Source organism: Polynucleobacter necessarius (genome assembly GCF_900095175.1).
In the GTDB taxonomy this organism is placed as follows: domain Bacteria; phylum Pseudomonadota; class Gammaproteobacteria; order Burkholderiales; family Burkholderiaceae; genus Polynucleobacter; species Polynucleobacter necessarius_I.
Window position 1 is genome coordinate 569,855 of sequence record NZ_LT606946.1, and the last position, 115,343, is coordinate 685,197.

At 46.2% G+C, this 115,343-nt stretch carries 92 protein-coding genes, 3 tRNA genes and 4 pseudogenes (2 of these 99 running past the window's edge); 74 read left to right on the forward strand and 25 right to left on the reverse strand.

Translation table 11 applies throughout. The features are described from left to right. The 15 genes and pseudogenes from DXE44_RS03040 to DXE44_RS03110 form a co-directional block, all read left to right on the forward strand. Positions 1–5,646: the 3' portion of an autotransporter-associated beta strand repeat-containing protein gene (locus DXE44_RS03040; protein ID WP_114652541.1), read on the forward strand. 1,578 nt of this gene lie to the left of the window's left edge; the window shows 5,646 of its 7,224 coding nt (coding positions 1,579–7,224); the start codon falls outside the window, past its left edge; its stop codon occupies positions 5,644–5,646. A 59-nt stretch (positions 5,647–5,705) separates the two neighbouring features. Beyond that, the gene (locus DXE44_RS03045) at positions 5,706–9,323 is read left to right on the forward strand and encodes a beta strand repeat-containing protein (RefSeq protein ID WP_231970558.1); all 3,618 of its coding nucleotides are present in this window, start codon (positions 5,706–5,708) and stop codon (positions 9,321–9,323) included. After that, positions 9,320–14,281: a beta strand repeat-containing protein gene (locus DXE44_RS03050; protein ID WP_114652545.1), complete on the forward strand. Its 4,962-nt coding sequence runs from the start codon at positions 9,320–9,322 to the stop codon at positions 14,279–14,281. Before DXE44_RS03045 ends, DXE44_RS03050 begins: the two co-directional genes overlap by 4 nt. Positions 14,282–14,328: 47 nt before the next feature. Then, complete coding sequence (locus tag DXE44_RS03055) at positions 14,329–16,395, forward strand: beta strand repeat-containing protein (protein ID WP_114652547.1); 2,067 nt, start codon at positions 14,329–14,331, stop codon at positions 16,393–16,395. Next, positions 16,358–17,533: a hypothetical protein gene (locus DXE44_RS03060; RefSeq protein ID WP_114652549.1), complete on the forward strand. Its 1,176-nt coding sequence runs from the start codon at positions 16,358–16,360 to the stop codon at positions 17,531–17,533. Before DXE44_RS03055 ends, DXE44_RS03060 begins: the two co-directional genes overlap by 38 nt. 175 nt (positions 17,534–17,708) lie before the next feature. After that, a complete protein-coding gene (locus DXE44_RS03065; RefSeq protein WP_162785866.1) occupies positions 17,709–21,548 on the forward strand; it encodes a beta strand repeat-containing protein in 3,840 nt (1,279 codons plus the stop codon). A gap of 95 nt (positions 21,549–21,643) precedes the next feature. Then, the gene (locus DXE44_RS03070; protein WP_114652553.1) at positions 21,644–22,921 is read left to right on the forward strand and encodes an autotransporter-associated beta strand repeat-containing protein; all 1,278 of its coding nucleotides are present in this window, start codon (positions 21,644–21,646) and stop codon (positions 22,919–22,921) included. After that, positions 22,918–24,957: an autotransporter-associated beta strand repeat-containing protein gene (locus tag DXE44_RS03075; RefSeq protein ID WP_114652555.1), complete on the forward strand. Its 2,040-nt coding sequence runs from the start codon at positions 22,918–22,920 to the stop codon at positions 24,955–24,957. Before DXE44_RS03070 ends, DXE44_RS03075 begins: the two co-directional genes overlap by 4 nt. After that, positions 24,948–25,556 (forward strand): hypothetical protein, encoded by a 609-nt coding sequence (locus DXE44_RS03080; RefSeq protein ID WP_231970559.1) that lies wholly within the window; start codon positions 24,948–24,950, stop codon positions 25,554–25,556. The genes DXE44_RS03075 and DXE44_RS03080 overlap by 10 nt, the downstream gene beginning before the upstream one ends. A 264-nt stretch (positions 25,557–25,820) precedes the next feature. Next, positions 25,821–28,997 (forward strand): two-partner secretion domain-containing protein, encoded by a 3,177-nt coding sequence (locus DXE44_RS03085; protein WP_114652559.1) that lies wholly within the window; start codon positions 25,821–25,823, stop codon positions 28,995–28,997. A gap of 138 nt (positions 28,998–29,135) precedes the next feature. Next, the gene (locus DXE44_RS03090; protein WP_114652561.1) at positions 29,136–29,807 is read left to right on the forward strand and encodes a hypothetical protein; all 672 of its coding nucleotides are present in this window, start codon (positions 29,136–29,138) and stop codon (positions 29,805–29,807) included. Then, positions 29,743–35,955 carry a hypothetical protein gene (locus DXE44_RS03095; protein ID WP_114652564.1) on the forward strand — a complete coding sequence of 2,071 codons (6,213 nt, stop codon included), beginning with the start codon at positions 29,743–29,745 and terminating at the stop codon, positions 35,953–35,955. Before DXE44_RS03090 ends, DXE44_RS03095 begins: the two co-directional genes overlap by 65 nt. Then, complete coding sequence (locus tag DXE44_RS03100) at positions 35,900–39,346, forward strand: beta strand repeat-containing protein (protein WP_114652566.1); 3,447 nt, start codon at positions 35,900–35,902, stop codon at positions 39,344–39,346. The genes DXE44_RS03095 and DXE44_RS03100 overlap by 56 nt, the downstream gene beginning before the upstream one ends. An 86-nt stretch (positions 39,347–39,432) precedes the next feature. Then, positions 39,433–42,951: a beta strand repeat-containing protein gene (locus DXE44_RS03105; protein WP_114652568.1), complete on the forward strand. Its 3,519-nt coding sequence runs from the start codon at positions 39,433–39,435 to the stop codon at positions 42,949–42,951. Between the two features lie 145 nt (positions 42,952–43,096). Beyond that, positions 43,097–43,264, forward strand: a pseudogene (locus tag DXE44_RS03110) (aspartate 1-decarboxylase); the annotation flags it as partial. 18 nt (positions 43,265–43,282) lie between these two features. On the opposite strand, the gene DXE44_RS03115 reads toward DXE44_RS03110, so the two are convergent. Both DXE44_RS03115 and pgi read right to left on the reverse strand, forming a co-directional pair. Then, positions 43,283–44,668 (reverse strand): phosphomannomutase/phosphoglucomutase, encoded by a 1,386-nt coding sequence (locus DXE44_RS03115; protein WP_114654323.1) that lies wholly within the window; start codon positions 44,666–44,668, stop codon positions 43,283–43,285. Between the two features lie 44 nt (positions 44,669–44,712). Beyond that, positions 44,713–46,209 (reverse strand): glucose-6-phosphate isomerase, encoded by a 1,497-nt coding sequence (pgi, locus tag DXE44_RS03120; RefSeq protein ID WP_114652572.1) that lies wholly within the window; start codon positions 46,207–46,209, stop codon positions 44,713–44,715. A gap of 140 nt (positions 46,210–46,349) precedes the next feature. On the opposite strand from pgi, the gene DXE44_RS03125 reads away from it, so the two are divergent. Both DXE44_RS03125 and DXE44_RS03130 read left to right on the forward strand, forming a co-directional pair. Next, a complete protein-coding gene (locus tag DXE44_RS03125; RefSeq protein ID WP_114652574.1) occupies positions 46,350–47,486 on the forward strand; it encodes an NAD(P)/FAD-dependent oxidoreductase in 1,137 nt (378 codons plus the stop codon). A 20-nt stretch (positions 47,487–47,506) separates the two neighbouring features. Next, positions 47,507–47,596 (forward strand) — tRNA-Ser (locus tag DXE44_RS03130). Positions 47,597–47,810: 214 nt separating this feature from the next. Here DXE44_RS03130 and DXE44_RS03135 read toward each other — a convergent pair. Continuing rightward, positions 47,811–49,079: a hypothetical protein gene (locus DXE44_RS03135; protein ID WP_114652576.1), complete on the reverse strand. Its 1,269-nt coding sequence runs from the start codon at positions 49,077–49,079 to the stop codon at positions 47,811–47,813. Positions 49,080–49,351: 272 nt separating this feature from the next. On the opposite strand from DXE44_RS03135, the gene DXE44_RS03140 reads away from it, so the two are divergent. The 13 genes and pseudogenes from DXE44_RS03140 to DXE44_RS03200 all read left to right on the forward strand — a co-directional run bounded on the left by DXE44_RS03140 (position 49,352) and on the right by DXE44_RS03200 (position 59,472). Further along, positions 49,352–49,657, forward strand: a complete 306-nt coding sequence (locus tag DXE44_RS03140) for a hypothetical protein (RefSeq protein WP_162785868.1) — start codon at positions 49,352–49,354, stop codon at positions 49,655–49,657. A gap of 66 nt (positions 49,658–49,723) precedes the next feature. Beyond that, the gene (locus DXE44_RS03145; RefSeq protein ID WP_162785869.1) at positions 49,724–50,041 is read left to right on the forward strand and encodes a hypothetical protein; all 318 of its coding nucleotides are present in this window, start codon (positions 49,724–49,726) and stop codon (positions 50,039–50,041) included. Then, positions 50,041–51,474, forward strand: a complete 1,434-nt coding sequence (locus DXE44_RS03150) for a TolC family protein (protein WP_197712907.1) — start codon at positions 50,041–50,043, stop codon at positions 51,472–51,474. Before DXE44_RS03145 ends, DXE44_RS03150 begins: the two co-directional genes overlap by 1 nt. A gap of 12 nt (positions 51,475–51,486) precedes the next feature. Further along, positions 51,487–52,899: pseudogene (locus tag DXE44_RS10935) on the forward strand (multicopper oxidase family protein). Positions 52,900–53,252: 353 nt separating this feature from the next. Then, complete coding sequence (locus DXE44_RS03160) at positions 53,253–53,732, forward strand: cupredoxin domain-containing protein (protein ID WP_331851853.1); 480 nt, start codon at positions 53,253–53,255, stop codon at positions 53,730–53,732. A gap of 199 nt (positions 53,733–53,931) precedes the next feature. Then, the gene (locus DXE44_RS11500; protein WP_331851829.1) at positions 53,932–54,180 is read left to right on the forward strand and encodes a DUF411 domain-containing protein; all 249 of its coding nucleotides are present in this window, start codon (positions 53,932–53,934) and stop codon (positions 54,178–54,180) included. Between the two features lie 10 nt (positions 54,181–54,190). Further along, the gene (locus DXE44_RS03170) at positions 54,191–54,499 is read left to right on the forward strand and encodes a copper-binding protein (RefSeq protein WP_114652583.1); all 309 of its coding nucleotides are present in this window, start codon (positions 54,191–54,193) and stop codon (positions 54,497–54,499) included. A 2-nt stretch (positions 54,500–54,501) separates the two neighbouring features. Then, positions 54,502–54,762, forward strand: a complete 261-nt coding sequence (locus DXE44_RS03175; protein WP_114652585.1) for a heavy-metal-associated domain-containing protein — start codon at positions 54,502–54,504, stop codon at positions 54,760–54,762. 85 nt (positions 54,763–54,847) lie between these two features. After that, positions 54,848–55,450 carry a LemA family protein gene (locus tag DXE44_RS03180; RefSeq protein WP_114652587.1) on the forward strand — a complete coding sequence of 201 codons (603 nt, stop codon included), beginning with the start codon at positions 54,848–54,850 and terminating at the stop codon, positions 55,448–55,450. A gap of 14 nt (positions 55,451–55,464) precedes the next feature. Continuing rightward, positions 55,465–56,328: a TPM domain-containing protein gene (locus tag DXE44_RS03185; protein WP_114652589.1), complete on the forward strand. Its 864-nt coding sequence runs from the start codon at positions 55,465–55,467 to the stop codon at positions 56,326–56,328. A gap of 2 nt (positions 56,329–56,330) precedes the next feature. Then, positions 56,331–56,831 carry a TPM domain-containing protein gene (locus DXE44_RS03190; protein WP_114654325.1) on the forward strand — a complete coding sequence of 167 codons (501 nt, stop codon included), beginning with the start codon at positions 56,331–56,333 and terminating at the stop codon, positions 56,829–56,831. 17 nt (positions 56,832–56,848) lie between these two features. Further along, complete coding sequence (locus tag DXE44_RS03195; RefSeq protein ID WP_197712817.1) at positions 56,849–59,197, forward strand: heavy metal translocating P-type ATPase; 2,349 nt, start codon at positions 56,849–56,851, stop codon at positions 59,195–59,197. Between the two features lie 2 nt (positions 59,198–59,199). Next, on the forward strand, positions 59,200–59,472 hold the full coding sequence (locus DXE44_RS03200; RefSeq protein WP_114652591.1) for a DUF2789 family protein: 273 nt from the start codon (positions 59,200–59,202) through the stop codon (positions 59,470–59,472). An 800-nt stretch (positions 59,473–60,272) separates the two neighbouring features. Here the strand turns inward: DXE44_RS03200 and DXE44_RS10560 are convergent. The 11 genes from DXE44_RS10560 to DXE44_RS03270 form a co-directional block, all read right to left on the reverse strand. After that, positions 60,273–60,395, reverse strand: a complete 123-nt coding sequence (locus DXE44_RS10560) for a DUF5681 domain-containing protein (RefSeq protein WP_231970561.1) — start codon at positions 60,393–60,395, stop codon at positions 60,273–60,275. 498 nt (positions 60,396–60,893) lie between these two features. Then, positions 60,894–61,223, reverse strand: a complete 330-nt coding sequence (locus DXE44_RS03215) for a hypothetical protein (RefSeq protein ID WP_114652597.1) — start codon at positions 61,221–61,223, stop codon at positions 60,894–60,896. A gap of 26 nt (positions 61,224–61,249) precedes the next feature. Further along, a complete protein-coding gene (locus DXE44_RS10940) occupies positions 61,250–61,864 on the reverse strand; it encodes a DNA polymerase (RefSeq protein ID WP_114652599.1) in 615 nt (204 codons plus the stop codon). A gap of 19 nt (positions 61,865–61,883) precedes the next feature. Beyond that, on the reverse strand, positions 61,884–62,168 hold the full coding sequence (locus tag DXE44_RS03225; RefSeq protein ID WP_114652601.1) for a hypothetical protein: 285 nt from the start codon (positions 62,166–62,168) through the stop codon (positions 61,884–61,886). Continuing rightward, the gene (locus tag DXE44_RS03230; RefSeq protein ID WP_114652603.1) at positions 62,165–62,464 is read right to left on the reverse strand and encodes a hypothetical protein; all 300 of its coding nucleotides are present in this window, start codon (positions 62,462–62,464) and stop codon (positions 62,165–62,167) included. Before DXE44_RS03230 ends, DXE44_RS03225 begins: the two co-directional genes overlap by 4 nt. 204 nt (positions 62,465–62,668) lie before the next feature. After that, a complete protein-coding gene (locus DXE44_RS03240) occupies positions 62,669–63,271 on the reverse strand; it encodes a hypothetical protein (protein ID WP_114652607.1) in 603 nt (200 codons plus the stop codon). Beyond that, the gene (locus DXE44_RS03245) at positions 63,268–63,468 is read right to left on the reverse strand and encodes a helix-turn-helix transcriptional regulator (RefSeq protein WP_114652609.1); all 201 of its coding nucleotides are present in this window, start codon (positions 63,466–63,468) and stop codon (positions 63,268–63,270) included. The genes DXE44_RS03240 and DXE44_RS03245 overlap by 4 nt, the downstream gene beginning before the upstream one ends. A gap of 266 nt (positions 63,469–63,734) precedes the next feature. Then, positions 63,735–64,316: a hypothetical protein gene (locus DXE44_RS03255; RefSeq protein WP_114652613.1), complete on the reverse strand. Its 582-nt coding sequence runs from the start codon at positions 64,314–64,316 to the stop codon at positions 63,735–63,737. A gap of 119 nt (positions 64,317–64,435) precedes the next feature. Further along, the gene (locus DXE44_RS11350) at positions 64,436–65,458 is read right to left on the reverse strand and encodes a tyrosine-type recombinase/integrase (RefSeq protein ID WP_114652615.1); all 1,023 of its coding nucleotides are present in this window, start codon (positions 65,456–65,458) and stop codon (positions 64,436–64,438) included. 2 nt (positions 65,459–65,460) lie between these two features. Next, positions 65,461–65,643, reverse strand: a complete 183-nt coding sequence (locus tag DXE44_RS11355; protein ID WP_114652617.1) for an Arm DNA-binding domain-containing protein — start codon at positions 65,641–65,643, stop codon at positions 65,461–65,463. 291 nt (positions 65,644–65,934) lie between these two features. After that, positions 65,935–66,516 carry a hypothetical protein gene (locus DXE44_RS03270; RefSeq protein ID WP_114652619.1) on the reverse strand — a complete coding sequence of 194 codons (582 nt, stop codon included), beginning with the start codon at positions 66,514–66,516 and terminating at the stop codon, positions 65,935–65,937. 243 nt (positions 66,517–66,759) lie between these two features. Between DXE44_RS03270 and DXE44_RS03275 the strand changes: the two are divergent. From DXE44_RS03275 to DXE44_RS03295, 5 genes and pseudogenes are all read left to right on the forward strand, one after another. Beyond that, a pseudogene (locus DXE44_RS03275) lies at positions 66,760–67,142 on the forward strand (DUF1924 domain-containing protein). Positions 67,143–67,153: 11 nt separating this feature from the next. Then, a complete protein-coding gene (locus DXE44_RS03280; RefSeq protein WP_231970562.1) occupies positions 67,154–67,615 on the forward strand; it encodes a diheme cytochrome c in 462 nt (153 codons plus the stop codon). Next, complete coding sequence (locus DXE44_RS03285; RefSeq protein ID WP_197712819.1) at positions 67,612–68,298, forward strand: cytochrome b/b6 domain-containing protein; 687 nt, start codon at positions 67,612–67,614, stop codon at positions 68,296–68,298. The genes DXE44_RS03280 and DXE44_RS03285 overlap by 4 nt, the downstream gene beginning before the upstream one ends. A 59-nt stretch (positions 68,299–68,357) precedes the next feature. Next, positions 68,358–69,800 (forward strand): sensor histidine kinase, encoded by a 1,443-nt coding sequence (locus DXE44_RS03290; protein ID WP_114652621.1) that lies wholly within the window; start codon positions 68,358–68,360, stop codon positions 69,798–69,800. 95 nt (positions 69,801–69,895) lie between these two features. Next, complete coding sequence (locus DXE44_RS03295; RefSeq protein ID WP_174221111.1) at positions 69,896–71,998, forward strand: alkyl/aryl-sulfatase; 2,103 nt, start codon at positions 69,896–69,898, stop codon at positions 71,996–71,998. Between the two features lie 209 nt (positions 71,999–72,207). Here DXE44_RS03295 and DXE44_RS03300 read toward each other — a convergent pair whose 3' ends face one another. Together DXE44_RS03300 and DXE44_RS03305 are read right to left on the reverse strand one after the other, a co-directional pair. Then, complete coding sequence (locus DXE44_RS03300; protein ID WP_114652623.1) at positions 72,208–72,516, reverse strand: chorismate mutase; 309 nt, start codon at positions 72,514–72,516, stop codon at positions 72,208–72,210. A gap of 174 nt (positions 72,517–72,690) precedes the next feature. After that, positions 72,691–73,905, reverse strand: coding sequence for a CaiB/BaiF CoA transferase family protein (locus DXE44_RS03305; RefSeq protein WP_114652625.1), 1,215 nt, complete (start codon positions 73,903–73,905; stop codon positions 72,691–72,693). 113 nt (positions 73,906–74,018) lie between these two features. Here DXE44_RS03305 and DXE44_RS03310 point away from each other — a divergent pair, with 113 nt between their 5' ends. Further along, positions 74,019–74,822, forward strand: coding sequence for an enoyl-CoA hydratase/isomerase family protein (locus DXE44_RS03310; RefSeq protein ID WP_114652627.1), 804 nt, complete (start codon positions 74,019–74,021; stop codon positions 74,820–74,822). Positions 74,823–74,849: 27 nt separating this feature from the next. Here the strand turns inward: DXE44_RS03310 and hemW are convergent, their stop codons facing one another. The 3 genes from hemW to rph are packed head-to-tail and all read right to left on the reverse strand — an operon-like array spanning position 74,850 to position 77,389. Then, positions 74,850–76,058: a radical SAM family heme chaperone HemW gene (gene hemW / locus DXE44_RS03315; protein WP_114654330.1), complete on the reverse strand. Its 1,209-nt coding sequence runs from the start codon at positions 76,056–76,058 to the stop codon at positions 74,850–74,852. After that, positions 76,042–76,641: an RdgB/HAM1 family non-canonical purine NTP pyrophosphatase gene (gene rdgB / locus DXE44_RS03320; RefSeq protein ID WP_114652629.1), complete on the reverse strand. Its 600-nt coding sequence runs from the start codon at positions 76,639–76,641 to the stop codon at positions 76,042–76,044. The genes hemW and rdgB overlap by 17 nt, the downstream gene beginning before the upstream one ends. 16 nt (positions 76,642–76,657) lie before the next feature. Then, positions 76,658–77,389: a ribonuclease PH gene (gene rph, locus DXE44_RS03325; RefSeq protein WP_114652631.1), complete on the reverse strand. Its 732-nt coding sequence runs from the start codon at positions 77,387–77,389 to the stop codon at positions 76,658–76,660. Between the two features lie 32 nt (positions 77,390–77,421). Here rph and DXE44_RS03330 point away from each other — a divergent pair, with 32 nt between their 5' ends. The 4 genes from DXE44_RS03330 to DXE44_RS03345 are packed head-to-tail and all read left to right on the forward strand — an operon-like array spanning position 77,422 to position 81,645. After that, the gene (locus DXE44_RS03330) at positions 77,422–78,363 is read left to right on the forward strand and encodes a YicC/YloC family endoribonuclease (RefSeq protein ID WP_114652633.1); all 942 of its coding nucleotides are present in this window, start codon (positions 77,422–77,424) and stop codon (positions 78,361–78,363) included. Positions 78,364–78,384: 21 nt separating this feature from the next. Continuing rightward, positions 78,385–79,035, forward strand: a complete 651-nt coding sequence (gmk, locus tag DXE44_RS03335) for a guanylate kinase (RefSeq protein WP_114652635.1) — start codon at positions 78,385–78,387, stop codon at positions 79,033–79,035. 45 nt (positions 79,036–79,080) lie between these two features. Further along, complete coding sequence (gene rpoZ, locus DXE44_RS03340) at positions 79,081–79,284, forward strand: DNA-directed RNA polymerase subunit omega (RefSeq protein WP_114652637.1); 204 nt, start codon at positions 79,081–79,083, stop codon at positions 79,282–79,284. A gap of 15 nt (positions 79,285–79,299) precedes the next feature. Beyond that, on the forward strand, positions 79,300–81,645 hold the full coding sequence (locus tag DXE44_RS03345) for a RelA/SpoT family protein (RefSeq protein WP_114652639.1): 2,346 nt from the start codon (positions 79,300–79,302) through the stop codon (positions 81,643–81,645). 16 nt (positions 81,646–81,661) lie between these two features. On the opposite strand, the gene greB is transcribed toward DXE44_RS03345, so the two are convergent. Beyond that, positions 81,662–82,162, reverse strand: a complete 501-nt coding sequence (greB, locus tag DXE44_RS03350; protein ID WP_114652641.1) for a transcription elongation factor GreB — start codon at positions 82,160–82,162, stop codon at positions 81,662–81,664. A gap of 18 nt (positions 82,163–82,180) precedes the next feature. On the opposite strand from greB, the gene DXE44_RS03355 reads away from it, so the two are divergent. From DXE44_RS03355 to DXE44_RS10280, 10 genes are all read left to right on the forward strand, one after another. Beyond that, positions 82,181–82,257: transfer RNA gene (locus tag DXE44_RS03355), tRNA-Arg, on the forward strand. An 88-nt stretch (positions 82,258–82,345) separates the two neighbouring features. Then, positions 82,346–83,518, forward strand: coding sequence for an MlaE family ABC transporter permease (locus tag DXE44_RS03360; RefSeq protein WP_114652643.1), 1,173 nt, complete (start codon positions 82,346–82,348; stop codon positions 83,516–83,518). Further along, entirely contained in the window at positions 83,518–84,285 is a 768-nt protein-coding gene (locus DXE44_RS03365; RefSeq protein ID WP_114652645.1) for an ABC transporter ATP-binding protein, read from the forward strand. The genes DXE44_RS03360 and DXE44_RS03365 overlap by 1 nt, the downstream gene beginning before the upstream one ends. Further along, positions 84,282–85,196, forward strand: coding sequence for an MlaD family protein (locus DXE44_RS03370; protein ID WP_114652647.1), 915 nt, complete (start codon positions 84,282–84,284; stop codon positions 85,194–85,196). Before DXE44_RS03365 ends, DXE44_RS03370 begins: the two co-directional genes overlap by 4 nt. Beyond that, positions 85,193–85,852 carry a PqiC family protein gene (locus DXE44_RS03375; RefSeq protein ID WP_114652649.1) on the forward strand — a complete coding sequence of 220 codons (660 nt, stop codon included), beginning with the start codon at positions 85,193–85,195 and terminating at the stop codon, positions 85,850–85,852. Before DXE44_RS03370 ends, DXE44_RS03375 begins: the two co-directional genes overlap by 4 nt. 37 nt (positions 85,853–85,889) lie before the next feature. Further along, a complete protein-coding gene (locus DXE44_RS03380) occupies positions 85,890–86,660 on the forward strand; it encodes an SDR family oxidoreductase (protein ID WP_114652651.1) in 771 nt (256 codons plus the stop codon). A gap of 5 nt (positions 86,661–86,665) precedes the next feature. Continuing rightward, complete coding sequence (locus DXE44_RS10265; RefSeq protein WP_197712820.1) at positions 86,666–86,857, forward strand: hypothetical protein; 192 nt, start codon at positions 86,666–86,668, stop codon at positions 86,855–86,857. 75 nt (positions 86,858–86,932) lie between these two features. Beyond that, positions 86,933–87,382: a hypothetical protein gene (locus DXE44_RS10270; RefSeq protein ID WP_197712821.1), complete on the forward strand. Its 450-nt coding sequence runs from the start codon at positions 86,933–86,935 to the stop codon at positions 87,380–87,382. 6 nt (positions 87,383–87,388) lie between these two features. After that, complete coding sequence (locus DXE44_RS10275) at positions 87,389–87,775, forward strand: FtsX-like permease family protein (protein ID WP_197712822.1); 387 nt, start codon at positions 87,389–87,391, stop codon at positions 87,773–87,775. Further along, positions 87,718–89,145 (forward strand): ABC transporter permease, encoded by a 1,428-nt coding sequence (locus DXE44_RS10280; RefSeq protein WP_231970563.1) that lies wholly within the window; start codon positions 87,718–87,720, stop codon positions 89,143–89,145. The genes DXE44_RS10275 and DXE44_RS10280 overlap by 58 nt, the downstream gene beginning before the upstream one ends. A 28-nt stretch (positions 89,146–89,173) precedes the next feature. Here the strand turns inward: DXE44_RS10280 and DXE44_RS03390 are convergent, their stop codons facing one another. From DXE44_RS03390 to DXE44_RS03405, 4 genes and pseudogenes are all read right to left on the reverse strand, one after another. Further along, positions 89,174–89,713, reverse strand: coding sequence for an RDD family protein (locus DXE44_RS03390; RefSeq protein ID WP_231970564.1), 540 nt, complete (start codon positions 89,711–89,713; stop codon positions 89,174–89,176). A gap of 13 nt (positions 89,714–89,726) precedes the next feature. After that, the gene (locus DXE44_RS03395) at positions 89,727–90,359 is read right to left on the reverse strand and encodes a DUF3106 domain-containing protein (RefSeq protein ID WP_114652653.1); all 633 of its coding nucleotides are present in this window, start codon (positions 90,357–90,359) and stop codon (positions 89,727–89,729) included. Between the two features lie 3 nt (positions 90,360–90,362). Next, complete coding sequence (locus DXE44_RS03400; protein WP_114652655.1) at positions 90,363–90,710, reverse strand: DUF3619 family protein; 348 nt, start codon at positions 90,708–90,710, stop codon at positions 90,363–90,365. Further along, positions 90,707–91,275 (reverse strand): annotated as a pseudogene (locus DXE44_RS03405) (RNA polymerase sigma factor). Before DXE44_RS03405 ends, DXE44_RS03400 begins: the two are co-directional and overlap by 4 nt. Before the next feature lie 277 nt (positions 91,276–91,552). Here DXE44_RS03405 and DXE44_RS03410 point away from each other — a divergent pair. The 6 genes from DXE44_RS03410 (at position 91,553) to DXE44_RS03435 (ending at position 98,198) form a co-directional block, all read left to right on the forward strand. Then, a complete protein-coding gene (locus DXE44_RS03410) occupies positions 91,553–93,256 on the forward strand; it encodes an acetolactate synthase 3 catalytic subunit (protein ID WP_231970565.1) in 1,704 nt (567 codons plus the stop codon). Continuing rightward, positions 93,256–93,747 (forward strand): acetolactate synthase small subunit, encoded by a 492-nt coding sequence (ilvN, locus tag DXE44_RS03415; protein ID WP_015420909.1) that lies wholly within the window; start codon positions 93,256–93,258, stop codon positions 93,745–93,747. Before DXE44_RS03410 ends, ilvN begins: the two co-directional genes overlap by 1 nt. A 52-nt stretch (positions 93,748–93,799) precedes the next feature. Beyond that, positions 93,800–94,816 (forward strand): ketol-acid reductoisomerase, encoded by a 1,017-nt coding sequence (ilvC, locus tag DXE44_RS03420; protein WP_114652657.1) that lies wholly within the window; start codon positions 93,800–93,802, stop codon positions 94,814–94,816. 63 nt (positions 94,817–94,879) lie between these two features. After that, complete coding sequence (locus DXE44_RS03425) at positions 94,880–95,527, forward strand: phosphatidylserine decarboxylase (RefSeq protein WP_114652660.1); 648 nt, start codon at positions 94,880–94,882, stop codon at positions 95,525–95,527. Between the two features lie 27 nt (positions 95,528–95,554). Next, complete coding sequence (gene pssA / locus DXE44_RS03430; protein WP_114652662.1) at positions 95,555–96,394, forward strand: CDP-diacylglycerol--serine O-phosphatidyltransferase; 840 nt, start codon at positions 95,555–95,557, stop codon at positions 96,392–96,394. Positions 96,395–96,650: 256 nt separating this feature from the next. Further along, positions 96,651–98,198 carry a 2-isopropylmalate synthase gene (locus DXE44_RS03435; RefSeq protein WP_114652664.1) on the forward strand — a complete coding sequence of 516 codons (1,548 nt, stop codon included), beginning with the start codon at positions 96,651–96,653 and terminating at the stop codon, positions 98,196–98,198. 24 nt (positions 98,199–98,222) lie between these two features. Here DXE44_RS03435 and DXE44_RS03440 read toward each other — a convergent pair whose 3' ends face one another. Next, positions 98,223–98,822 (reverse strand): lipid-binding SYLF domain-containing protein, encoded by a 600-nt coding sequence (locus DXE44_RS03440; RefSeq protein ID WP_114652666.1) that lies wholly within the window; start codon positions 98,820–98,822, stop codon positions 98,223–98,225. A 212-nt stretch (positions 98,823–99,034) separates the two neighbouring features. Here DXE44_RS03440 and rpsO point away from each other — a divergent pair, with 212 nt between their 5' ends. From rpsO to nuoL, 18 genes are all read left to right on the forward strand, one after another. Further along, on the forward strand, positions 99,035–99,304 hold the full coding sequence (gene rpsO, locus DXE44_RS03445; RefSeq protein WP_015420915.1) for a 30S ribosomal protein S15: 270 nt from the start codon (positions 99,035–99,037) through the stop codon (positions 99,302–99,304). A gap of 271 nt (positions 99,305–99,575) precedes the next feature. Then, on the forward strand, positions 99,576–101,744 hold the full coding sequence (gene pnp / locus DXE44_RS03450) for a polyribonucleotide nucleotidyltransferase (RefSeq protein ID WP_114652668.1): 2,169 nt from the start codon (positions 99,576–99,578) through the stop codon (positions 101,742–101,744). A gap of 25 nt (positions 101,745–101,769) precedes the next feature. Then, positions 101,770–102,711: an NAD(P)H-quinone oxidoreductase gene (locus DXE44_RS03455; protein WP_114652670.1), complete on the forward strand. Its 942-nt coding sequence runs from the start codon at positions 101,770–101,772 to the stop codon at positions 102,709–102,711. Between the two features lie 17 nt (positions 102,712–102,728). Beyond that, a complete protein-coding gene (tpiA, locus tag DXE44_RS03460; RefSeq protein ID WP_114652672.1) occupies positions 102,729–103,487 on the forward strand; it encodes a triose-phosphate isomerase in 759 nt (252 codons plus the stop codon). Between the two features lie 22 nt (positions 103,488–103,509). Next, the gene (gene secG, locus DXE44_RS03465) at positions 103,510–103,851 is read left to right on the forward strand and encodes a preprotein translocase subunit SecG (protein ID WP_114652675.1); all 342 of its coding nucleotides are present in this window, start codon (positions 103,510–103,512) and stop codon (positions 103,849–103,851) included. Between the two features lie 86 nt (positions 103,852–103,937). After that, a tRNA-Leu gene (locus DXE44_RS03470) sits at positions 103,938–104,022 on the forward strand. 109 nt (positions 104,023–104,131) lie between these two features. Continuing rightward, on the forward strand, positions 104,132–104,491 hold the full coding sequence (locus DXE44_RS03475; RefSeq protein WP_011902892.1) for an NADH-quinone oxidoreductase subunit A: 360 nt from the start codon (positions 104,132–104,134) through the stop codon (positions 104,489–104,491). A gap of 5 nt (positions 104,492–104,496) precedes the next feature. Next, positions 104,497–104,979: a NuoB/complex I 20 kDa subunit family protein gene (locus tag DXE44_RS03480; protein WP_011902891.1), complete on the forward strand. Its 483-nt coding sequence runs from the start codon at positions 104,497–104,499 to the stop codon at positions 104,977–104,979. A 3-nt stretch (positions 104,980–104,982) separates the two neighbouring features. After that, positions 104,983–105,582 carry an NADH-quinone oxidoreductase subunit C gene (locus DXE44_RS03485; protein ID WP_114652677.1) on the forward strand — a complete coding sequence of 200 codons (600 nt, stop codon included), beginning with the start codon at positions 104,983–104,985 and terminating at the stop codon, positions 105,580–105,582. Positions 105,583–105,585: 3 nt separating this feature from the next. Then, on the forward strand, positions 105,586–106,839 hold the full coding sequence (locus DXE44_RS03490; protein WP_114652679.1) for an NADH-quinone oxidoreductase subunit D: 1,254 nt from the start codon (positions 105,586–105,588) through the stop codon (positions 106,837–106,839). Positions 106,840–106,862: 23 nt separating this feature from the next. After that, positions 106,863–107,369, forward strand: coding sequence for an NADH-quinone oxidoreductase subunit NuoE (nuoE, locus tag DXE44_RS03495; protein ID WP_114652681.1), 507 nt, complete (start codon positions 106,863–106,865; stop codon positions 107,367–107,369). Further along, the gene (gene nuoF, locus DXE44_RS03500; RefSeq protein WP_114652683.1) at positions 107,366–108,664 is read left to right on the forward strand and encodes an NADH-quinone oxidoreductase subunit NuoF; all 1,299 of its coding nucleotides are present in this window, start codon (positions 107,366–107,368) and stop codon (positions 108,662–108,664) included. Before nuoE ends, nuoF begins: the two co-directional genes overlap by 4 nt. Positions 108,665–108,695: 31 nt before the next feature. Next, positions 108,696–111,011, forward strand: coding sequence for an NADH-quinone oxidoreductase subunit NuoG (gene nuoG, locus DXE44_RS03505; protein WP_114652685.1), 2,316 nt, complete (start codon positions 108,696–108,698; stop codon positions 111,009–111,011). Between the two features lie 8 nt (positions 111,012–111,019). Further along, entirely contained in the window at positions 111,020–112,093 is a 1,074-nt protein-coding gene (gene nuoH, locus DXE44_RS03510) for an NADH-quinone oxidoreductase subunit NuoH (protein WP_114652687.1), read from the forward strand. A gap of 11 nt (positions 112,094–112,104) precedes the next feature. Further along, the gene (gene nuoI / locus DXE44_RS03515) at positions 112,105–112,596 is read left to right on the forward strand and encodes an NADH-quinone oxidoreductase subunit NuoI (protein ID WP_114652689.1); all 492 of its coding nucleotides are present in this window, start codon (positions 112,105–112,107) and stop codon (positions 112,594–112,596) included. Between the two features lie 21 nt (positions 112,597–112,617). Continuing rightward, on the forward strand, positions 112,618–113,265 hold the full coding sequence (locus tag DXE44_RS03520; protein WP_114652691.1) for an NADH-quinone oxidoreductase subunit J: 648 nt from the start codon (positions 112,618–112,620) through the stop codon (positions 113,263–113,265). Beyond that, positions 113,262–113,570 carry an NADH-quinone oxidoreductase subunit NuoK gene (gene nuoK / locus DXE44_RS03525; RefSeq protein WP_114652695.1) on the forward strand — a complete coding sequence of 103 codons (309 nt, stop codon included), beginning with the start codon at positions 113,262–113,264 and terminating at the stop codon, positions 113,568–113,570. The genes DXE44_RS03520 and nuoK overlap by 4 nt, the downstream gene beginning before the upstream one ends. A 2-nt stretch (positions 113,571–113,572) precedes the next feature. Further along, positions 113,573–115,343: the 5' portion of an NADH-quinone oxidoreductase subunit L gene (gene nuoL / locus DXE44_RS03530; protein ID WP_114652697.1), read on the forward strand. The gene runs 290 nt beyond the window's last position; 1,771 of the gene's 2,061 nt are visible here — the first part of the coding sequence; its start codon is at positions 113,573–113,575; the stop codon falls past the right edge of the window.

Sequence of the window (115,343 nt, forward strand, 5' to 3'; positions counted from 1 at the left end):
GGAAATACCACTATTTCTGCCGGTATTCTAAAAATTGACGGCTCTGGTTCATTAAGATCCGGAAATTATGCTGGCAATATTTCCATCGCCTATGCTAATAACGGTACTTTTGAATACGCTTCAAGTGCAACACAAACCTTATCCGGGATATTGAGCGGAACTGGTTCACTCACTGTTTCTGGAACTGGGGCGCTAACTCTTACTGGAAATAATAGTTACTCTGGAACTACTACGGTTAATAGTGGCAGCACTCTTAATTTAACGCCATCTTCACTTGTTGATACGACTCTAAGTGGTAACTTTGTTAACAATGGCACAATTAATTTCGATGGATCAAATGGGGAAGATGCTGGAGTCGGTAGTACAGCCCTATATGTTGGCAATGCATCTGGATCAGGCCTATGGAATATCACCAGCGCGCAAAATCCAAGCACTTGGAATAACCGTTTCGTGTTCTATAAGGATGTCACTACGAACGGACAAATTACTGTTAACAACTACGGAAACTTATGGCTTGTTCCTGGTTACAGCACAACAGCAGTTAATTCAACTTCGGCAATCAATCTCAATGGCTCTAATACATACCTACGTTTATATGGTCTAGAAAATGCGGTCATAAAAGTGGGAACGCTCACTGGAAATGGTAAGGTCGATTTTTCAGATGGCGGTGGTGGAAAAGCACTTACATTAGCAGTTGGAAATGATGACGGAACGGGTACTTTTAGTGGCGTCATTTCAAACTCTTGGGTCGCTAACGGACCAACTACGCTCTCATTGCAAAAAATTGGAAGTGGTATTCAAACTCTATCTGGTGCCAATACCTATACTGGCGGAACTGGCGGAACTTATGCAGGTGCCATTACCCTAGGTAGCGATTCCTCTATCGGAAGCACATCAGGCGAAATTTCTATTACCGGCGCTATTGATGCTACTGCGAATAATTACGGTTTAGCGCTAGTGGGTGATCAAACAATCACCATGAGCAATGCCGACAATGCCTTAAGAACCATTGCCTCTGGTTCTTCATTGGGTGCTCTGACTATTGTCAATGCTGGAGATCTAGAAATTGGAGCTGTAACGGCAGGGGGTAGCACTTATACCGGACTGGACTCTACAGGCCTAATTTCAGTAAAGACTACGGGTGATTTGACGATTTCACAGAACGTGGCAACAGTCAGCACTTCAGCAACAGCTTCTGCACCAGCGTTACTCTTGGCTGCTGGTTACGATCAGGCTGCAGGAATGACCACTAAAAATATCAAACTCAGTGGCTCTCCAACATTTACCGTCGGCTCCGGTGGAATCGCTGACTTCTATTCAGGTGATACCGATGGCAGCACTGGCTTATCGACCTATATTGGTACGAAGCCTCTAAAGTCCTATACATATAGTGCGGATATCGATAATCAACCAACCGCAGTTGGCTATAACGTCATTTATCGTGGTGCTCCACCATATATCTATTTGACGATTGTGGATGATCAAACTGGCACCTATGGCACAGCTTCTGCTCTCAGCTATTGGTACTCCACCAGCCCAACCTTGTACGGTTCAGATTACTTACCATCTTCACTCTCTGCATTTGATTCTGCTCAGATATTTACCGCAGAGCAGAGCACCATCAATATTAGCTCTGGTGATCTTAGTGGTACTATCACGATTACATCGAATTCATTAAATGCATTGACTGCATTAACCTCTACCACCAATGCGGGGACTTACAGCCTGTCACTTACTCCAATACTGACATTGTCTGGATCAAGCGTCACTTTTGTTGCTGGAACAGCCAAGAATTTCGTAGTTAATCCAAAAGCACTCAATATCACCATCTCCAAAACCTATGATGGCAATACATCGTTTACTAAAGACAATACCTACGACTTAACTGGTATGGCTAATAGTGAGAGTGCTCCTACTATTAGCTCAGGTGCCGCAACACTTTCTAGTCCGAATGTGACTTCAAGTGCAGCAACTGCATTTTTGACAAATAGCCTTGCTTTAAACAATAGCAACTACACCTTAACGGGTGGAACAATTAGCGCATCGATTTCTCAGTTGTCTTCTGTGACTTATAGCAGTGCTGCAGGTGGTGCATGGTCTGATGGCGCTAACTGGACAGTGACAGGCGGGGTAGCAACGGGCGCAACTCCAACCCTGGCAAACGTCGCGACTGTAGTGATTCCGGATGGCTATTTAGTATCGTATGGCGATGCCATGGCTGGCCTTGCTCCAACCAGCGCAGTTGGCATTACGAATAATGGCGGTATTAGTTTTGCTAATACTAGTGCGGTAACCATGCCGGCGACCATTAGCGGTAGCGGTACTGTTACCATGGCAGGCTCTGCTGCACTTACCCTAACTGCTAGTAATAACTTCACCGGTGCAACTACGGTTGATGCGGGCGCCACTCTCACATTAGGTGTCGCCAATGCGACATCTAGCAGCTCAGCTTTAGTGCTTAATGGAACCCTCGATTTAGCTGGTTACTCAACTGCTGTTGGTTCCTTAGCGGGCGATAATGCTGGTCTAGTTACCAGCACTGCAAGCGGAAATCCAGTATTGACTGCTGGTGGTGATGACACTAGCACCACTTATGATGGTGTCATTCAGAATGGTTCTGCATCAACTGTAGCCTTAACTAAAGTCGGTACCGGCACCTTAACTCTGTCTGGCACGAATACGAATACCGGTGTTACCAGCATCAATAGTGGTGCGATCAGCGTTGAAGATGACGTCAACCTGGGGGCTGCAAGTAGCATAGCAGTCAATGCGGGTACCTTGATTATTGCTGGCACAGGAACCTTTACCTCTGCAAAAGATGTCACCCTCAATGGTGCAGCCACTATCAATAACACCAACACTGCGAATGCTTCTACATTCAGCGGTAACTTTACTAATGGCTCTAATTTATTGACTATTAGTGGAGCAGGTAACACCATCCTCTCCGGAATCATTGGAAGTGGCAGTGGCGGTCTTACTAAAGATGGTAGTGGCACCTTAACCTTATCGAACTCCAACACCTATACCGGTGCGACTACCGTTACAGCCGGTACATTCAGTCTGTCAGGATCTGGTGCTATTGAAGATTCCTCTTCAGTAGCAGTAACAGGGACATTTGATATTAGTGCAGCAACTAGCGGTGCATCGATCACTACCTTGTCTGGTGCTGGTGGGGTCAATATTGCTGGTAAAGCCTTAACGATTACTAACGGTAGCACGACGTATTCTGGCGTGATGACTGGTTCATCTGGTACCTTAACCATCTCTGGAGGAACTCAGATTTTCTCAGGGGCTAATGATTACACCGGAACAACGACTGTCTCTGGCGGCATTCTCAGATTGACTGGCTCTGGTACCACAGGTGCCGCTGGTAATAACTTAACTTTGTCTAGCGCTGGTACCTTGGCCATGGTAGATGCGGACTTGGTGGTGAATGATCTGAGCTTGGCAAGCGGTGGCGTCATTTCAGCACCATCAGGCTTGTCTACCTTGACTGCAAATGGAACTAGCTCCATTGCCGGCACTATTACTACCTCTGGCAACCAAAGCTATGTTGGCGCAGTGACCTTAACAGCAGATACCACGCTCGTTAGCGGCAGCGGCAATATTACTTTTGGCTCAACTATTAATGGCACCACTGCGAATACAGAATCATTAACCTTAAATGCTGGCAGCACAGGTCTCATTAGCGTTGATGGCTCGGTAGGATCAACAGTAAGTCTCCAGAACTTAACTATTACTAACTCAGGTGGTGTGACATTTAGCGACGCAGTGATCGTTGGAACGGAAGTCATTTTGACTAATACGGCGAGTGCTCAAACGATTGCTTTCAATGCCGGGCTTACAACACCGACCTTAACAACTACATCTAATCCATATAACGTCAAAATTGCTGGTGGTACAAGCACTATTACTAGCGCACTGACTTTCTTAAATACTGGATCCTTGCAGCTTGGAGCTTCGTCTAGTGATAGTTTCATTGTCGTTAATGGATTGACAGCAAATGTGCAAGTAGGCGGAATTAGTTTGGCTGGAACGATTTCTAGTGGTGATGAACTTGAGCTTGGTGCATCTAATGTTGCAATTACTTTACTAGCTGCGACTACTTTAGACACTACCAATGTCGCTTCAGCCGGCACTCCTACAACCACTACCTATACCTCCGACACATCATGGGTTGTGCCAACAGGAGTGACAACGATTGCTGTAGACATGGCAGGTGCTCAGGGTGGTGGTACTAGTGGTGGCTTGGGCGGACGCTTACAGGCATCTAGTGTTTCAGTGACAGCAGGATCCACGTTAAATATTTATATCGGCGGAGCCGGCTCTTCAGGTGTTGGTGGGTCTGTAGCTGGTGGTGCAAATGGCGGCGGTGCCACTACTAATCCAGGCAATGCCACAAACCTTAACTCTGGTTCAGGCGGGGGTGCAACTGATATTCGCCTAGGTGGAACATCATTAAGTAATCGCATGTTGGTTGCCGGTGGTGGTGGCGGTCAGGGTGGATATGACTCAAGTCTTAGCAGTACTCCTGCGGCCGGAGGAGCGGGTGGCTTATTGATTTCTGCCAATGGCGCAAATGGAACTTCGGGTGGACACGGTGTGAGCACTGGTGGCGATGGAGGCTCGCAAGTCGCCGGCGGCGATGGTGGAACTGCATCACTTTATGGTGACAATGGTTCATCTGGATCAAGCGGTTTAGGTGGGGTTGGTGGCGATTCCTTAAATTGGACTATTTATGTTGGCGGCGTTGGAAATGTCCAAACATGGGGTCAGTCTGGCGGCGGCGGAGCGGGTTATTTTGGCGGCGGCGGTGCAAGTAATAACTTGTACGGACCCAATTGGGGTGGAACTGTTGGAGTAGGCGGTGGTGGCGGCTCATCCTATGCTGATGGTACCTATGCATCGGGCATCACTAATACAGCTGGATATCAGGCAGGTGCTGGATATGCCACGATCACTTACAGTGCTGCAGGTAATAAAGCTGCTAGCTCCATTCGTTTGGCGGGGGCAATTAACGGTACTTTTGCTCTTACGACAAATAGTGGCACTGAATCCACTACTACAGCTGCAATTGGTCAAAGCACGGCAGTTGCCAGTTATAGCTCAACGGGAGCAGGTACAAATGTGATTGGCGGTAGCGTCGCTACTACTGGTGCGCAGTCTTACACAGGGCCAGTCACTATCTCTGGTGCGACACGGACATTAAGTTCTAGTGCTGATGGCGCAATTTCACTTCCTGCAGTAAATGGTGCAAATGGCTTAATTATTAGCAATGGCAGCGGGGCAATCAACCTAGGTACAGTAGGTGGCAGTACACCGTTGACTTCTTTGACCCTGGAAGGCACAGGCCTGAATACTTTAAGTGGTGACATCGATACTACTGGAGCGGTGGACCTAAAGGGAACTTCACGTCAAACTACGTTTGCAGCGAACCGCACAATCACCACAACCAATGGTAGTGGTAATGGCGACATCACCTTAGGAACTACGAATAGTGCTTACAGTCTGACACTCAACCCTGGTAGCGGCACTGTTGCATTGAATGCCGTTGGCGTGACTGCCGATGGACAGTCTGGTGTGCCGCTGGCCGCATTGACGATTACTGGTACCGGTAGCAAAGCTCAACTGGTGATGTCAATTTAGGTTCTGGCAGAGCAACGACGATTGCTAGCTCATTGACTATTGGCTCTGGTTCTGGCGCCATGACGCTGGGCGATTTAACTTTGGCTACTGGCATTGACTTGGTGTTAGGTGACGCTGGATCTAGAAATATCTCTGTAGCGAGCATTACTGGTCCAGGCAGTGGCACTTCAAATGTTACATTCAGCAATAGCGGAACTGTGAACGTTAGTGGTGATTTCAAAACCGGTATTGGCACCCTGTGGCTCAATAAAACTGTAGGAGCTGTGACTTTTGCTGGATCTACCCAGATGTCTCAATTGAGAACTGATGGCAGCGCTGCCTACAATTTAAGCTTGACTGGTGCAAGCAATAGCATTGCTTCTTTCTACACAGCCACACCATTTGAGACCACTGGCACATTAATCCTAGGTGATGAATCCACTGATGTCTTTACTTATTCTGGTGGACCATTTAACCCAAGTCGTCCCGCAAGCTTAAGTTTGGCTGGAAGCATTATTACAAGCAATACTACTGCGGGTAATGGTGCGGTAACTTTAGGTGATGCTAATACTGCCGTCACATTGGGCTCAGACTTCACGATTGATACCAGTGCAAGTAATTCGAATATCACAGTTGCGAGCTCAGCAACCATCGCTGGGGCAGGGAAGGCGATGACTCTCAATGCGGGTACAGGAACGATTGCTATCACTTCTGCGCTCAGCGGCATGGGTGATCTTGCCTTTATCGCTAACGAAATTAACTGGAGCGCTGCGATTGCTGGTACCGGCACACTCAGTCTCAAGCCAACTACTGCTGCAAATGTCATCAACGTCGGTGGGGCTAGTGATGCTGGTGCAAGCACCCTAGATATTCTTGCGGCAGAGATTGCCTTCTTGGGCAATACATTCAGCGGAGTGACTATTGGCGGCGGTATACAAAGCGGCAATATCAATATTTCCGGAAACACTACGTTTACAGCGCCAGTGACGTTCACCACTTCTGGAAAAACAGTTCTTTCTGCTAACTTGTTTGCCAGTGGTTCAGCTGACATTACCGTCACGAATGACATGCAGGTTTCTGGCGCCAATCGCACGATTACTACCGCCAGTGGAAACCTCACCTTGGCAGCGGTAGATGCAATTGGAACAGCCTATGGTTTAACACTCACCACCACTAGTGGAGTGATGAATATCGGTAACGTTGGTGCATCCGCTGCTTTAGCTTCTTTAACAAGCTCAGCTGGTGGTACTACAAACTTCATAGGCAGCACGGTAACGACCACTGGAACCCAGACCTATAACAATGCAGTGACATTGTCAGCCAACACAACATTTGCCACTACAAATAGTGCCATCGTATTTGATGGAACAGTGGATAGCGCAACGGGCTTAACTAAAAACTTAAGCGCTAACGTAGGCACTTCAAATATCACCTTTACTGGAGCGGTTGGTGGTTCTCAAGGCTTGGGCAACATTTCATTGACTAGCACTGGAATTACCACGATTAGTAGCACCATTAGTGCCAGCGCATTTACGCAGAACTCATCAATAGGTACTACAGCTATTAATGGTGGCAGCATCACAACATCAGGCGCTCAAGCATTTGGCAATGCCGTAACGCTAGGTGATGCAACAACATTAAGCACTACAAATAACAACATTACCTTTAGTAGCACCCTCAACAGCAGCACCACTGCCAGAAACCTAACACTCAACGCTGGCACAGGTGCGGTGAGCTTTGGTGGAATTGTTGGTGGTGGACTTGCGCTCGGTAATTTAAGTAGTACTGCAGCAACTACTGCCAATACTGCTGCAATCTCAGGAATCGGCGCTTACAGTATTACTGGTGCAGCCACATTCACTGGTGCGGTAACTGGGGTGAATAGCATCACTGCCTCTGGACTGGCAACGATTACCAACAACATCACCACCACTGGCGCACAGACTTATAACGGTAATGTGGTCTTGGCTGCAAATACGACCTTAGCTACTACTGATAGTGATGTGAGTTTTGGTGGAACATTGAATGGCGCTTATGGACTGACCGTTAATAACGGAAGCGGTACTGTGACCTTCAGTGCTGCTGTCGGTGGGTCTACGCCATTAACAAGTCTTAATATTGCTGGAAGTGGGGAAGTTGTTATTAATGCAAATATTACGGTTTCAGCTTCTGCTGGCACTGGTGGTTTGATTGGTGAGATCTTTATCGGCTATTTTGCTGATAACTTGACCTTCTTTGCAACAGCATCAACATATACCGCTTATCAGAGTCGCTTCAACAATACGTTTAAGGTTGTTAATTGCACTACCCCTGGTTGTGATTTTGCTGATTATTATTCTGTATCGTACAAGGGTTATTTCTTGGCGACCACTACCGGAAGCTACACCTTCTACACAAATAGTGATGATGCATCTTACTTATGGTTGGGTACAGCAGGACAAAGCTTTTCTTCATTGATTTCTACAAGGACAGTGGCAAATGCTCTTGTAAATAATGGCTCTGTTCACGCCTTTAGCGAACGATCCGGCACTATCAGCTTGGTTGCTGGAAATTACTACCCATTGCTCTCCTATTTTGGTGAGAACGGCGGCGGCGATGGAATCATTATTTCTTTCACCCCTCCAGGTGGATCCAAAACAACTGACGGCACGAATAACTATTTCAGTAACTCATCTGCTGCATCTGCGGTGACCTTCGCTGGTAATGTAAAAGTTGGCGCTAACGCAACCATTAGCAGTGGATCTGGAGATATGACATTTGGCGCTGCTGTTTATAGCGCCGCCAATGGAGGCAATACTGCTTCCGCCGCAAATAACCTTACCGTCTCAGCTGGTGCCGGCAATGTGACCTTTACTGGTGTTGTTGGCGGTGCTACCAACGGCGCACTCGGTGCTTTAGCTGTCAATACCACTGGTACTACTATATTTGGCGCCGCAGTAACCGCTGCTTCATTAACTACTAATACTGGCGGCACAGTAGCAATTAACGGCGGTGCGATTACTACCTCTGGTGCGCAAACTTATAACGATGCTGTAACTTTAGGTGCTGATACCACCTTGAATACCACTAACAGCAATATCGTTTTTGTAAATACTCTTAATAGCACTACCTCAGCTCGTGCCTTAACAATCGGCGCAGGCTCAGGCACAGTAACTTTTACTGGCACCGTAGGTAATAGTCTGGCTTTAGGTGCAACCAACATTACTGCAGCGACCACTACAAATATGACTACCCTGGTCGGTAGCGGTGTATATGCCACCACGGGTAATGCTGTTGTAAATGGTACTATTACCGGAGTAACAAATTTATCGGTCTCCGGCATAACAGCGATCGGCGCAAATATTACTACCAGTGCTACTCAGCTCTATAGCGGGGCAGTGACTCTAGCCACCAATACAACATTGGCTACGACAGATAACAACGTCACCTTCAGCAGTACCCTTAATAGTAATAATGCTACTCCTAAGACCTTAACCATTACTGCCGGTGGCGGAACAGTGACTATGAACGGGGCAGTAGGGGATGCTAATGTCCTAGGCGTCACCACGATTACTGCATCCGCCTTCACAACCGGCTCTTCTGGCACGATTGCTATGGGTGCTAATGCTCTCCAATTAATACTGACGTTATCAGTCTGGGGGCGGCACTTGGTGGCACATCAACCCTGGCAATTGCACCTAGGACAGCAAGTACTATGATTGGTCTAGGTAGCTCCATTACTTCCACCTCTTGTGGTGGGGCAGCTTGCTCATTGGCTCTTGATGATGTTGAATTAGGGCGCTTGGCTGATGGCTTTACTTCAATCACGATTGGTAGCACGTCTGGCACCGGCGCAATTGCCATTAACTACACTACGCCATACACCTTCTTGGATCCAGTAACGATTCAAAGTAAATCTACCTCAGGCGGTGGATCCATTACTGCTACTAGCACACTTGCTAGTGGTGCTAATAACATGGCCATCAGCACATACGGAGCTGTCTCTGTAGCCGCTATTACTTCTGCTGGCACCCTGGCGATTACTGGTAACGGTATTACCTTAAATGGTAATATCACTACTAGCAGTACACAGGCCTATACCGGGGCGGTGACATTGGCAACCGGCGACATTGAGCTTACAGGAACCAGCGCTACCTTTAGTACTACCGTAACAGGGGGCGCTAATGCTTTGGCGATTACTGGTAATGCAGTATTTAACGGCTCACTTTCCAACGTCACTGATTTGTCAGTGTCTGGTACTGCAGCTATCAATGCATCTAGCATGTCCACAACTGGCTCTCAATCCTGTACAGGTGCAGTTACAGCTTCAGTGGCTACAACTATTACAGCAAGTGCATTGACTACAGGCTCAACGCTAGCTGTTTCAGCCAATAACTTAACCCTGTTGGTTGATGCAATTACTTTAGGTGGAAATTTATCGGGTACCGGCGCCTTGGTGATCGTGCCAAAGACACTTAATAGAGATATTTATCTGGGTTCAGCAGATAATTCCGCATCCGCTGTTTTAAATCTGAAATCTACAGATATTGACTATCTGGTAGATGGATTTAGCTCAATCCTTATTGGTGGTGCAGGCTACTCTGGTTCAATTGCCTCACAGGGTAATACAAGCTTTAAGGACCCAACTACCTTTACCTCATCCTTCGCTTTCACGTTGAGCCATAATTTATTGGCCACAGCATCCACCAATGCTTCATTCACCGTGGGTGGTTCATTCACTTGGAATGGTGGAGATATCACCACCGGCACAGGTGTTGTAACTCTGAGCGGTGATATGACTTTGGGCGGCAGCGGCACTCGTACATTAAGCACTACAAGCGGCATTGTTACGATTGGTGCATCAACAGCTAATACCGTTACTGGTAATGCGGCCAGCCTGACTCTAAATAGTGGATCAGCCGCAACCAACGTTTATTCAACAATCACCGGTGTGAATGTTTTAGGTTTAGGTACTAGCGGTCAAAGTGGCACCATCACTCTCAATGGCGCATTTACCACGACCTCTATTGCAACAGGTGCCGCTGCCTACTCCCTCGTCTTTAATGGTGGAGACTCCGGCATATCAACGGTAACTGATGCTGCTACATTTGCAAATACCAGCGCCTTAACTCTGGGTAATCAAGCTGGCGATATTTTCGTCTTTACAAGTGGCCTCACAGCAACTGCACAGTCCACCGTGAATTTGGCTGGCGCAATTAGAACGGCAGGAACTGCATTGAGCATTGGTAATGGCAGCACCACTACCTATCTTTCTGCAGATACAGTAATTGACACTACAAACAATGGCGCAAATTCAGCTGGCGGCGCCATCGCATTGGCTGGATCAGTAGTAAACGTCAACGGCACTTCCGCAGCGTTGGCATCTGGCTGGACTAATGGCACAGCTTACAGTCTGGGCGTTTGGGGAAGTGTGATTGGTATTTACGGGCAGGGTGGTGAGATCTCTCGGACCTTCACTTTAGGTGGAGCTTCCACTACCTTGAACTTTAATTTCTATCGTCTTGATTTATGGGATGGTGAGAGATTCCAAATTTATGCTAACGGCGTTCTCATCGTTAACCAGCAATTCTTCTGCTCAGAACTTGGTAGCCAATATTTCTTGAGCCCTCCTATTACCGGCACCTCTAACGGCTATAGCTGGACCATTACTCCGGTAGCGGGTGATTCGAATCTCAATATGGTTGCCCAAAGCTGGACTGACCAACGCTTTACTGTCGCCTTAACAACACCTAGTGGTTTGGCTTCCGTTCCACTTCGGTTTACCTCTACTTTAGACCAAGGTAATACCGATGAATCCTGGGCTGTTTCTGGATTCTCATCTGCCATCACTTCTAACGCTGGTCTAACCTTGAATTCTGGCGCTGCTGCAATTAGTGCTAGCACAAACTTAGGTTCTACCGGCTCCTTAAATTACCTCACTGTTACTAATTCAGGTGGTGCAACATTCTCAGGCTCAGTAAGCGTAGCCAATGCAAGCACAGTGTCTAATACTGCTTCAGCAGCAACGGTTGCGTTTACAGGTGGCTTAACTACGGGTTCTTTAGTTACGACTGCTAACCCATACAACGTGAGCATTGTTGGTGGCTCAAATACGATTACGTCTGCAGCCACATTCCTCAATACTGGCTCCTTAACCTTGGGCAATCTTTCTTCTAGCGCAATTACATTTAGTGCTGGTCTGACAGCTACCGCTCCAACTACCGTTAACTTAGCGGGCACTATCACTAGCAATGGCCCAGTTACCATTGGCACATCCAGCACCGGCATCGCATTAACTGCTGCAACCACTATTAATACATCCGGTGGTTCAAGCGCTGCGAATAGGGCGCTTACTTTAGCGGCTCCTCTGACTGGCGACAATATTGCTCTGACATTGACTTCGGGTACTGGTGTGATCACTACCGCAGCGATGGGTACTAGCGGCCACGGCTTAGGCGCATTGATCTTTAATGGTGATGAATTTAATCCGACTGCGGATGTTTATGGTCAGTCCACTTTGGTAGTCAAGCCATACACTAGTGGTAATACGATGGTAATTGGCGGGGAAAATAATAATTCCGATACTGTGTTGAATTTAACCGCAACGGAGATTGCCTATCTTAAGGACGGATTTACTGGAATTACTATCGGATCCTCCACTACTGGTCAGATTACCGTTTCTGCTGAATTGAACGTAGTTGATCCATTGGTTATTGATACCAATGGCGCGAACATCTCTGTTGGCGCCGATATGAGGGCATCTGATAATGGTACATTTACTTTCAATGATCCAGCGGTGATTTCCGGTAACGTCACTATGATCACGGCTGATCAGGCTCTCTCATTCTCTAGCAACCTCAATGGAACTACTGCAGGTGCTGAGAATTTGATTCTTAATACTGGCAATGCCAATATCACCTTCAATGGTTTGGTTGGAAACGTAACGCCTCTAAACGTGATCTCACTGGATAGCTCTGGAACAATTACGATTAATCAACCCGTCACTAGTAACAGTATTCTGACTGGTACTGGCGGTACAACCGTGATCGACACCCCAACAATTTCCACCGTTGGCACACAGTCCTTTAACAATGCTGTCTTGATTAAGCGCAATACAATTTTCTCAACCACTAATAGCAATATTACTTTTAATGGAACAGTTAATAGCTATGACAATGCCTCCGCAAGAACAGTAGGAATTGATGCGGGTACGGCTGCGGTAGCTATTAACGGGGTGGTAGGGGGCACTAATGTTCTAGGTGCCACCATTATTACAGGCGCTTCGTTCTCTATAGGTTTAAACGGCTCAATTGCAATGGGGGCTAATGCGATCTCCATTACGACGGATGCAATTAGTCTAGCTGGAGCGATATCTGGCACTTCAACACTCACCATCGCCCCTAGGACTGTTACGACTACTATCGGTCTCGGAACAACTGCTACAGGATCATTGCACTTTACCGATACCGAGCTCAGTAAGTTAAGCGATGGATTCTCATCGATTACATTCGGTTCGCCTACCGCAACAGGCAAGATTACTGCTGCTGAATACACCTATCTTGATCACATTAAGTTGTTGAACTACGGTTCTAGCAGCAGCGGTATCGAATTTATTGGCGCTGTCAGTGTTGGCGTAAACAATCTGACTCTGTACACCACTGGTCCAGTCACTCAATCTGCTGATATTACCGCCGCTGGTCTTGAGCTCCTCGGTACTGGCGGTACTTACACCTTAACCAATACTTCTAATGCCATTACTACCTTAGCCGGTAATACAGGAACAATCTCTTTTTTGGATGATGGTGGATTTAGCGTTGGCACAGTAAGTAGAGTAGGGGTCACCGCCTCAGGAACAGTCACGCTAGCTAGTGCCGCCAACATTTCTCTTGCTAACAACATCACCACCACTGGCGCACAGACTTATAACGGTAATGTGGTCTTGGCTGCAAATACGACCTTAGCTACTACTAATAGCGATGTGAGTTTTGGTGGAACATTGAGAGGTGATACTGCAGGTCGTACCCTGACTATTGCTGCCGGTACTGGTGCAGTAAGCTTCACGGGTGCAGTCGGCACTACTTACACGCTAGGCGCTACTGCCATTACTGCGGCGACCGTAACCAATAGCTCTACTTGGATCGGTAACAGCACTTTAGGCATTACTGGTAACGCCGTAGTCAATGGCGCTATCTCAGGCATTACTACTTTGAATATCTCTGGTAATACGAGCCTTGGCGCTAATGTCACTAGCTCAAGCACTCAAACTTATACCGGTGCGGTAACCATCACTGGTTCTACAGTGACTGCAACTACTACCAATAGTGCTGTCATGTTCGCCTCAACCGTCAATAGCGCTGCTACTGCCGCTAAACCATTGACTGTCTCTGCTGGCTCTGGCGCAGTGACCTTCACCAGTGTTGTAGGCGGTGCTACTGATGGTGTGCTTGGCGCCTTGACTGTTAACTCTACTGCTACAACTACCTTTAGTGCTGCTGTCACTGCCGCTTCTGTGACAACAGACGCTAGTGGTACTACTGCAATCAACGGTGGTGCGATCACCACCTCTGGTGCACAAACTTATAACGAAGCCATCACTTTAGGTGCTGCTACCACCTGTCAGCATCAAGCATTACTACTGGCTCCACCATCACCGGCGGCAGCAATGCAATTACTCTAACAACAGATGCACTAGCCTTAGGTGGCAACATCTCCAGCACTGGTGCGTTGATCATCCAGGCTAAGACCGCAAGTACCACGATTGGTCTAGGAACTTCTGCTACTGGTGATTTACATTTGACAGATACAGAGTTGGGTCGCTTAGTGGATGGCTTCTCTAGCATTACCTTCGGATCATCTTCTGCTACAGGTAAGATTACAGCCGCCGCCTATACCTATAGCGATCACCTCAAGCTCTATAGCTATGGTGCTGGTAGCAGCGGAATTGAACTTACTGGCGCAGTTAATACTGGTTCAGATAACTTGACCCTTTATACGACTGGCTCGGTATCTCAGGGTGCTAGTGGATCCATCACCGCTGCTGGATTGGAATTGCTCGGTACAGGTGGTTTGTATGTCTTGACTAATACCGCCAATGCAATTACTACTTTGGCCGGTAATACTGGCAGCGTTTCCTTCTTGGAGAATAGCGGTTTTGTAATTGGCACTGTCAATACTATTGGCTTAACAACAAGCGGCAACACTACATTAAGCACTATCGGCACCGTTACCCAGTCCCAGAAGCTGGCTGTCAGTGGTTTGGAACTGTTGGGAGCAGGCGGAACCTACGCACTGACTAATACTGGGGCAGGGAATGCCGTAACTACTTTGGCTGCCAATACTGGTGTTGTGTCATTTACCCAATCTACTGCGTATGCGGTTGGTACTGTTAATACTGCCGGAATTACTACGACCGGTAATTTAGCCTTGGTTGGTTCCTCAAGTATGACCATCGGCGCCAATATTAGTACTGGCGCTGGTACTCAAACCTATACAGGTCCAATTACTTTATCAACTGGAGCAATCAGCCTTGCTTCTACTGATGCGGCAATTACCTTTAGCGGTTCAAGCTCAACCATTAATGGCGCGCAAGCTCTGACGATTAATAACGGTAGTGCCCGTATTACGTTTGGTGGGGTGGTTGGTGCGAATATTGCTATTTCAAGCTTGACTCTCCAAGGTACTGGCGAAAACTACTTGCCATCAGCCATTACAGCCACAGGTGCAATTAGTCTGAAGGGCACTTCACGTACCAATCCTTTACAAGCTAACACCACGTTGACTAGCTCATCTAACGGCAATGTGACTCTCGGCGAAACCACTGGTTTGTACTCATTAGCTATTAGCAATGGTTCTGGTTACATTGATTTGCAGGCTGTAGGTAGCTCATCTTCCAGGCTCACTACAGTAACTTTCTCCGGTACTGGTATTAATAAGCTTAATAGCAACATTACTACTACTGGCGTTGTGAACCTTAAAGGCACATCCAGAACTACCGAGTTATTCTCTGATGTCACTATTGCTACAAGCAATGCAGATGTAACTGTCGGCACTATTGATGGTGGCACAGGTACTGCTGATGGTAGCTATAGGTTCAATGTGGATAACGGTAGTGGCAATATTGTTGCTGGCAATGTTGGTTTAACCATCAAAGTGAAGTCATTAACTTTCACTGGAACCGGAAATACCAATATTGGTACGGTTGATGCAACAAACGGTTACGACTTAGGTGCGGATCGTGGATTAACGCTAAACGCAGATACCACGTATAACAATCCAAACGTAGATGTCATTCTGGGTGCAATTACCTTGGGTAATAACGTCACGTTGACATTGGGTAATGGTGGCCCAGGCTTAATTTCTGCTAAATCCATTTCTGGCACTGCTGGTGGATCAAGTGGTAGCTTATTAGGTAAGTCCAATGTCACGATTAATTCTGTTGGAACTATCCGAGTTCTTGGCGCCATCGGTACCGATATCGGCACCATCACGATTACCAACTCTGGTGGCACTACCTTTAGCAGCACAGTGGATGCTGCTACTGTTACTCTAACCAACACGACTGGTGTCATTACCTTTGATGGTGCCCTTACTGCGACTACGCTCAATACTGCAGCCCAGGCTTACAGCGTGGCACTCAATGCTAGCACTGGCATGATTACCAATGCAGTGACCTTTAGTAATACTGGTTCTCTGACATTAGGTACTAGCGGTGGCACCTTAGCGTTTAATGGCGGCTTAACTGCCACTGCGCCGAGTGGGTGTTACGCTGAGCGGCACAGTAAGCACCAATAGCGCAGCAGTGACCTTGGGTGCTACTGCCAAGACGCTAACTTTAGCGAATGATGCGGTTATAAACACCTACGCTGATGCTGGCTTAGGTGGCGCCATTACGATTAGCGGCCCGATTCAGGCGACAAGCGCTGGTTCTCAATCCTTGTCTCTGGCAAGTAAGGGCGGGGCTGTTACGCTTTCTGGCGTGATTGGCTCTACCGCTAAATTGAATGTCCTGACTTTGGGTGATGCCAATCAAACTGGCACCATCACTGTACACGGCACGATTGTTGCTAACACCTTAACAACCGGTGCAAGCACTGGAAGTAACGCATTTGATGTCACTTTGAGCAATTTAGCAACAGTGGCTGGTACAACCACTATTTCTAATGCTGCTACTTTCTATAACACGGGAACTATCCGTTTTGGTGATTACTACAGTGATGCATTCAACTTCTTAGGTGGTGTAAGCGCCGATGCCTCTTCTGCGATTACCGTCAATGCAGCAGAGATGAACACTACCGCTTCAGCGATTTCCTTAAATTCACCTACAACCTTTGAAAATAGTATTACCTTGAGCCCAGGAGTAGGGCAGATTACTTTGGGTCAAGCTACTGTTAACCCTGGGGCTACACTAACTCTTGGAGCTGGTGAAGCTACCCCAGTAACCTTGAGCTCTATTGCCGGTACTTCTGGCGTGAAGTCCAACATCACCATTAACACTACAGATGCTGTAATGGTTAGCGGCACAATTGGCACGAACATTGGCACCTTTACGGTTGCCAATACTGGCAGCATTGCCTTCAATGGCTCAGTAAGTGGCACTAGTGATCGCATCACCAGTCTGATCATTTCTGCTGGTACTGGTGTGATCGAGTTTGCCAATAATCTCTACGCTGCCGCGATGAGCAATGCAGGTGGCTCAGCAGAGATTAAGTTCTACGGTTCAACCACTGATATTACTAGCGCAGTAACACTCAACACTACCGGTGCTGTTTACTACGGCGATGCGACAACTGATACCCCGACCTTCACAAGAGGTATTACTCACGACACGGGTAACACATCTTGTTGGGTACGTTTACTGCTGCTAATCCATCTACCTGCACAGCGGGCACTACTTGCTCGTTCAACTTGGGCGGTACAACTACCTTCTTGAGCTCTAATAGCGTGTTCGATTTCGGGGCATCTTCTATCACCTTGAATAACGTATTACTGGGTGATGGTGTGACTCTGTATCTGGGTGGTGGTAGCTAGGCTCCATTACTGTTGCTTCTATCACAGGTACTTCTGGCGGCTCCGCATCTAATGTAGTGATTAATACGACTGGTGCTGTGAGTATCACTGGTGCCATCGGTACTGATATTGGCACTGTAACGATTACCAATTCTGGTGGCACAACTTTTGGCGGTACCGTTACAGCATCTACTGTCACGATTACCGATACTACTGGAACAGTAGCGTTTGACGATGTTGTCAGTATTGCCACCCTTAACACTGATACTCAGGCATATAACGTAGCTGTAAATACTAGCGGTTCCAGTATTACTAATGCAGTGACCTTTAGCAATACCGGTACAGTGGCCCTGGGATCTAGTGGCGGTACACAAACTTATGCCGGTGGTATTACTGCAACTGCACCATCCGCAACCACCTTGAGAGGTGTCATTAATACCACTAATACGCCAATGAACTTTGGTGCGATCACTTTAGGCGCTAACACTACACTCAATACCAACGCCACTACCAATGCTGGTGATATCACCATCGGCTCTGTTACTGGATCTACTTATACTCTGACACTAGCCACAGCCCAAGCAGTTACCGGTGCTGATGTTACTGGTACTTCGTTCTCCGGTACAGGCACCTTAGCCTTACAAAATATTGGCGGTACAGCTAGCTTTACTGGTGCTCTCACTGTGGCAGATTTGACCGTAGCTAATTCTGTTAATAACGTTTCCTTAACTGGTAATGGCGGTATGGTTTCTAATGCTGTGACTTTTGCTAACATTGGCACTTTAGTATTAGGCTCAGCTGGTAATACACAGACCTATAACGCAGGTATTACTGCAACTGCGCCATCTGCAATCACTACAGCAGGTACTTTGGTGTTGGGTGGCACCTCCACCTTGGGTGATGGCGATAGCGCCATCACTTTGAGCTCCGCAACTACCTTGAGTACTAGCGCTAGTGGAACAACTACAGTTGGCGGTGCTATTGGATCCTCCAATATTGATCTAACAGTAACTGGGGCAGGCAACAGCAATATTGATGGTGTGATTGATTTAGACTCCGGCGCATTGACTAAGTCAGGTGCAGGCACACTTACTCTAATGGCTGCCAATACTTACGCTGGCTCCACAACGGTTTCTGCTGGTACCTTAAGCTTGGGTGCTAATAATGTGATTTCTGATAGTTCAGCAGTAGAAGTCAATGGCGGAACATTGGCTTTAGGCGCTTATTCAGATACGGTTGGCGCAGTCACCTTTGGCGCTGATGGTGGATCGATTACTAGCTCGACCGGTGTATTGACTGGCACAAGCTACACCTTTAATAACACCAGTGCAGCAAGCATTTCCGCAATCTTGGCAGGTTCTGCGAGCTTAGAACAGGCGGCTTCTGGAACTACAACATTAGCCGCTGCCAATACTTATTCAGGTGGCACAACCATTTCTAACGGCCTATTGATGGCTGATATCGACAGCACAGTCGTATCTGGAGTAATCAGCTCGGGCGCATTTGGTACTGGAAATATCGCAATTGCATCTGGTGCTGCACTTGATCTAAATGGCAGCTTGTCAGCCAATAATATGAGCATTCAAGGTAGCGGTATTTCCTCAAGCGGAGTTCTATATAACAGTAGCAATTCTCAAGCAATCTATTCAGGACAGCTAACTTTAACTGGTGACATTACTATCAAGTCAACACGAGCCCTAACCTTAAATAATGATATCAATGGTTCGCATGCTCTTGTCCTTGTAGCTACTGGTGCAGGTGATTTAACTGTAAGTGGCTCTCTTGGAAGTGTTGCGCCATTAAATAGCCTCTCAACTTCTCAAACAAGTACGGGTCGTGTCTTGCTTACTGGCGGTTCCGTATCAACTTCAGGTAGCCAAAGCTATTCATCAGAGATCTCATTGGCACGTTCTTTAAGTCTTACTTCTACTGCCGGATCGATTTCTTTGGGATCCATCACATTAAGTGGATCTACATCCAATTTACTCATTCAGGCTGCCGGTAACATTAATTTGAGTGCATCTAAGTCTATTCAGATTGCTGGTGGAACTATCACCCTTCAGAGTGATGCTGATGAAAGTGGTCTTGGTTATATTAAGCTTGCATCAACATCATCTATTACCTCTAATGGCGGTGCAATTGTTCTTGGTGGTGGGTCGAACCCATTAACTGGGTATGCAGTGGGTTCTTCAGATAACGCTGCGGGTATTACTTTAAACAAGGCGACAATTGATGCTGGTGCTGGAGCTGTTACCCTTAATGGTAAAGGTTACAGCCTTGGTGGTATCGGTGTCTATATCTTAGGTAATGACACCGCTTCATCATCAGCCAATAACTCTGGTATTCAAACTACGACTGGAAATATTTCCATTAATGCTTATGGAATTAGTAATCCAGGTTTGTATTTGCTCAAACCAAACACCTATTTACTGTCATCCTCTGGAAATATTGCCATCGAGAGTACGGGCGCTGTAGAGATGTATTACACATCTGGAGCTAGCGGTACTTCGCCAAGAATCGTTACTGCTGGATCAGGAGGGGTGCATATTAATGCAAGCGGTGCTATCACCATTAATTCCTCCTATATTCAGGTTGCGAATGGTGATATCGACATCACCGCTAGTGGTGCTGTTACCCAAATCTGGGGTGGAAGATTTGTATCTACAGGCACGGGAGATATATCTATTACTTCAACTGGTGGAAATATTAATTTAGGTGGAAATTCTGCGGGTGGTGTGTGGGCTGATGGAACGGGTTCCATTACTGCAAATGCTCAGGCAATTACTATAAGTAATGAGTTGAGGTCATCAGTTGGTGCCAATTTAACGGCATCCGGACAAGTGAAGTTTACTTTGGATGCTGGCGATCAAACGAACCTAACAAGTCTGAATATTATTGCTGATACATCAAGTACAGTCGGGCTCTCACCCAATGTATTGACTTTGCAGTCCGGTGGCACTTTGTCGGTTGATATTGGGTCAAATAGTTCCATCTCCACAGCAATTGGTGGAGATAATGTCTCCTTTACTAAAGTCGGTTCTGGTGCCTTAACTCTGTCTGGTGCAAATACCTACACCGGCACAACAACAGTTTCAGCTGGTACCTTGAACGTGACTGGCACCTTATCGGATAGCACTGCAGTGACCGTAGCAGCAGATGCGACTTATATCGTAGGTAGTGATGACACCGTAGCTTCTATTACTGGCACCGGTAATATTGCTTTGACCGCGAACCTCACTGCTGGCGGTGCAGGGGACACCACCTTCAGTGGTGTCATGAGCAGTACTGGTAACTTCACGAAGGCTGGCTCGGGCACCACCACCTTATCTAACAACAACACCTACACCGGCACAACCACCGTCTCTGCTGGTACCTTGCTCATTAGCAATGACACAGGCTTAGGTTCTACTTTAGGTAGCACTTTGGTCCAAAGTGGCGCTACCTTAGACCTCTATAACGTTGCAGTTGGCAATGAACAAGTGACTCTCAATGGCGGTACGCTCAAAGATGTGACCAGCTCCTTGTCAGGTAATGTGATTCTGACTGCTGATAGCTTCCTGAGCGCTGATCTGGGTAATACCTTGACCTTGTCTGGTGTGATCTCTGGTAGCTATGGCATTACCAAGGTAGGTGCTGGTGCGGTTGTCCTATCCAATAACAACACCTACACCGGTACCACTACCGTCTCTGCTGGTACCTTGAGTGTGACTGGCACCTTATCCGATAGCACTGCAGTGACTGTTGCAGCAGATGCCGCTTATATCGTGGGCGCAACTGACACCGTAGCCTCCATTGCTGGCGCCGGTAACATCACCCTCACAGGCAACCTGACTGCTGGCAGTGCAACTGACACCACTTTCAGTGGTGTGATGAGTAGCACCGGTAGCTTTACTAAAGTCGGTTCTGGTACCTTAACCCTCTCTGGTGCGAATACTTAAGTGGTGCAACAACGGTATCCGCTGGCAGCCTCCGTATTGCCCATGCTGACGCTTTAGGCGCTACCATCTCAGGAACTACCGTTGCTTCCGGAGCCATGTTAATTCTCGATGGTGGCGTATCCGGCATTACTTTTGCTGCTGAAGCATTAACCATCTCTGGTTCTGGTATTGGCTCGGCTGGTGTAATTCATAACTTGGCTGGTGACAATACCTTGGCTGGTGCAAATACTTTGAATGCCAATTTTGTTGTGACAACAGCCAATGCTTCAAGCCCATTGCGCTTTACTGGAACTATTAATGGCGCATATGACCTCACTATTAATAGTGAGGCGGATGTTCAGCTCAATGGCGTAGTTGGTGGATCGGCTGCATTGGCATCGATCACAACTGATGCTGATGGCCGTACTTTAGTTGGGGCCAATATCAATACTGTTGATGCTCAGCTCTATAACGATGAAGTAGTAGCTTCAGGTGCAATTACCTTCACATCAGCAGGAATCACTTCTAGCATTACTAACATCCTGACTGGTCGCACAAGTGAGTCATTCTATGCAACATCTTCAGGCAGCTCACCAAACGGTGAGTCTGCCCGTAAAGCATTTGATGCAAATGTTGATAGTAAGTATCTAAACTTTGCTAAAGCCGGTTCCGATGTGTTGATTGATGCAGGAACTTCCTACGTAGTGACTGGACTAGGCTTGAGCACCGCAAATGATTCTAATGGACGCGATCCCGCAAGCTATAGCTTGTATGGATCTAATACAGCATTTGTAATTACTCAATTAACTAGTGGAAATGATAGCAATATTGCTAGCGGTGGACTGCCTGATGCAGTATTGATCTCGTCTGGCTCACTTGCTCCGCCAACCGATCGTAAGACTGCTTACCCTACGATCTCATTCAGTAACTCCACAGGTTATCGTTACTATCGTCTAGTCTTTGACACCATTAGAGCTAGCGGTTCCGATGCGATGCAGGTTTCTGAGATCCGCTTGCCAAGTCAATCTAGCAGCGGCTCTGGATCTGCAATTACCTTTGCCCAGAATCTGACAGTAAATAACAATGTCACTATTAGTTCAGCTGGCACTGTCACTGCGGCTAATATTCAAGTTAGCGGTACGCTGAGTATTTCCAATGGAGGTTCTGCCTCTGTGACCAGGGCTATTGGTGATGGCTCTTCTGCTGCATCACTAGTGAAGTCAGGATCCGGCACTCTGACCTTGTCTGGTCCAAATACTTACACCGGAACAACTTCGGTATCTGCAGGTACTTTAGCCTTGGGTGCAAGTAATGTCATCGCCGATGCATCAGCAGTCACTGTAAACGGCGGTACTCTTGCACTAGGTTCTTACTCTGATACGGTAGGGCTGTGATTATCGGATCATCAGGTGGTTCAATTACCAGTACTACTGGCGTCCTCACAGGTTCTAGCTACACCTTCAATAACACTAGTGATGCCACGATCTCTGCGATCTTGGCTGGTAGTGTCAATCTGACTCAAGCTGGTAGCGGCACAACAACGCTCTCAGGCACCAACACCTACACCGGCACAACAACACTAACTGGTGGCACTTTATCTATTTCTACTGATGCCCAGTTGGGGGCTGCTCCATTAGGTGCCAGCCCAGAATCTATCGTCTTTAATGGAGGCACTTTAAATAACACTGCAAGCTTTACTCTTAATGCCAATCGTGGTGTTGCTATGACAGGCGATGGCATTATCAATGTTAATGACTTAACAATGCTGACCTACAACGGTTTGATTGCTGGCCCTGGAGATCTGACGAAGAGTGGGGCTGGCACACTCATTTTGGGTGGAATGAATACCTATACTGGCTTGACTAATGTGTTAGCGGGAACACTAACAGTGGCTGGTAGCTTGGCTGACACCTCTGCCATTACTGTCGCAAGTGGTGCAACATATAACGTAGCAAGTGCAGATACAGTTTCTACTGTATTGGGATCGGGAGCTATCAATTTAGGCGCCAATCTGACCGTAGGTTATGGAGATAATAATTTTGTATTTAGTGGGTCATTCGCTGGCGCCGGTTCGCTCATCAAGATTGGCTCAGGCTCGATGACTCTAGCTGGAAATAGCTCTACGTATACCGGAAACACAATCTTAAATTCTTCAAGCTTGGTCTTGAATAATGCGAATGCCTTGGGCTTGAGCACCGTAATTTCTAGTGGAGGTTATTTACAACTGGCTGACGGTATTGTCCTATCTAGATTGCATGTGACTGGCCCAGTAACCATAACAAGTCACATTATGACTACGGGGGATCAAATCTATGATGGTGCAGTTAGTATTGTGCCAGCTGCTGGTTTGATAATTGATATTGTCAATTATGACAATCAATCGATCTCACCAGCTGGAGTTGAGCTGAGCGCTTCTAATGGCAATATCACGCTTAATAGCACTATTGATGCTGTCAACGCTAAGAGTGCTTCGCTGAAGATTTCAGCCACTTCGGGAGCGGTTGTGATAGGTGACAGTGTTGGCTCAATCACGCCATTAGAGAATCTCTATGTCGTTGGTCAAAGCATCAGACTCTTGGCGGATGTATTAACTGGGCAAGAGCAAACCTATGTTGGCGCTACCACGATTGGTAGCAATGGTTCCGCTGGATTCCTGTATTCAGAATTCGTCAGAAAAACTCGCCCAGCAACTACTTTTGCGATCCAAGACCCACTATATACACGCACCTTCATTTCTATGGACCCTACAGTGCGATTTGTTGGTAATGTCAATCCAGATACCACTGGAATCTATTCTTTGGTGCTTGCGGCTATCTATGATGGATTTGTCAATGGAGATCCAGCAAAAGAGCCTAGGATCATTGTTGATGGTTTGGTTGGTAACCTCAATCCGTTCTACTCAATTAATTTCCAAACCCTACGGGCTGGAGATCTATTTATGTTGGCTGGAAAAATCAGCGCTATGGGTGTGAAGACCATAGCTGCTCAAAATTACAGCACTGACGCCATGACGGTCAGTTTAGATTCAGTTAACTCCGTGGCAACATTTAGATCATCTCGCCCAGGAACCATTAGTTTTGACTTGAGCATGGTTGACGGTCAAATGAATATGGGCTCAGCTACAGGTGTGACAAGGGTCATTATTGATGGTTTAACAAACCTTACTGGAAGGGGAGTGGGATTGGCAGCTGTTGGATTCCCAGTTCAAGAGACGGCCGCAGTCGCTGCTGCAGCCGCTGCGGCAGGAGGTGGTAATTTGACTGCCACAGCCCAATTTGGCAAACAATTTGTCATGAATAGAGACTTATCCGATGCCTCGAGTGTGAGTGTTGTTATGGATGAAAATATACAAGACCCCGGGTCAGATAATAATCAGCTAAAGAAAGCTCTTAACTGTAGAGAGGAGCTGGATAGCCCTGAATGCGGTTGAAAAATACTATGACCATCAAGCAAATAAACGCCTCATATCTTGGCAATGAAGACCGGATTCTATTGCGATTTAACACCCAGGATCAATCCGAATATCGCCTTTGGTTAACGCGTCGTTTGACTTTATTTATTCTGACTGCAAGCTCTCATTTACTCGCGAAAATGATGCAACAGGATCACTCTCCCAACGCTAAAAAGGCAATTGATGAGTTTGAAAAAGAGGCTTTTACTGAGGCTCTTAACACTGCAAATGCTGGTGCGCGATCTTACGAAGCAGGCATTCAATTTCCGATTGGATTTGATCCATTGCTCGTGATTGATGCAAGCATTTCTCTCATGAAAAATGGCGAGAAATTTACTGGTGAAGTTGGTTCAAATACCGGTGAATTTGATGATGCACTATCTATTGATTTTATATTGCCCAGTAACTCTAGTTTAAATCTCAAATTAGGTAGAAATATGCTCAGGGCTACTTGCCTTTTGTTGGATAAGTTATCTACACAAGCAAGCTGGAGAGATGCAATATTGACTGCGCAATTTGACGGTGAAACTGTATCGCCAGCTGATGAAATTAACACTCATAAAGTGTCCTTACATTAAGCAAAACTCATTCGAGTTCTATAAAAATTTTTACTGCTCACTCGTAGCATCATCTGGAATAAATACTCCCCGTTTATCCAACGCATTGAATATTTGAATGTGGAATGTGATTTTCAGAAAAATTGAGTCAATAAATTCAAGGGTTTAAGGGTGTTCTCCCTAGGGCTAATTCCATAAGATATATAGCTTTGGGAAAATTCGGTTTCCGGAAAAATCCTTGAATTTGTTTTGAAAATAGCCCTCCAAGAAAGGTTACCCCTTTCTTTGAAAATTCCTCTAAAAAATATTTTTGCAAACAGTATTTTTGCAGGTAATTTTGCGCGTCTGTTGACCGTCAGCCTTCTGATTGTATCCTCCAGTGTTTTTGCAAATCCATCTGTTCCATTGCTTCCCAATGTTCTTCCGGCGGGTGCAAAAGTAGTCGCTGGTACTGTGGCGATTAGTTCATCGCAAACAATGAATTCTGCCACCATGAATGTGAATCAAACTTCACAACGCGCAATCATTAATTGGGATAGTTTTAACGTTGGTAAAAATGTACAGGTGAACTTTAATCAACCCAATGCAAATGCAGTCACACTCAATCGCGTAAATAGCGCAACACCCTCGATGATTGAGGGTTCCATTAGAGCAAATGGACAAGTGGTTTTTGTCAATCCGAATGGCATTACTTTTGGCAAGGGGGCTGATATTAATGCTGCTGGAGTTGTAGCAACAACGATGGATATTGCCAATAAAGATTTTATGGGTGGCAAATCAACCTTTAAAGGCAATGGTAGTGGTGCGGTTATTAATCAAGGGAAGATCGAGGCTAATGTTGAGCATGGTTACATTGCGCTATTAGCCCCTGAAGTACGCAACGAAGGTTACTTGCTGGCTATAAAAGGAGTGGGTGCAGTTGCAATGGCTTCAGGTGAGCAAATTACCTTAGACTTTAAGGGCAACTCTTTAATCAGCCTAAAGGTTGATGTGTCAACCTACAAGGGTTTAATTGAAAACAAGCGGGTAGTAGAGGTCGATGGAGGTTTAGTTGTCCTAGCAGCTGGTGCCGCCAATCAGTTGATGGGCTCAGTGATTAAAAACACGGGCCGAATTGCTGCCAATAGCTTAGTAAACAATGGCGGCGTGATTGAACTGGTGGCCAATACCGTCACCCAAGCAGGTAAGGTTTCAGCCAATAGCCAAAGCAAAGAGGGTGGCCAGGTCAATATTGTGGGCAATGACATTACGCTTGCCACAAGCTCCCAAACTATTGCAACTGGTGCTCAAGGTGGCGGTCAAGTCAATGTGGGCTTGGCCAGCACTCAAGTGACCGGTGGCACGCAAGTCAATACTCAAAACCCAAGCCTACCCAGCAATTTGCAGGCTGAGGCAGCCATCAAAGCCAATGCTCAAGCAGCATCAAGCGCTAAGCAAATGGCTAAGAAGGTCACCATCCAAGAAAACGCCTTGATTGATACCTCCGCTACCCAGGCAGGTAATGGCGGCACGATTGCCATCTGGTCGGAAGTAAAGACCACGGCTGCCGGCATCCTTAAATCAATGGGTGGCTCACAATCAGGCAATGGCGGCTTTATTGAGACTAGTTCCAAAGGGCATGTCAGTCTTGCGCCTACGGTGAGCATCAATACGGCTGGGAATAATAAAACCGGCAAATCCGGTACTTGGCTTTTAGACCCAATTGATCTAACAATTGATAGTGGAGCGGCCAATGTCATCTCTGCAGCTCTCGCTAATAACAACGTCACCATTGAAGTAAATGCCAATACGGCCTCTTGCCCCATTGGCAGTTGTACTCAAAACGGTAGCGGTAGTCTGACGATTGCCAGTGGAGCCGATATCCTCAAAAGCGGCACTAATCTGACGACTTTAACCTTATCGGCTTCGGGTATCTTTAACCTCGATGTCATCATCAGATCGTCGATTGCTTACCTCAATGTAGGTAGCACCATTGCTGCAAGCAAGGTCACCGTTCAGGCTCAGTCCATCTATAGTGCCGGCATCATCCAAACCAATCGTTATCTGAGTAATGCCAACCCAGGCTCCCTTGGCAATGCCATGGAGTTATTGGGCCAAGCCATTTACATCTCTGGCAGGCTATCGGCCAGCCCCCTAGCAAACAGTGGAGTAGCTGGTAGCATCAAACTCACAGCAAATACGATTACCCTCCAGGCTGGAGCGATCCTCCAAGCCAATGGTGATGAGGGCGGCGTAATCACGCTAGCGGCTAATGATGCCCTTTGGAGTAGTCCAACAATCCAAGCTAATGGTGGCAATGGCAGGGGGGGTACGCTCTCTGTGACTGCAGCAAACGACTTGCACTTTAATCAAGCACTCTTACAAGCGAATGGCACTACCGATGGTGGGACTATCACCCTAATTGCCAATCAAGGCGATCTGATCATCCAAAACGCGTTAATCCAAACTAACGGCTCAACTGGCCGAGGCGGTAGCATTGGAGCATCGGCAAGCAACGAGGTGAGCACTGACAGCAGCACCTTTGAAGCAAGCGGCTATACCCATGGCGGACAAATATTAATAGGCAATGATGCACAGCATGGCACATTGCCTTTTGCTTTAGTGGCCAACTTAGATCAATACACCAGCTTTAATACTGCCCAGCTAGATCCGAACCCTGCCAACCAGCAAGGCGGCTTTATTGAAACCTCTGGCCAAACCCTGAACATGCTCTCTAGCATCAATGCTGGTAGAGGGGGAATGTGGCTACTAGATCCAACCAACGTTACGATTAATGCCACTGCTGGCACTTCAACGGGCACTGACCCACTCTCATTTACCAATCAAACTAATATCAGCGCAGCTCAAATTCAGACGGCTATCAATAGCGGAATTAGTGTGCAAATTATTGCCGATGGCACCATCACCCAATCAGCAAACCTATCTTTCTCAATCGCTTCTGGCAGCAGTGCGAGTTTGACTTTAGATAACAGTAGTGGAACGGCTCAAGCGATTACACTGACAGGAACAACCACTAATACAGGCTCGGGAGATCTCAATCTCAATTATTTTTCTAATGGCCAAATCAAAATTAATGGAGCCATTAATGCAACGAGCGCTGGCAAAATTAATCTTGTTGCACAAACCAGTTATGCAACCAATACCTTAACTAGCTGCAGTCTTGGTGCATGCGCAAGTATTGTGAATGGTGCTTCAGGCAGCATCAATACGAAGGGTGGCTACGTTGTGATGGACACTACTGGTGGAGCGATTAGTGGCACAACAATTACCCCAGGCTCTATTTTGAATGGCCCAGTCTATTTAAATGCGGATATTAATACGACTACAGGCGGTGGAGCATCTAGTGGGGCAGGTGGTCATTATTCTGTAGCGGCTTCAGCAAATCAAGCAAGCGGTATTGGCTCATTTGAGCCGCACGCAGCCGCATTGAATATTGGTGGTGATGTCAATATTCAGCTATAAAATAGTGCCAGTGTCAGTTATGGTTTTGTAGTAGCTTCATATGGCACGACCTCTCCAATAACTGCATATGGTGATCTGAATATCACGAGTAGCGGAGTAAGTACTTCTGGGTATGGCTTAATTTACCTAACCTCAGCTTTGACATCTACTACCGGCAATATCACTTTAATAGCTAACTCAAGCAATACAACGGCGACTAATAATGCGGGAGTAAGCGGCACCTCTAATGGAACATTAACTGCTAATAGTGGATCTATTACGATTGATAGTACATCCAATAAGAGCTCTGCTGTATCTCTTGCTGGTGCAATGTCTGCACAGGCTATTGGCATCACTGGAAGTTCAACAACTGCTTCAACAATTGTCTCCTTAGGTGCGATGATGATTGTTGCAGGTGGATCTGATCTCTCAGTCACTGCAATGAATAGTTCTGGCGGGGCTAATACTGGGATTACTCAGACTGGTGCTATTACAGTTAATGCTGATGGAGGTAACATCAGCTTTGCTTCCAATAACATTATTAGCCAATCTGGCGCCATCACAATGGCTGCCAATACCAGCGGTAATGAATCTACTGTTTTATATGACACAACATCCGGTGCGAAGACCACCACTATTACTGCCGGTGCGCTAACAGTTACTTCTGGCTCAACGAGTGGAGTCAATTACATTGTCAAAACGCTTGGCGCCGGAATTGATACGGGTGTAATTAATGTCCCGGGATCTGTCCTGTTAGATAACACCTATGGTGGAACGGCTGGAGCAGGGGGGCACACCAACTTCTGGATACATTACCACTGCAAATTCTAGTAGCTATGCTGGTGCAAGCATTGGTGTTTTAGTTAATTCTGCTATTACTGCGGGAACCGGAATTACCCTTAAGGGTGCTTCACTCACTGGTTGGTACTCAGTGACATTGCAAGCGGCTATTGCAAGTGCGACTGGATCTATTTCAATCACCGGTACTGGTATTAATTACGCAGTACATAGTAATAGCGCTGGAACGATTCTAGCTGCTGCGGGAGCGGTGACAATTACTGGAACGGCTACAACAGGTCAAGCAGTTCAGTTGGCTGGTGCAATTACTGCACATACCGGAATCACCATTGATGCCAATGGCACCAGCACATCAACTATCGCTACTGTTGGCGCGCTTACCTTGGGTTATGGATATTACGCTGGCGATAACTCTAATCCAACGGTTATCTCAACAGCTAGTGGCGCTTCAGGTAGCTTGATGGGGGCTCTAGTTGGGTCTACATTGCCATCTATTAGCTCAGGCTCGCTGACTGGAACATCGGTTCCAGGGACGTACTCCATCACTGCCGCTAGCTTGCAGAGCTCAACCGCTACAACGGCAACGTATGTTATTGGTTTTTGGAATGGCACCCATACCAAAATGGTTCAACTGGTATTAACGGCTAGTGATAATAATATTTATGTAAGAGAGACAGCTGCCAAATTCAACACAACCGCATTATCAACTGGAACGGCAGCCAATACGCTAGGCGGTACCACCAATTTACTATCGTTGTGGAATGGCTCTGGTGCCGGCGGGGTAGGATCTGTTTCAACAATGACCTTGGCTGCTAGTTCATCGGCAGCAGGCTATGCTGCGGCTAACTTAACTTTATCTGGTGGGGACTATATTCAAAATACCCCATCAGGCAATATCACCATTACTGCCAATAATACTTCTGGCGGTGGCAATACTGGTATCACTCAATCTGGTGCAATTATTAATAATGCCCCCGGTAGCAATATCACGTTCACTTCAAACAATTTAATTAACCAGACTGGAGCCATCACATTAGCTGCTAATACCAGTGGAACTGATTCAACCGTGAGTTATGACACTACTCGTGGAACGAATACATCAACGATTACCGGAGGTAATCTCACCATTACTTTGGGATCAACAAGTGCAATCAATTATGTTCAGAAAAGCGCTGGTACTAACTTAGATCCTGGAGTGATCGATGTCCCCGGAAGTATTACTTTAAATAATACTTATGGTTGTTCTGGCACGAACTGCACGCCAGCTAGCGAATATATTGTTGCCTCTAATATTACTCTTGCACCTAACGGAGTTCCTGGTGCCACTATTAACAATGCATTGACAGCTACTGGTGATATTTCTATTAATGCTGTATCCAATGGTAACCATTCCATTTATGGAATTGCAGCCGTTACATCTACTGCTGGAAACATCAATTTGGTGGGTAGGGCGACTAATTACGGTGTGTATACCAATAGTGCAGGACTTATCACCGCTTCAGCGGGCGATGTTTCTATTACAGGCAATTCAACTACTGGACAAGCAGTAAATCTTGGTGCTCTGGTAACGGGAGATAGCATCACGATCGTTGGTAATGGCACAGCAGCATCAACGATTGTGACCTTAAGTACTTTAACAATTAATGCGGGTGGTTCAGATCTTGCCGTCACTGCTAATAACACCTCGGGCGGCGGATATACCGGCATTACGCAATCTGGCGTAATTACTGCTAACGCATCCGGTGGAAATATCACATTCACCTCAAACAATCTGATCAATCAAACTGGCGCCATTACGATGGCAGCCAATACCGGTGGCAACGCCGCCACAGTCATGTATGACACTACACGTGGCACAAATGCTTCAATGATTACTGGAGGTAATCTCAGTGTTACTTCAGGATCTACAAGTGCAATCAATTACGTTCAAAAGAGCTCTGGCGCTAATTTAGATCCGGGTGCAATTAATGTCCCGGGTACTATTACGCTCGATAACACCTTCGGATGTTCTGGTGCAAGCTGCACTCCGGCTAGCGGATATATCGTAGCTTCTAATATCGCCTCGGGCCCAAGCGGCGTTGCAGGCGTTACGATTAACAACGCATTAACTGCTACGGGGAACATCGTTGTCAATGGTGTTTCTAATGGCAACTACTCCATCTATGCTGTTGCAGCCATGACCTCAACTGATGGGGATATTATTTGGACTGGTATTGCTACCAATTACGGCATCTACACCAATAGTAGCGGAATAATTACTGCTGCCTCCGGTGCTGTGAGTATCACCGGAACGTCTACCACTGGACAAGCTGTCAATTTGGGTGCTGAAGTCACCCCGCATACCGGAATCACTATTATTGGAACTGGCACAAGTGCAGGCACTATTGCGACAGTAAACGCTTTGACTTTGGGTTATGGATATTACTCGGGTGATGCCACTAACCCAAGCATGATTTCTACTGCTACCGGAGCTTCGGGTAGCTTGATGGGTGATCTGATTGGCTCCACTCTTCCAACAATAGCATCGGCAGATTTAACTGGCGGATCGATTGGCACACCCCGTTCAGCTACTGCTGCCATTCTGCAAAGCTCTACTTCAACTACAGCTACCTACTTAATTGGGTTCTGGGATGGCACCTATACCAAGATGGTGCAGGTTGTTCTTACCTTAAGTGATGGAAAAATATATGCAAGAGAGTCTCTAGCGGGATACAAAGCAACACAGTTAGCCTCAGGTGGTGACGCTAACGTATTTGGGGGAACGACCAACTTAGCAAGCATCTGGAGTGGCAGGGTAAATCAGACCGTTGCAGCTACATCCTCTGCTATTGGCTATGGTGCTGCCAATTTGTCACTCAATGGATCTGGTTATTCTTTAAATGCCCCATCTGGCAACATCTCCGTAACTGCCAACAATACGGCTGGCGGTGGTAATACCGGCATTAGTCAAACTGGCGTCATGACCAACAATGTAGCAGGAAGCAACATTACCTTCGCCTCCAATAATCTGATTAACCAAACTGGCAGCATCACATTGGCGGCAAATACTACTGCCAATACTGCAACCATCTCCTACAACACCACTTCTGGCACTAAGGCATCAAACATTACTTCAGGTGCTTTAAAGATTATCTCTGGATCCACCAGTGATGTGAATTTGTTGATCAAATCAGCTGGCAGTGCAATTAATCCGCATACCATCGGTACTAGCCCTGTTCGTTTACAAGGTGCTGTGACTATAGATAATACTTATGGCGGAGTTTCTTCAAGTTCCGGATATATCACTACTAGCAATAATTCATCCCTTGCAACCTCGAGTGTTGGTGTTACGGTTAACAATGCAATATACAGTACCAAGTTGATTAGCATTAAGGGTATCTCTTATGCCTCACACGGGGTGCAGTACACCGCAGCCATCAATTCTAGTGAGGGTGGAGTGGAGTTGACGGGTACCACCTATAACAGTTACGGTGTATATACCGCTTCTTCGCTGATTACTGCTAATTACATCACCATTGATGCTAGGGCGACTTTGGATGCCACATATATTGCCTACATTGGTCCCATGACAATCAATTCTGGTGCAACAGGTGGAGATATCACGATTTCGGCTATTGGTACAAGCGCAGGAAGTGACAACGGTATCTATCAATCCGGCACAATTAGTGCTGCTAATGGCTCTGATATTAGTTTTATATCAAACAATATCATTGACCAGAATGGCGCTATTACTATGGCTGCCAATACCAATGCAATTTCTAGCATTACATATGATGCGACCAGTGGAAATCGACTCTCTACTATTGGTGCGGGTGTAGTAACAACGACATCCGGATCTACTTATGCGATTAACTATCTCGTTAAGTCGGCTGGATCTGCTATTACCGTAGCCGGCGCAGCTGTATCTGGTTATATCAATATTGATAATACATACGGCTCTGCCAGTGGCGCTAAATCTAGCGGATATTTTAACGGGACTAACAATACAACTTCCAATGTTACTAGTTCAGCGGGTGTATTGGTTAGCGGCGTCTTGACTGCTGGTAATGATTTGACTGTTAAAGGGGCTACGGCAAGTAGCTGGGGTATTCAAAATAATTCATATACATTAACTTCAGACGCTGGTGATATCACCTTGGTTGGCGTTGGCGCGCATGGCATCTATCAGATGGGTAGCTTGATAGCGGCCGCTGGAAATATATCGGCAAGTGCCTACGCTAAAAGCAGTAGTTGGGCTTATTACGCTCAAGCGGGATCTCAAAAGAACTATATTGCCTCCGGGGATATCACTCTATCAGCAAGAGGTGGTGTAAATAGTAACAGCGCCGTTAGTCAAATCTTCTATACGGCAGGTGTAGTGATTAATTCTGGTGGTGACTTTACTATTCAGGGCGCTACTATTACAAGTGGAATTGCTTCAGCTAATCCCGGAACTGCAGTAGCGGCTGGATCATCAATGTCTTTCTTTGCTGTTGATCTTCGTTCCTCAGCAAGCCTAGCGTATGGTGGCATTACCTACACTGGATATAAGGCAGCGGGAGATATTTCTATTGCCGGCACTTCGAATGGTGGGTACGGCATTTATAGCAACTCCGTCATTCAATCTACTGCAGGATCAGTCACCATCAGTGGAGCATCAACCAGTAGCTATGCAACTTATTTAGCTACCTCGGGAACTGTCACCGGCGAAACTGGTGTAGCAATATATGGTCTAGGTTCTTCTGGTTCGGTTACTACGGCTGGACTTATTCGTAATACCGGAACAACGGGTGGCGTCATCATTAATGCCATTGGCAATGCCAGCATTGGTGCCGTAACGAACTCCGGAGCAGATGGAATTCGGATTACGGGTGGCAATGGAATTGCTGCTGGTACTACGACGGGTGGCACGATTACCGCTCTAGGAACGGTGACCAATACTAATGGCGTGGTGGCCTTATCGATGGCTTCACCAGGTTCGGCCAATTCTTATGCTATCGAAGGCAAAATTGGTATCACCACATCGAATGCCTCTACAGACAATATTCGTTATAGCGTGCAGGGCGGTAATTTCACGACGCCAACGACCTATACCAGTGGAAACTACATTGATTACCGCGCAGGTACCACCGTTTACACCATTACCGTTTCTTTGGGTGGAAATTATTCAGCAGCCTATGGCACGGCTTATACGGATTCCACAGCACTGAGCTGGCTGCGCACTAATGCCACGGTGACTCTCAGCGCGACACCATTTGGCGTATCTGCTGCTGCCATTAAATCCGGTCTCGTTTGGAATAGCACGATTGGCTCTGCTGGTATCAATGCCAATGCTGTTCAGGCAGCAACAACCATTGTTTCTGCCAACATTTTGGCGGGCACAGGGCAGGGTGTGACGCTCTCGGGACCCAGTCGTACCTACACCATTACCGCTAAAGCGCTCACGATTACCAATTTAGCGAGCACTAGCAACTACGATGCTGTCACTACTTATGCGCCTCTGGTTGGTACAGCGGGGTATAGCGTAAGTGGTTTAGTGACTTCTATAGGCGGTGTTGCAGTAACGGATGCAGTGAGCTCGGTAACGCAAACCATGAAGTCTGGTTCGGTAGTGGGCTCTGGTTCTGTGGTTTCTGGGGTGGCCCAGAATGGCTCCTTTAATGCGGTACCTAGTGCTGCAGTTGGTGTCAGTTTATCAAACTACAGTATTACTTATGTAGGCGTAGCTTCAACAGTCAATAAGGCGACATTAACCATTACGGCTGCAGACGATAGCAAGGTATATGGCAATACCACTACAGCTACAGACATTGCTTATAGCGCTGGCGCCGCTTCAGCCGCTGGCGGAGTGGGTTATTCATTAACTTCGGGTACTTTGCTCGGAACGGATACTTTGACCGGGGTAACGCTCACTAGTGCCGGTGGCTTGGCAGCAACCGCGGTAGGAACCGGCATCTCCATCATTCCGAGCTCTGCAACCGGTAGTGGTATCGACAACTACACCATTACTTATGCTAACGGTGCTATGGCAGTGACTCAGCGCCCATTAACAGTAACTGCATCCAATCAAAATGCCAATTATGGCTCTTCCTATTCCTTGGGCACCAGTTCATTTACAGCGCGAGCGGCTTGGTTAACGCGATGCCGTGAGCTCAGCCACACTCAAATACAGCGGCTCAAGCACAGTGGCAGGAACCACTAATGCCGGCACGTATACCGGCGGCATTATTGCTAGTGCAGCGACAGGTACAGGCCTCTCGAATTACGCTATTAGTTATGTGGCCGGTAATTTAACGGTTGCAACTAAGGCGCTGACGATTACTGCTGATGCGCAAAATAGCACCTACGGTAGCGCTTATGGATTGGGAACCAGTGCCTTTACCACTAGCGGACTTATCAATAGCGATGCTGTTTCCAGTGTGGCTCTGCTCTATAGCAACAATGCCACCGTTGCTCCGACTGTCAATGCAGCAACTTACGTAGGCGGTATTGTTCCTAGTGCTGCATCTGGTACAGGACTATCTAACTACACGATTTCTTATGTAGCAGGTGATTTGGTGGTGGGTAAGGCCACGATTACCGTTACTCCAAATGGCTCGATTGCGACTTACGATGGCACTACGCTGACTAATAGTACGTATTCACAAGCCTCTGCCAATTACACAATTACCGGTTATAAAAATACCGACGTTGTTGCTGATGTGCCAGTTACGCTTTCTGGATCGATGGCATTTAATGGCAGCACCACAACCGTGGTTAAGAATGCCGCTACTTATGCTTTGACTGTAGGCACACTGGCAGGAAGTACTACAAATACTAATTATCAAATCACTTTTGCTAATCCCGCTAGCCATGTTTATTTGATCAATCCAGCAACTGTGTCAGTATCGGCATCCAAAGACTATGACGGTAGTCAAAGCTTTGCTTCTAACCAAATTACTGTCGCTACGGGCATTGGATCGCAGACACTCACATTGAGTGGTAGTGCAACTGCTAATAGTGCAAACGTAACGGGTGTTTCTTCACTGTCCACTACAGGATTAACTTTGGGGGATGGCAGTAACGGAGGCTTGGCTACTAACTATCAATTGCCGGCCTCAAGCAGTAGCCTGGTCATTAATCCATTAGCCTTAACTGCCTCCATTACTGGTGCGCCAACTAAGCAATATGACGCGACTGATAGCGCTACCCTCAGCTCAAGTGACTATTCTCTATCAGGATTTATCGTCGGTGAGGGCGCAACTGTAACGCAAACGGTGGGTAGCTATAACACTACAAACGCTACTAGCAATACTGCTTACTCCCCAGCTACATCTGTAAGCGCTGCATTAGTACCAGCTCACTTCACGGCAGATATTGGTACTACGCTCAGCAATTATGTATTGCCAACTACAGCTACAGGTAGTGGTGTGATTACTGCTGCACCATTAACCCTAAGTGCTAATTCATATGCGGCATTTGCCGGACAAGCTCCTGCAAGCTTCACCGGTAGCGTGACAGGCGCGCAGGGTAGCGATAGCATTACGGTCAGTATTACTCAAACTGCTTCAGGTACTGCTGGCATCTATACACTGACTCCTGCTGCTGTCATGGGTGCCGCTCTAGTGGGTAACTACGATACCCCAACTATAGTGACAGGTACTTACACTGAAGCTCAGCAATATCAGTTGGTGGTATCTGCTGCTAATGCAAGCAATTCATATGGAACATTGAGCTCAAGCTTAACTGCGAACTCAGCCGTAAATCTCCTTGCTCAATATTGCACTGTAAGCAGTAATTGCGCCTCTGGAAGTATTGTGACTCTTATCCTGACTGTGCCAAGCGCGACAGTGTCAGAAATTACAACATCTTCTTTGACCACTCCAACTTGGATAGCAGCAGATTTCGCATCGAATACTTACAACATTCAGGTAGTGTCTGATGCAACCTTAGGCTTCAGTACGGGTAATTTTCTCAATGCGGGTACGTATACCTTCACCCCAAGTGGACAAACGAATGCAACAATCTCCGGGGCGACTAATCCCGTGATTTATATTCCTGGGGCGCTCACAGTCTCTCCAGTTAGTGTTGCCGTCACCAATAACTCAGCACCGAATAAGGTATATGACGCCACTACGACCTTGACCGCCGGTGTTAGCTTGACTGCATCCAATGCATTAGCTGGTGACATCGTGAATGTATCTGGTGCTGGAACATACTCCAGTAAAAACGTCGGAACAACAAATTACACCATTAGCAGTGTCACACTCGGTGGGGCAGATGCTGCCAATTATCGCTATTCAGCAGGTAATATCGCAGGAACAAATGGCGTGATCACAGCAGCGCCCATTGCGATTAGCGGATTGGTTGCAAGTAATAGGGTGTATGACGCTGGTTTATCTGTAACTGTTTCTGGTACTCCCACAGCACTAGGTATCTTGGGTTCTGACACCGTGACTGTTTCTGGAAGTGTTACTGCGGGTAGTTTTGCTACTCCGGATGTGGCGACATCAATTGTTGTTACTCCAGTGCTAACAGGACTATCGCTCAGCAATGCAAACTATGCCATTACAGGAGTGACTAGCCCCTTATCAGCAAATATCACTGCTGCTCCCGTCACTATCACCATTAATAAGACCTATGACGGTACAACGACGGCGGCAAACAGCGACATCACAGTAAGTGGTGTAGCAGGGCAGACGCTAGTTTTAGCAACAGGTACTGCAGCCCTGACTAATCCGAATGTAGATAGCGCTGCCTTATCCACCTTAAATGGCGCGACCTTGGCCGACGGCACTGGATCGGCTGCTAACCACACCTTAGTCAGCTCAACTGGGGTGGTAACTATTACGCCAGCTTCAATCACTGTCTCTGCAAGCAATGCTGTCAAGGTATATGACACCGCTACTGATGTCTTGGGTGCCACAGCAGCACCTACCGCTACTTTAGTCAGCGGTACCCTGTATACCAATAGCGATACAAGTTATACCGATGAACTTTCTGGCGGTACATTTACTTATGCAACGAGCGCAGCGGGCAACGGCAATAAAGTCTTGAATGTGGGCGGAGTAGGAATCTTAAATGGCAGCTCTAACGCTGCATCGAACTACAGCATTACCTATGTCACCAATACCACGAGCACCATTACACCTGCGCCAATCACCATTAGCGGTCTCTCAGCCAACAATAAACAATATGACACTGGTCTCAGCGCAATAGTGAGTGGCACCCCAACGGCAGTTGGTGCACTCGGCGGTGATACGGTCACAGTGAGCGGTAGCGTCAGCGCTGGTAGCTTTGCTTCAGTAAACGTTGGCACCGGAATTGTGGTGAGCCCAGTTTTATCTGGGCTGAGCTTAAGTAGCGCCAACTACCAAATTACGGGAGTGGCAAGTGCACTCACTGCCAACATTACTGCTGCACCAGTCACCATTAGCGGCCTCACTGCTAGCAATAAACAATATGACACAGGCTTGTCTGCCGCTATCTCCGGTACACCGACTGCGGCAGGGGTTCTTGGTGCAGATACCGTCACCGTAAGTGGTAGCGTCAGCGCTGGTGGCTTTGCTTCAGCAAGCGTAGGCACTGTGGTATTGCAGTTACTCCAGTCTTAAGCGGCCTAAGTCTTAGTAATTCCAACTATGAAATCGCTGGAGTCACTAGTGCATTAACGGCCAACATTACTGCTGCACCAGTCACTGTGACCGCTAGCAATCAAAATACTATTTATGGCACGCCTTTAGATTTGGGTACAGCTAGCTTTACTGCTACCGGTTTGTTGAGTGGCGATTCTATTTCTTCTGTGACGCTCACTCAGCTTGGCAATACCACCGTACCTGGCACGCAAAATGCCGGCACCTATTCTGGAAGTGTGAATGGCATTCTGGCTAGTGTAGCTGTTGGAAGTGGTTTAAGTAATTACCAAATTACCTTTGTACCAGGCACTCTCACTATTGCCAAGAAGGGCATTAATGTCATTGCGGATAACGCCTCGATGACCTATGCAGATGCCAATTTGCCAACGCTGTCTTATCAAAGCGTTTCTGGTTTGGTCAATGGTGATCAAATGAGTGGCGCCTTGGCAACTACAGCAACCCCATACAGCGGTGTTGCTGGCTCGGCTTCTAATGTGGGCTCCTACTTTATTACCCAAGGCACTGTAACTGCGGACAGCAATTATGAAATTACTTTCACTCGCGCTAGTTTGACGGTGAATCCGGCATCTCTGTATGTAACGGCCGAGAACCAATCGAGTACTTATGGCTCATTATTGGTGCTCCCCCAATCCGGTAGTGATGCCTATTCCGTAGTAGGTCTACGTAATGGTGATTTCATAAGCTCAAGCACTGTTCTGTATAGCGGCAATCAAACCGTTCCTGGCACTACCAATGCTGGAAGCTATGTGGGTTTATTGGATATCTCTGCTGCTACCGGTGTTGGCATGTCTAACTACAACATTAGTTATGTAGCAGGCGATTTGAGTATTGCTAAGGCAGAACTTTTGGTGACTGCGGTTGATGATGGCAAATTCGTGGGCATGAGTGATCCATCTGGCTATGCTGGCGTGATGTATAGCGGATTTAAAAACTCTGATACTGATATTAGTGGTGCATTGGGCTCAGCTGTAGTGAGTGTCAGTAGAAGTAATTCTTCTGTGAACGATGCAGGCACCTATAGTGGCGTCCTCGTTCCCAATGTAGATAGAGTGCTAGATAACTACACCGTGAGTTATGGCAATGGCAATTTCACGATTGCTGGGGCAAATGAACTCTTGGTATTGGTAGGTAATAACACCACCGTCTATGGAGCTGCGCCCACATACAGTGCTGGTAGCATGACAGTTTCTTACTGTACCGATTGTGCTGCGGGTAACAATTCGCCAAACATCGTTAGTATTACCGGTGCAGATGTTTCTGTATCAGGCTCTACCGTGACGGTTACGGCGGGTAGTACTACTGGGGTATTTAGTCTCACCCCAACAAACCCGGTCATGAATTCTTCCAACACGCAATTGAAAGTAGGTGGCTGTAGTTTGGGTGCCAGCGGAACTGACATCGCTACCACCGGTGGTTCGCCAAACTTTAATGCTGTTACTGCCATTGGTGGCTTAACAGTGACACCATTAGTCTTAACCTACGCTGATTTAGGTGTTACTGGTATTACCCAAGAGTACAGCGGCTCAGTCAATATGAGCAATTTAGAGCTCAGTACAGCTTCAGGATTCTTGCCTGGTGACTCGGTTACCGCTTCAGCTACTGGAACCTTTGCCACTAAAAACGTTGGCAGCAATATTGCGTACACCATTGGTGTGGCACTAGCAGGATCTGACTCGGCAAACTATGAAATGAGTGCTGGTGCCTCATATACCGAAAATAATGGCGTCATTACTCAATTAGCCTCTGTCACCTATACCGGCTCTAGTGCGGGTGGTAATTGGTCTAATCCTGCGAACTGGACGACCACTGGCACACCCATTGTCGGCGCCATTCCGGATCTATCGAATGTGGCCACAGTTATTATTCCACTTGGCTCGAATGTAATTTATGATGCCGGCGTTGATGGTCCGGTAACTTCCAGTATTAGTAATAGTGGAAACATCACAATTAGCCTGCCATCAGCCACGACAATTTCCACGTCAATTTCAGGGGCGGGTTTTGTAACCATTGCCAACTCAGCAACGATCACCTTGGATGGAGATAGTTCCTATACGGGTGGCACAATTATTTCTGCTGGAGCACACCTGATTGCCGGTAGTAATAATGCTATTGGAACCGGCTCTATTATGTCCAATGGCACGGCTATCAATCCAGCTAGCTTTGCTACAAGTAGTGGAATAGTTTTACCTGCAATGAATATTGCCGGAGGTCCTATTGAGATTTGGAGTGATATCACTACTGCGGGCGCCCAGACTTATGATGCTGGCCTATTGATCGGACCATCTGGTAGTGGTTTAACGACGTTGACAAGTAGTAATGCGAATATCACGTTTAATTCAACATTAGATGGTGCTACTGATAAGTCTGAGTCACTAGCCATTAACGCTGGCACTGGAAATGTCACTTTTGTAGATGGCGTGGGATCAATTGCGCGGTTAAATAACTTAACTGTGACCGGCGCACAAATTTATATTCTTGCCGACATCTTGACTGCAGTAACTCAGACCTATAACGGATCTATATTTATTGGGGATGCAAGTTATGTAGGTCTTACGCCAACTATTGGATTCTTGTTTACAGACCAATATAGAGCCTATTTTGAATACTCTGCCACAACAGATGTACGCGCTAGTTCAATTGATTGCCTAAATACCAACCCAATTTATGTGCGTACGATGATCTCTGAAGATCCGAGCGTGACCTATAACGGAAGTGTAAACGATACCGTCGACAATACCCATACCTTATTAGTCGCAGCAATTGCCCCAGCCATCATTCCGGAGTCTAGTGGTCTTGCGGCGATTAATGCAGGGGCAAGCATTAGCTTTAATGACGCTGTTGGTTTTAATAATCCTTTGTACAGCTTGAATTCTCAGGTTGTTGTTAATCAAAGTCAGGTTAATGCAGATACTGCCTATATTGGCACTATTAACTCCGTAGATGGTGTGAGGACTTATTCAGATCAGACTTACCGGGCTAACTTAATGAGCGCCCAGTCTGAAACTCAGCCTGGCGGAGTTGCCTTCTCAGTTTGGGATCCAGATGCGAGTGTTAATTTCAACTTACCAGTGCAAACTGCCTCGAATAGTGCATACCCAATGAATTGTGGTCAGCTTAATCTACAAAATCCAAACAGTAGGGATGTGCCAACTATTGATGGAAGCAATAACTTTGGCTTAGATCCGAATTTGTCTGGCGTCAACAATTGGGGGGATGAGTTTGTTCAAAACCGTGCGCTTGGTTATGTTCCTCCCGTGGTACCTCCAGCTATAGCTCCCCCGATTCAAGCCTCATTAGTGAGGGCTTCATACGTTCCGATCGTCAATGGTGGCATGCTACGTGAGGTACTAGACTTTCATGCTGACCAGGTGCAAATGGCAGTTGACGCACGCATCTTTGGGGGTGGTGTTACGGTATCTGAGCCTGGAGCTATAAATGAAGCTCCTAAAACGACAGTTTTCTCTTCAGTACGCAAAGGGTCTAAAGCCAAATTGGACTTAGCAGGCACTGTAACTATTTGTAGTGTTGATGAAAAAGGTGAAGAGTCCTGTGGTGAGGAATAGATTAATGAGGATTTCTTGCTAAGAAGCTAAGTTATTTGAAGGGTTACGGTGTGAGCTTGAAGGACGAGATTCCTGCCTAATTAGCACTTAAATAGCAACAATCGAGAATTTCAGGCTAGAATCCCACTCTCAATTAAAGAGTTTTATGAAGCGCATCATGTTGTTGGCTAAATTGCATCGGGCGGTTGTGACCGAGGCTGATTTGCATTACGAAGGTTCCTGTGGAATTGATGAGAATCTCTTAGAGGCTGCCGATATGCGTGAATTCGAAAAGATTGAGCTCCACAACATTAATAATGGAGAGCGTTTCTCAAACACGAACTGCCCCTAGTTAAAAGGGCAGTTTTGCTTCTGGCTTGGCTGCAAGCAAGACAGCCTTAAATTCTGCCTGAATTCGCTTAATCGCAGCTTCACTATCTGCTTCAAATCGCATTACTACTACTGGTGTGGTATTCGAGGGCCTCGCTAACCCAAAGCCATCGGCGTATTCCACGCGCACCCCATCAATCGTATTAATGGATTCAGAAGTGGGGAACTTGGCATTAGCTTTAATGGTTTCTAGCAAAGCAAAAGGCTCACCTTCTACGCAGGCAAGCTGCAACTCTGGTGTGCAGATTGCGTTCGGCAAGCTATTCAAGGCATCGCTAGGATTATGTTCTTTGCTCAGAATCTCTAGTAGGCGGGCACCGGTATACAGGCCATCGTCAAATCCAAACCAACGATCCTTAAAGAAGATATGACCACTCATTTCTCCAGCAAGCGGGGCGCCTGTTTCTTTAAGCTTGGCTTTAACTAATGAGTGACCCGTTTTCCACATGATCGGTTCACCGCCATGCTCTTTGACATAGAGCGCAAGATTACGAGTGCATTTCACATCATAAATAATTTGACCGCCTGGGTTGCGGGAGAGAACATCTTTTGCAAACAGCATCATCTGACGATCGGGGAATATAACTTGCCCGTCTTTAGTGACAACACCTAAGCGATCAGCATCGCCATCAAAGGCAAGGCCTAATTCATTATCGGTGGTCTGGAGGTTCTTGATGAGATCTTGTAAGTTTTCAATATGAGCCGGATCAGGATGGTGATTGGGGAAATGACCATCGACTCCACAGAATAATTCTTGTACTTCGCAACCCAGGGCGCGGAAAAGTTTTCCTACGAAGGCGCCACCAACACCATTGCCGCAATCGACAGCAATTTTCATGGGGCGAGCCAGCTTGATATCTCCAACGATATAGTTTAGATACATGGGGAAAATATCAAAGGTACTGCGAACGCCTTGACCGCTGACGAACTTTTTAGCTTCAATACGTTGACGCAAGTCCTGAATTTGATCGCCATAAATCGCTGCACCACCCAAGACCATTTTGAAGCCGTTGTAATTAGGAGGATTATGGCTGCCGGTAATCATGATGCCGGACTTCGGGGTCTTGCCATCAATCGTGTGGTTAGCAGCAAAGTACACCATCGGTGTTGCGACCATACCCAGATCAATCACATTGATTCCGGTAGAGAGGAGACCTTCGGTAAGTGCCTCAATTAGGCTGGGCCCAGAGAGGCGACCATCGCGACCAATCACAATATCGGTTTCTCCAAGCTCGCGCATTTCAGTACCGAAGGATTGGCCAATCAGTCTGGCGATCGAGGGATCTAAGGTCTCATCAATAATGCCGCGGATGTCATACGCTTTGAAAATGGATGGAGACAATTGCATTGCAGATCCTTCAGTTAAAACACCCAGCATTGCTTAGGTGAGAACTAGTTATTTGAATTTAATAAATTAATACGAGCAGCAGTGACAGCGTCAATATCAGCACTTGCCTGAATATTATTTTGGTGGCTGGCGAGGGCTTTCTCAATCGGCTTGGCCAGTACTTTGCCGTATTCGACACCAGGCTGATCGAAGCTATTGATATTCCACAATGCACCTAATGTCGCAGTGCGGTTCTCGTACAAAGCAAGTAGGGCGCCAAGATAAAAAGCATTGAGCTTGGGCAGCAGTAAGAGGTTGCTGGGACGTTTGCCGGGGTAAACATTATTTGGATTGCTGTCAGTCTTGCCATTGGCTAGTGCCTGAGCTTGTGCCAAGCAATTGGAAAGCAGAATGCGATGATGTGCTACTGCCTCAGGTCGATCACTCATTGGCTCACGCACGGCGATGAAGTCAATTGGGATGATTTCAGTACCTTGGTGAAAGAGTTGGAAGTAGGAGTGCTGGGCATTACTACCAGCACTGCCAAATACCACCGGTGAGGAATGCTTTACTGACTTGCCGTTGCGATCAACGCTCTTGCCATTACTTTCCATGTCCAGCTGTTGCAACCACTTCGGAAACCAATCTAAAGCATCAGCATAAGGAATAGCGGCATAAGCCTTGATGTCATGTTTCTCTTGCTGATATAGCAAAGAGAGCGCCATGATGACGGGTAGATTTTCCTCTAACGGTGCATTCTTAAAATGCAGGTCCATGGCTTCAGCGCCAGCTAAGAATTGCTTAAAAGTTTCAAAGCCATATTGCAGAGCAATCGGCAGACCAACTGCTGACCAGACTGAATAACGACCGCCGACCCAATCCCAAAAAAGAAAGATGTTTTCTTCGCTTACACCAAATTCTTTGGCGGCAGGGATATTGGCAGTCACGGCATATAAGGCACGCTCAATTTGACTGTGAGTACAACCACTATCTTTAAGCCAAGCCACAACGGCTTTGGCATTCATGGAAGTTTCAAGGGTGGTGAATGACTTTGAGACCACAATTACGCGAGTGCTATGGGGCTGAGCGCGTGCAAGGATAAGTGCTAACTCGGCAGTATCAATATTGGCCAAGAAATGCATGTGCATCCCACGGCTTTCAATACTAGGAACATGAGCTAAAGCTTCAATAGCGAGGCGAGGACCAAAGTCGGATCCACCAATGCCAATATGAATCACATCTGTTACGCCAACCCATTTATTGCAGAGGGCTTCAATGCGATGCCAAACATCAGCAACTGCTGGCATGACATCTTTGCCGTCGATCAATACTGGAGTTTTGCTGAGATTGCGAAGGGCAGAGTGAAGGGCAGGGCGATCTTCGCTATTGTTGATGTGCTTGCCAGCAAACAAGTCTGAAATGAACTTCTCTAACTGAGATTTGCGAGCATTCGCAAATAACTTTGCCCAGTTGCTGACATCAATTCCTTGATAGGCGGTATCGAGGACCACATCAAGGGCTGAATGAATACTTTGGTTAGCTAATTGGGCTTGCACAGACATTTCTAGATTTTATCAATAAGGGCATCAAAATCCCCTTAAAACGCTGAAAATGTTACGATTTCGTTAATAACAAGGCTTTAGCTGAGGCAAAAGTCATTACAAAATTGAGACATATCTGAAATCAGGTCAGGGATAACCGAATGGAGCAGGTTGATTACGTCGTAGTTGGCGCTGGAGTAGTTGGATTGGCGGTTGCCCGAGAAATAGCGCTGCAGGGTCGAGAAACTATCTTGCTCGAGCGTGAGGATTCGTTCGGAACCATCAGTAGTGCTCGTAACAGTGAAGTCATTCACGCTGGAATCTATTACCCAAAGGATTCTCTCAAGGCCAAGCTCTGTGTAGAAGGTAGTCGCCTTCTATATGAATATTGCCGCAGTCATCAGGTGAGTATACAAGCCTACGGCAAACTCATCGCGGCAGCCAATGCTAGCCAGCTAGATGACCTTCAGGCTATTTTGTATAAAGCGCAAAATAATCAAGTTCCTGATATCAAGATGATTTCAGGGGATCAAGCTAAAGCGCTTGAGCCGCAGCTGCAATGTGAAGCAGCGGTGCTCTCAGGTTCCACGGGAGTAGTGGATAGTCATGGCCTCATGCTCTCATTACTTGGCGGTTTTGAAGATGCGGGTGGTATGGTTGCATATCAATCCCCATTGTTAAGCGCAAAGCCAATTGGTAATAATGCAGTGGGCGGTTTTGAGCTCACCATTGGTGGCGCTGATGGTATGACTATTCAGACAAAATTGTTGATTAATTGCGCTGGACTGAGTGCGCCAGCACTAGCTCAAAAAATAGAAGGTCTCTCGAAAGATTTAATACCTAAAGCCTATTTTGCTAAAGGCAACTACTTCTCTTTATCTGGAAAATCGCCATTCAGTCATTTGATTTATCCAATCCCCGAGCCGGGCGGATTAGGGGTTCACTTGACTCTGGATATGGGTGGTCAGACGAAGTTTGGTCCCGATGTGGAGTGGTTGGATATTGACGAAGAAAGCCAAATTAACTACACGGTTGATCCCAAGCGGGGAGAGGGCTTTTACGCTGCAGTAAGGCAATACTGGCCCGGCCTAAAAGATGGCGCTTTACAAGCTGATTACTCTGGTGTCAGGGCCAAAATCGTCCCGCCAAACGCCCCGGCAGGAGACTTTTACTTTGAAGGACCCCAGCAGCATCAGCTTCACGGCCTATTTAACCTTTATGGCTTTGAGTCCCCAGGCCTGACCTCTTGCTTGGCTATTGCCCAGTATTTAGAGGTGCAAATCAAAAGTTCTCTATAATCTAGGACTCAATTCGCAAAGGAAGAGTGGCAGAGCGGTTGAATGCACCAGTCTTGAAAACTGGCGAGGATGAAAGTCCTCCGTGAGTTCGAATCTCACCTCTTCCACCAAGTCAATAGGTATTACAAGGGTTGGTGGCAGTACAACACCCTCGTTACCAAAATCGTTACCAAAGCCATCCTGCGGGATGGCTTTTCTTTTGGCGCCGACGGTCCGCTTTCGGCTAGAAGTAGTCACTGCAATTCTAGTAACTGAACTCATTTAATTACAATTTCAGAATTAAAGAAGATAAAAATTTAAATTGTGTCTTAAACCGTATCAATCTTAGTCAATGCTATAAAGAAGCGAGAAGCCGCCCCCCAAGGTTCTTAAATTTGTAGTTTGTCCTTGGTATATGCGTGTTACTGAAATGAGTGAGTTACCTTCAAAGACATAATCCCTAATATCGACTTTAAGATCAGCCTCATTGCCATCAATCTTGATGGTTCGTTTGCTTGGTGGAATTACTTTTTGTGCAATATAGCTTTTATCCTTAATTTGACCCCATACGCCTTTAGTTAATTTATCTCCGCGATATACAGCGCGACTCCCATAGCCTTGACTGGGCTTGAAAAAGTACTCTTTACGATTGGTCCAAAGAGATTCTTCGTTTTTAGAGGAAACTTTTACAGTCTCCGGAATATGACTCAGGAGTATTTCTTGTATAGACAAGTCAACCCCTAGGGAGTCAAGATGTTCCCGATTGCTTAAGATGCAAAGGTTATCTTTATTGACAAATACTGCATGATTAAAGGGGTTTGGGGTGATAGCCGCATAATCTTGAAGATAAGCGTCTCTAAGCACTTCGTATGACGAATCTTGAAAATAAAAGTCAGTCGTTCGGTTGTAGATTAAGTCAATTTGAATTTTACCGAAGCAAACCTTTTTGTCTTTAATGGTGAGGCCGTCTGGAGAGGTGATGATTGTCGTGATTCCATGCTTTTGAAACAGGGCTTGGAAGAGTTGAAACTCAGGATATAAGAATTGTTCAGTTGGATTCTCATCAACGATTGCAATTGTCTTTAATTGGGCAGAAGGATCCCTATTGAAGGACCTCCACTCCTGGGTAAACATATCCAGAAAAGTCTCATAAATTTCATTGGGCATATTTCTTACTCCCAAGCGTCTCTCTACTGGCTCACAGCAATTTTTCGATGCCCCAATTTCAAGGGCAGAAATCATAGCGCCGCCTGCATTGGTATTGATTTCAATTAATTGCGGGCCATTTACCCCTAGGTGAAAATCAAATCCATAAAAAACACCACTTGTACTTTGTTGATGCCTAGCAATCAATGGAGCTTGCTCAAGAACTAATTTTTGAAATAAAGGCATTTCGCAAACTTTATAGACCGCCTTTACTAATGCTTTCATCTGATCTAAGGCGGCTTGGTCAATAAATACTCCGCTACTTGAGAGCATCGAGCCTATCGTTGTAGCGGTTGAATCAGCAAGCTCCAGATCACTAATAAGGCGATGAACCTCAATATCTAGTTTCTGTTTGTCAACGCTGATGCAGTTGCACTGGGCATTGAGTTTGGTGGCTTTATCTGACATGGATTTCGTATCTACTATCTCTTCGGTGGGGATGGTGGGGTTTCTTGTAGCACTTTACGATAAACGCACCTTCCCAAACCCAATGGATTATTCACATCTTCTTGAATTTGCTTGGGTTTATAGCCTCAATAGCTCAATAAGTTAATGCCTAGACTCAAAAAAGTGAAGGGTGAGGCTGACAAAACGCCAAATTCAGTGTAATGTTAAACAATGCGGAGAGTATGGTTTTCTTATGCTTAAGTTTTTTTATTAGCCTGATTCATGCGGCTAGCATGCCCGTATTCGTTTCCGATCAACACCATGCGCACCAGTCCCAAGCTGCGACTCATGCTGATAATGCTGACTCCCATATGCAGCATAAGCAATGTAAAGATTGCACTTCATCGATAGAAAAGTCGGCAAAGAAAGTGGCTACAAAGTGCCATACCGCTTCTCAGTGCTGCGTTGGTATTGCTGATTTAACAGCCTCTTCTTCCGTGATTGCTCCTTTGCAGTATGCGGACAATCTACTGCCTTACGCTCCTACTTTGGCACTCGGCCAATCGCTAGGTAACATTTACAAACCCCCTCGGATTTAAATTTCCTCAGTAGTAAGTAGATTTTGGCGACAAGTCTTGTCGTTACGTTTGTCTATTGGAGAAATTATGAGCATGTTTAAATGCATGTGGGGCAATGGAATGTTTCTATTGGCGCTCACATTACTAGGTAGTCCAGTTGCATCGGCGCAAGATGCGGCGGTAAATGGTTCTTCGGCAAAGTCTATTGCCGAGTCGCTGCAGTACACGTCAGTATTTAAAAATTATCAGCCTTATTCGGAAGAGGAGATCATTCCTTGGAAGCAGGCTAATTCTACCGTCCAAAAGATCGGCGGATGGAAAGTGTATGCAAAAGAAGCTGCTCAGGCTGATGTGGTGCCAACAAGCGAAGAGTACTCGAAAAATCATCACGAGGGAGTTAAATGATGGTGACTATGCCTTTCACTAAACAATACAAAATAGTATCAATTTTATTTGCGAGTGCTCTTGCTGGATGCGCTAGCGTCAATATTGACGAGGCCTTACAAAAAACGAATCTAGATTCGAGTAAACTTACTAATAGCCAGGTTGTTTTAGCAAAATCGTCAGATGAGCGTGATGTTCTTCAGGGTAGAGCTCAGGAGCTGCTGGCTAAGAATTTAAATCAAAGCGATGCTGTTCAGCTTGCCTTGATTAATAGTCCAGCCGTTCAAGCACTTATTGCCCAGAATTGGTCTGAAGCAGCGTCTGCTGCCCAAGCAGGCAGAATGTCTAATCCTTATTTTGCTTTTGAGCGAATGGTTACTAGTCCAGAGATCGAATTTAATCGCTGGTTTGTATTTGGATTATTAGATCTGATTACTTTGCCACAGCGCAAAGGAATAGCTGATAAGCGAATTGAACAAGCTCAATTGCGTTTAACTACCGAAATCATTGATCAAGTGACTTTGGTTCGCCAGGCTTGGGTTCGTGCAGTTGCAGCAGAGCAATCCCTCAAATATGCCGATCAAGTTTTTCGAAGTGCAGAAGCAAGTGCTGAGCTAGCAAGGCGCATGGAGGCGGTAGGTACTCTCAATAAGATTACTCGTGCAAGGCAGCAAGCTTTTTATGCAGATTCGGCCACGCAGTTTGCTAATGCAAAACAGACTTCAGTAAGCCGTAGGGAGGAGCTTGTTCGTGCTCTTGGGCTAAGTGAAGCTCAGGCAAAAGAACTCAAATTGCCCAATCGTTTACCTGATCTGCCTAAGCAACCGCCAAATACTGAATTTATTGCGCAGCAAGCTGGCTTGGAGCGGCTAGATATTCGCTTGGCTACAACGACTTTAGAGGCGGCAGCGAAGGCCCAGGGGCTTAACAACATCACCAGTTTTACCGATATTGAGCTGGGCTTTAATCGCGGCACTAAATTTGATTCAGCATCTGGTGAGAGCACCCCAAAGCAGGGCTATGAAATTTCGATTCGACTACCAATTTTCGATTGGGGAAATATGAGTAGGGATGCCATGAATGCCCAAACTTTAGCCGCATTTAATCGGCTAGAGGGCATTACTCGAAATGCTAGTTCCAATTTGAGGGAGACCTACTCGGCCTATCGAACTGCATACGATATATCCCAACACTATCGAAAAGAAGTAATACCTGTACGCAAAGCCATCGCTGAAGAAAGTCAGCTTCGCTATAACGGCAGGATTATTGGTGTCTTTGAGTTGATTGCCGACTCAAGAGATCAGGTCTCTGCAGTAATTGCGGCGATTAATGCTCAGCAACAATTTTGGTTAACAGATGCTGCTTTGCAGTCCTCCTTAATTAGCAGGCCAACAATACTACAAGTGTCTAACGTTACTGGGGCGGGAATGCTAGCAAATCCTACTGGACATTGATAAGGAAAAATAATGAGTTCAAGAAGAGATTTTTTTAAATATGCCGGCCATTGCTGGTGGTGCTGTTGCGGTTGCAGCAGTTGGCCGATATGCCTTATCTGGCGCCCCAGAAATAGTGACGCAGGTAAACACTAATACGATGCCACCATTGACCCCTAGTACAGGGCGCCCATACAACCCAGTTGTTACCTTAAATGGCTGGATGTTGCCTTGGAGAATGAATAAAGGCGTTAAAGAGTTTCATTTAGTCGCTGAGCCAGTAGTGCGAGAAATGACTCCTGGATTTAAGGCGCATTTATGGGGTTACAACGGTCAAAGCCCTGGGCCAACAATCGAAGTGGTGGAAGGCGACCGAGTCCGGATATTTGTTACCAATCGGTTACCAGAGCAGACTTCAGTACATTGGCATGGCCAAAGATTACCAAATAGTATGGATGGTGTAACAGGCTTAACTCAAAAAGGTATTCCACCCGGAAAAACCTTCATGTATGAGTTTGTTGCTCGCCGCCCGGGAACATTTATGTACCATCCCCATGCCGATGAAATGACACAGATGGCAATGGGAATGATGGGTATGTGGATTACGCATCCTAAAGATCAAAATCTACTTATTGATGATGTTAATAGGGACTTTTGTTTTTTATTGAGCTCATATGACATTGATCCTGGTAGTTACACACCAAAAGTAGCCACGATGGTTGACTTCAATATATGGAGCTGGAATAGCCGCGTTTTTCCTGGCATAGATTCTTTGAATGTCGCCCTAAATGACAAGGTCCGAATCAGAGTAGGAAACTTAACAATGACCAATCATCCAATTCATCTTCATGGGCATGAGTTTTCGGTCACAGGCACTGATGGAGGCCCTGTTCCAAAACTGCTCGTTGGCCTGAGGTAACCACTGACGTGGCTGTTGGGCAGATGCGGCAAATTGAATTTCTTGCAGATGAAGAGGGTGACTGGGCGATCCATTGCCATAAGAGCCACCACACCATGAATGCAATGGGGCATAACCTCCCCACCATGATTGGCGTTGATCATCGGGGGGTTGGCAAGAAGATCAACAGCCTGATACCTGACTATATGGTGATGGGTGAAAGGGGTATGGGTGATATGTCTGAAATGGAAATGCCTATCCCCGATAACACGGCTCGCATGATGACGGGTATGGGTCCTTTTGGGTCGGTAGAGATGGGCGGTATGTTTAGCGTATTAAAAGTACGTAAGGATCAAAAGCCTGGCGATTATGCAGATCCGGGTTGGTATAAGCATCCGGCTGGTACGGTGGCAGAGGCTTACAAAGGCGCATTACCTGCAGCTCCAACGCAACTAAATGCTGCAAAACCTATGCAATCAACAAGACCAAGCTCTACAAAAGAAATCGAAGTGCAAGTAAGAAAGCCCAATGGGCATTCTGGACATTAATAATTAAGGAAAACAAAATGAAAAATATTCAATTTACATTGGCAGCAATTGCGATGGCAGCATCTAGTTTAGTGTTTGCGCAAGGTGCAACACAACCTGGCGGTATGGGGATGATGAATCAAGGGGCCAGGAACCAAGATCCAATGGCAGCGATGTGTCAAAAAATGCATCCTGAAGTGAGTCCTGATCAATGTAAGGCGATGCACGAGAATATGGCAAAAATGACTCCTGAACAAAGGGTGGCAATGTGCCAAAAAATGCATCCTGAGATGAGTGCTAGTCAATGTAAGGCGATGCATGACAAGATGCATGGATCAGGCGCAGGCATGGGGGCTATGGGTGGCATGGGCGCAATGTCTCATGACCATGGCGCTAGTGGTGGTCATGATCATGGCAGCGAAAATTCTAGTGTTGGACAGCCGGGTATTGCAGCCAAAGTAAATCGAACAATTAGAGTTCACATGACAGACAACATGAGATTTAATCCTAGCAGTATTCAAGTCAAGCAAGGCGAAACTATCCATTTTGTAGTCAAGAATCTGGGTAAAACAAAACATGAAATGGTGCTTGGTACAGATCAAGAGCTACAAGAGCACTACAAGCAGATGATGAAGTTTCCAGAAATGGAGCATGCCGAGCCAAACATGGTTACCTTAGGCGCTGGTCAAACAGGTGAAATTATTTGGCAATTTACGAAATCTGGAAAAGTGCAATTTGCATGCCTACAACCAGGCCATTACGATGCGGGAATGAAGGGATCAATTTCGGTAGCTGGACCTAAATCTGCTTCACTAGCACAGAAAGGGGACGGCCATGGCTCCCATCAACATTAATTTAACAAGAAGGTCTGTAGCAATTGGATTGGTGCTGATGCCGTTTGCATCCAGTGCTGCCAGTGAAAAACCATTGATCACGGTATGAAAGAGTCCAACTTGTGGCTGTTGCAAGGATTGGATTACGTATGTTGAGAAAAATGGCTTTGCTACTAAAGTGATCAGCGATGGCAATGACCAGATTAGAAAGAAGATGGGTATGCCCATTCAGTTTGGGTCTTGCCATACCGCAGTCATTGATGGTTATGCAATCGAAGGTCATGTCCCAGCGAGAGAAATTAAGCGTTTATTAGCTGAGAAGCCCAATGCTGTAGGGATTGCTGTACCAGCGATGCCCATAGGCTCTCCAGGAATGGATGGTCCTGAGTATGGATCTAGAAAAGATCCTTATGACGTTTTATTGATCTCTAAAAACGGTCAATCCCAAATTTATCAATCTTATCGATAGGAGTTCATTTATGAACAATCTAAAAAAATATTTGAGTGTTATTTTTCTACTATCGGGAGTAATCTTGACTCATGTAGCAAGCGCCCAATCTACTGGTGCATATACGGCTGGTCAGGTACGCAAAGTTGATTTGGAGCAAGGCAAAGTCACCATTCGTCACGAGGAAATCAAGAATTTAGATATGCCCCCAATGACCATGATTTTTAACGTGAAAAATAAAAATCTTTTAAATGGTCTTAAGTCTGGAGACCAAGTGGAATTCGTAGCATCAAGCGAAGGTGGAAAACTATATGTCATCGAATTAAAAAAAGGAGACTGAATATGAGTCAAATAAATTTAAATGTGGCTGGTATGACTTGTGGCTCTTGCGTCAAGCACGTTACCAAGGCGCTGGAATCTTTAGATGGCGTATCCAATATCCATGTTGACCTGCAAAACGGTAAAGTACATTTAGATAGGACGAGCTGGAAGAGTGACGATTTGATTCATGCGCTAAATGAGGATGGTTACCCCTCTTCTTTGGACCTTGATGGTAGCGTTCAAGCGCCACAGAAAAAATCTGGTGGTTGCTGTTGTGGTTAATACCCTCTTTAGTCCCAATTTTTATACATCTAAAAAGGTGATTGTTCTTACAGATTCAAACTTTAATTAAGTGAAGGAGTAACAAATGCGTAAATATCTCATTGGTCTGCTGGCAATATCAGCGGTATTGTTATCAGGTTGCGGGTACAACCAAATTCAGTCCCAAGATGAGCAGGTAACTTCTAGCTGGTCTGAGGTATTAAATCAATATCAGCGTAGAGCCGACCTGATTCCTAATTTAGTGAGCACCGTTAAGGGTGAGGCTAAGTTCGAACAAGATACCCTCACCAAAGTTGTAGAAGCCAGGTCTAAGGCGACCTCAATTCAAGCTACTCCTGATTTGGTAAATAACCCAGAAGCTTTCCAGAAATTCCAGCAAGCGCAAGGACAACTCACTTCGGCTTTATCCAGACTATTAGTCGTTTCAGAAAACTACCCGAGCTTACGAGCAAATCAAGGGTTTAGAGATTTGCAAGCGCAACTAGAGGGCACTGAAAATCGCATTACAGTTGCTCGTAATCGTTACATTAAATCTGTACAGGAGTACAACGTCACGATTCGCTCATTCCCATCTAACTTAACAGCAATGGTCTTTGGTTATAAAGCTAAGGCAAACTTTGCCGTTGAGAATGAAAAGGAATTAGCAACTCCTCCTAGCGTTTCATTTGATACTCCTGCGGCGAAATAATTGGAGCAACTTTCGTGACTCGCATCTTCCGGCTGCCTAAACGCCTATTCGCCTTGCTATCGCTTTTGGCGCTGCTCTGCTGGCCTCAGTTTTCTGTGGCGCAGCAGACGGTGCCAGCTTTGTCAGGGCGGGTCATTGATCAAACGGGTACTCTTACACCCAGTCAGATTGGCTCTCTAGATCAAACCTTGAGTAATTTTGAGGCTAAAAAGGGTAGTCAGATTGTGGTGTTAATGGTGCAATCTACTGCCCCTGAAGCTATTGAGCAATATGCCATTCGCGTAGCTGAGCAATGGAAGATTGGACGGAAAAAAGTAGATGATGGTGCGATTCTGGTTATTGCTAAAGCGGATAGAGCCCTTCGGATTGAGGTGGGTTACGGCCTTGAAGGAGTATTAACTGATGCAACTAGCAAGCGAATCATCGACCAAATCATTGTGCCCCGATTCAAACAGCAGGATTTTTATGGCGGCATTACGGATGGCGTAAACGCTGTGATTAGCGTGGTTGATGGTGAGGCGTTACCAGCGCCAAACCCAACTAATACAGAAATGCGTGACCCCGGGGATATTCGCTCATTTTTACCAATCATTTTTATTGTGGCTTTAGTGCTTGGTGGAATCTTACGATCGATGCTCGGCAGGTTGCCTGGATCCCTCGTTACCGGAGGATTTGTAGCTCTTATCGCCTGGTTTATGTTCGGTGCGTTTTCTATGGCCTTAATCGCCGGTGTTGTGGCATTAGTCGTTGCTCTATCCGGAATGGGGTTGGGTAGACATGGCTTTGGTGGCTATAGCAGTGGAGGAGGTCATGGTGGCGGTGGCGGCTTTGGTGGCGGTGGCGGCTTTGGTGGCGGTGGCTCCTCGGGGAGATGGTAAGCATGAATATGAATCGATTAATAAAACATCTCTGGTCTCATAGTCGCAAGGTAGGGAAATGCTTTTCCAAGGAAGATCTTGCCGCAATAACAAATGCGATTCGAGATAGTGAGACTCAACATTCGGGTCAAATCTGTTTTGCCGTGGAAGGTGCCCTGGATACGCTTGCCTTGTTAAAAGACTTAAGCCCTAGAGATCGTGCAATTGAAGTCTTTACCAATCTCAGAGTTTGGGATACCGAGCGCAATAATGGGGTGCTCATTTATATTTTATTAGCCGATCATGCTGTAGAGATAATTGCCGATAGAGGCATTCATTCAAATGCAGATGCCAGTGCGTGGGATGTTATTTGTCATGAGATCGAATCCAAATTTTCGCTCAATGAATATCAGGCTGGCATTTTGTCTGGAATTGAAATGGTGAGTCAACTATTGCAAAGTCAATTCCCAGGTAAATCATCTTCAGATAATGAAATCCCAGATACGCCAGTTTTAATGAATTAGGTAAACAAGGATTTGCAATGAGTAATCACAATGAGAACAATCATCATGAGCATGGACACGATCACTCCCATCACGAACATTCTTCGGATGAAAATTCCTTGAAGGATCCTGTTTGTGGGATGACGGTCACTTCTCAGTTTAAGCATAGTTACTCGCTTAAGAATATTGCGTATTACTTTTGCAGCAATGGTTGTAAAGAAAAATTTATTGGAGCGCCCAGCAAGTATCTAGATGGGGGACTAAAGGACTCAGAGTCGCCTGCTTCGGTGGCCGGCACAATTTATACCTGCCCCATGCATCCGCAAATTCGGCAGAATCAACCAGGTAATTGCCCAATTTGTGGAATGAGTTTAGAGCCTCTGTTGCCTGAATTAGAGGAAGAAGAAAATCCAGAATTAGTTGATTTTCAAAGACGATTTTGGTGGACGCTGCCTTTGACGACAGTGGTGACTGTCCTTGCGATGTTTGGCCATAAACTTAATCTACTAGAGTCTCAAACCCAAACCTGGGTTGAATTATTCCTATCCTTACCAATTGTTTTATGGGCAGGATGGCCATTCTTTCATCGTGGCTGGCAATCCATAGCCAATCGTAGTCCAAATATGTGGACTTTGATTGGATTGGGAACAGGTGCTGCATTTTTGTATAGCGTTGTTGCTACGGTAGCTCCACAAGTATTTCCTGCTTCCTTTATGTCTATGGGCAGGATTGGTGTGTATTTTGAGGCAGCCGCCGTCATTATTTCATTGACTCTGCTTGGTCAGGTGTTGGAACTAAAGGCACGTTCACAAACTTCTGCGGCAATTAAATCCTTGCTGGGCTTAGCGCCTAAAACAGCTAGAAGAATTAAGGGCGATGGATCTGAGGAAGATATTCCTTTATCAAATGTTCATATTGAAGACTTATTGAGGGTGCGCCCAGGTGAAAAAGTGCCTGTTGATGGCGTCATTGTTGAAGGCTCTAGTGCGCTTGATGAATCCATGTTTATCGGGGAGCCATTGCCAGCTACTAAGCGTATCGGTGATCGTGTGATTGGAGCAACGATGAATACCAATGGCGCATTGATTATTAAAGCCGAGCGTGTTGGTTCATCAACCATGCTGGCTCAAATTGTGCAAATGGTAGCTCAAGCCCAACGCTCCAGAGCGCCAATGCAGCGAATGGCAGATATTGTTGCGGGATATTTTGTAGTAACGGTTGTAGCTATATCTTTGCTGACTTTTTTCATTTGGGGGGTCTTTGGTCCCGAACCAAGTTGGGTTTTTGGCTTAATTAATGCGGTCTCTGTATTAATTATTGCGTGTCCTTGCGCCCTAGGTCTTGCTACACCAATGTCGATTATGGTAGCTACAGGTAAAGGGGCGACAAAAGGAATTTTGTTCCGTGATGCTGCTGCGATTGAGAATCTACGCAAAGTAAATACACTCATTATTGATAAAACAGGCACCTTAACAGAAGGTAAGCCAATTTTTGATAGGATCATTGCCGCCCCCAGCTTTGATGGCAATGAGGTCTTAAGGCTTGCGGCAAGCCTTGATCAGGGTAGTGAGCATCCTCTTGCCGATGCGATTGTTCGCGCTGCAAGAGATGGTAATTTACCCCTGGAGAAACCTGAAAACTTTGAATCAAGTTCAGGAATTGGAGTTCAAGGTAGCGTTGGCTTGTTTCATTTGGCGTTGGGTAATACTGCATTGATGGATAAGCTGGGAGTTTCTGTTGATATTTTGAAAGCCCAAGCAGAGGAGCTCCGCTCTGAAGGCGCTAGCGTGATGCATTTAGCTATCAACGGAAAGCTTGCTGGACTTTTAGCTGTCTCTGATCCTATTAAGGCTACTACGCCAGAGGCTTTGCAAACCTTAAGAGAGGCGGGATTGCGAATTGTGATGGCAACTGGAGATGGATTAACAGCTGCTAAATCTGTTGGCAAGCGCCTTGGGATTGAAGAGGTCTATGGAGAGGTTAAGCCAGCAGATAAGCTCGAATTGGTAACTCGACTACAAAATGAAGGTCGGATTGTTGCAATGGCAGGTGATGGCATCAATGATGCTCCAGCTTTAGCAAAAGCCAATGTTGGTATTGCTATGGGCACCGGTACTGACGTTGCTATGAATAGCGCCCAAATTACTTTAGTTAAAGGTGATCTCAGAGGTATTGCGATTGCTAAGTCGCTTTCAGACGATACGGTAGGCAATATGAAGCAAAACCTAGTGTTTGCGTTTCTTTATAACGCACTGGGCATTCCTATTGCTGCTGGTCTCTTATATCCTTTCACTGGATGGTTGCTCTCACCATTAATTGCTGCACTTGCCATGAGCTTGAGCTCAGCCTCGGTCATTACAAATGCGTTACGTTTAAGGAGAAATTAATCATGGAAAAGTCATTTCATCCATTCTCTGAGTTATTCCTTCAATTAGGACTACCTTCTGATGGTAATAGTATTAAGGCACTCATTGATCGGCATGCTTCTGATGGTAATAGTATTAAGGCACTCATTGATCGGCATGCGCCTTTAGATGAAGCGATTGAATTAGCGGATGCACCATTCTGGACACCATCTCAAGCAAGGCTTCTTCGTGATGAGTTGCTTTTAGACGCTGATTGGGCCGAGATTGTGGATCAGTTAAATAAGGACTTACGTTAAGCAGGTCGCTCAGTTTTGGGTGAGAGTTAGCGTACTCAGATTATTGAATTGATGGTCTGCTTTGGGTCGTTAGCAGCTGTTCATTGTTTGTCGGATTGTTGATCCGATGACTTATTGGTGGGTCGGGCGAGATTCAAACTCGCGACCAATGGAATAAAAGGCCTATAGCGGAGGTACTTTCCGCTTAACATCCAATACCCGTAACGGTTTGTGCTTGATAGAGTAAAAGTTACCAAGGTTTGTTACCAAACTTAGTTCTTATACTTTTCAATTGTCTCAATAAGAAATTCCTTTTTGAGCTGCAAGTAGAGAATTACAGTAATTTCTAGTCGAACCAAATCCATTTCTTATCGGTGATAATTTTGACACGTTCAAAGAATTCTTCCCTTGACTCGTTTTCCGCGCGCACCAAACCTTCGGCCTCTTTCCATTCGCAATCGGCCCAGCCCAGGAAGTGAACCCTATCAACGTCTGGGACACTTTTTTCGATTTTGGCTAGGTCTGTTCTTTAGGTTCATTTCCGCGTCTCTAGTTGGCTTATACGGGCTTCTAAATCGATCGTCTCAATTGACCTTCGTCGTGCCTCAATAATTGCCGCCATTCTTTCTCCTTCATTTGGTGTGATATCCCCAGTAGCTACGGCCTGGAGTATTTCTGCCTGAGCTATCCCAACTCCGTTCAGATCACTTATTGGTGGCAATTTAATGGTTATAGGGCGGTCTTTAGTATTTGGTAGAACCTTACAAGAATCATGCGGCAAGCTGTCATATCACCGTTTTTGGCCCGCTCCATCACCATTTCTAATATTCCTGAAGATTGCCCTTAATGAGTGCATAGGTGATTTGCGTGGCGTTATGGCGAACATCTTTTGGTTTTCCCTTTGGGTTGCCTGACTGACCCTTAACAAATAGTTGTTTTGGCATTGTGAATTCTTCCTGAATTTGCAGAAATAGCAACGAAATGCATCAGCACAGCAATTCGATTAAGTCCCAAGCCTATCAACAATTGATGGTTTATGTAAGGTGTTAAAAGTAAGTGCTAAGTTGTGCTCGTAGACTTATTGGCAGTTTCCTTGGAATGTTTATCTCTATGGATGTGGATGGTGAGGTATGAGCCTCTTTTTGGAAAGAGGCTTATTAACCCAGCCTTCTCAAGCTGTTTTAAAGATGTCGATATGGTCTGCCTGCTAAGGCCGGTAATATCCCTGACCATTGAGTCAATCTTAAATTTTTGTGTATTGGTTACCCCCACATAAAACCAGAGAGCATTGCCAACCAAGCCAGGGGAGACTCCAACTTTAGATGCTTTTGCTAGCCAATCACACCATACAGGACCTCTTATAAATTTGCGATCTAGGTTTTTCATTTTTACTCCATAAATATGTTTTTAAATAGATAAATAATACTGAGCAGGTGTTAAGCCTATTGACACGTGGGTGTTAAATTTACGCTTAGTGGTTTTAGGAGTCTGTCCTTGATGGTCATGACTTGGTTCCAAAAATCTTCGCTTGACGGATTTAAAAATCGCTGTGGGTGCTTGAATATTTCCACTTCACTGCTTAATTCAAATCCATTTAGGAGTATTCGGTTTGCTTCTCTCATGCATGCCTGAGCTATCTGAATATCGCGCTCAATATCTTCTTCTTTTGACTCAATGAGAATTGCATCATGCACGGGTGCACAGATGTTGATGCCTTTTTCATGTAATAAAATACATGCGATCCTTAACATTTCTGCAGCATTGGCTTGCATTGGGAAATTCCGTACGCTGCGTGGGTTTAGGTCGGGTTGCACATGTAATTGCCAGCCATATAACGTAGCCACCCTGTTGAAGGCAACTGTTGCGTTGTAAAGGTTGTCTGACCAAGCCCAAAAAGTTCGATAGACCTTTTGTGCATGTCCAATAATTGCCTAGCCCTCAATTCTGGTTCCCCTAGTCTGTCAGCCAAAGACTCAGCGCCCATCCCATATTGAGTTGCTAAGACGCATTGCTTGTATTGATTCCTTACATCCGGGTGGCTATGTTTAGTGGCATTTTGCGGAACGGCCCCTGATTGCTTAGCAAATGCAAGGTACGGATCACCAGATAAGTATGCCGCGAGCATATTGGCGTCCTGCGATAGTGCGGCAGCTATACCAAATTCCTGTTGTGACCAATCAATATAGGCAACGGCCATTTCTGGGCGAGGCTGGATGAGCCCCCTTAGCCATTTAGATAGTCCAAAAATAAACTTTGTTGTTGATGGTTGATTGCGCCCTGTTATTGAGGAGAATTGCGATATTAGGCATCGATTGCGTCCGTCAGTTCCAACATAAAGGTCGTTCAACCTTAACTTTGCCAAACAGTCTCTTAAATTACGTAGTGGCAACAAGCTAGGGTGTGCCGTGGACATCTCTTTGAAGGTTTCTTCGTCAAGCTTCAGTTTGCCTGTAGCGGTTTCTAGGCCACGGAATGCTTTTCTTTGCTAAATATTTTTCAAACAGCTCACTTTTAAACACGCTATCTTGGTAGACCTCGTACTCCGTATCAACTTCTAAAATTAGCTCACCTTTAATCTTGTCCCACAAATGACATAGGTCTGTATAGGTCTGCATATCAATGGGTGTGCCGTACGTCTCCATGGCCGCCACAGCGATGTTGTAATGCCCCCGCAAGAGAGCCCGAGGTAGGTCAACTTCCGGTAACATGGCGCTCAAAAGAGGCAGTAGTGCGTCAACGTCTGATTGGCAATACTCCACAAGGCTGTTCGCTCATAATGGCTATAAGGACCCCCTCTTAATGCCAGAGCACGCATTTCTTCTTTATGTTCTATCGCAATTGAATCCAGCCCAAAAAACTTCATCGCTCCAATTAATGAACGACCACCTGGCAAATAAGGCAATCCGTTTGTCTTGTTGCGAAATTCGGCATATAAATCTAGAATATTTTTTGGCATCGGCCAGCCCAATGCTTTGAAGCAAGCCATTTCAGCACTAGCAAAATAGGCAACCACAACAGCAGTTTCATTAATAGATAGGGAAAGGAGGCGCTTTTAGTTTATATAAATCCTCCTGGAAAAGACGATGGTACTTACCGGTGCGAATTTCATGGGCTACCATACATATCACTTCAGGGGGATTGCCTTCTTGGCCTCCTATGGGGCGAAATTCAAAATCAAGAGTGATGCAATCGCGCAGTGTAAAGTCTTGGTGAATCATTAGACCCTCCCTTGAATTTGACGTATAAAGGGGTGATCACTTGAATCAATAATTCTTCCTGAGAATGCGTCATTGATCAATTCTTCCATCGACTGATTTGGCCATCTTGGTTCACCTAAATCATTAGCCGATTCAATAATTTCGTATTGACCAGCACTCATATTCGCTTGAATTCGTACCCACGTTGTCTCACCGCGCTCGATCCCGTACTTTAAAGATGAATGCCATAGATTTGCCCTTGAGGATGGGTCTATATCAGGCTCACCGATCAATTTTGGCGTGCCTGTACTATCTACAGCAAGGCGAATAGTTTTGGGGACAGCCAAATTGTCTAAGTGGCTGATCATATTTGGAGTTGCTAAATAGGTCTCCCCCCGATCCTTATCATCAACTACAAGACAGCGAAATTTATACCCTCCTCCAGGATGGATCCTGCAGAATCGATGTTTATTAAGCTTTCCGTATATTGCTTTAAGTGGTAACGCGGTGCCTCCACTAACACTGTATGTATCGGGAAGTCTAAGGCTGCTTAGAAGCGATGTTGTACTTTGTTTCGCCACTAACTCATCTTCGTGGTTTTGCTTTATGGTTTGCTCGCTCATGCTGATACTCCTTGAGCGCTTTGGAATTGGGATTCAATCCAAGCATCTACATCAGATTCCTTCCAAACGCTTATTCCACCGATTCTGGTGGGGCGAATAAAATCCCCCTGAGATATTTTTAGCCAAATTGTGCTTTTAGCAAGAGTGGTTTTACGGGCTACATCTTCAATTCGTATTAGTTTTAGCGCTTGGTTCATTACCGCTCCTTAAGGGATGTTCAATTAAATCCAACCGTATTCGATTGGGCTTAACTGAATTTTTCTCTATTAGGAGGGGTGTGTCTGATCAACACTTGAGTGTTGAAAATATTTATGAAAGATCTGCAATCTTTACTTTTAATGTCTTTTCAAAAAAATTTCTTAATGTTGTTGGAGCCCATTCATTACGCTGCAAGGCTTCTCTATTGGCTGTTTGGGTTTGACGATCTTGCTTCTTATCTTCGCTGCTGAGCCGGGCTTTCTGACTAAAGGGAGGGGTTGGGGTGTTTTTCCTTTACCAGTCTACAGAATCGTGTATAGACGCGCTTTGAAGGTTCTTTTCCCGGTGAGCCAGAATTTAAAACTTCGTCTAGACACTCCTGCATACACTGGTTATTATTCGAGAACTTTTTATCTTTCCCAGCCTTTTGGTTGCTCACTGCAGCCTCGCGCGTTGAAAGATCTTTTTCGAAGTGATGTATCAAGAATTTATTTACGACCCTTAATTCGTCAACTTCCTGGCTTAATAGCTCAATCTTGGCGGTTGCCCCCACTAGGTGTGAGACAAGCTCGCTTGGAGTTAGTGGGCGAAATTTATCCGCAAGCTCAGTAGTTCGATCTTCGATTGCATCATTGGATTTATATTTTTCCTTGGGGCGCTTGGCATCCGTTCGCATTTCATAGAGGCTTTCAATCAAACCTCCTGCTTTTTCAGCATAGATCTCTCCAAAGCTTCGACGTTTACCGCTGGGTTTCGCATTTGTTTTCCCAGCCTTATATGCCTTATATTCTTCATGAATCAACCCCATCACTAATTCATGCTGGTCTTTTTTTAAGGCCGTCCACATAGCTTCTAGTCTTGTGCGCCTTTCTTAGCTGATATCTTTTTTCAGTTTACTCTCTAGCTCCTGGAGAAGTTTTTGCTTTTGGAGCTGCAGTTGTTCCTCATGCTGATCGTCTGTCGGGCTCATACTGGCTCCTTATCTTGTAGCGTTTTGCTTAAGCAGTAACTTTCCCAAGCATTCATCAAAACTCTACGTCTTTCAAGTAGGTCTTTCCTTCTATAGGCTCTTTCGACCTTGCTTTGGATGGTGTGGGCGAGTGCCATTTCGGCGATTTCGGGCGAGAACTCAGTCTCCTCAGACACCCAGTCCCTAAAGCTTGAACGAAAACCGTGAACAGTAGCATCAATTCCCAGTCTTCTTGGCATCATTGGCATAGCCATATTTGTTAGGGGTTTGCCATCTCGGGAGAAAAGGTATTTGCTATCCATGTCCATTCCTTTGGCTATATCTAGAAGCTCAAGAGATCGTTCGCATAATGGGACCCGATGTTCTTTTTTGGCTTTCATGCGAGTAGCTGGAATGACCCATACATCGCCATTAACTTCCTCTCGCAGCCCGCCGATAGCTTCACCAGTCCTTGATGCATTCAAGATCAAGAACTCCAGAGCTACAGCCCCAATTTTGTCAATTTGCCTTAGTCGAGCTATGAAGGCTGGAAGTTGTTCGTAGGGGAGTGCCTTATGGTGACCTGCTTTCTTGAGCTTATTGGGAGCAGACAATATGGTATCTAGATGGCTGCGCCAAAGGGCGGGGTTCATACCAGATCTGAGTTTTCTGGTGGTGGCCGCGGCAAGTATTAACTCTAATCTGCCGCGTAATCTGGCTGCCGTCTCAGTTTTGGTAACCCAGATAGGCTCTAAGATTGCCAAGATATCCTCGGTTTCTATTTCATCAAGCGTTTTATCTCCTATCACCGGAAATGCGAATTCCTCTAACGTGTAAACCCATTGATCCCCATGCTTTTGGTTTGTCCACTCGGCGCGTCTAGACTCAACAAAATTGAGAGCAAAGTCTCTAAAGTATATTTTGGTTAATTTGACTGCATTTGCATTAGGAATGCGCGCTAGCTTTCGCTGTTCTGCAGGGTTTATTCCAGACTCTAAGCGTTCACGCTCACTTTGAGCCTTTAGTCTTGCATCCGCGATGCCTAGGGCGGGGAAGCCCCGCCAAGACTGATGTTGTGTTGCTTGCCGGCATGATTAAAGCGAAAGATCCAGTATTTCCGTAAGTTTGGCTTTACCCAGATATGCAGTCCTTTTACGAGGGCGTCGGTGTACCGTCCGGGACTCTTTAAATTTGTTACTGTCTTTATATCAAGCTTGATTGCCATATTCAGTCCTTAAGTTACCAAGATCTGTTACCAAAATTCGTTCCTATAACGACTTGGATGATCCTGTTTTGCACTGTATGGACTTAGACAGTTTTGCGATATTCAACACTTAAGTGATGATTATTTATTCAATTAGATCAGCTGATTAGGGCGTCTAAAGCGGCTTATTTAATGCTTGGACTGTCTATTTCCTTACACCATGAGCCTAAGTCACCTCTTCCGCCAAATAAAAAACCCCAGCAATCACTTGCTGGGGTTTTGTCTTTCTAGTAACTAGAAAGCGTTATTGCATTACTTCTTTGCAGCTGTTGCGCTAACTACTGCAGCAATTGCTTCTGTGTAAACCACTTTAACTTGATCGTTTACGGCAATATTTTTCATCAAGTCAGGATTCTGAACTTTAACTTTGAAGATATTTCCTTGTGGACCTTTTAAAGACACAGTATTTTTAGCTGTATCAATTGCCTCAATGCTAGCAGTTGCAGTAACAGTATTGGTAGTAATAATGCCTGGCTTGTCGCCTTTTGGAGCAGTAGTAGTGCTAGTAGTAACTTGCTCACTAGTAGTGCCTGGGTTTTTGACCTTAGCCAATTCAATCGCAACAGCGAGTTCGTAGACAACATCAAAACGGTCACCAACTTTAATTTCAGCAAAGTTCTTCACTTCTGCGCCAGCAACAATGGTGGATTCACCATCTTTGTTTTTAAGTGTCACTGTACGAGTTGCTGCGTCAATCTTGATGACTTCGCCATCATAGATAAGGGCAGTTTCTTGAGCAGCTACGCCAGCAATCGGAGCTTTCGGTTTGTTGAGCATGAAGTAAGCGCCTGCAGCAATAGCAGCAAGTACAACAATAATGACTAGTTTTTTCATAACGGTATTAATCCTTAATAAATTGAGGTGCATTAGCTGTAGGTAGTAATGCAGTAATTGATAAATGCAGTAAGTTTGGCATTTATATAGATTGTATTACTCATACCATTCATCAGAAGCATTTTTGAAGATGGTTCGAGTAAATAAGCCCTTAATACCCGACTATTTTGCTTATTTATCAAAATGGACTGTCATATCAATAGCGCATACTAGATAGATACCATCTATAAGGAGTATGTATGTATGCCTTGGAAGTTATTCTCGGGATTTATCCTCTCGGGTCTGGCCCTTACAGTCAGTGCAGCAACACCGCAAGACTTGCTGAGGAACTATGAGGCTCAATCTGGAAAAGCATCACCCGCCAGAGGCGAGCAGTTCTTCAATGCCAAGCATGGCAAAGAATGGAGCTGTGCATCTTGCCATGAAAATCCCCCAATCACGACACTAAACACATTGTTACTGGGAAGGTCATTAAGCCATTAGCCCCTAGCGCAAATCCAACTCGCTTTACTGATGAGGCTAAGGCTGAGAAGTAGTTTAAGCGTAACTGCAATGATGTACTCGGTAGAGACTGCACTGCACAAGAAAAAGCGGACGTTCTATCTTGGTTGCTAACTGTTAAATAAGTCTTATCAATATGAAAAAATCTATATTTATTGCTGCATCCTTACTGCTGGTATCTTCATCTACATTCGCTGCCAAGATGGCAATGCCTGCAGATGCGCCAGCTTCATATGAAGCTGAGTGCGCAAGTTGTCACATGGCTTATCCGCCAGCATTATTAAACGAACAAAGCTGGAAAAATGTCATGTCTGGCCTATCCAAGCACTTTGGTACCGATGCTAGTGCGGATGCAAAGACTCAGACTGAAATTACAAGCTGGTTAGTAAAGAATGCCGCTACTCGACAGAAGTACAGCGAGACCGCCCCCGAAAACCGCATTACTAAAACTTCATGGTTTATTCGTAAGCATGATGAGGTGAGGGCAGATGTTTGGAGGCGGGCAAGCATCAAGAGTCCTGCCAATTGTGGAGCTTGTCATATTGATGCTGCAAAAGGCATTTTTAGTGAGAACAATATTAAGATCCCAGCGAAATGAGCCATCAGGTGAATGAGTCAATTCGTGATGCAGTTGGAGCCACTGGCAAGGTAAGAGAAGCCATTATGGTATGGGACATGCCGGTAAGGGTGTTTCATTGGCTACTGGTGATTTGTTTTGCTGGTGCTTGGCTTAGCTCAGAGAGTGAGCGATGGGCCATGATTCACTATGCATTTGGGTATACTGCGTGCTTACTTGTTCTCATTCGCTTGGTGTGGGGCCTGATTGGCACCCGCTATGCCCGATTTAGTCAATTTCTGAAAAGTCCAAAGGCAGTGCTTGAGCACTTTTGGGCTATGTTGCGTGGCCACCCTCATCACGATGTGGGACATAACCCAGCTGGTGGTCTCGTCATGTTTGCGCTGATGCTGCTCATCTTGCTCATTGGATTGAGCGGTTATTTATCCGTTAAAGAGTTTTTAGGTAATGTTGTTTCAGAGGTGCATGAGGCAGTTTCTAGCTTAGTTCTGGGTCTAGTCATCGTTCATATTATTGCAGCTGTGGTCATGAGTTTGATCGAAAGACAAAATCTCGTCAGATCCATGGTGACAGGTAAGAAGCAGGGTATGCCAGAGCAAGGAATTCGTTATCCACAATATCTAATCGGTGCCCTCATTTTTCTTGGCGCTCTCTACTTCTTCTATCTAACTTTAACTGGCAGATTGCCCAGCCTGACTCAGTAAAAGTCTCCCCGATTGAAGATTGAGATCGGGGATATTCACCTCGTTGTACGATAGATGGCATGAAGCTCCTGATAGCCCTGTATTTCTATATTCTTGCCACCATTCAGTTGGGCTTGTTATTGGGTGTCTATCACTACTATCGCTCTCAAAGTGCTGTTAGGCCAAGCGCTTATTGGATGGGATCTTTGGTGGTGAGTATTTTGGCCTTAGCCATCTTTGGTACTGGAGTTTTGACTATTGAGGATGTCTCAAAGCCGGAATTTAATTTCACCATAGCCAATACTTTGTTCTATGTGGCTGCTATTTTGCAATTGCTATTTTGTAGGTCGCTGAATCAGCCAATTAGTAAGCGAATCGAGTACGCCTTCATATTTTCAGTCTTGATTTTCATTCCATTCTTTGAGTGGATGCGGACTCATGGCACATTCGAAATTCGAACCGCAGTCATTTGTGTCATTACTGGATCTTTCTTTATTTGGCAGATTGTTCAATTGCGTGAAAAGAGAAAGTCGACTCCTTCGAAGCAATTAATGTATTTGCAATATGCCACTACTGCAGAATTATTTTTTGCTATTGGGCGACTTTCTGTAGTCGTCGCATCTGGCTTCACCATTCGTCAGGTTGAGCAGATTCCTCAATTTTTGATTCTTCTGACAATTATGCAAATCGTGATGAATACGCTGGCTTACATTGCCATTGGTGGTTATTGGTCTGAGCGTATTGCGCTGGCAAGTGCTCAATCGCAAACTGAGAACAAAGAAATTAAAGCTTTATTAACTGAGCGCGAGAATTTAATTTCGAATTTACTGAAAGCCAATAAAACTGCGGCAACAGGAGCTTTGTCGGCCTCTATAGCCCATGAGCTTAACCAGCCCTTGGGGGTATCGCAACTGAATATTCAGTTTCTGCAGAAGAAGTTGTCTGAGGGTCATTTGACTTCTGAGCAAAACCAAGAGATTCTGGCTGCGTTACTGGCTGATAACCAGCGCGCCTCCAGCATCATTCAATCGCTGCGCTCTATATTCTCGGATGGAAAGATTGGCGCCGAACAGATCGAGCTTGACGAATTAGTTGAATCTATTCTCAAGATTACCAAGCCAGAAATTCAGACGAAGAATATTCAAGTAGTTCTAGACCTTGACTCACATTCTCTAATTAACGTGAATCGCGGCGAGATCCAGCAAGTGCTTCTGAATCTCATTAATAACGCAATCCAGGCCCTAAGTGAATCCACTCGATTCTCTCGAATACTCCGGATTGAGGGTCGAGATGTTTCTGGGGGGATTCAATTGCTTATCTCTGACAATGGCGGTGGCGTTCCGATTGATGCCCGGATGCACTTATTTGAACTGCTCTCCAATAGCAACAAGCGCTCAGGTATGGGTCTGGGTTTATGGCTCTGCCAACACATTGTTTCTCGTCATGGTGGCCGCATTCGCTATGAAGATGCCCCTAGCGGTGGCGCTCAATTTACTGTATTTTTGCCATCCACGCAGGAGTAGCTTACTAGCTATAGGGCTAATTGCCCAAAGACAGTCGATTCTTTACATTCGATAAGTACCTTTTTTACCAATATTTGCATTAACTCAAGGCCCCCATGAAAACCCAATTAACCCTGATTGCTGCATCTATCGCACTAATTTCTGGAAACGCTGTTTTTGCAGCAGGCGGAGGTGGAGTTGTTGCTGATCCAGGTGCAATGCAAGGAAAGCATTTTGACCCTAAAGGTAAGGCCCCTTCAACTTTTACGGTAGAGCTACAAAACGGCTTACGCAAAACATTGCCTTTTGAAGATAAGCGTGATTTTGAAGAGTCCAAGAGGGGATTTATTGCGGCGCCTGCCTATAAAACCATCATGGCTGATGCAGGTAACGTAGCTTGGGATATGGGCAGCTATGAATTCCTATTGCAAGGTAAGGATTTCGATAGCGTTCATCCATCATTGCAACGTCAAGCAATTCTTAATATGGGTTATGGCCTTTATGAGGTTGTGCCAGGAAAGATCTATCAAGTTCGTGGCTTTGACTTATCCAACATCAGCTTTGTTAAAACCAATACCGGCTGGATTGTCTTTGATCCATTGACCTCCAAAGAGACTGCAAGAGCAGCTTTGGAATTGGTTAATGAGAAGTTAGGCAAGCGCCCAGTGGTTGCGGTGGTGCACTCCCATTCACATGCTGATCACTTTGGTGGTGTGCGTGGCGTAGTGGAAGAGGCGGATGTGAAGAGCGGTAAGGTCAAGATTATTGCTCCAGCTGGCTTTATGGATCACGCAGTAGCAGAGAACGTCTACGCTGGTAATGCAATGACACGCCGCCTGTATTTCCAGTACGGTGTTTTATTGCCACGTAGCCCATTTGGCCACGTTGACCAATCGATCGGTAAAAACACTGCCGCAGGTAATCTCGGTTTAATTGAGCCAACCATTCTGATTAATGAGCCGTTTGAAAAAATGACAGTGGATGGCGTAGAGATGGAATTCCAAAATACGCCAGGTACCGAAGCTCCGGCGGAGATGAATACCTACTTCCCACAGATTAAGGCATTCTGGGCTGCTGAAAACATCACCGGCACCATTCATAACATCTATACCTTGCGTGGCGCTTTAGTACGCGATGCCTTGGCATGGTCTAAGAATATTAATAATGCTTTATATCGTTATGGCACTGAGGCGCAGGTTATGTTCGCCTCCCATTCATGGCCACGCTGGGGCAATGATCGCGTACAAGAAGTGATGCGTACTCAGCGCGACAGTTACGCTCACTTGAACAATGAAGTTCTTCATTTAGCGAACAATGGCGTCACGATCAATGAAGTGCATAACGTTTACAAGCAGCCAGAGAGCTTAAAGTCTCAGTGGGCAGCACATAGCTACCACGGTTCAGAAGAGCACAACAGTTGCGCAGTAATCAACCGCTACCTGGGTTACTGGGACGCTAATCCTGCAACTTTGATTCCCCTATCACCAAAAGATTCTGCGCCGCTGTATGTCGAAATGATGGGTGGTTCCGGCAAGATCATGGCAAAGGGTAGGCAGCTCTATAAACAAGGTAAATACCGTGAAGCAATGGAGATTGTGAATAAATTGGTTTATGCAGAACCAAACAACACGGCAGCCAAGGATTTGCTGGCAGACATTTTTGAACAAATTGGTTGTCAAAAAGAAAGCCCAAGTGTGCGTAATAGTTTCTTGGGCGCGGCCTACGAACTTCGTCACGGTATGCCTTCTGGAGCATCGCCAAAGACTAATGGCCCTGACATGATCAGAGCAATGACTACTGAGTTATGGCTCAATGCCTTAGCCATCAGCATGGATAGCAAAAAAGCTGCCGGCATGAAGTTCACTATTAATCTCGACACCCCAGACAATGGTGAAAAGTTTGTAATCGAGATGAGTAATTCTGCGCTAACTAATATCAAAGGCTATCAGGATAAAAATCCGAACCTGACTATTACTGCGAATCGTAGCGATTTAGAAAAGGTGATGAGCGGTCAAACCACTTTTGAAAAACTCCAAGCCGAAGGAAAGGCTAAATTTGAAGGCGACCGTAAAGCATTTGATCAATTGCGAAGCACGATGACCACCTTTACTCCAGACTTTGAGTTGATGCCTGGTACAAAATCTAAAAAAGCCTCATCTACCCAACCAAGTAAAGACCCGTTTGAGGCTCCTCCAATTGCCAATTCAGATGGCGCTTAATGAAGTCGCATTGTGATTAGATCGGTAATTGTGAAATAGAAAATGGGCCCCTAGGAGCCCATCTTTTTTGTCCAAAAGAGATCAAGCGCTTTGATCGGAGTAGAACTCTCATCAGAATGATTTTTACTATCATCGAGTAATGAATTTATTATTTTTTTGAATTCCAAACTATGAAAGTATTTGGAATTTTTCCTTTGAAGTTCGCTGAATTAGTTTACTGATTTTTCGTAAAACTCTTTCTTTTCGGCCTCGATAAAACTATGGATCATAGCCCTCCATACCGCCTGTACAACGTCGATGTTTGCTCCTGTTGAATGCGCCAGAGTTGTTACTTTCTCTATTACCTGCTCCACTCTTTTGGGCGCCTCTACATCTAACGTGGTCAGCTTAAAGTGCGCTGCTTGTTTAACGTAGGCTCCACGTTTCGCAATAAGAGCCACAATTTCCCTGTCGATTGAGTCAATATTTCTTCTAACATCGCTAATATTGACGCAAATTTCAATATCCTCTTGCTGCATGATGCTCCCCGTTGATTGCCCGATCTTCCATTGTTAATCAATTGGAATACCCTGTTGCAATGAGGCCTATATTTCTAATCAATGATCTGCCGTTTAATTCATAAGCGACAAGAAAAATTACGTACTGGCTAATCTTGGAGAGTTGCAGCTCACCAATAGATGTCTGCTCTAAGGCTAAGGATTAAATGCTCCACCATCTTCCAATGCTTTTAGTTCGCCACCTGCAATACCTAATTCCTGAAGCACCTCATTAGTGTGCTCACCGAGTAAAGGGGGGTGACGAGATACCTGCTGTGGAGTCCCCATCATCTTGACAGCAAAGCCGATATTTGGAACCTTGCCTTCAATTGGATGATCGATTTCCATGCGCATCTTGCGATGCTTGCCATGTTCGCTATCAAATGCCTGAGGATAAGTGTTGATTGGCCCAGCTGGAATGCCAGCCGCTAGCAGGAGATCCACCCATTCTTCACTGGTTTTAGTAACGAAAGTCTTTTCAAATTCAGATGCCAGTATTAAGCGATTGGCAAGACGTAAGGGATTCGTTCTAAACAATGGATCCTCGAATAGCTCAGGGCGTTCAATTTTGTCGCAGAGCAGTTTCCAAAGTTTTTGATTCGTTGCGCCCATGACAAAGTAGCCGTCTGAGGCCTTCATGGCCTGATAGGGTGCACTCATATGATTGGCGGTACCTAGCTTATAGGGCTCAACGCCGGTGCCCCAGTATTGCGCTGTATCCCATATGGAAAATGCCAGCGCAGAATCAAATAAGGAGGCATCAATAAATTGACCTTCACCCGATTTAGTCTTGCCGATATAGGCTGACAATATTCCATAGACTGCAAAGAGGGCGCAACCAATATCGGCTACTGGAACACCTGCTTTTACTGGAGGGCCATCTGGATAGCCTGTCACACTCATGACGCCGGACATAGCTTGTGCCATCAAATCAAAACCCGGGCGGTCAGCCCATGGACCTGTTTGACCAAAGCCGGAGATACTGGCGTAGACCAAACCTGGGTTGATATCTTTGAGTGTTTGGTAATCGATGCCGAGTTTTTTCATGACCCCAGGTCGATAGTTTTCTACCAAGATGTCTGCGGTCTTCACTAATTCAAAGAAAACTTTTTTGCCAGCATCGGTTTTGAGATTAAGGGTGACGCTGCGTTTGTTGCGATTCATATTCAGAAAGCCCATGCTATCTGAACCTTTCATCTTGAATCCCATGGCGCCACGAGTTTGGTCACCTGTGCCTGGAGGTTCAATTTTGATGACATCTGCACCCAGGTCGGCAAGCAACATGCAGCAATAGGGGCCCGCCATGACTTGACTCACATCAAGCACTCTAACGCCCGCCAGTGGCAGGGGTTTGCTATTTGAAGCGTTCATTTTGTCTCAATTATTTTTATGTTTAGAATGAAGTGCTAATAATAGCTGTCAATATAAATCAAATAGAAAGACCTTGTTGTGAGCCTAGCCCATAGGCTTCATTGATCAATTTCATGGCTAATACCGAAGCTTCCAAAACGCCGTCACTTGCCGAAGTTCATTTAGAGCTTCGTAACGGTATGGCATTCATTACCTTTGATCATGTAGCTGCGCGCAATGCAATGACTGCGCAGATGTATCAAAGCTTAAAGACTATTTGCCAAGATTTAACCAAGAACTCCACCGTACGAGTTGCGATTCTGCGTGGTGCTGGCGGTAAATCTTTTGTATCTGGCAGTGACATTGCCCAGTTCGCCAGCTTTACATCTGGTGAGGATGGTATTCGCTATGAGGAAGGAATTGATGACTACCTCACTCCATTAGCCATGTTGCCTATCCCCACCATTGCAGTCATCGATGGCATGGCAGTAGGCGGTGGGCTTGCTATCGCCAGTTGCTGTGACTTTCGTATCTCTACGCCGGATGCGCGCTTTGGAGTGCCCATTGCCAAGACGCTGGGCAATTGTTTATCCGCCGGCAATGTCGCTTGGCTTGCTGCACATCTTGGTATCAATATCGTCAAGCGCATGTTGCTGTTAGCCGAGTTGGCGACTGCGCCAGAATTACTCCAGCAGGGCTATCTATTGGCTACGTATCCTGCTGAAGAACTAGAGCATGAAGTAAATCAGTTGGCAGAGCGTTTAATGAAGTTAGCGCCCATCACACAGAAATCAACTAAGCAAACTCTTGCAAGACTCATCAAAAATAACCTACCTGATTGCAGCGATTTGATTCGGGAGTGCTATGGCAGTAAGGACTTTAAGAATGGGGTTGCTGCATTTTTGGATGGGAAGCCACCCGTCTGGACAGGAAAGTAATTCAATTCCCGTATCAGTAGCTAGCGCTTACAAAAACATCTCTTGTAAATTATTCAGGTAACGCAAACCTTGTTCGGTAGCCTTCAGCTTGTTGGGGTTTGAATCTAACAAACCTTTTTTACAAGCCTCATCCAATCCTTTTGAAACCACATTGAGTGGCAGGCCCGTACGCTCGCTAAAGGTGATGGTGTCAACACCATCAGTGAGACGCAATGTATTGAGCATGAATTCAAAAGGAAGGTCTTTGCTTGGGATCTCCCTCGCTTCAATCAAGGCATCCCCTTTGCTTTCCATTGCCTGCATATAGGTCTCAGGGTGACGCTCTCGCACTTGCCGGGTGATTTTGTCTGGGAAGGAGATCTTTCCATGGGCTCCGGCGCCAATGCCAATGTAATCACCAAAGCGCCAGTAATTGAGATTGTGTTTGCACTCTTGATCTTTCTTGGCATAGGCAGAGACTTCGTAGCGTCTATAGTCTGCTGCTTCAAGGAGGGCTAAATTCTGCTCAAAGATTGCATCAATCTCATCTTCGTTAGGTAGCTTGGGTGGGAAATTAGCAAAGTAGGTATTCGGCTCAAGCGTCAGGTTATAGAGGGACAGATGTGGCGTCTTAAATGAGAGAGCTGTTTCAATATCTGCTTTAGCAGCTTCCAGGGTTTGATTTGGTAGGCCGTACATCAAATCTAAATTGACCGACTTGAAGTGCTGCAAGGCAATCTCAATCGCGCGCTTGGCTTCTTCACCATTATGAATACGTCCCAAGGCTTTTAACTGCTCATCCTGAAAACTCTGAATGCCCAAAGAGACTCTATTAATGCCTGCCTTAGCAAAGCCTGCAAACTTGTCGGTCTCCACTGAGCCAGGGTTAGCTTCCATCGTGATTTCGCAATCGGGCTCTAAATTTACTCTTGCCCGAATAGCTGACAGTAACTCATTCATGCCGTTAGCAGATAACAAGCTAGGCGTGCCACCACCAATAAAGATGCTGTGGACTTGACGACCCCAGATGCGAGGCAGCTCCGTTTCGAGATCAGTAATAAGTGCATTGATATAGCGCGCTTCATCAAATCCTTGCGAAGCTTTCCCGCCATTGCTTACATCTTTAATTTGATGTGAGTTGAAGTCGCAATAAGGACACTTCTTTTCGCACCACGGAAAATGAATGTACAAAGACAGCGGGGGTAGGGCAGTGAGTTTTGGCGTAGTGGCCAAAACGGGATTAAGCGTATTCAGCACGGCTTTGAATTTTTGCAATGAGTTCGCGCAATGCTTGGCCGCGGTGGCTAATGAGATTCTTCTCTGAAGGCCCTAGTTCCGCAGCGGTGATACCGAGCTCAGGCAAAAGGAAGTGAGGGTCATAACCAAATCCATGACTTCCTTTAGCTGCATCAATAATTTGCCCATACCAACGGGTTTGCACAATCAGTGGCTCCGGATCATTAGCGCTATTGACCATCACTAGCGCGCAGACATAATGCGCTCCACGATCGGTTTTTCCTTGCAGTGCTGCAATGAGTTTTTGATTGTTGGCGGCGCTATCCCCATCAAGACCTGCATAACGAGCTGAGTAGACGCCGGGCACACCATCTAATGCATGGGCGCAAATTCCGGAATCATCGGCAAGTGCGGGTAGGCCACTAGCAGCGCTGGCATGGCGTGCTTTAGCCAAAGCATTCTCAACAAAGGTGTGGTGAGGCTCTTCAGTTGATGGAATGCCTAATTCGCCTTGAGGGACAACATGAAAATGGAATGGCGCCAAGAGCGCCTGAAACTCTCGAACCTTATCACCGCTATTTGAGGCGAGTACAAGCTTTTGCACAATCTACCTTTGCTCTTTATTGAAATGCTTTATGTTGAAGCTGGGTTAAATCTTGGATGCCTTGCTCCGCCAGATCTAATAGTGCATTTAATTCAGCGCGGGAGAACGCTGCGCCTTCAGCTGTACCTTGCACTTCAATCATGCCACCTTTGCCAGTCATAACGACATTCATATCGGTATCGCAAGAAGAGTCTTCTGGATAGTCCAAATCAAGCACTGGCACGCCTTGATAGACCCCAACAGAAATCGCTGCAACGCTATCAATAATGGGGTCTGATTTGAGTGCGCCACTTTGCAGGAGTGTGTTAATTGCATCACGTGCAGCAACATAGGCGCCCGTAATCGATGTGGTTCTGGTTCCACCGTCAGCTTGCAAGACATCGCAATCTAGATGGATAGTTCTTTCGCCTAAGACTTTTAAGTCAAAGACGCTACGCATCGCGCGACCAATCAAGCGCTGAATCTCTTGTGTGCGACCAGACTGCTTACCTCGTGCAGCTTCACGATCACTACGGGTATGAGTGGAGCGGGGGAGCATGCCGTATTCAGCAGTCACCCAACCCTCACCTGAGCCCTTTTTATGAGGAGGCACCTTTTCCAGAACGCTGGCAGTACAGAGTACCTTGGTATCACCAAATGCAATCAGAACTGAGCCTTCTGCGTGCTTGGTAAAAGCCCGGCTGATGCTCACTGGACGCAATTGCGTGGGGGTACGGCCACTAGGGCGGGTGATGTTGGGCTTGGTCATGGGGTTTGGTCCTAAAGATCTACAATGTCCATATGATATCGAGCATGACTGGTTATGGCAGCGCTTCACGCCAAGTCTCCCTAGGAGCTGGTGTAGTAGCTGATCTGCAGGTGGAATGTCGGGCTGTCAACAGCCGCTTTCTGGATTTGGGCTTTCGTCTTCCGGACGAGTGTCGCGGGGCTGAGCCTGCCTTACGAGAGATGGCGACTCAAAGCCTATCCCGAGGTAAGGTCGAGTTTCGGGCTGCATGGCGCGTTAATTCGGGTGCAGCTGGGGCGGCCAAAGCCAACCCCCATGCCTTGGGCGCCTTAAACAAAGATCGTTTAGATGCTTTGTATACCCTTCAGGAGCATGCTCAAGTCGCCTTTCCTAATGCAGAGGCATTGCGTATCGCCGATATTTTGCGTTGGCCAGGGATTGTTTCTGAGCCAAGAGGTGAAGAGGAGGGTTGGATTGCAGCAACCGTAGAAGCGGGTCGTGCCGCTTTGGCTGCCCTCATGGATAGTCGCCATGCTGAGGGCAAAGCGCTTGTGACGGTATTAACAAACATCACTACCAAGATGCGTGAGATCGTGAAAACGATTGAGCCCAAGGTTCCGGTTTATGTTGCCCAGTATCAAGAAAAGCTCACAGAGTGTCTTGCTGAGGCACTGGCTGCCCAAGAGCAGGCTAAAGGTAACGGTGGCTCTGGTACTGAATTGATGGAGCGTATTCGTCAAGAGGTGGTGCTTTACGCGGTTCGTATCGATGTTGCGGAAGAGTTTGCTCGACTCAAGACTCATCTTCAGGCGGTGGATACTGCGTTGGCAGGTAAAGGGCCGGTAGGGAAGCGTTTAGATTTCTTGATGCAAGAGTTGAACCGTGAGGCCAACACTTTGAGCTCCAAATCTGTTTCTGAAGAATGCACTCAAGCCGCCTTAGAGCTCAAGCTCTTGATTGAGCAGATGCGTGAACAAGTCCAAAATTTAGAGTAACCATCACTTACACAAATTATTATGGCCAGCCCTAAACCTAAAGCCAACCCATCTCCCGCTTACCAAGGTAGCATGTTGATGATCGTTGCCCCATCGGGCGCCGGAAAATCTTCTCTGGCGAATGCTTTGTTGCAAGAAGATGCGGCACTCAAGCTCTCCCTTTCCACTACAACACGTGCGCCAAGGCTGGGTGAGGTGGATGGCAAGGACTATCGCTTTATTAAAAGAGATGAATTTATAGCTGAACGTGACCAAGGTAATTTCTTAGAGCATGCTGAAGTGCACGGTAATTTTTACGGCACTTCTAAAGCTTGGATCGAAACTCAGATGAAAACCGGGCGTGATGTCATGTTGGAGATCGACTGGCAGGGTGCCCAGCAAATTCGGCAGATTATTCCCGAGGTACAGTGGATCTTCATCTTCCCGCCTTCATTTGAGGCTCTAGAGGAGCGCTTGCGTAAACGTGGGCAGGATGACGAGGCAACTATTCAGAGAAGGTTAGCTGCAGCGCATTTAGAGCTTCAGCATGCCCATGAAGCAGATTTCATTGTCATCAACGATGATTTTGAGCAGGCTTTAATTGATTTACGCCATATCGTCGCAGCCAGCCGCTTACGCTCAGGGCCGATTATGGCTCGCAACCCTGCGCTTTTAAGGCGGCTTGGGGTCTAATCAGTTATCCTATAGGTATTGAAGCTAAATTTAAGTGAGTTCAGCATGGCCCGTATTACTGTAGAAGATTGTCTAAAAACTATCCCAAATCGTTTTGAGCTGGTATTGGCCGCGACTTATTGTGCACGTCAATTAGTTCAAGGTCACTCCCCACGTGTTGAGTCCAGAGATAAAGCAACTGTAGTTGCGTTACGTGAAGTTGCTGCTGGTGTAACTGACCGTGACATGTTGACCAAAGTACCTTTGTAATTCAGGGGTTCCGTTGTGGAGCTCCCCTTAGGCGACCCAATCACATCGGAATCCAAAGGGCAGCTCTCGCCCAAAGAGACTGCTAATAGCGATAAGTCTTCGATCATCGCAACTTTGTTGGCTCAATCGAGTCGACATTTATTTGGCCCTACTTCTGCGCCAACACTGCCACTAAAGCATCAGGTTGTTTCTATTGAAGGGCTGATTTCTAAATTAGGCTATCTCAAGCCCGAAGAAGTTGCACTCATTAAGCAAGCATTTCATTTTGCTGATGCAGCCCACCTTGGACAATATCGCCATAGTGGCGAGCCTTACATTACCCATCCTGTTTCCGTTGCCGAACTGTGTGCCACCTGGCATTTAGACGCATCCTCCATCATGGCGGCGTTACTGCATGACGTGATTGAAGATACGGGATGCACTCAAGCGGATCTGGTTGGAAAGTTTGGTAGCAAAGTAGCTGAGCTTGTAGAGGGTTTGACCAAGCTGGATAAGTTGGAGTTCCAGAGTCATGCTGAAGCGCAAGCAGAAAGCTTTCGCAAGATGTTTATGGCAATGGCTCGTGATGTGCGAGTTATTTTGGTCAAGCTGGCTGATCGCACGCACAATATGCGCACTCTTGATGCTGTGCCAATGGAGAAGCGTCGCAGGGTGGCTGCTGAAACAATTGAGATCTATGCTCCGATTGCACATCGCTTAGGTCTCAATATTATTTACCGCGATCTACAGGGCCTGAGTTTCCGTTACTCAATGCCTATGCGTTTTAGGGTGATCGAAGATGCGGTGAAGCGGGCGCGAGGTAATCGCAAAGAGATGGTGGAAAAGATTTTGCAGAACGCTCGCATGGCCTTTGCAAAAGTGAATCTCGAAGTTGATCTACAAGGCCGAGAAAAAACCCTCTTCAGTATTTACAGCAAAATGCGCAGCAAGCATCTGAGCTTTTCTCAAGTACTTGATGTCTATGCCTTCAGGGTTACCGTTCATTCGATTGATGAGTGCTATCGCGCCCGCGGAATTTTGCATGCTCTCTATAAGCCAATGCCGGGCAAGTTTAAGGATTACATTGCAATTCCTAAGCTCAACGGCTATCAATCTTTGCACACAACACTCTTAGGACCATCGGGTGTGCCGGTTGAGTTCCAGATACGTACTGGTGATATGCATGCAGTCGCTGAGGCTGGCGTTGCTGCGCACTGGGCTTATAAGGATGGCGGACCTGATATGAGCGAGGTGCAAAACCGGGCTCATCAATGGCTGCAATCCTTGATTGATATTCAGGACAGCAGTGGGGATTCACAAGAATTCTTAGAGCACGTCAAAATTGATTTGTTCCCAGATGCAGTTTATATTTTTACACCAAAGGGTCAGATTAGAGCCTTGCCACGTGGCGCCACTGCTTTAGACTTTGCTTATTCGATTCATAGTGATGTGGGTAATACCTGTGTTGCTGTCAAGATTAATGGCATGCAATTGCCGCTACGTAGTGAGTTAAAGAACAGCGATATTGTTGAGGTGGTGACATCGGCCAACTCCCAGCTGAATCCGGGCTGGTTGGCATTTGTCAGGACGGGTAAAGCTCGCGCCTCTATTCGGCATTCACTAAAGACCAAGCATTACGCCGAATCTCTTCAGTTGGGGGAGCGCCTCTTGGCTCATGCTTTACGTCAACAAGGGGTAGATGCTGGACTTTTATCTCCAGAGATCTGGGAAAAGTTATTGCATTGGACTGGGGATAAAACGCGCGAGGAGGCTTGTGTCAATATTGCCTTGGGTCGCAGATCCGCTCAAGAGTTAGCAATTCGATTGAAGATCTTGATTGATGATGAAGGCGGTTCAGAGCAAATGCGCCTGGGCGCGGCAGATTGGGTCGCTCCTCATCAAGAAGTTACCTCACACCATCATCAGCGTCAGACTATTTTGGTAGATGGTCGCGAAGGTAATTCGATTAGCTTTCAAACCTGCTGCCATCCGATTCCAGGGGACAGCATTATTGGCTATCTCGGCAAAGGTGAAGGCTTGCAGGTGCACACGAATGATTGCCCAGTAGCCCTCAAAATGCTTTCGAAGGATAGCGATAAGTGGGTAGAGGTCGAGTGGGGCAAAGAGGTTAACCGAGAGTTTGAAGTTGACCTGGCAATTGATACGCGCCAAGGTAAAGGTGTATTGGCTAGGGTAGCAAGCAGTGTGACTGCTACAGACTCCAACATCATGAACGTATCGATGGATGACCGATATAAAGAAGATACTGTTACGATTCGATTCACAATACAAGTATCGGATCGTTTGCACCTCTCGAAGGTGATGCGCAGTCTGCGCACTAATCATGATGTGATGCGTGTAACCCGAGTACGGGGTAGTTAATTCCTGTATTTACTAGCTACTGGTACTGAACTTCTAGGATTTCAATTTCGCTAGGGCCGCTTGGCGTCTGAATTTTGACGCAATCACCCACGCGTGCCTTGATCAGGGCTTTAGCAATCGGGGAGACCCAACTGACATGCCCGAGCTCTAAATCAACCTCATCAACCCCCACAATGGTGATGGTCGTCTCCTTGCCTGCATCAACCCCCTCTAGGCATACATATATCACGGTCGCCCCAAAAAATACCTGCTCAGCATCTGTATCTCCTGATTTTCGGGCCTGGTTATCGACTACTACGGCAAATTCCAGGCGTTGGTTTAGGAAGCGAATCCGTCGATCTATCTCCCGAAGTCGCCTTTTCCCGTAAATGTAGTCCCCATTTTCAGAGCGATCGCCATTGGAGGCGGCCCAGTGAACAACCTTGACAACCTCAGGCCGATCAAGGTTCAGGAGCTGTAAAAGCTCGCTTTTGATACGTTCATGACCGGCGGGTGTGATGTAGTTCTTCTCTTCCATGGCATAATTATAGCTATTGCGGCTGTAGCTCAGCTGGATAGAGTACTTGGCTACGAACCAAGAGGTCGTGGGTTCAATTCCTGCCAGCCGCACCAACCTATACAGGGCCTAGTTGAAAAACTGGGCCCTTTGCTTTTTCTGGTGTTTCATCGAACGTACACGGACTTCCCTTATAGTTTGGTTATGAGCATTTCTGACCCCAATTTGTCCCCTGAGATGGCCCCTATAGCGACTTGGTCGCAAGTAGACCAGACGCGCGCTCAGGTTTCTTTAAGTGGCGTGGCCAATGTCTATTCTTTAGCAGGAGTCTGGACGCAAATTAGCCAACAACAGGCGGCTTGGTTACAACAGGGTGGTGGCGGGGGTCAGCACCTGATTTTTGATGCCTCCAAAGTGAGTTCACTTGATGGTTCAGCGTTTGCATTCTTAATTGATATTCAAGAGGCTCAGCAAAAAGGTGGCGGCGAGTTTGAAATTGTTGGTTTGGATCCAAAGTACCAACCTTTGTTACATGAGTTTGACCCTATCAACAATCTCTTCCCAGTGCCTACTCCAAAGCAAAAGACTAGTTTTGTGGTGAGCACTGGTATGGCCACCCAAAATCTATTAGATGATGCGCGTGGCTTAATTACCTTTACAGGGCATTTAGCAGCGGATTTAGTGTGGTCTATTCGCCATATCAATCAGGTGCGTTGGGGTGATTTTGTTAATGCAGCTGTCGAAGCTGGTATTGCTGCCTTGCCAATTGTGGGTCTCGTGTCATTTTTGATTGGCGTGATTCTGTCTTTCCAAGCAGCAATTGGTATGGAGCAGTTTGGCGCCGTTTCTTTTGTCGGTCCCTTGGCTGCGCTTGGCATTGTTCGTGAGATGGGTCCTTTGATTACTGCCATCTTGTTGGCAGGTCGATCATCTGCTGCTTTTGCAGCCGAGATTGGTACGATGACTGTCAACAGTGAGATTGATGCTTTGGTAACTGGTGGCTTAAGTCCAGTACGTTTTTTAGTGGTCCCCAGAGTGCTGGCAGGTATTTTGGTAATGCCCATTTTGACCTTATATGCCGATATTGTGAGCATCTTCGCTTCCATGCTAACAATACAAATTTACGGCATTCCATTCATTAATTTTTATAACGGAATGTTATCCGCAGTTGGTATTGAAGATATTTTGTCTGGCTTATTGAAGGCCACCCTATTTGGTGTAGTGATTTCAGCAGTTGGTTGCTTGCGTGGCATGCAAACTGGTACCGGTGCTGCTGCTGTGGGCATCTCAGCTACTCGCGCAGTAGTGAGCAGTATTGTCATGATTGTTTTAGTGGATGGCATCTTTGCCTATATTTCTTATAGGACTGGTTTCTGATGACTACTTCAGATAACGCAATCGACGTTCAAAATTTGACTGTGGGTTATGGCTCCAAGGTCTTACTGCAAAACCTGAACTTTTCCGTTCAGAATGGTGAGATTTTTGTCATCCTGGGTGGCTCTGGCTGTGGTAAATCAAGCCTCTTAAAGAATTTATTCGGTCTATATCAACCGCTCGCTGGAGATGTATTGATCGAAGGGCAAAACATTACTACTGCCCAAGGCGCAGATCGTCAAAAGATTATGGCTAGCTTTGGGGTGATGTATCAACAGGGCGCCTTATTTGGCTCCATGAATTTGCTTGATAACGTGACGCTCTTTATGGAGGAGTACACGCACTTAACTAAACCCCAAATGGATTTATTGGCGCGCTGCAAATTGGATCTGGTTGGTTTGTTGCCATATGAGTCTTATATGCCCAGTGAAATTAGTGGTGGCATGCAAAAGCGCGCTGCGATTGCAAGAGCGATGGCGCTAGATCCCAAGATCTTGTTTCTGGATGAGCCTTCAGCCGGATTAGATCCCATTACCTCTGCTGATTTGGACAGCACGATTCTCGACCTCTCAAAAAATTTAGGCTTTACTTTTGTTATCGTTTCACATGAATTGGCAAGTATTTATTCCATTGCCGATAAAGTCATCATGTTGGATAAGGATGCTAAAGGCATCATTGCTGAGGGTGACCCTAAAGTATTGCGAGATACTAGCAAGGACCCTCGCGTACATCAATTCTTTAATCGCATCATGAGTAAGGACGCAGCATGAGCAATAACACCAACCCCAATTACTTTCGCCTGGGTATTTTTGTGCTGGCAGCGATCGGAGTGCTGCTGGCCGTCGTTCTCATTTTTGGCTCAGGAAAGTTTTTTAAGAAATCCTTCCATGTTGAGACTTACATTAAGCAATCGGTTACCGGTTTAGATACGGGTGCTGCTGTGCGTTTTCGTGGCGTAAAGGTTGGCCAAGTTTCCTTTATCGGCTTGACTGGTGATACCTATGAGAGAGATACCCCACTGCTTGATCGCCGTGAATATGTCGTTGTGCGCATGCAAATTTTTGGTGATGGAGTTGATTCACAGGATTTTGCAGGCTTAATCAAGAATGGTATGCGCGCCCGTGTGAAATCGATGGGGATTACAGGCGTTAATTATGTTGAGCTGGACTTCAGTTCCAATGCATCTCAATATCCTCCGCTTCCTTATCACTGGAAGCCAGAGTATGAGGTTGTGCCATCTTTGCCTAACCAGGCTGACGAAATCATTTCTGGTATTCAGAAGTTGATCGGTGCTTTAAATGCATTGGATGTAGATGGGACTCAGAAGAAGTTTGATGCACTCTTGGGTAATCTGAATTTACTAATGGCAGGTGATGGCAAAGAAAATTCTGGTTTAGTGAGCTCCGTAAAAGACCTGAATGTTTTATTGGCTCGCATTGCTAAAGTAACGGATAAAGGCGAGCTCGAGGTATTAATCAATCAATTGGTTGCGACTATGGTGTCATTACGTCAAACGGTGAGCAGTGTGCAGGGTGACACTACGGCAACAATGGAAAATATTCGCCAGGCAACAGAAAACCTGAACGAGTTTTCTCGCATCGCTAGCCAGTCTCCTTCAACCTTAATTTGGGGTGAGCCACCTCCAAAAATTACCCCTCCTATGAATGGAGTTCAGAAATGAGCATTCGAACCCTAAAAAATTCCTCTGTTCTCCAGTTTCTGGTTTGTGTCATCGCAATTGCCAGTCTCTCCGCCTGCTCGCTTCCACAGCGTCCTGCCATAACTACCAGTAGTTGGATGGTTGGTCCTGAGAGAACAGGTGCTCCGAATACGCCTCGCTCTGATTTATGGCTCAAAATGGGCTCGGTATCTACTACGCCACCATTTGATGGTAAATCTTTGGTTTATCGCTTGGGCGATCAGCGCTATGAAAAAGATTTTTACAATACCTACTCCGCGCTACCCAACGAAATGATTAGCAGTGCCACACGTCAGTGGATGAATCAAGCTCAAATTTTTGCAATGACGGTAGGGCAGGGAAATAGCTTTTTCCCGTTTTACACGCTACAAGCTTCTGTAGATGAATTCTATGGAGATTACCGGGTACGCCCTGAGGCAGTTGTGACTGTTGAATTCTTTTTGACAGTAACTAATGGAACTCGGTCTAATCCAGTGGTTGGGACCAATCGCTATACCAAGCGCGTACCCCTAAAGGACAATACTCCTAGTGCTTTAGTGCAGGGTCAGCAGGAAGCATTGGCGCAGATCTTAAAAGAGTATGAGGTAGCGCTGTATCAGTACGCAGCGAATTTGCCTAAGTCCCTCGGAAAACAATAATTCATAAAATGAGTCATTATTAAAATATGGGGGCGATATGAATTTAGGTCTAAATGGAAAAGTAGCTCTGGTGCTGGCCTCAAGCCGAGGTTTGGGTCAGGCAATGGCAGTTTCTCTGGCTCGTGAAGGTGTTAAGGTAGCGGTGACCGGCCGCAATCCCGAGGGTTTAAAAAAATCTGTTGAGTTAATTGAAGCTGCTGGTGGAACTGCCTTAGCTTTGAGTTGGGATTTATCGGACCCTTCAGTTATTGACGGCTTAGTAAGTAAAATAGAAAAAGAGCTTGGCCCGATTGATATCTTGGTGAACAACACTGGTGGACCGCCTCCAACTCTAGCTGCTGGTCAAGATCCTGCTTTATGGCAAAAGAGTTTTAATGACATGATCCTATCGCTCATCAGCATTACTGATCGAGTACTTCCGGGGATGCGTCAGCGCAAATGGGGTCGCATTATTACCAGCACCACTTCTGGTGCGATTGCCCCAATTAAAAACTTGGCAATCTCCAATACCCTGCGCGCTGCGCTATTAGGCTGGTCTAAAACCCTGGCAGCTGAAGTTGCTGTCAATGTGATCATGCCGGGTCGTGTAGTAACGGATCGCTTGCGCCAATTAGATGAAGCGCGTGCTCAACGCGAGAACATCAGCTATGACTCTGTTGTGCAAGCCAGCTTGAAACAGATTCCGGCAGGCCGCTATGGTGATCCCCAGGAATACGGTGATACTGCCGCGTTTCTAGCAAGTCAGAATGCTTCCTATATCACTGGGTCAGTGATCCGTGTTGATGGTGGCCAGATTCAGGCGATTTAATCGCAGTGCTAGTGAGCTTTCTGCGGGATATTCGGCGGGACCTGCAATCTAGTGAGCTGATTGCTTTACTAGTTGCACTCACTCTCTCTGTAGCAGCATTATCCAGCGTCAGTTTTCTGGCGGATCGGATGCAGCGAGCTTTTCAGTTTGATGCTCGCCAATTGCTTGCTGCAGATCTACTGATTGTTTCTGACTAACCTTTACCCGAACGATTTATTCGAGAGGCGACAGATCGTCAACTGAGTTCTGCTCAAATCGTCGTCTTTCCGAGTATGGCCACTGTTGGCGCGCAGAGTAGGCTTGCTTCTCTCAAGGCGGTTACTAAGACTTATCCTTTGCGCGGCTCTTTACAGGTCTCGCCTTCCCAGACAAATCTCACCCCGCCAACTGCTTCGGTCTGGGTGGATCCAGCCATGCTCAACGCATTGAAGGCTAAAGTGGGCGATCAGATGCTCTTGGGGGATAAAACGTTTTTAATTAGCGGCATCTTAGAGCGTGAGCTCGATCGGGGTGCTGGCTTTATGAACTTTGCACCACGCGTGATGATGTCCTTAGATGACTTGCAGTCAACGGGTCTCATCGGTTTGGGCAGTCGCGTTACTTACCGTCTATTGCTTGCGGGAAATGATCAGGCTATCTCTGATTATGAAAAATGGGCTACACAATGGATTGAATCTGAAGGTCTCAGGGGAATGCGTATTGAGACCTTGGAAAACGCATAACCAACGATGCGTAAAACTCTAGAGCGAGCAGAGCGATTCTTATCTTTGGTTGCCTTGCTAACCGCAATGGTGGCTGCAGTAGCGATTGCATTATCTGCGCGCCGCTATGTTTTAAAGCAGGCCGATGTATGTGCGGTCATGAAATGTCTTGGAGCAAGTCAAAGGACAATTCTGGTAAATCAAATTAAGGTATTAGGTGCTCTGTGCTTATCAGCTGCTCTGATGGGTGCGGCTATTGCTTACGGAGTTCAAGAAATATTAATTCGTATTTTGGGTGATTTAGTTTTTGCTGATTTGCCTGTGATTTCCCTCTGGCCATTAACTTGGAGCATCTTATGCTCCTCCTGTTTATTAATCGGCTTTGCTGGCGCCCACCCTTATTTAGTTTGGTAATGATCTCACCAGTTCGGCTGATTCGCAAGGAGTTAGGTTCGGTCAATATCAAAGCACTTTGGGTTGCACTCTTTGGGATGATTACTTGTTTAGTTTTAATTGCTATCGCAGCGCAGGATTTAAAACTGGCTTCTTGGGTTGCGATTAGCTTTACTTTGGCCGTTACTCCTTTTGCCATAGTTTCTTGGTCATCACTACGCCTACTCAATCTTGGGTTTTCGAGTTGGAGCACTAAGAGCTTTGCTCTCCGCTTTGCGTTGACTGCACAAGCACGCCGCGCAGGATTTGCGGTGATGCAAATTACTGCTCTAGGTATTGCTTTGATGGCTTTGCTGCTGATTCTCTTGCTTCGTCAGGATTTATTGGTTACGTGGCAAGGAAACATTCCAGTGGATGCACCCAATCGCTTCATGATTAATATTCAGAAAGATCAAAAGCCTGACATTACTCAGTCGCTGCTGAGTGCGGGAGTGGCCAATCCTAGTTTTAGTCCAATGGTCCGTGCACGCTTGATTGAGGTTAATGGCAAAGCCATTGGGCCGAATGATTATGTTGATGAAAATGCGCGTCGCTTAGTTGATCGAGAATTCAACCTCTCTTATACCGAGCAATTGCCGGATGGTAATCGCATTACTTCTGGAAAGTGGATTGAAGACGCTGCGCCGCAAGTTTCTTTGGAGGCGGGTATTGCTAAGACTTTAAAGCTCAAGCTGGGTGATCAAATGACTTTTGAGCTTGCTGGTGAAAAAGTGACTGCACCAATCACTTCTCTGCGTAAACTGGATTGGAGTTCCATGAAGGTAAATTTCTTCGTCATCATGCCACCCGCCATGCTTGCTGACATGCCTCAATCGTGGATTACCCCTTACTATCAAAGCCCTACCATTGAAGGGCTTGATTACCAGCTTGCACAGAGCTACCCCAATCTGACTATCGTCGATGTAGCAAGCTCTTTGCAGCAAATACAAGACGTCTTGGATCGACTGTCTTCAGTGCTAGGTCTATTGTTCGCCTTTACGATTGCAGCGGCGATACTGGTGCTGGTAGCTGCAATTGCAGCAACTCAAGATGAGCGCTTTAGAAGTGCGGCATTACTCAAGGCGGTAGGAGCATCGCGCGCTTTACTGAGAAAGATAGCTCTGTCTGAACTGCTGATTATTGGAGTGCTGTCTGGGGTCCTTGCTGGACTGGCTGCTGGAGTGGCTGCATGGGCGCTTGGCCGATTTGTATTGGAGATTGAGTTCAACGCATTCGCACAGGCTTTGGCGATGGGTATGATCTTTGGAGTTGCTGCTTGTCTCTTAGCTGGATATCGCTTTCAGAGAAAAATTCAGACAACAACTGCAATGGAGTGTTTGCGCGAGATTTAGGGCGCACCCCCTAACTTACGAGAGTGTTTTAGGAGAGTGTTACTAAGTTCTTTGGTGGCTCAACTAAACGTGTGCCACTAAAACGGTCTGGCAAGCTTTGGCGTAGCAGGGGGCTTACGCGATTCAAGTAAATGCTTAAGGGCCATAGAAATAAAGCAACCGCAAAAAGCATCTCAATAATTTGCCATCTCTGTGGTTCGAAAAGCCACTGCAGAAGAACGCAGGGTATGAGCCATAGGGATCCATAGCCATAGCGCCAGGTTGCTTGCTTGCGAGTGAGGTTGTAGCCCCCTGGACCAATCATGCGTATCTGCCAGGTTTGCATCGCCAGCGTCTGTCCAGACTTTGCCCAATACCAAACAAAGTAAATCCCAAGGACGACATAGAGGTAGAGGAAGGTGAGCCAGCTTGACAATGAGATGCCAAACAGAATGCATAGGCCTAAATTAGGAAGTAAAAATGTCAGAGCTATTACACCCAGTAAAACTAATTGCTCATAAAGCGTGCAAGAGACGCGCCGCCAAAATTGCGGGGCAGGAAGTGCGTTTAATTCCGCTGGGGTAATCACGACTGAGGAATTCTTATTGATTGCTTGAGTCGCTATCCGAGCTTCCTTCTTGCGGTGCAACTTCTTGAGCTGGAGTGACTGCAGCAGGTAATGTCGGAGCTAAGTTCGACTGCTGAATGATGGGGTGTTGTTGCAAGGTTGGCGCACTTACGACAGTGGGTTTCTTCTTTTGATTTAATTCAGCCTGAGCAAGTTTATTTTTTTGCTCGGCACTCAGTTTTTGATAGGCGCTCCAAGCTTCAGCTTTTTTCTCAGGTGGAAACTTGAGGCTACTTAGGTAATTCTCTCGTGCAATACGACGATCTTTTTGAGACAGGTTTGACCAGCTGGCCATGCGAGACTGAAGCCGTTGTTGATCTGCCGCTCTCATCCTGGGGTACAGGTTGGCTACTTGCGTCCATCGTTTACGACTTTCGGGCAACATGTAGTCCCAATCATCCTCGAGAGGGGCCAGAATTTTCTGTTGTGCAGGCTTTAGACCTTCCCATGGCCCATCCTGCTTTTTCTCTGGGGTAACGGTACTTTTGCTGTGACTGCTTGTTGCTGTCTGAGCAAATGCAGTGGGCGAGATAAGGGCAGTAACAGCTAGCGCAAGGGCTGAGCTGATGTTTAGGACTGCACAAATAGAGCGTAAGTTTTTTAGCATGCGCTATTTGAATTTTCGTTTGGTATTAAGAGGGTGATTTGGGTGTATCCAAGTCATCTTGCCAATTCCAACTAAGCCAAAAACAAGAACAACAAGAGGGATCACCCAACCCACGTTATTCCAAAAAGAACAAGAACCCGAAGACCAGTTCCCAGAGGTGCTGGCCAAAACATATTGTTTGATACGCACTTTTTCTGGTTTTTTGACGGAAAGTGCCTTTAAGCGTGCTGCATACAGACGATCTTTGATGCCAGCTGGCAAGGATTGAGATCCTTGGCGGAGCAGGGCAGCAGCGGACTGGCCAAATTGGTCAGCTTCTGTTGGGCTTAGGATATCTTGATTGCGGTTCACAGCGTAATTCCTTTTAATTTCAATGCTTTAGCTAGAGTCTGGGTGGCTCTTGAGCAGTGGGTTTTGACGCTTCCCTCGCTACAGCTCATGGCAAGGGCAGTTTCAGTAATGCTCAGCTCATCCTAATAACGCATCAGGAAGGCTTCTCGTTGACGGGCAGTCAATTTTATATTTCTGACTCTAGGGACTCCAAAAGCTGACTACGTTCTAGCTTAAAGGCATCATCTTGGTGAATTTCACTGTCATCCGGGGCTGAAAGTGACTCTAGAGGGTCGAAATCATCATTTTCATCCGATTTCTTGCCCATATTGGAGAACAGGGTTACCTAGGTATTTCGAACCTTTTTACGTCTAAACCAATCATGAATGCGGTTTTGCAGAATTCTGGTGAAAACCAGGGGTAGCTCGGCTGCCGGGCGATCACCATATTTTTCAGCCAACTTAATCATGGCATCTTGAACAATATCTAAGGCTGCATCGTCATCCCGCACAGAATAGACTGCTTGCTTGAAAGCACGCTGTTCAACGCTGCTGAGGAAGTCAGAAAGTTCTTGGGGTGAAGCCATTCAGTGGATTAGACCTGAATCAGATGGAATTAGTCTATTTTAGGGGATTGCTATAGAATGTAGGGCTTACTACCTAAAATCTCATTCAAGAAGTGGTTTTTTCCGGTAGCAGCACCGTTCGAACTCAGGCCACAAGCAGGAGACAGAGCAGACCAAACAATTTTTTGTCGAAAATTGCAAAGGACGAAAGAAAACGAATACAAGCAGCGCCGAATTTTTAGCTTCTAAAGCTAACCAAGACACAGCTAACCCAAATTCCACAGCGAATGCGCCTGAAATGATTGGCGCCGAGATGTTGGTAAAGGCATTGCACAAAGAGGGTGTTGAATACGTTTGGGGTTACCCAGGCGGTTCTGTTCTCTTTATCTACGACGAAATCTTTAAGCAAGACAAGTTTGAACACATTCTTGTTCGCCATGAGCAAGCAGCAGTTCATGCGGCCGATGGCTACGCACGTGCAACCGGTAAGGTTGGCGTTGCTCTAGTGACATCGGGCCCTGGCGTAACCAATGCGGTTACCGGAATTGCTACTGCTTACACTGACTCCATCCCAATGGTGGTCGTCAGCGGTAACGTGCCTACGTATGCAATTGGTGAAGATGCTTTCCAGGAAGCAGATACCGTAGGTATTACTCGCCCAGTGGTAAAACACAATTTCTTGGTGAAAGATGTAAAAGACCTTCCTTTAGTGATTAAGAAAGCTTTTCACATCGCACAGACCGGTCGTCCAGGCCCAGTATTAATTGATATCCCTAAGGATGTCTCTGCTGCGAAGGGGCCATTTGTTTATCCAGATACTCTGGAGATGCGCTCCTATAACCCAGTTATTAAAGGGCATAGCGGGCAGATTCGTAAGGCAGTTTCTTTATTGCAAGAAGCAGAGCGTCCATACATCTATACCGGTGGTGGCGTTATCTTGGCTGATGCCGCACCCGAGTTAAAAGAGTTTGCTGATTTGCTAGGCTATCCAGTAACCAATACCTTGATGGGTCTTGGTGGATTCCCAGGAACAAGTCCGCAATTCCTCGGCATGCTCGGTATGCACGGTACTTACGAAGCCAATATGGCGATGCAGCACAGCGATGTGTTGATTGCGATTGGTGCTCGTTTTGATGACCGCGTGATCGGTAACACCGCACACTTTGCAAGTCATCCACGCAAGATTATTCATATTGATATCGACCCATCCGTGATTTCGAAGCGGGTGAAAGTGGATGTTCCTATCGTTGGTAATCTCAAAGAAGTATTGCAAGAGATGACTGCTCAACTCAAAGCTGCTGGCCCTCGCAAGAATGATGCGAAGCTTGCTGCATGGTGGGAACAGATTAACGAGTGGCGTAAAAAAGATTGCCTGAAGTACGACGAAGCTTCACAAATTGTTAAGCCTCAGTACGTAGTTCAAAAGTTATGGGAACTTACTGGTGGCGATGCATTCATTTGTTCTGACGTAGGTCAGCATCAAATGTGGGCTGCTCAGTTCTATAAGTTTGATAAGCCACGTCGTTGGATCAACTCTGGTGGTCTGGGTACGATGGGCGTTGGCTTGCCTTATGCCATGGGTATCAAGAAGGCATTCCCTGATAAAGATGTATTCACCATTACAGGTGAGGGTTCGATTCAGATGTGTATTCAAGAGTTGTCTACTTGTAAGCAATATGACACCCCTGTGAAGATCGTTTCATTGAATAACCGCTACCTCGGTATGGTTCGTCAGTGGCAAGAGTTGACTTATAACAAGCGCTACTCCAGTTCGTATATGGATTCATTACCAGACTTTGTGAAGTTGGCTGAGGCTTTTGGCCACGTTGGCATGCGCATTGGGAAGAAGTCAGATGTTGAAGGCGCCCTCAAAGAAGCGATTCGTTTAAAAGATCGCACTGTGTTTATGGATTTCCAGGCTGATCCAGAAGAAAACGTTTGGCCTATGGTTCAAGCGGGTAAGGGTATTACTGAAATGCTTTTGGGTAGTGAGGATCTCTAATGCGACATATTATTTCTGTATTGATAGAGAACGAACCAGGGGCATTGTCTCGTGTGGTTGGCTTATTCTCAGCTCGTGGCTACAACATTGAAACACTCAGCGTTGCACCTACTGAAGATCCCTCACTTTCTCGCATGACGATTGTTACGATTGGTTCAGAGGATGTCATTGAGCAAATCACAAAACACTTAAATCGCTTAGTTGAAGTGGTGAAGGTGTTTGATTTGACTGAAGGCCCTCATATTGAGCGCGAGCTCATGATGATCAAAGTTCGCGCTGTTGGTAAAGAGCGTGAAGAGTTGAAGCGTACAACGGATATCTTCCGTGGTCGCATCATTGATGTGACTGATAAGAGCTACACCATTGAATTGACTGGTGATGGCGCTAAATTGGATGCCTTTATTGATTCGATTGATCGTGCATCGATTCTGGAAACTGTCCGTTCGGGTGGCTCTGGTATTGGGCGCGGCGAACGCATCCTCAAGGTTTAATTTTTTTTAACTGATTACTGAATTAACTACATTTTCAATACAAGGAAAGAGCATGAAAGTTTTTTACGATAAAGACGCTGATTTGTCCCTCATTAAAGGCAAAAAAGTAACAATCATTGGTTACGGTTCACAGGGCCACGCGCATGCTTTGAATCTCAAAGATTCAGGCTGTAACGTGACTGTTGGTTTACGTAAAGACGGTGCCTCTTGGAGCAAAGCTGCGAATGCTGGCTTAACAGTTAAAGAAGTTGCCGAAGCCGTTAAAGATGCAGATGTAGTCATGATGCTTTTGCCTGATGAGCAAATTGCTGAGGTGTACAACAAAGAAGTGCATCCAAATATTAAGCAGGGCGCTGCATTGGCATTCGCTCACGGCTTTAACGTTCACTACGGTCAAGTTCAGCCACGCGCTGACTTAGATGTAATCATGATTGCTCCTAAAGCACCAGGCCACACTGTGCGTGGTACTTATGCTCAAGGTGGCGGCGTTCCCCATTTGATCGCTGTGTACCAAGATAAATCTGGCTCTGCTCGTGATGTTGCTTTGTCATACGCAACAGCAAACGGTGGCGGTCGTGCCGGGATCATTGAAACAAATTTCCGTGAAGAAACTGAAACTGACTTGTTCGGTGAGCAGGCTGTTCTTTGTGGTGGTGCAGTGGAATTGATTAAAGCTGGTTTCGAAACTTTGGTTGAGGCTGGTTACGCTCCTGAAATGGCTTACTTCGAGTGCTTGCATGAGCTCAAGTTGATTGTTGACTTGATCTACGAAGGTGGTATCGCCAACATGAACTACTCCATCTCTAATAACGCTGAGTATGGTGAGTATGTGACTGGCCCACGTGTTGTTACTGAAGATACTAAGAACGCAATGCGTCAGTGCTTGAAAGATATTCAGACTGGTGAGTATGCTAAGAGCTTCATCTTGGAAAACAAAGCAGGTGCGCCTACTTTGATTTCACGTCGTCGCTTGAATGCTGAGCATGACATCGAAGTGGTTGGTGCTAAGTTGCGTGCCATGATGCCTTGGATTGCTAAGAACAAATTAGTTGATCAGACTAAGAACTAAGCAAGAAAAAAGTATCAAGTAGTTAGAAACTAATAGCTGTAACTGAAAAGGCTCAGAACAAAGATGATGTATCCGCACCCCATTATTGCGAAAGAAGGTTGGCCGTATTTGGCATTAGTGGGGGCTGTCACTTTGCTAGTCCACTATCTAGGTGGTATTGCATGGTCATGGCCTTTGTGGATTATCTTTATCTTTGTTCTGCAGTTCTTCCGCGATCCGCAGCGTATTGCTGCTATCGGTCGTGACTTAGTTTTATCTCCAGCCGATGGTCGTATCGTCGTAGTGGAAAAAGCCAATGATCCTTATGCGGGTCGTGAAGCTTTGAAGATTAGTGTTTTTATGAACGTATTTAACGTTCACTCCAACCGTAGTGCAGTTAACGGTTTGGTAAAAGAAATTCAGTATTTTCCGGGCAAGTTTGTGAATGCCGATTTAGATAAAGCCTCCACTGAGAATGAGCGCAATGCTGTTGTGATTGATGCCAACGGTCAAATCGTGACTTTGGTCCAGGTTGCAGGCCTCATCGCCCGTCGTATTCTTTGTTATAGCCATGTGGGCGATAGACTAAAGGCGGGTGAGCGTTACGGCTTTATTCGCTTTGGCTCCCGTGTCGATGTATATTTGCCACTAACAGCCGAACCTTTGGTCAGTGTTGGTGATAAAGTTTTTGCTACTAACACTGCGTTAGCTCGCGTACCCGGCTTAGATTAATTAAGCCGTTTTAACTGGGAATTTTCTTTGAGTACATTTCGTCGTCGTGGCCGCATAGACCGTAGTCGCCTTGCTCCTAAACGAGCTGAGCGTTCCCAGGCTGAATGGGCTGAAGAGCTTAGCGATGGAATTGATTTCGAGGTAGAAGAGCTGCACGCGGATAAGCCGCGTCAACGCAGCAAAGGAATCTACCTACTACCAAACGCATTTACTACAGCGGCTTTATTCTGCGGCTTTTTTGCGATCGTTAATGCGATGAACCACCAGTTTGAGATGGCAGCTATTGCCATCTTTGCATCCCTAGTTTTGGATGGCATGGATGGTCGCGTTGCGCGCATGACGAATACTCAAAGTGCTTTTGGAGAGCAGTATGACTCTCTAGCTGACATGGTGTCATTTGGTGTGGCCCCAGCGCTAGTGGCTTATGAGTGGGCCCTGAAAGATTTGGGTAAGTGGGGTTGGTTGGCTGCCTTTACCTATTGCGCCGGTGCCGCTTTGCGCTTAGCCCGTTTTAACGTCAATACCGGTGTTGTGGATAAGAAGTTCTTCCAGGGCTTGCCTAGTCCAGCTGCTGGCTCATTAATGGCTGGGTTCATCTGGTTGGCTGACGACAATAAGATTCCAGTACGTGATAGCGCCATTCCTTGGATTACCTTCTTTCTGGCTGTTTATGCCGGATTGACAATGGTGTCTAACGCCCGTTTTTATAGTGGAAAAGCCTTAGATGTTCGTTACCGAGTTCCATTTGGTGTGATGGTCTTGATGATTCTGACCTTTGTCTTGATCTCCTCGAATCCACCATTAACCCTATTCGGCCTCTTTGTGGTGTATTCCATTTCTGGTTATGTCATTTGGGCATGGGAATGACTTAGTGGTCGCCGTTTTAGCTAAAACCGGGTTTTTAGGTTATATTTAATCCATGTTGATGAATTTCTCACTTTTATCTAGCCTTCTTCTGCTGGCACTAAGCTTACAGCTTGGGGCAGGTAAGGCCTGAGTTAATGAGATCAAAGTAATTCATTAACCACCACATACCAGCCCCAGCAAATTGCTGGGGTTTTTGTTTTTAGATTCGTAATGAAGTAATAAACACCATTAAGTAATACTGAACCGGAGAGTAGTGATGAGCGACAAAGTAATCATTTTTGATACCACCTTACGTGATGGCGAACAATCACCAGGCGCTTCAATGACAAAGGACGAAAAGGTGCGTATTGCTCGCCAGTTAGAGCGTCTCAAGGTTGACGTGATCGAGGCTGGGTTTGCTGCGAGCTCTGAGGGCGACTTCCAGGCGATCTCTGCAGTTGCTGCTGCAGTAAAGGACTCCATCGTATGCTCACTCGCACGTGCTAACGACAAAGACATTACGCGCGCAGCGGATGCTTTGAAGGCTGCCAATGCAAAACGCATTCATGCATTCTTGGCTACCAGCCCATTACATATGGCGGTGAAATTGCGGATGTCTCCAGAGGAAGTATTAGAGCAAGCGAAGCGTTCCATTCGCTTTGCCCGAAACTTGGCGGGAGATATTGAGTTCTCAGCCGAAGATGGTTATCGCTCAGAGATGGATTTCTTGTGCAGAGTGGTTGAGGCGGTGATTAATGAAGGTGCCACCACCATCAATATCCCTGATACCGTAGGTTATGCCACACCAGAGTTATATGGCGAATTCATGAAGACTCTGTGTACCCGTGTACCAAATTCAGATAAAGCAGTCTGGTCTGTTCATTGCCACAATGACTTGGGTATGGCTGTTGCTAATTCATTGGCTGGCGTGAAGATTGGTGGCGCGCGTCAAATTGAGTGCACCATTAACGGCTTAGGCGAGCGTGCTGGTAATACAGCCTTAGAAGAGATCGTAATGGCTTTGCGTACTCGCAAAGATTACTTTGATATGGTGTGCGGTATTGATGCAACCCAGATCGTTCCAGCTTCTAAATTAGTCTCACAAATTACTGGTTTTGTTGTTCAGCCAAACAAGGCAGTCGTTGGCGCTAATGCTTTTGCGCATACTTCCGGCATCCACCAGGATGGCATCTTGAAGAATCGTGATACCTATGAAATCATGCGCGCAGAAGATGTGGGTTGGTCCGCTAATAAGATTGTGCTTGGCAAATTGTCGGGCCGCAATGCATTCAAACAGCGTTTACAAGAGTTGGGTATTGCGATCGAAGCTGAAGCGGATTTGAATGAAGCATTTGTGCGATTTAAAACATTGGCTGATCAGAAATCAGAAATCTTTGACGAAGATATTATTGCCATCATGTCGGATTCTGCTGCAGCGGAAGAAGGTGAGTTTTATAAATTTTTCTCTTTGAGTCAGCATTCTGAAACAGGTGAGCGACCAAAATCTAAAGTTACCTTCCGGGTTGGCGATAAAGAGACAAGCTCTGAGGCTGAAGGTAATGGCCCGGTTGATGCTAGCTTGAATGCGATTGAAGAGATTGTGAAGAGTGGGGCAGAGCAATTGCTTTACTCAGTCAATGCAATCACTTCGGGTACACAATCTCAGGGTGAAGTGACTGTGCGTTTGGCTAAGGGTGGGCGCATCGTCAATGGTGTGGGCACTGATCCGGACATTATTGCCGCGTCAGCGAAAGCGTATTTATCTGCGCTGAATAAATTGCATGATCCTGGCCAAGCTAAGCTCAATGCGCAGATGACCCCCTAAGCGGGGATATCTGAAACACCTTCTTTATTTATTGAGATCGGTATTTTGATAGTACTTAGCGCCTTTGCCGGTGATGTCTGCGGCAAGGCCTGAGTCTGTGAGTTGATGCATCAATACGCCGGGAGCCACTACTGCGGCATTCTGATAGGCACCTCCATTGGATTCATATTTAGCAGCCGCAGTTGCTTGTCCGCCAAAGGTCCACCCAGAGCTGACGAAATCATTTATCGCAGCTTTTGTTTGGAAAACAAAGATATTCTGAAACGATGTGATGCCAATGCCTAATCCAGCTTGTACTTGGATCATATCCATATAAATGGGCTTGGAATTTTTTTGAATCACAACGCCGCTTCCTGAGCCGCCGCCCGCAATCAAGATCTTCATACCAAAGTTGTTAAAAGTGGCATAGCCAACCGATTTCTCTATGACTTCTTTTGCCTTGGGCTGAGCTTGGTAGAGCGCCTTTAGGGTGTCAGTGCTCGTCTTGAGGATGTCTTCACGTTGTTGGGTAACGGTTTTTTGAGGGCCAAAAGGATTGGAAAATTGGGCAAAAGCGCTGTTATTGAGGCAAAAAACACTCAAAACCAGGGTAAATATAGGGGTGGTGAGGTGATAAATTTTCATAAGCTATTGATTTTATTGATTATTTAGGAATTTTTTGCCCAAAGGATTCCTAGAGAATAGCAAGTTATTGGGGGGAGAGGCCTCATTTTTTGGCTTCTCTCTGCTACAATTCGAGGGCTTTGATTTTTAAAGCTTTTTTGTTTTATTTGATTAATAAATGCACGACACAAATTGGGTGAAAGCTCAGGTGTTCGCAAGTAAGGAGTATGAAAATGGCAGTTGCTGATATTAAAACGGCGGAAATCGTCAAAGAAAACGCGCGCAGCGCAAACGATACGGGTAGCCCTGAAGTTCAAGTTTCATTGCTTACAGCCCGCATCAATGAATTAACCCCCCATTTCAAAGCTAACGCAAAAGATCATCACAGCCGTCGTGGCTTGTTGAAGATGGTTTCACGCCGCCGCCGCCTCTTGGATTACCTCAAGGGCAAGGATTTGGGTCGCTATCGCGCATTGATCGAGAAATTAGGTCTCCGTAAGTAATTCTTATCGGTATTGCAATGCCATCTTTCTTAAGGTTGTTTCTTAATAGAATCAGTCTTAAGCAGATGGCATGTTTTTTGAGCGCTTCAAGATTATTTGTGTAGGGGATCGTGTCATTCCAATGAGTTTCTGGGTTGAAGAATTCAGTGCCTCCCTGGAATGGCATCCCTTGTGATCTTTAATCGCTCCAGTGTTGTCGTGACACTGCTTTATCCCACGACAAGCGTAAAAACCATGTGGCTTTTACGTGAACAATTTGGAGAAGATCAGAATGACGATGTTTAAAAAAGTAGTAAAAACGTTTCAATGGGGTAACCATCAAGTCACTATGGAAACAGGCGAGATCGCTCGCCAATCTGGTGGTGCTGTCATCGTTAACGTTGATGACACAGTAGTAATGGGCACAGTAGTTGCCTCTAAATCAGCTAAGCCAGGGCAGTCATTTTTCCCATTGACTGTTGATTACCTCGAAAAAACTTACGCCGCAGGAAAAATTCCTGGTGGCTTCTTCCGCCGTGAAGGCCGTCCATCAGAAGGCGAGACATTGATCTCCCGCTTGATCGATCGTCCATTGCGTCCATTGTTTCCAGAAGGCTTCTTAAACGAAGTTCAGGTAGTGGTGCATGTGTTGTCTATCAACCCAGATGTGCCTGCTGATATTCCTGCGCTGATCGCTGCTTCTGCAGCTTTGGCAGTTTCAGGTATTCCATTTGCTGGCCCAGTTGGCGCAGCACGTGTTGGTTGCGCTAACGGTCAGTACCTCTTGAACCCAACTCGTACAGAGCAAGCTACTAGCGAAATGGATTTAATCGTTGCCGGTACGCAAGCTGCTGTATTGATGGTTGAGTCAGAAGCCAATCAGTTGTCAGAAGAAGTAATGTTGGGTGCGGTTGTATACGGTCATGACCAAATGCAAACTGCGATCAACGCTATTAATGATTTAGTGCGTGAAGCTGGCAAGCCAGAGTGGGATTGGACTGCTGCTCCTAAAGATGAGCCATTCATTGCTAAGGTCACTGCATTGGCTGAAGCGCCATTGCGCGAGGCTTATCAGATTCGTCAAAAGGGTGCTCGTTCAGACAAGCTTAAAGAAATTACTAAAGAAGTAATGGCTAAGTTATCTGAAGAGGGTGATGTTGACGCTGTTGCCGTTAACGACATCCTGTTTGAAATCGAAGCGAAGATTGTTCGTAGCCAGATTTTGAATGGCGAGCCACGTATTGATGGCCGCGATACCCGTACTGTTCGTCCGATCGAAATTCGTAATGGTGTATTGCCACGCACACACGGTTCAGTATTGTTTACCCGTGGTGAAACACAGGCTCTTGTAGTAGCTACTTTAGGCACTGCACGCGATGAGCAGATCATTGACGCGCTTGAAGGTGAGTATCGTGATCGTTTCATGTTCCACTACAACATGCCTCCGTTCGCTACTGGCGAAACAGGTCGTGTAGGTAGCTCTAAGCGTCGTGAAATTGGTCACGGCCGTTTGGCTAAACGTGCTTTGATTCCAGTACTGCCAAGCGCAGAAGATTTTGCGTACAGCATTCGTGTGGTTTCAGAAATCACTGAGTCCAATGGTTCCTCTTCAATGGCTTCTGTTTGCGGCGGCTGTTTAGCCATGATGGATGCTGGTGTTCCAGTGAAGGCGCACGTTGCTGGTGTTGCAATGGGCTTGATTTTGGATGGCAACCGTTTTGCAGTGTTGACAGACATCTTGGGTGACGAAGATCACTTAGGCGATATGGACTTCAAGGTAGCGGGTACTGCTAACGGTATTACCGCTCTTCAAATGGACATTAAAGTTCAAGGCATCACTAAAGAAATTATGCAAGTTGCATTGGCTCAAGCTAAAGAAGGTCGTTTGCACATTGTGAGCAAGATGCAAGAAGCAATGGGTTCAGTTCGCACTGAATTGTCTGCACATGCTCCACGCATGGTTTCTTTCAAGATTCATCCAGACAAGATTCGTGAAGTAATCGGTAAGGGCGGCGCAACAATTCAAGCCTTGACTAAAGAAACTGGTTGCAGCATCGACATTAAAGATGACGGTACGGTAACAATCGCTTCTACTTCTGCTGAAGGTATGGCTGAAGCAAAAGCACGTATCGAAGGCATTACTGCTGAAGCTGAAGTAGGCAAGATCTACGAAGGCCCAGTTGTGAAGTTGCTCGAGTTCGGTGCTTTAGTAAATATTCTTCCAGGTAAAGACGGTCTCTTGCACATCTCTGAAATCTCTAATGAGCGTGTAAAAGAAGTTAAAGATTATTTAGCAGAAGGCCAAGTAGTGCGCGTGAAGTTGTTAGCTGCTGATGAGCGCGGTCGTTTGCGTTTGTCTCTCAAAGCTGCAATGGCTGATGAGGGTGGCACGATTGCTCCGTTAGCTGGCGCAACCGAGGCTACTGCTGAAGCGACTCCTGCATCTGGCGAAACTGCTTAAGTAAAGTAAGCGAGCGGGAGTTCATATGCGCGTAATGGAAATCAAAGAGTTTGGCGCACCAGAAATGCCGGTGTCTGCCACTCGTCCTGACCCAGTAGCTCCGGCTGCTGGTACGGGTGAGATTTTGATTAAGGTAATTGCTGCTGGGATTAATCGCCCGGACGTTTTGCAACGCAAAGGTCATTACCCAGTTCCAGCGGGTGCATCTGATATTCCTGGTCTCGAAGTGGCTGGCGAGATTGTCGGCGGCGACTTAGCTCACGCTAATAATCTGTTTGGTCTCAAGATTGGTGATAAGGTTTGTGCGCTTGTGCAAGGCGGTGGTTACGCAGAATTGTGTACTGCCCCCATTGCCCAATGCTTGCCTTACCCAAAAGGATTTACCGATCAAGAAGCAGCCTCATTGCCTGAAACTTTGCTAGTGCAAGGTGGCTCGAGCGGTATTGGTGTGACTGCTATTTTGATTGCTAAGGCTTTAGGTCACAAAGTATTTGTGACTGCCGGTACCGATGAGAAGTGCGCTGCTTGCCTAGCTTTAGGTGCTGACTTGACGATCAATTACAAGACACAAGATTTTGTAGAAGAAGTAAAGAAAGCTACAGATGGCAAAGGCGTCAATGTAGTGCTCGACATGGTCACTGGTACCTACGTACAAAAGGAAATTGATTGCTTAGCTGATGATGGCTGCATTGTGATTATTGCGATCATGGGCGGATCAAAGGCTGAAGTAAATACCGGACAAATTTTGCGTCGTCGTTTAACCATTACTGGTTCTACCTTGCGCCCACGTCCAGTGTCATTTAAGAAGCAAATTACTCAGCAGTTGCATGCGCGTATCTGGCCTTTGTTAGATGCAGGCAAGTTAAAGCCAGTGATTTATAAAACATTCACCTTGGACCAAGCTGCTGATGCCCATCGTTTGATGGAGTCTTCTGAGCACGTTGGCAAGATTGTGTTAACTGTTTAAGTATTGAGCCAGATTTAATGCGTCCACTCACTGTTATCGGCAACTGGAAAATGAATGGCAGTCTTGCAAGCAACGCAGACTGGGTCAAGACCGTTTGCCGTGGCATGGAGCAGGGAATGCCTGCAGGTCGCAAGTATGCGGTGTGCGTTCCTGCCCCTTACTTAGCGCAGTGTGGCGATTTAATTCGTGATTACTCATTGGCTTTTTTAAGCTTGGGTGCTCAGGATGTATCGGCTTATGCTGCTGGCGCGTATACGGGCGAGGTTGCAGCCTCTATGCTGAAAGAGTTGAATTGCGCTTATGTGATTGTTGGCCACTCTGAGCGTCGCCAATATCATCGGGAGGCGGATGAGCAGGTTGCTGAGAAAGCCCTTCAGGTACTCGACAACGGCATGATCCCAGTAATTTGTGTCGGTGAGTCTGCTGATGAGCGTAACTCTGGTCGTGAGGTTGAGGTAGTGCGAGGTCAAATCTCAAAGCAAGTCGCTATTTTGCAAGACCGTTTGGCTGACTGCCTAATTGCTTATGAGCCTATTTGGGCTATTGGTACCGGTAAGGTGGCAAGCGCTCAGATGGCCCAAGATATGCATCGAGCAATCCGCTTGCAGTTAGCGGAGTTCGATAAGGATGTAGCTTCCCACGTGGGAATTTTGTATGGCGGCAGTGTTAAACCTGATAATGCCGTTGAACTGTTTGCAATGCCGGATATTGATGGCGGATTGATTGGGGGCGCTTCATTGAACCCACAAGATTTTCTGGCCACTTGTCAGGCCTAGATTTTTTATTTGGAGATAAGCCATGGAATGGTTTAAGACTTTATTGATCGTTTTGCAGGTAATTTCAGCTTTGGCTGTGATCTTGCTTGTGTTGTTACAGCAAGGTAAGGGCGCCGATATGGGGGCTGCATTTGGTTCTGGATCCTCGGCTAGTCTGTTTGGCGCCAGTGGTTCAGCCAATTTCCTATCCCACACAACTGCTATTTTTGCGGCAGTCTTTTTTGTCTGCACTTTAGGCATTACTTGGATTGGAAATAAAAAGGAAGTTAGCCCTGGAATTTTGTCTGGCACAGTAGCGCCGGTTGTGGCTCCAGCGCCAGCTCCTCCAGCCCAGGATCCGACTAAGCCGGCTGTTCCAAAGTAAAAAAAGTAGGTTTTAAGCACTCAGTACCCCTGTTTTTGGGGTAACTCAGTGGTGCAATGCAGTAAAATTGATGGGTTTTACAAGATGCCGACGTGGTGAAATTGGTAGACACGCTATCTTGAGGGGGTAGTGGCTTAGGCTGTGCGAGTTCGAGTCTCGCCGTCGGCACCAAATTGTAGAATTTGTAGGGGTTTATGCTGTAAATCAAGGTTTTGTGTACCGGAATAATTGATAATTTGTGGCTAATTAGGACTTACCAGACGAACGACTTAGGGCCATTTTGAATCTCGCTAACTACTTTCCCGTTCTGCTTTTCATCCTCGTAGGTATTGGGGTGGGTTTAGTCCCCATGTTCCTCGGAAAAATCTTGGCTCCTTCGAAGCCAGACGCTGAAAAACTGTCTCCATATGAGTGTGGTTTTGAAGCCTTCGAAGATGCGCGTATGAAATTTGATGTGCGCTACTACCTTATTGCCATTTTATTTATCTTATTTGACTTAGAAACTGCCTTTCTGTTCCCGTGGGGTGTGGCTTTGCGTGACATTGGCTGGTTTGGCTACGCTTCCATGGTGATTTTCTTATTGGAATTCATTGTGGGCTTTGTGTACATCTGGAAAAAGGGCGCTCTCGACTGGGAGTGATCGATATGGCATTAGAAGGCGTTCTCAAAGAAGGATTTGTTACCACTACTGCAGACCAGTTAATTAACTGGACGCGTAACGGCTCTCTATGGCCCATGACTTTTGGTCTTGCTTGCTGCGCTGTAGAAATGATGCATGCGGGCGCTTCCCGTTATGACTTAGATCGATTTGGTGTGGTTTTCCGCCCATCTCCACGTCAATCAGACTTGATGATTGTGGCTGGTACCTTGTGTAACAAGATGGCTCCGGCCCTTCGTAAGGTCTATGACCAAATGCCTGAGCCACGCTGGGTAATCTCCATGGGCTCTTGTGCCAATGGAGGTGGTTATTACCATAACTCGTATTCAGTAGTTCGCGGTTGTGACCGTATCGTGCCAGTGGATATCTATGTTCCTGGTTGCCCCCCAACTGCAGAAGCGTTGATCTACGGAATCATTCAGTTGCAATCCAAGATCGCTCGTACTAGCACGATTGCGCGGAAGGCTTAAATCATGTCAGATCGTTTAGTTCAACTCGCCGCCAATCTAGAAAAAGTTTTAGGTAAGCGCGCTCAGTCAATTGAAATCGCTTTGGGTGAAGTTACTGTTGTTGTAAATGCAGATACTTATTTTGAATCTGCCATGTTGTTACGCGATGACCCTTCCTTGGCTTTTGAGCAATTGATTGATTTATGCGGTGTAGATTATCAAGACTACCGTGAAGGGCAGTGGGGCGGTCAGCGCTTTGGCGTTGTCTCACATCTTTTGTCCATTGCCCATAACTGGCGTTTGCGTGTACGTGTATTCGCACCAGAAGATGCGTATCCAGTGGTTGCTTCACTAACTCCGGTTTGGGCTGCTGCTAACTGGTTTGAGCGTGAGGCGTTTGACCTCTACGGCATCTTGTTTGATGGTCATGAAGATTTACGTCGTATCTTGACTGATTACGGTTTCATCGGCCATCCGTTTAGAAAAGATTTCCCAATCTCTGGAAACGTAGAAATGCGCTATGACCCAGAGTTAAAGCGTGTGGTGTATCAGCCTGTCACGATTGAAGCGCGTGAAATTACACCGCGTATCGTGCGTGAAGAGCAGTACGGAGGTCCGGTTTAAGTCATGGCACAAATTAAGAACTACACCCTCAATTTCGGTCCTCAGCATCCTGCGGCACACGGCGTATTGCGTCTAGTGTTAGAGCTTGATGGTGAGGTAATTCAGCGCGCTGATCCGCACATTGGTTTATTGCATCGCGCTACAGAAAAATTAGCAGAGACGCGTACCTGGATTCAGAACGTTCCTTACATGGATCGCCTGGACTATGTATCAATGATGTCCAATGAACATGCTTACGTGATGGCGATTGAAAAATTGCTGCAAGTAGATGTGCCTTTGCGTGCCCAGTACATCCGTGTGATGTACGACGAATTAACCCGTTTACTCAATCACCTCTTATGGATTGGTTGTCACGGTTTGGACGTTGGTGCAATGGCTGTGTTCTTGTACGCCTTCCGCGATCGTGAAGATATTTTTGATATGTACGAAGCCGTTTCAGGCGCTCGTATGCTTGCTGCTTACTATCGTCCAGGTGGTGTCTATCGCGACCTGCCAACGCAAATGACTCAATACTCCAAGTCAAAGATTCGCAGTGCTTCTGCAATCAAGCGTTTGAATGAAAACCGTAGCGGTACTTTGCTCGACTTCATTGAGCAGTTCTCAAATGGTTTTGATGCCAACGTAGATGAGTATTGCAATCTCTTAACGGATAACCGTATTTGGAAGCAACGTTTAGTAGGTATTGGCGTTGTTTCACCTGAGCGTGCTTTGCAACTCGGTTTCACGGGCCCAATGTTGCGTGGTTCTGGTATTGAGTGGGACTTGCGTAAAAAGCAACCTTACGAAACTTACGACAAACTCGACTTTGATATTCCGGTTGGCGTGAATGGTGACTCTTATGATCGCTATTTAGTCCGCATGGAAGAAATGCGTCAATCGAATCGCATCATTAAGCAGTGCGTGGCTTGGCTCAAGGCAAACGATGGCCCTGTCATGAGTGATAACCATAAAGTATCTCCGCCAAAGCGCGTAGATATGAAGACCAATATGGAAGAGTTGATTCACCATTTCAAACTCTTTACTGAAGGTATGCACGTGCCTGATGGCGAGGCTTACTCTGCGGTTGAGCATCCAAAAGGTGAGTTTGGTATCTATTTGATTTCTGATGGCGCCAATAAACCTTACCGTATGAAAATTCGTGCGCCAGGATTTGTACATTTGTCCGCGATGGATGAGATGTCACGTGGCCACATGTTGGCCGATGCCGTAACCATTATTGGTACCCAAGATATCGTGTTCGGGGAGATTGACCGCTAATACAGCGCGCCAAGGATGAATTCATGACAACAACTCTTCAACTATCTGACAAAACGCTCGCAGACATTGCACGCAATGTCGCGAAATATCCTCCAGAGCAAAAGCAATCTGCTGTGATGGCTTCCTTAATTGCTGCTCAAACTGAGGCAGGTTGGGTTTCGCCTGAGGTAATTGAGACAGTCGCCCAGATTTTAGAAATGCCAACCATTGCGGTGGATGAGGTAGCTACTTTCTACAATATGTATGACACCAAGCCGATTGGTAAGTACAAATTAGTAATTTGCACAAACCTACCTTGCCAGTTAACTCATGGTGAAGCTGCTGCAACGTATTTAAAAGAAACATTAGGCATCGGCTATAACGAGACAACTCCTTGTGGCACATTCACCTTGAAAGAGGGTGAGTGCATGGGTGTTTGTGGAGACTCTCCAGTAATGCTGGTCAATAACAAGCGTATGTGTAGCTTCATGAGTAAAGAAAAGATTGATGCTCTATTAAATGAACTCCGTGCTGAAGGGAAAGCAGTATGACCAGCTTGCACGATAGACACATTAAGCCTTTAATCCTTGCTGGATTAAATGGTGAGAACTGGCGTTTAAAAGATTATGAAAGCCGTGGCGGATATCAACAGCTGCGTCGCATTATTAATGACAAAGTCGCACCGGATGCGATCATTGCTGAATTAAAAGCATCATCTTTACGTGGTCGTGGAGGCGCAGGCTTCCCAACAGGGTTGAAGTGGAGCTTTATGCCCCGTCAATTCCCTGGCCAAAAGTATTTAGTTTGTAATAGTGACGAAGGTGAGCCGGGTACATTTAAAGACCGCGACATCATGCGTTACAACCCACATGCCTTGATTGAGGGCATGATTATTGGTGCCTACACTATGGGCATTACTGTGGGCTACAACTATATCCACGGTGAAATTTGGGAAGTCTATTCCCGTTTCGAGGAAGCGCTTGAGGAAGCTCGTGCTGCTGGATATCTTGGCGACAAGATCATGGGTAGCGATTTCAACTTCCAATTGCATGCTGCTCCAGGTTGGGGTGCATATATCTGCGGTGAAGAGACTGCGCTTTTAGAGTCGCTTGAAGGTAAGAAGGGTCAGCCTCGCTTTAAGCCACCATTCCCTGCAAGCTTTGGTTTGTATGGCAAGCCAACCACGATCAATAACACTGAAACTTTTGCCGCTGTGCCATTCATCATGGCAATCGGTGGTCCAGCGTATTTAGAGTTGGGCAAGCCAAATAACGGTGGTACGAAGATTTTCTCTATCTCTGGCGACGTTACTTATCCAGGTAACTATGAGATTCCATTAGGCACCCCGTTTGCTGATTTATTGAAGCTTGCTGGCGGTATGCGTGATGGCATTCCATTGAAGGCAGTTATTCCTGGTGGATCTTCTTCCCCAGTGATTCCGGGTGCCGAGATGATGACTCTCACGATGGATTACGACAGCATTGCCAAAGCAGGTTCGATGTTGGGATCTGGTGCCGTGATTGTGATGAATGAAACCCGTTGTATGGTTCGTGCCTTGGAGCGCTTATCTTATTTCTATCACGAAGAATCATGTGGTCAGTGCACCCCATGTCGTGAGGGTACTGGCTGGTTATGGCGCATCGTTCATCGTATTGAGCATGGCGAAGGTCGTCCAGAAGATTTGGATTTATTAAACGATGTAGCGGCAAACATTCAGGGTCGCACGATTTGCGCTCTAGGTGATGCGGCTGCTATGCCGGTTCGTGGCATGTTGAAACATTACATGGATGAATTTGCGTATCACGTAGAACATAAGCGCTGCTTAGATTCTGCAAAACCTTTATAAGACATTGAGCACGGGACATCTTAAAGTGAGCATGGTTGAAATCGAATTAGATGGTAAGGCAGTAGAGGTTCCGCAAGGTTCGATGGTGATGCACGCCGCGAATAAGCTCGGTACTTATATTCCTCACTTCTGTTATCACAAGAAGTTATCTATTGCTGCTAACTGCCGTATGTGTTTGGTAGAAGTAGAGAAGGCGCTAAAGCCATTGCCAGCTTGCGCTACTCCAGTTACGCAAGGTATGAAGGTGTTTACGCATTCTGCTAAAGCAGTTGAAGCTCAGCGCTCTGTTATGGAGTTCTTGCTCATTAACCATCCTTTAGATTGCCCAATTTGCGATCAAGGTGGTGAGTGCCAGCTGCAGGATTTAGCGGTGGGTTACGGTAAATCGAATTCACGCTACGAAGAAGATAAGCGTGTTGTATTTCATAAGAATGTTGGCCCACTTATCTCTATGCAAGAGATGACGCGTTGTATTCACTGCACCCGTTGCGTACGTTTTGGCCAAGAAGTTGCCGGCGTCATGGAATTGGGTATGGTCAACCGTGGTGAGCATTCTGAAATCACGACTTTTGCAGGTCAAACCATTGATTCAGAGTTGTCTGGAAACATGATTGATTTGTGCCCAGTAGGTGCATTGACTAGCAAGCCTTTCCGCTACGCTGCTCGTACTTGGGAATTGGGTCGTAAGCGTTCTGTAAGTCCGCATGACAGTCTTGGTGCGAACACGACTATTCAAACAAAAGCTAACAAAGTGATGCGCGTTGTAGCTTTGGAGAATGATGCAATTAATGAGTGCTGGATTAGTGACCGTGATCGTTTTGCTTATGAAGGTCTCAATAGTGCAGATCGCGTAACTACACCAATGGTGAAGCAGGGCGGTCAGTGGTTAGAGACTGACTGGCAATCCGCACTAGATTACGTTGCTCATTCACTCAAAACCATTTCTTCTGAGAGCGGTCCTGAAGCGGTTGCTGCTTTAGCGCACCCAATCTCCAGTACTGAAGAGTTATTCTTGCTCCAAAAAATGATTCGCGGTTTGGGTTCTAAGCAAGTTGAGACTCGTTTACGTCAAGCTGACGTGAAAGGTGCTGCTTCTGCCCCATGGTTGGGCATGCCAATTAGCAAATTAAGTGAGCTCGATCGTGTTTTGGTAATCGGCAGCTTCTTACGTAAAGAACAGCCATTGATTGCTGTGCGTTTACGTACCGGCACAAAGCATGGCTTGCAAGTTGCACGTATTGATGCGGGTGGCGATGATTGGTTGATTTCTGCTGCTGGCATTGCTGCTGCTCCAAGCGCATGGGTTAACACATTGAGTGAAGTTGCTTTGGCGGTGGCTAAAGCAAAATCTGCTGCTGCTCCAGCGGGCATACCTAACTTAACAATTTCTGCTACTGCGCAAAAAATTGCGGATAGTTTGCTGTCTGGTACGTCTACTTCAGTATTGCTAGGCTCTGCTGCAATCGCGCATCCACAAGCATCTGACTTACATGTCTTGGCGCAATTCATTGCCGAGCAAACTGGCGCTACTTTAGGCTTCTTACCGGTTGGCGGTAATGCTGTTGGTGCTAGCTTGGTCAATGCCAACGGTGTTGGTGTTGAATCAGTGCTTTCTGGTGATCGTCGTGCTGTCATCTTGATGAATATCGAGCCAGACGCTGACTTGCCAAATCCTACGCAAGCGCGTGCTGCTTTGGCTAAAGCCAATACAGTGATTGGCTTAAGTGCCTATAAGAGTGCTGATCTGCTTGAGGTCGCCGATGTGATTCTGCCGATCTCTACATTCACAGAAACAGTTTCTACTTTCGTTAACGCAGAAGGCCGTGCGCAAACGATTCAACCCGCGGTAAAACCGTTGGGTGATTCTCGTCCAGCGTGGAAAGTATTACGTGTTCTAGGTGGTTTATTGAATTTAGATGGATTCTTGTACAACATGCCTGAAGAGGTATTGGGTGAAGCGCTTGGTGAAAACTATTGCACTAAGTTATCAAATCAATCTACTGCAAGCGGATTGGTTAATGGAAACGCAGCTGTAGCAGCAGGTTTAGAGCGTTTATCTGATGTTGGTATTTACGCCGGCGACCAAATCATCCGCCGTTCGTCAGCATTGCAGTTAACGCGTGATGCGAAGCGTGGACATCAAGTTGGATTGGGTCAAGCACTCTTTAATGAGTTGGGTTTGAAAGAGGGCGGTGCTGTGCGAGTGACTCAAGATGGTCAGTCCGTAGATTTGCCAGTCACATTGGAAGCGAATTTAGCTCAGGGCGCTGTCAGAATTTCTGCGGGCACTATGGCTAGCGCTAAATTGGGATCGATGTTTGGTCCTGTAACTGTTAGCAAGGCATAAGGGACGAGATGGATAATTTCTTGAACCTCATTACCACCCAAGGTGAGGCAATCTTTGGCTCACTATGGCCATTAGTTTGGGCTTTGGTGCGTATCGTGATCATCGTGTTGCCAATGTTTGGCGCCGTTGCTTATATGACTCTTTGGGAGCGTAAGTTAATCGGCTGGATGCATATCCGACTCGGACCAAACCGTGTTGGCCCATTAGGTTTGCTGCAACCAATTGCCGACGCTTTGAAGTTGCTCATGAAGGAGATTATTTCTCCTACTCGGTCTAGCAAGGTTTTGTATTTCATTGCACCGGTGATGGTGATCATGCCGGCTTTTGCTACTTGGGCAGTAATTCCATTCCAGGCAAAAATGGTCTTGGCAGACGTCAATGCAGGCTTGCTGTACGTAATGGCAATCTCATCTATTGGTGTTTATGGTGTCATCTTGGCGGGTTGGTCATCTAACTCCAAATATCCTTTCCTTGGTGCAATGCGTGCTTCAGCGCAAATGATTTCTTACGAAATTGCGATGGGTTTTGCATTAGTCACAGTATTGCTGACTTCAGGCTCTTTGAATCTGAGTAGCATCGTTGCCTCTCAAGAGCAGGGTTACTTTGCTGGTATGGGATTGAACTTCCTCTCTTGGAATTGGTTGCCATTGCTCCCAATGTTCGTGATTTACTTTATCTCTGGTGTAGCTGAAACCAATCGTCATCCATTTGACGTAGTTGAGGGTGAGTCCGAGATTGTTGCAGGTCATATGGTTGAGTACTCCGGTATGGCTTTTGCAATGTTCTTCTTGGCTGAATATGCCAACATGATCTTGATTGCTGCATTGTCTGCAACGATGTTCTTGGGCGGTTGGTTGCCGATTGTTGATTTGCCAATCCTGCGTGATATCCCAGGCTTCTTCTGGTTATTTGCTAAAACATTCTTCCTCTTGTCTTGCGTCATTTGGTTGCGTGCTACATTGCCACGCTATCGCTATGACCAAATCATGCGGTTGGGTTGGAAGATCTTTATTCCCATCTGCGTATTCTGGGTGGTTGTCGTTGGCGCCTGGGTTGTATCCCCATGGAATATTTGGAAATAAGTTGATTAATCATGTTTAAGAAAATTTCCCAATTCCTCGATAGCTTGATGCTCAAAGATATCTTGACTGGTATGTCGATTACCGGTCGCTATCTCTTCAAGCCAAAAATTACCGTTCAATATCCAGAAGAGAAGACTCCACAGTCCGTGCGCTTCCGCGGTTTGCATGCTTTGCGCCGTTATGAAAATGGGGAAGAGCGTTGTATTGGCTGCAAATTGTGTGAGGCGGTATGTCCTGCATACGCCATTACGATTGAAACTGCTGAGCGTGATGATGGTACTCGCAGCACCAGCCGTTATGACATTGATTTAACTAAGTGTATTTTCTGTGGCTTTTGCGAAGAGGCTTGCCCAGTAGACGCTATTGTTGAAACGAACATTTTTGAGTATTTCGGCGATAAGCGTGGAGATTTGTACTTCACCAAAGAAATGCTTTTGGTTGTAGGCGATAAGTATGAAAAAGATATTGCCGCTAACCGCGCAGCTGATGCGCCTTATCGTTAATCGAATAGAACACAACGACATATGACATTCGATACTTCTACACTCTTCGCAGCCTTCTTTTATGCCTTTGCTGGGCTCCTAGTGATTTCAGCATTGCGCGTGATTACTGCTCGTAACCCAGTGCATGCCGCACTATTCTTGGTTTTGGCATTCTTCTGCGCCTCTGGTCTTTGGATGCTTCTGAAAGCAGAGTTCTTAAGCTTGGCTCTCATTCTTGTTTACGTTGGTGCCGTGATGGTGCTCTTCTTGTTTGTGGTCATGATGATGGATCTTGATCTCGAGCATTTACGTCGTAATTTCAAGAGGTTCTTACCCGTAGCGTTCTTGATGGGTGCGGTCATCGTCTTAGAGCTGTCTATTGTCTTGATTCGTAGCTTTATCGGCACAAGCGCTCCAGTGCAGCCGATGCTTGAAGAGACGGCTATGGGCAATACCCAAGCTTTGGGTATATTGATCTTCGTTGATTATGTTTATGCTTTCGAAGTTGCTGGCGTCATTCTCTTGGTGGCCATCATTGCCGCCGTTGCTCTGACCCTGCGTAATCGTAAAGATTCCAAGTCACAGAATATTCATGAGCAAGTGAACGTCAATTCTGCTGATCGCATGCGTATCGTGAAGATGGACTCTGATATGGCCGCCAAGCAAGATGCTCGCAGAGAGAAGAAATGACTATTACCTTAGCCCACTATTTAGTGCTTGGCGCAATCTTATTTGCGACCAGCGTCATTGGTATCTTCTTGAACCGTAAGAATGTCATTGTGCTTTTAATGGCAATTGAATTAATGCTTCTCTCGGTGAACATGAACTTTGTAGCCTTCTCTCACTATTTGGGTGACATGGCTGGTCAGGTATTCGTATTCTTTATTTTGACTGTGGCTGCTGCTGAGGCGGCAATTGGTTTAGCAATCCTTGTTGTGCTTTTCCGTAAGGTAGACACCATTGATGCAGATAACCTTGACCACTTAAAAGGCTAGTCATGCAATTTACCTTAACTCTTCCTGTTCTCTGCGCAATTCCACTGGCGCCATTATTTGGCTCAGCTATTGCAGGATTCTTTGGCACTAAATTAGGCGGGAATCGCATCGGAAATGGCGCTTGCCAGTTTGTCACCATTCTCGGTGTGATGATCGCTTTCGTCTTGTCTTGCTTTGTCTTAGTGCAAGTAATGGATGGCTTTTATTTCAACGGTACTGTCTATCGCTGGATGCAATTAGGCGAGCTCAATCTCGATATCGGCTTCTTAATTGACCCGCTGACAGCGACCATGATGTGTGTAGTGACCTTTGTTTCTTTGATGGTTCACATTTACACCATTGGTTATATGGAGGGTGAAGAGGGTTATAACCGCTTCTTCTCATACATCTCACTCTTTACCTTCGCTATGTTGATGTTGGTGATGAGCAACAATCTCTTGCAACTCTTCTTCGGTTGGGAAGCGGTAGGTGTAGTTTCTTATTTGCTGATTGGTTTCTACTACGAGCGTCAATCTGCAGTATTTGCCAATATGAAGGCCTTCTTGGTTAACCGTGTTGGTGACTTCGGCTTCATCCTGGGTATTGGCTTGCTATTGGCAAGTACTGGCTCTATGCAATACGACGTCATTTTTGCTCAAAATAATGCATTGGCTGCGCAAACATTGCCCGGTACTAGCTGGAATTTGGTGACTGTTGCCTGTATCTGCTTATTTATCGGTGCGATGGGTAAGTCAGCTCAGTTCCCATTGCACGTTTGGTTGCCAGACTCTATGGAAGGCCCAACTCCAATTTCTGCATTGATTCATGCTGCAACGATGGTGACAGCTGGCATCTTTATGGTGTCACGCATGTCACCTCTATTTGAGTTGTCTGATGCTGCCTTGAGCTTCATCTTGGTAATCGGTTCAATCACTGCGCTGTTCATGGGCTTCTTGGGTATTGTTCAAACTGATATTAAGCGGGTGATTGCCTATTCAACACTCTCACAATTGGGTTACATGACTGTTGCCTTGGGCGTATCTGCTTACCCAATCGCCATCTTCCATTTGATGACACATGCATTCTTTAAGGCGCTTTTGTTCCTTGCGGCGGGTAGCGTGATTTTGGGTATGCACCACGAGCAAGATATGCGCAAGATGGGTGGGCTCTGGAAGTACATGCCAATCACATGCCTGATGATGTTATTGGGTAACCTCGCATTGATTGGTACGCCATTCTTCTCTGGCTTCTATTCCAAAGACTCCATCATCGAAGCGGTGGCTGCTAGCCATATTCCTGGCTCTGGCTTTGCTTACTTCGCAGTGATGGCTAGCGTATTTGTAACAGCTCTGTATTCCTTCCGTCTGTACTTCTATGTATTCCACGGTAAAGCCCGTTGGGGACATGCTGATGCTCACGCACATGATCACCATCATGATCATGCAGAGCAGGGCGATGATCACGCGCATCATGGTTTGGCTCCAGGTCAAAAACCGCATGAGTCACCATTTGTTGTGACTCTGCCATTAATCTTGTTGGCGATTCCTTCTGTGATTATTGGTTACTACACGATTACACCTTTGCTGTTTGGTACTTATTTCGGCGATTCAATCTTTGTGGATATCGGTAAACATCCAGCGATGAAAGAACTTGCTGAAGAGTTCCATGGCCCGATCGCGATGGCAATGCATTCGTTGACGTCACCAGTCTTGCTGCTCGTTGTTCTTGGCGTGCTGACTGCTGCAATTGGTTATCTCTGGGCACCAAAATTGCCTGGCGTTGTTGCGCAAGCAT

Excerpts from the sequence above, each read along its gene's own strand:
- DXE44_RS03045 (WP_231970558.1), top strand. The coding sequence starts at position 5,706 with ATGACGCTGGGCGATTTAACTTTGGCTACTGGCATTGACTTGGTGTTA.
- DXE44_RS03050 (WP_114652545.1), top strand. The coding sequence starts at position 9,320 with ATGATTGGTCTAGGTAGCTCCATTACTTCCACCTCTTGTGGTGGGGCA.
- DXE44_RS03070 (WP_114652553.1), top strand. The coding sequence starts at position 21,644 with ATGTTAATTCTCGATGGTGGCGTATCCGGCATTACTTTTGCTGCTGAA.
- DXE44_RS03080 (WP_231970559.1), top strand. The coding sequence starts at position 24,948 with ATGCGGTTGAAAAATACTATGACCATCAAGCAAATAAACGCCTCATAT.
- DXE44_RS03095 (WP_114652564.1), top strand. The coding sequence starts at position 29,743 with ATGGTGGAACGGCTGGAGCAGGGGGGCACACCAACTTCTGGATACATT.
- DXE44_RS03115 (WP_114654323.1), bottom strand. The coding sequence starts at position 44,668 with ATGCAATTGTCTCCATCCATTTTCAAAGCGTATGACATCCGCGGCATT.
- pgi (WP_114652572.1), bottom strand. The coding sequence starts at position 46,209 with ATGTCTGTGCAAGCCCAATTAGCTAACCAAAGTATTCATTCAGCCCTT.
- DXE44_RS03125 (WP_114652574.1), top strand. The coding sequence starts at position 46,350 with ATGGAGCAGGTTGATTACGTCGTAGTTGGCGCTGGAGTAGTTGGATTG.
- DXE44_RS03135 (WP_114652576.1), bottom strand. The coding sequence starts at position 49,079 with ATGTCAGATAAAGCCACCAAACTCAATGCCCAGTGCAACTGCATCAGC.
- DXE44_RS03140 (WP_162785868.1), top strand. The coding sequence starts at position 49,352 with ATGCCCGTATTCGTTTCCGATCAACACCATGCGCACCAGTCCCAAGCT.
- DXE44_RS03145 (WP_162785869.1), top strand. The coding sequence starts at position 49,724 with ATGAGCATGTTTAAATGCATGTGGGGCAATGGAATGTTTCTATTGGCG.
- DXE44_RS03150 (WP_197712907.1), top strand. The coding sequence starts at position 50,041 with ATGGTGACTATGCCTTTCACTAAACAATACAAAATAGTATCAATTTTA.
- DXE44_RS03160 (WP_331851853.1), top strand. The coding sequence starts at position 53,253 with ATGTCTCATGACCATGGCGCTAGTGGTGGTCATGATCATGGCAGCGAA.
- DXE44_RS11500 (WP_331851829.1), top strand. The coding sequence starts at position 53,932 with ATGCCCATTCAGTTTGGGTCTTGCCATACCGCAGTCATTGATGGTTAT.
- DXE44_RS03170 (WP_114652583.1), top strand. The coding sequence starts at position 54,191 with ATGAACAATCTAAAAAAATATTTGAGTGTTATTTTTCTACTATCGGGA.
- DXE44_RS03175 (WP_114652585.1), top strand. The coding sequence starts at position 54,502 with ATGAGTCAAATAAATTTAAATGTGGCTGGTATGACTTGTGGCTCTTGC.
- DXE44_RS03180 (WP_114652587.1), top strand. The coding sequence starts at position 54,848 with ATGCGTAAATATCTCATTGGTCTGCTGGCAATATCAGCGGTATTGTTA.
- DXE44_RS03190 (WP_114654325.1), top strand. The coding sequence starts at position 56,331 with ATGAATATGAATCGATTAATAAAACATCTCTGGTCTCATAGTCGCAAG.
- DXE44_RS03195 (WP_197712817.1), top strand. The coding sequence starts at position 56,849 with ATGAGTAATCACAATGAGAACAATCATCATGAGCATGGACACGATCAC.
- DXE44_RS03200 (WP_114652591.1), top strand. The coding sequence starts at position 59,200 with ATGGAAAAGTCATTTCATCCATTCTCTGAGTTATTCCTTCAATTAGGA.
- DXE44_RS10560 (WP_231970561.1), bottom strand. The coding sequence starts at position 60,395 with ATGCCAAAACAACTATTTGTTAAGGGTCAGTCAGGCAACCCAAAGGGA.
- DXE44_RS03215 (WP_114652597.1), bottom strand. The coding sequence starts at position 61,223 with ATGCAAGCCAATGCTGCAGAAATGTTAAGGATCGCATGTATTTTATTA.
- DXE44_RS10940 (WP_114652599.1), bottom strand. The coding sequence starts at position 61,864 with ATGTCCACGGCACACCCTAGCTTGTTGCCACTACGTAATTTAAGAGAC.
- DXE44_RS03240 (WP_114652607.1), bottom strand. The coding sequence starts at position 63,271 with ATGAGCGAGCAAACCATAAAGCAAAACCACGAAGATGAGTTAGTGGCG.
- DXE44_RS03245 (WP_114652609.1), bottom strand. The coding sequence starts at position 63,468 with ATGAACCAAGCGCTAAAACTAATACGAATTGAAGATGTAGCCCGTAAA.
- DXE44_RS03255 (WP_114652613.1), bottom strand. The coding sequence starts at position 64,316 with ATGTGGACGGCCTTAAAAAAAGACCAGCATGAATTAGTGATGGGGTTG.
- DXE44_RS11355 (WP_114652617.1), bottom strand. The coding sequence starts at position 65,643 with ATGGCAATCAAGCTTGATATAAAGACAGTAACAAATTTAAAGAGTCCC.
- DXE44_RS03270 (WP_114652619.1), bottom strand. The coding sequence starts at position 66,516 with ATGAAAAAACTAGTCATTATTGTTGTACTTGCTGCTATTGCTGCAGGC.
- DXE44_RS03280 (WP_231970562.1), top strand. The coding sequence starts at position 67,154 with ATGAAAAAATCTATATTTATTGCTGCATCCTTACTGCTGGTATCTTCA.
- DXE44_RS03285 (WP_197712819.1), top strand. The coding sequence starts at position 67,612 with ATGAGCCATCAGGTGAATGAGTCAATTCGTGATGCAGTTGGAGCCACT.
- DXE44_RS03290 (WP_114652621.1), top strand. The coding sequence starts at position 68,358 with ATGAAGCTCCTGATAGCCCTGTATTTCTATATTCTTGCCACCATTCAG.
- DXE44_RS03295 (WP_174221111.1), top strand. The coding sequence starts at position 69,896 with ATGAAAACCCAATTAACCCTGATTGCTGCATCTATCGCACTAATTTCT.
- DXE44_RS03300 (WP_114652623.1), bottom strand. The coding sequence starts at position 72,516 with ATGCAGCAAGAGGATATTGAAATTTGCGTCAATATTAGCGATGTTAGA.
- DXE44_RS03305 (WP_114652625.1), bottom strand. The coding sequence starts at position 73,905 with ATGAACGCTTCAAATAGCAAACCCCTGCCACTGGCGGGCGTTAGAGTG.
- DXE44_RS03310 (WP_114652627.1), top strand. The coding sequence starts at position 74,019 with ATGGCTAATACCGAAGCTTCCAAAACGCCGTCACTTGCCGAAGTTCAT.
- rph (WP_114652631.1), bottom strand. The coding sequence starts at position 77,389 with ATGACCAAGCCCAACATCACCCGCCCTAGTGGCCGTACCCCCACGCAA.
- DXE44_RS03330 (WP_114652633.1), top strand. The coding sequence starts at position 77,422 with ATGATATCGAGCATGACTGGTTATGGCAGCGCTTCACGCCAAGTCTCC.
- gmk (WP_114652635.1), top strand. The coding sequence starts at position 78,385 with ATGGCCAGCCCTAAACCTAAAGCCAACCCATCTCCCGCTTACCAAGGT.
- rpoZ (WP_114652637.1), top strand. The coding sequence starts at position 79,081 with ATGGCCCGTATTACTGTAGAAGATTGTCTAAAAACTATCCCAAATCGT.
- greB (WP_114652641.1), bottom strand. The coding sequence starts at position 82,162 with ATGGAAGAGAAGAACTACATCACACCCGCCGGTCATGAACGTATCAAA.
- DXE44_RS03360 (WP_114652643.1), top strand. The coding sequence starts at position 82,346 with ATGAGCATTTCTGACCCCAATTTGTCCCCTGAGATGGCCCCTATAGCG.
- DXE44_RS03365 (WP_114652645.1), top strand. The coding sequence starts at position 83,518 with ATGACTACTTCAGATAACGCAATCGACGTTCAAAATTTGACTGTGGGT.
- DXE44_RS03370 (WP_114652647.1), top strand. The coding sequence starts at position 84,282 with ATGAGCAATAACACCAACCCCAATTACTTTCGCCTGGGTATTTTTGTG.
- DXE44_RS03375 (WP_114652649.1), top strand. The coding sequence starts at position 85,193 with ATGAGCATTCGAACCCTAAAAAATTCCTCTGTTCTCCAGTTTCTGGTT.
- DXE44_RS03380 (WP_114652651.1), top strand. The coding sequence starts at position 85,890 with ATGAATTTAGGTCTAAATGGAAAAGTAGCTCTGGTGCTGGCCTCAAGC.
- DXE44_RS10270 (WP_197712821.1), top strand. The coding sequence starts at position 86,933 with ATGGCCACTGTTGGCGCGCAGAGTAGGCTTGCTTCTCTCAAGGCGGTT.
- DXE44_RS10275 (WP_197712822.1), top strand. The coding sequence starts at position 87,389 with ATGCGTAAAACTCTAGAGCGAGCAGAGCGATTCTTATCTTTGGTTGCC.
- DXE44_RS10280 (WP_231970563.1), top strand. The coding sequence starts at position 87,718 with ATGCTCCTCCTGTTTATTAATCGGCTTTGCTGGCGCCCACCCTTATTT.
- DXE44_RS03395 (WP_114652653.1), bottom strand. The coding sequence starts at position 90,359 with ATGCTAAAAAACTTACGCTCTATTTGTGCAGTCCTAAACATCAGCTCA.
- DXE44_RS03410 (WP_231970565.1), top strand. The coding sequence starts at position 91,553 with ATGATTGGCGCCGAGATGTTGGTAAAGGCATTGCACAAAGAGGGTGTT.
- ilvN (WP_015420909.1), top strand. The coding sequence starts at position 93,256 with ATGCGACATATTATTTCTGTATTGATAGAGAACGAACCAGGGGCATTG.
- ilvC (WP_114652657.1), top strand. The coding sequence starts at position 93,800 with ATGAAAGTTTTTTACGATAAAGACGCTGATTTGTCCCTCATTAAAGGC.
- DXE44_RS03425 (WP_114652660.1), top strand. The coding sequence starts at position 94,880 with ATGATGTATCCGCACCCCATTATTGCGAAAGAAGGTTGGCCGTATTTG.
- DXE44_RS03435 (WP_114652664.1), top strand. The coding sequence starts at position 96,651 with ATGAGCGACAAAGTAATCATTTTTGATACCACCTTACGTGATGGCGAA.
- DXE44_RS03440 (WP_114652666.1), bottom strand. The coding sequence starts at position 98,822 with ATGAAAATTTATCACCTCACCACCCCTATATTTACCCTGGTTTTGAGT.
- rpsO (WP_015420915.1), top strand. The coding sequence starts at position 99,035 with ATGGCAGTTGCTGATATTAAAACGGCGGAAATCGTCAAAGAAAACGCG.
- pnp (WP_114652668.1), top strand. The coding sequence starts at position 99,576 with ATGACGATGTTTAAAAAAGTAGTAAAAACGTTTCAATGGGGTAACCAT.
- DXE44_RS03455 (WP_114652670.1), top strand. The coding sequence starts at position 101,770 with ATGCGCGTAATGGAAATCAAAGAGTTTGGCGCACCAGAAATGCCGGTG.
- tpiA (WP_114652672.1), top strand. The coding sequence starts at position 102,729 with ATGCGTCCACTCACTGTTATCGGCAACTGGAAAATGAATGGCAGTCTT.
- secG (WP_114652675.1), top strand. The coding sequence starts at position 103,510 with ATGGAATGGTTTAAGACTTTATTGATCGTTTTGCAGGTAATTTCAGCT.
- DXE44_RS03480 (WP_011902891.1), top strand. The coding sequence starts at position 104,497 with ATGGCATTAGAAGGCGTTCTCAAAGAAGGATTTGTTACCACTACTGCA.
- DXE44_RS03485 (WP_114652677.1), top strand. The coding sequence starts at position 104,983 with ATGTCAGATCGTTTAGTTCAACTCGCCGCCAATCTAGAAAAAGTTTTA.
- DXE44_RS03490 (WP_114652679.1), top strand. The coding sequence starts at position 105,586 with ATGGCACAAATTAAGAACTACACCCTCAATTTCGGTCCTCAGCATCCT.
- nuoE (WP_114652681.1), top strand. The coding sequence starts at position 106,863 with ATGACAACAACTCTTCAACTATCTGACAAAACGCTCGCAGACATTGCA.
- nuoF (WP_114652683.1), top strand. The coding sequence starts at position 107,366 with ATGACCAGCTTGCACGATAGACACATTAAGCCTTTAATCCTTGCTGGA.
- nuoG (WP_114652685.1), top strand. The coding sequence starts at position 108,696 with ATGGTTGAAATCGAATTAGATGGTAAGGCAGTAGAGGTTCCGCAAGGT.
- nuoH (WP_114652687.1), top strand. The coding sequence starts at position 111,020 with ATGGATAATTTCTTGAACCTCATTACCACCCAAGGTGAGGCAATCTTT.
- nuoI (WP_114652689.1), top strand. The coding sequence starts at position 112,105 with ATGTTTAAGAAAATTTCCCAATTCCTCGATAGCTTGATGCTCAAAGAT.
- DXE44_RS03520 (WP_114652691.1), top strand. The coding sequence starts at position 112,618 with ATGACATTCGATACTTCTACACTCTTCGCAGCCTTCTTTTATGCCTTT.
- nuoK (WP_114652695.1), top strand. The coding sequence starts at position 113,262 with ATGACTATTACCTTAGCCCACTATTTAGTGCTTGGCGCAATCTTATTT.